99 protein-coding genes, 4 tRNA genes and 1 pseudogene are annotated in these 104,253 nt (G+C 58.7%); 52 read left to right on the top strand and 52 right to left on the bottom strand.

The features are described 5' to 3' along the window. Nucleotides 1–43: 43 nt before the first annotated feature. From E1958_RS11655 to E1958_RS11710, 12 genes are all read right to left on the bottom strand, one after another. On the bottom strand, nucleotides 44–736 hold the full coding sequence (locus E1958_RS11655) for a hypothetical protein (protein ID WP_133512031.1): 693 nt from the start codon (nucleotides 734–736) through the stop codon (nucleotides 44–46). A gap of 363 nt (nucleotides 737–1,099) precedes the next feature. Then, on the bottom strand, nucleotides 1,100–1,861 hold the full coding sequence (locus E1958_RS11660) for an ABC transporter ATP-binding protein (RefSeq protein ID WP_133512032.1): 762 nt from the start codon (nucleotides 1,859–1,861) through the stop codon (nucleotides 1,100–1,102). Nucleotides 1,862–1,870: 9 nt separating this feature from the next. After that, nucleotides 1,871–2,596, bottom strand: a complete 726-nt coding sequence (locus E1958_RS11665) for an ABC transporter permease (RefSeq protein WP_165741792.1) — start codon at nucleotides 2,594–2,596, stop codon at nucleotides 1,871–1,873. A gap of 319 nt (nucleotides 2,597–2,915) precedes the next feature. Further along, nucleotides 2,916–3,707: a glycosyltransferase family 4 protein gene (locus tag E1958_RS20300; RefSeq protein WP_165741790.1), complete on the bottom strand. Its 792-nt coding sequence runs from the start codon at nucleotides 3,705–3,707 to the stop codon at nucleotides 2,916–2,918. 688 nt (nucleotides 3,708–4,395) lie between these two features. After that, on the bottom strand, nucleotides 4,396–5,469 hold the full coding sequence (locus E1958_RS11675; protein ID WP_133512035.1) for a glycosyltransferase family 4 protein: 1,074 nt from the start codon (nucleotides 5,467–5,469) through the stop codon (nucleotides 4,396–4,398). Between the two features lie 2 nt (nucleotides 5,470–5,471). Beyond that, entirely contained in the window at nucleotides 5,472–7,025 is a 1,554-nt protein-coding gene (locus E1958_RS11680; protein ID WP_133512036.1) for a class I SAM-dependent methyltransferase, read from the bottom strand. A 171-nt stretch (nucleotides 7,026–7,196) separates the two neighbouring features. Continuing rightward, nucleotides 7,197–8,945: a phosphoenolpyruvate--protein phosphotransferase gene (gene ptsP / locus E1958_RS11685; protein WP_133512037.1), complete on the bottom strand. Its 1,749-nt coding sequence runs from the start codon at nucleotides 8,943–8,945 to the stop codon at nucleotides 7,197–7,199. Next, the gene (locus E1958_RS11690) at nucleotides 8,942–9,211 is read right to left on the bottom strand and encodes an HPr family phosphocarrier protein (RefSeq protein WP_133512038.1); all 270 of its coding nucleotides are present in this window, start codon (nucleotides 9,209–9,211) and stop codon (nucleotides 8,942–8,944) included. The genes ptsP and E1958_RS11690 overlap by 4 nt, the downstream gene beginning before the upstream one ends. Next, nucleotides 9,208–10,074, bottom strand: a complete 867-nt coding sequence (rapZ, locus tag E1958_RS11695; protein ID WP_133512039.1) for an RNase adapter RapZ — start codon at nucleotides 10,072–10,074, stop codon at nucleotides 9,208–9,210. The genes E1958_RS11690 and rapZ overlap by 4 nt, the downstream gene beginning before the upstream one ends. Nucleotides 10,075–10,192: 118 nt before the next feature. Then, nucleotides 10,193–10,663, bottom strand: a complete 471-nt coding sequence (locus E1958_RS11700; protein ID WP_089724149.1) for a PTS sugar transporter subunit IIA — start codon at nucleotides 10,661–10,663, stop codon at nucleotides 10,193–10,195. Between the two features lie 105 nt (nucleotides 10,664–10,768). After that, the gene (gene hpf / locus E1958_RS11705; protein WP_133512040.1) at nucleotides 10,769–11,101 is read right to left on the bottom strand and encodes a ribosome hibernation-promoting factor, HPF/YfiA family; all 333 of its coding nucleotides are present in this window, start codon (nucleotides 11,099–11,101) and stop codon (nucleotides 10,769–10,771) included. Between the two features lie 267 nt (nucleotides 11,102–11,368). After that, entirely contained in the window at nucleotides 11,369–12,838 is a 1,470-nt protein-coding gene (locus E1958_RS11710; RefSeq protein WP_133512041.1) for an RNA polymerase factor sigma-54, read from the bottom strand. A 617-nt stretch (nucleotides 12,839–13,455) separates the two neighbouring features. Here E1958_RS11710 and ybgC point away from each other — a divergent pair. The 22 genes from ybgC (at nucleotide 13,456) to E1958_RS11815 (ending at nucleotide 36,586) form a co-directional block, all read left to right on the top strand. Next, nucleotides 13,456–13,884 carry a tol-pal system-associated acyl-CoA thioesterase gene (gene ybgC / locus E1958_RS11715; RefSeq protein WP_243725265.1) on the top strand — a complete coding sequence of 143 codons (429 nt, stop codon included), beginning with the start codon at nucleotides 13,456–13,458 and terminating at the stop codon, nucleotides 13,882–13,884. Beyond that, a complete protein-coding gene (tolQ, locus tag E1958_RS11720; protein ID WP_133512043.1) occupies nucleotides 13,874–14,548 on the top strand; it encodes a protein TolQ in 675 nt (224 codons plus the stop codon). Before ybgC ends, tolQ begins: the two co-directional genes overlap by 11 nt. Before the next feature lie 32 nt (nucleotides 14,549–14,580). Then, on the top strand, nucleotides 14,581–15,015 hold the full coding sequence (gene tolR / locus E1958_RS11725) for a protein TolR (protein ID WP_243448382.1): 435 nt from the start codon (nucleotides 14,581–14,583) through the stop codon (nucleotides 15,013–15,015). 214 nt (nucleotides 15,016–15,229) lie between these two features. Continuing rightward, on the top strand, nucleotides 15,230–16,213 hold the full coding sequence (tolA, locus tag E1958_RS11730) for a cell envelope integrity protein TolA (RefSeq protein ID WP_133512044.1): 984 nt from the start codon (nucleotides 15,230–15,232) through the stop codon (nucleotides 16,211–16,213). Between the two features lie 399 nt (nucleotides 16,214–16,612). After that, a complete protein-coding gene (locus E1958_RS11735; RefSeq protein WP_133512045.1) occupies nucleotides 16,613–17,998 on the top strand; it encodes an AAA family ATPase in 1,386 nt (461 codons plus the stop codon). After that, nucleotides 17,995–18,546: a hypothetical protein gene (locus E1958_RS11740; RefSeq protein ID WP_133512046.1), complete on the top strand. Its 552-nt coding sequence runs from the start codon at nucleotides 17,995–17,997 to the stop codon at nucleotides 18,544–18,546. The genes E1958_RS11735 and E1958_RS11740 overlap by 4 nt, the downstream gene beginning before the upstream one ends. 150 nt (nucleotides 18,547–18,696) lie before the next feature. Beyond that, nucleotides 18,697–19,992, top strand: a complete 1,296-nt coding sequence (gene tolB / locus E1958_RS11745; RefSeq protein WP_133512047.1) for a Tol-Pal system beta propeller repeat protein TolB — start codon at nucleotides 18,697–18,699, stop codon at nucleotides 19,990–19,992. 400 nt (nucleotides 19,993–20,392) lie between these two features. Then, nucleotides 20,393–20,926, top strand: coding sequence for a peptidoglycan-associated lipoprotein Pal (pal, locus tag E1958_RS11750; protein ID WP_133512048.1), 534 nt, complete (start codon nucleotides 20,393–20,395; stop codon nucleotides 20,924–20,926). 10 nt (nucleotides 20,927–20,936) lie between these two features. Then, entirely contained in the window at nucleotides 20,937–21,674 is a 738-nt protein-coding gene (ybgF, locus tag E1958_RS11755) for a tol-pal system protein YbgF (RefSeq protein ID WP_089724138.1), read from the top strand. 296 nt (nucleotides 21,675–21,970) lie between these two features. Continuing rightward, complete coding sequence (gene tig, locus E1958_RS11760) at nucleotides 21,971–23,275, top strand: trigger factor (protein ID WP_133512049.1); 1,305 nt, start codon at nucleotides 21,971–21,973, stop codon at nucleotides 23,273–23,275. Between the two features lie 259 nt (nucleotides 23,276–23,534). After that, nucleotides 23,535–24,179, top strand: a complete 645-nt coding sequence (clpP, locus tag E1958_RS11765; RefSeq protein WP_133512050.1) for an ATP-dependent Clp endopeptidase proteolytic subunit ClpP — start codon at nucleotides 23,535–23,537, stop codon at nucleotides 24,177–24,179. A 22-nt stretch (nucleotides 24,180–24,201) separates the two neighbouring features. Further along, a complete protein-coding gene (locus tag E1958_RS20895) occupies nucleotides 24,202–24,603 on the top strand; it encodes an AAA family ATPase (protein ID WP_207787698.1) in 402 nt (133 codons plus the stop codon). Continuing rightward, complete coding sequence (locus E1958_RS11770; protein ID WP_207787697.1) at nucleotides 24,530–25,090, top strand: hypothetical protein; 561 nt, start codon at nucleotides 24,530–24,532, stop codon at nucleotides 25,088–25,090. The genes E1958_RS20895 and E1958_RS11770 overlap by 74 nt, the downstream gene beginning before the upstream one ends. A 748-nt stretch (nucleotides 25,091–25,838) precedes the next feature. Continuing rightward, the gene (clpX, locus tag E1958_RS11775; RefSeq protein ID WP_133512051.1) at nucleotides 25,839–27,113 is read left to right on the top strand and encodes an ATP-dependent Clp protease ATP-binding subunit ClpX; all 1,275 of its coding nucleotides are present in this window, start codon (nucleotides 25,839–25,841) and stop codon (nucleotides 27,111–27,113) included. A 236-nt stretch (nucleotides 27,114–27,349) separates the two neighbouring features. Beyond that, nucleotides 27,350–29,809, top strand: coding sequence for an endopeptidase La (gene lon, locus E1958_RS11780; protein ID WP_133512052.1), 2,460 nt, complete (start codon nucleotides 27,350–27,352; stop codon nucleotides 29,807–29,809). Nucleotides 29,810–30,173: 364 nt separating this feature from the next. Then, nucleotides 30,174–30,446, top strand: coding sequence for an HU family DNA-binding protein (locus tag E1958_RS11785; protein WP_089724131.1), 273 nt, complete (start codon nucleotides 30,174–30,176; stop codon nucleotides 30,444–30,446). 13 nt (nucleotides 30,447–30,459) lie between these two features. Continuing rightward, nucleotides 30,460–30,535 (top strand) — tRNA-Val (locus E1958_RS11790). A gap of 27 nt (nucleotides 30,536–30,562) precedes the next feature. Beyond that, nucleotides 30,563–30,639, top strand: a tRNA-Asp gene (locus E1958_RS11795). A gap of 205 nt (nucleotides 30,640–30,844) precedes the next feature. Further along, nucleotides 30,845–32,770 (top strand): SurA N-terminal domain-containing protein, encoded by a 1,926-nt coding sequence (locus E1958_RS11800; protein WP_133512053.1) that lies wholly within the window; start codon nucleotides 30,845–30,847, stop codon nucleotides 32,768–32,770. A gap of 1,123 nt (nucleotides 32,771–33,893) precedes the next feature. After that, nucleotides 33,894–34,814, top strand: coding sequence for a nickel ABC transporter permease (nikB, locus tag E1958_RS11805; protein ID WP_133512054.1), 921 nt, complete (start codon nucleotides 33,894–33,896; stop codon nucleotides 34,812–34,814). Continuing rightward, nucleotides 34,814–35,635 carry an ABC transporter permease gene (locus E1958_RS11810; RefSeq protein WP_133512055.1) on the top strand — a complete coding sequence of 274 codons (822 nt, stop codon included), beginning with the start codon at nucleotides 34,814–34,816 and terminating at the stop codon, nucleotides 35,633–35,635. Before nikB ends, E1958_RS11810 begins: the two co-directional genes overlap by 1 nt. Nucleotides 35,636–36,037: 402 nt before the next feature. Continuing rightward, nucleotides 36,038–36,586, top strand: a complete 549-nt coding sequence (locus tag E1958_RS11815) for a low molecular weight protein-tyrosine-phosphatase (RefSeq protein WP_256091596.1) — start codon at nucleotides 36,038–36,040, stop codon at nucleotides 36,584–36,586. Nucleotides 36,587–36,660: 74 nt separating this feature from the next. On the opposite strand, the gene E1958_RS11820 is transcribed toward E1958_RS11815, so the two are convergent. Next, nucleotides 36,661–37,653, bottom strand: a complete 993-nt coding sequence (locus E1958_RS11820; protein WP_133512056.1) for an IS110 family RNA-guided transposase — start codon at nucleotides 37,651–37,653, stop codon at nucleotides 36,661–36,663. A gap of 318 nt (nucleotides 37,654–37,971) precedes the next feature. Here E1958_RS11820 and E1958_RS11825 point away from each other — a divergent pair, with 318 nt between their 5' ends. The 4 genes from E1958_RS11825 to E1958_RS11840 all read left to right on the top strand — a co-directional run bounded on the left by E1958_RS11825 (nucleotide 37,972) and on the right by E1958_RS11840 (nucleotide 39,822). After that, a complete protein-coding gene (locus E1958_RS11825; protein WP_133512057.1) occupies nucleotides 37,972–38,163 on the top strand; it encodes a hypothetical protein in 192 nt (63 codons plus the stop codon). Beyond that, nucleotides 38,144–38,881 carry a hypothetical protein gene (locus E1958_RS11830; protein ID WP_133512058.1) on the top strand — a complete coding sequence of 246 codons (738 nt, stop codon included), beginning with the start codon at nucleotides 38,144–38,146 and terminating at the stop codon, nucleotides 38,879–38,881. The genes E1958_RS11825 and E1958_RS11830 overlap by 20 nt, the downstream gene beginning before the upstream one ends. Before the next feature lie 223 nt (nucleotides 38,882–39,104). Beyond that, entirely contained in the window at nucleotides 39,105–39,497 is a 393-nt protein-coding gene (gene hisI / locus E1958_RS11835) for a phosphoribosyl-AMP cyclohydrolase (RefSeq protein WP_133512059.1), read from the top strand. 7 nt (nucleotides 39,498–39,504) lie between these two features. Then, on the top strand, nucleotides 39,505–39,822 hold the full coding sequence (locus tag E1958_RS11840) for a phosphoribosyl-ATP diphosphatase (RefSeq protein WP_133512060.1): 318 nt from the start codon (nucleotides 39,505–39,507) through the stop codon (nucleotides 39,820–39,822). 1,496 nt (nucleotides 39,823–41,318) lie between these two features. Here E1958_RS11840 and E1958_RS11845 read toward each other — a convergent pair. The 12 genes from E1958_RS11845 to E1958_RS11900 all read right to left on the bottom strand — a co-directional run bounded on the left by E1958_RS11845 (nucleotide 41,319) and on the right by E1958_RS11900 (nucleotide 50,288). Beyond that, nucleotides 41,319–41,606, bottom strand: coding sequence for a type II toxin-antitoxin system Phd/YefM family antitoxin (locus tag E1958_RS11845; RefSeq protein ID WP_133512061.1), 288 nt, complete (start codon nucleotides 41,604–41,606; stop codon nucleotides 41,319–41,321). Beyond that, nucleotides 41,603–41,761 (bottom strand): hypothetical protein, encoded by a 159-nt coding sequence (locus tag E1958_RS11850; RefSeq protein ID WP_207787865.1) that lies wholly within the window; start codon nucleotides 41,759–41,761, stop codon nucleotides 41,603–41,605. Before E1958_RS11850 ends, E1958_RS11845 begins: the two co-directional genes overlap by 4 nt. A gap of 424 nt (nucleotides 41,762–42,185) precedes the next feature. Next, the gene (locus E1958_RS11855; protein ID WP_133512062.1) at nucleotides 42,186–43,436 is read right to left on the bottom strand and encodes a B12-binding domain-containing radical SAM protein; all 1,251 of its coding nucleotides are present in this window, start codon (nucleotides 43,434–43,436) and stop codon (nucleotides 42,186–42,188) included. Nucleotides 43,437–43,543: 107 nt separating this feature from the next. After that, nucleotides 43,544–44,458 carry a hypothetical protein gene (locus E1958_RS11860; RefSeq protein ID WP_133512063.1) on the bottom strand — a complete coding sequence of 305 codons (915 nt, stop codon included), beginning with the start codon at nucleotides 44,456–44,458 and terminating at the stop codon, nucleotides 43,544–43,546. Nucleotides 44,459–45,033: 575 nt separating this feature from the next. Continuing rightward, nucleotides 45,034–45,324, bottom strand: a complete 291-nt coding sequence (locus tag E1958_RS11865) for a hypothetical protein (RefSeq protein WP_133512064.1) — start codon at nucleotides 45,322–45,324, stop codon at nucleotides 45,034–45,036. Further along, entirely contained in the window at nucleotides 45,324–45,620 is a 297-nt protein-coding gene (locus E1958_RS22020; protein WP_089724734.1) for a DUF4258 domain-containing protein, read from the bottom strand. Before E1958_RS22020 ends, E1958_RS11865 begins: the two co-directional genes overlap by 1 nt. 181 nt (nucleotides 45,621–45,801) lie before the next feature. Further along, nucleotides 45,802–46,206: a methylmalonyl-CoA epimerase gene (mce, locus tag E1958_RS11875; RefSeq protein ID WP_133512065.1), complete on the bottom strand. Its 405-nt coding sequence runs from the start codon at nucleotides 46,204–46,206 to the stop codon at nucleotides 45,802–45,804. Between the two features lie 20 nt (nucleotides 46,207–46,226). Beyond that, entirely contained in the window at nucleotides 46,227–47,504 is a 1,278-nt protein-coding gene (locus E1958_RS11880) for a sodium ion-translocating decarboxylase subunit beta (RefSeq protein ID WP_089724738.1), read from the bottom strand. Between the two features lie 17 nt (nucleotides 47,505–47,521). Continuing rightward, complete coding sequence (locus E1958_RS11885; RefSeq protein ID WP_133512066.1) at nucleotides 47,522–47,917, bottom strand: biotin/lipoyl-containing protein; 396 nt, start codon at nucleotides 47,915–47,917, stop codon at nucleotides 47,522–47,524. 32 nt (nucleotides 47,918–47,949) lie between these two features. Next, on the bottom strand, nucleotides 47,950–48,360 hold the full coding sequence (locus E1958_RS11890) for an OadG family protein (RefSeq protein WP_133512067.1): 411 nt from the start codon (nucleotides 48,358–48,360) through the stop codon (nucleotides 47,950–47,952). 15 nt (nucleotides 48,361–48,375) lie between these two features. Beyond that, nucleotides 48,376–49,923: an acyl-CoA carboxylase subunit beta gene (locus tag E1958_RS11895; RefSeq protein ID WP_133512068.1), complete on the bottom strand. Its 1,548-nt coding sequence runs from the start codon at nucleotides 49,921–49,923 to the stop codon at nucleotides 48,376–48,378. Nucleotides 49,924–50,000: 77 nt separating this feature from the next. After that, nucleotides 50,001–50,288 carry an antibiotic biosynthesis monooxygenase family protein gene (locus E1958_RS11900; RefSeq protein WP_133512069.1) on the bottom strand — a complete coding sequence of 96 codons (288 nt, stop codon included), beginning with the start codon at nucleotides 50,286–50,288 and terminating at the stop codon, nucleotides 50,001–50,003. Nucleotides 50,289–51,557: 1,269 nt separating this feature from the next. Between E1958_RS11900 and E1958_RS11905 the strand changes: the two genes are divergently transcribed. From E1958_RS11905 to E1958_RS11920, 4 genes are all read left to right on the top strand, one after another. Beyond that, a tRNA-Lys gene (locus E1958_RS11905) sits at nucleotides 51,558–51,633 on the top strand. A gap of 755 nt (nucleotides 51,634–52,388) precedes the next feature. Next, complete coding sequence (locus tag E1958_RS11910) at nucleotides 52,389–54,398, top strand: hydantoinase/oxoprolinase family protein (RefSeq protein WP_133512070.1); 2,010 nt, start codon at nucleotides 52,389–52,391, stop codon at nucleotides 54,396–54,398. Nucleotides 54,399–54,756: 358 nt separating this feature from the next. Further along, nucleotides 54,757–55,938, top strand: coding sequence for a DesA family fatty acid desaturase (locus E1958_RS11915; protein WP_133512071.1), 1,182 nt, complete (start codon nucleotides 54,757–54,759; stop codon nucleotides 55,936–55,938). 287 nt (nucleotides 55,939–56,225) lie between these two features. Then, a complete protein-coding gene (locus E1958_RS11920) occupies nucleotides 56,226–56,825 on the top strand; it encodes a Uma2 family endonuclease (protein WP_133512072.1) in 600 nt (199 codons plus the stop codon). Between the two features lie 164 nt (nucleotides 56,826–56,989). Here E1958_RS11920 and rpmG read toward each other — a convergent pair whose 3' ends face one another. From rpmG to E1958_RS11935, 3 genes are all read right to left on the bottom strand, one after another. Further along, entirely contained in the window at nucleotides 56,990–57,157 is a 168-nt protein-coding gene (gene rpmG / locus E1958_RS11925; RefSeq protein WP_133512073.1) for a 50S ribosomal protein L33, read from the bottom strand. Nucleotides 57,158–57,170: 13 nt separating this feature from the next. Beyond that, on the bottom strand, nucleotides 57,171–57,410 hold the full coding sequence (gene rpmB, locus E1958_RS11930; RefSeq protein WP_089726503.1) for a 50S ribosomal protein L28: 240 nt from the start codon (nucleotides 57,408–57,410) through the stop codon (nucleotides 57,171–57,173). A gap of 701 nt (nucleotides 57,411–58,111) precedes the next feature. Beyond that, the gene (locus E1958_RS11935) at nucleotides 58,112–58,729 is read right to left on the bottom strand and encodes a class I SAM-dependent methyltransferase (RefSeq protein WP_133512074.1); all 618 of its coding nucleotides are present in this window, start codon (nucleotides 58,727–58,729) and stop codon (nucleotides 58,112–58,114) included. 205 nt (nucleotides 58,730–58,934) lie between these two features. Here E1958_RS11935 and E1958_RS11940 point away from each other — a divergent pair, with 205 nt between their 5' ends. Further along, entirely contained in the window at nucleotides 58,935–59,522 is a 588-nt protein-coding gene (locus E1958_RS11940; RefSeq protein ID WP_133512075.1) for a DJ-1/PfpI family protein, read from the top strand. A 328-nt stretch (nucleotides 59,523–59,850) separates the two neighbouring features. Further along, complete coding sequence (locus E1958_RS11945) at nucleotides 59,851–60,681, top strand: Fic family protein (protein WP_133512076.1); 831 nt, start codon at nucleotides 59,851–59,853, stop codon at nucleotides 60,679–60,681. Nucleotides 60,682–60,793: 112 nt separating this feature from the next. On the opposite strand, the gene E1958_RS11950 is transcribed toward E1958_RS11945, so the two are convergent. Beyond that, entirely contained in the window at nucleotides 60,794–61,075 is a 282-nt protein-coding gene (locus tag E1958_RS11950) for a BrnA antitoxin family protein (RefSeq protein WP_133512077.1), read from the bottom strand. 118 nt (nucleotides 61,076–61,193) lie between these two features. On the opposite strand from E1958_RS11950, the gene E1958_RS11955 reads away from it, so the two are divergent. Further along, nucleotides 61,194–61,655, top strand: coding sequence for an OsmC family protein (locus E1958_RS11955; RefSeq protein ID WP_089724287.1), 462 nt, complete (start codon nucleotides 61,194–61,196; stop codon nucleotides 61,653–61,655). Between the two features lie 172 nt (nucleotides 61,656–61,827). Here the strand turns inward: E1958_RS11955 and E1958_RS11960 are convergent, their stop codons facing one another. Together E1958_RS11960 and E1958_RS11965 are read right to left on the bottom strand one after the other, a co-directional pair. Further along, nucleotides 61,828–62,103, bottom strand: coding sequence for a type II toxin-antitoxin system RelB/DinJ family antitoxin (locus E1958_RS11960; RefSeq protein ID WP_133512078.1), 276 nt, complete (start codon nucleotides 62,101–62,103; stop codon nucleotides 61,828–61,830). 118 nt (nucleotides 62,104–62,221) lie between these two features. After that, nucleotides 62,222–62,554 carry a sulfur globule protein CV3 gene (locus tag E1958_RS11965; protein ID WP_133512079.1) on the bottom strand — a complete coding sequence of 111 codons (333 nt, stop codon included), beginning with the start codon at nucleotides 62,552–62,554 and terminating at the stop codon, nucleotides 62,222–62,224. Between the two features lie 654 nt (nucleotides 62,555–63,208). Here E1958_RS11965 and E1958_RS11970 point away from each other — a divergent pair. Then, nucleotides 63,209–65,623, top strand: a complete 2,415-nt coding sequence (locus E1958_RS11970; RefSeq protein ID WP_133512080.1) for a cytochrome c3 family protein — start codon at nucleotides 63,209–63,211, stop codon at nucleotides 65,621–65,623. 507 nt (nucleotides 65,624–66,130) lie between these two features. After that, a complete protein-coding gene (gene purE, locus E1958_RS11975; protein ID WP_133512081.1) occupies nucleotides 66,131–66,637 on the top strand; it encodes a 5-(carboxyamino)imidazole ribonucleotide mutase in 507 nt (168 codons plus the stop codon). Nucleotides 66,638–67,208: 571 nt separating this feature from the next. Here the strand turns inward: purE and E1958_RS11980 are convergent. From E1958_RS11980 to E1958_RS11990, 3 genes are read right to left on the bottom strand one after another with little or no spacing between them, the layout of a single operon-like run. Beyond that, nucleotides 67,209–68,825 (bottom strand): NAD+ synthase, encoded by a 1,617-nt coding sequence (locus E1958_RS11980; RefSeq protein WP_207787786.1) that lies wholly within the window; start codon nucleotides 68,823–68,825, stop codon nucleotides 67,209–67,211. Between the two features lie 12 nt (nucleotides 68,826–68,837). Then, entirely contained in the window at nucleotides 68,838–69,275 is a 438-nt protein-coding gene (locus tag E1958_RS11985; RefSeq protein ID WP_133512083.1) for a secondary thiamine-phosphate synthase enzyme YjbQ, read from the bottom strand. A 43-nt stretch (nucleotides 69,276–69,318) separates the two neighbouring features. Then, the gene (locus E1958_RS11990; RefSeq protein ID WP_207787782.1) at nucleotides 69,319–70,182 is read right to left on the bottom strand and encodes a pirin family protein; all 864 of its coding nucleotides are present in this window, start codon (nucleotides 70,180–70,182) and stop codon (nucleotides 69,319–69,321) included. A 300-nt stretch (nucleotides 70,183–70,482) separates the two neighbouring features. On the opposite strand from E1958_RS11990, the gene aroA reads away from it, so the two are divergent. The 5 genes and pseudogenes from aroA to E1958_RS21300 all read left to right on the top strand — a co-directional run. Continuing rightward, nucleotides 70,483–71,805, top strand: coding sequence for a 3-phosphoshikimate 1-carboxyvinyltransferase (gene aroA / locus E1958_RS11995; protein WP_133512085.1), 1,323 nt, complete (start codon nucleotides 70,483–70,485; stop codon nucleotides 71,803–71,805). Continuing rightward, nucleotides 71,802–72,470: a (d)CMP kinase gene (cmk, locus tag E1958_RS12000; RefSeq protein WP_133512086.1), complete on the top strand. Its 669-nt coding sequence runs from the start codon at nucleotides 71,802–71,804 to the stop codon at nucleotides 72,468–72,470. The genes aroA and cmk overlap by 4 nt, the downstream gene beginning before the upstream one ends. A gap of 353 nt (nucleotides 72,471–72,823) precedes the next feature. Beyond that, nucleotides 72,824–74,503 (top strand): 30S ribosomal protein S1, encoded by a 1,680-nt coding sequence (gene rpsA, locus E1958_RS12005; RefSeq protein WP_089724278.1) that lies wholly within the window; start codon nucleotides 72,824–72,826, stop codon nucleotides 74,501–74,503. 211 nt (nucleotides 74,504–74,714) lie between these two features. Continuing rightward, the gene (gene ihfB / locus E1958_RS12010) at nucleotides 74,715–75,083 is read left to right on the top strand and encodes an integration host factor subunit beta (protein WP_133512087.1); all 369 of its coding nucleotides are present in this window, start codon (nucleotides 74,715–74,717) and stop codon (nucleotides 75,081–75,083) included. Between the two features lie 42 nt (nucleotides 75,084–75,125). Then, nucleotides 75,126–75,605: pseudogene (locus tag E1958_RS21300) on the top strand (IS1595 family transposase); the annotation flags it as partial. A 646-nt stretch (nucleotides 75,606–76,251) separates the two neighbouring features. On the opposite strand, the gene E1958_RS12020 reads toward E1958_RS21300, so the two are convergent. Next, nucleotides 76,252–76,989, bottom strand: a complete 738-nt coding sequence (locus tag E1958_RS12020; RefSeq protein WP_133512088.1) for an SDR family NAD(P)-dependent oxidoreductase — start codon at nucleotides 76,987–76,989, stop codon at nucleotides 76,252–76,254. A 404-nt stretch (nucleotides 76,990–77,393) separates the two neighbouring features. Between E1958_RS12020 and pyrE the strand changes: the two genes are divergently transcribed. Next, nucleotides 77,394–77,963: an orotate phosphoribosyltransferase gene (gene pyrE / locus E1958_RS12025; protein ID WP_133512089.1), complete on the top strand. Its 570-nt coding sequence runs from the start codon at nucleotides 77,394–77,396 to the stop codon at nucleotides 77,961–77,963. On the opposite strand, the gene E1958_RS12030 is transcribed toward pyrE, so the two are convergent. From E1958_RS12030 to E1958_RS21305, 6 genes are all read right to left on the bottom strand, one after another. Further along, the gene (locus tag E1958_RS12030; protein WP_133512090.1) at nucleotides 77,919–80,333 is read right to left on the bottom strand and encodes a glycosyltransferase family 4 protein; all 2,415 of its coding nucleotides are present in this window, start codon (nucleotides 80,331–80,333) and stop codon (nucleotides 77,919–77,921) included. The genes pyrE and E1958_RS12030 overlap by 45 nt on opposite strands. Nucleotides 80,334–80,343: 10 nt before the next feature. Then, the gene (locus tag E1958_RS12035; RefSeq protein ID WP_133512091.1) at nucleotides 80,344–81,384 is read right to left on the bottom strand and encodes a glycosyltransferase family 4 protein; all 1,041 of its coding nucleotides are present in this window, start codon (nucleotides 81,382–81,384) and stop codon (nucleotides 80,344–80,346) included. A 257-nt stretch (nucleotides 81,385–81,641) separates the two neighbouring features. Further along, nucleotides 81,642–82,475: a DUF4214 domain-containing protein gene (locus tag E1958_RS12040; RefSeq protein ID WP_165741977.1), complete on the bottom strand. Its 834-nt coding sequence runs from the start codon at nucleotides 82,473–82,475 to the stop codon at nucleotides 81,642–81,644. 514 nt (nucleotides 82,476–82,989) lie between these two features. Then, complete coding sequence (locus tag E1958_RS12045; RefSeq protein WP_166664644.1) at nucleotides 82,990–84,405, bottom strand: DUF4214 domain-containing protein; 1,416 nt, start codon at nucleotides 84,403–84,405, stop codon at nucleotides 82,990–82,992. Between the two features lie 237 nt (nucleotides 84,406–84,642). Further along, complete coding sequence (locus E1958_RS12050) at nucleotides 84,643–84,984, bottom strand: transposase family protein (protein ID WP_133512094.1); 342 nt, start codon at nucleotides 84,982–84,984, stop codon at nucleotides 84,643–84,645. Between the two features lie 3 nt (nucleotides 84,985–84,987). After that, nucleotides 84,988–85,224 carry a hypothetical protein gene (locus tag E1958_RS21305; RefSeq protein WP_243448437.1) on the bottom strand — a complete coding sequence of 79 codons (237 nt, stop codon included), beginning with the start codon at nucleotides 85,222–85,224 and terminating at the stop codon, nucleotides 84,988–84,990. An 88-nt stretch (nucleotides 85,225–85,312) separates the two neighbouring features. Here E1958_RS21305 and E1958_RS12060 point away from each other — a divergent pair, with 88 nt between their 5' ends. Further along, nucleotides 85,313–86,776 (top strand): DUF2325 domain-containing protein, encoded by a 1,464-nt coding sequence (locus E1958_RS12060; protein WP_133512096.1) that lies wholly within the window; start codon nucleotides 85,313–85,315, stop codon nucleotides 86,774–86,776. A 23-nt stretch (nucleotides 86,777–86,799) separates the two neighbouring features. Further along, nucleotides 86,800–87,942: a carbohydrate porin gene (locus E1958_RS12065; protein ID WP_133512097.1), complete on the top strand. Its 1,143-nt coding sequence runs from the start codon at nucleotides 86,800–86,802 to the stop codon at nucleotides 87,940–87,942. Between the two features lie 178 nt (nucleotides 87,943–88,120). On the opposite strand, the gene E1958_RS12070 is transcribed toward E1958_RS12065, so the two are convergent. Continuing rightward, entirely contained in the window at nucleotides 88,121–88,681 is a 561-nt protein-coding gene (locus E1958_RS12070) for a Uma2 family endonuclease (RefSeq protein ID WP_133512098.1), read from the bottom strand. Nucleotides 88,682–88,906: 225 nt separating this feature from the next. Between E1958_RS12070 and fur the strand changes: the two genes are divergently transcribed. From fur to E1958_RS12085, 3 genes are all read left to right on the top strand, one after another. Next, entirely contained in the window at nucleotides 88,907–89,323 is a 417-nt protein-coding gene (gene fur / locus E1958_RS12075; protein ID WP_133512099.1) for a ferric iron uptake transcriptional regulator, read from the top strand. A gap of 110 nt (nucleotides 89,324–89,433) precedes the next feature. Then, nucleotides 89,434–89,790, top strand: coding sequence for a cupin domain-containing protein (locus tag E1958_RS12080; RefSeq protein ID WP_133512100.1), 357 nt, complete (start codon nucleotides 89,434–89,436; stop codon nucleotides 89,788–89,790). Nucleotides 89,791–89,879: 89 nt separating this feature from the next. Next, on the top strand, nucleotides 89,880–90,062 hold the full coding sequence (locus E1958_RS12085) for a hypothetical protein (RefSeq protein WP_133512101.1): 183 nt from the start codon (nucleotides 89,880–89,882) through the stop codon (nucleotides 90,060–90,062). 98 nt (nucleotides 90,063–90,160) lie between these two features. Here E1958_RS12085 and E1958_RS12090 read toward each other — a convergent pair whose 3' ends face one another. Then, on the bottom strand, nucleotides 90,161–91,216 hold the full coding sequence (locus E1958_RS12090) for a 3-deoxy-7-phosphoheptulonate synthase (RefSeq protein WP_133512118.1): 1,056 nt from the start codon (nucleotides 91,214–91,216) through the stop codon (nucleotides 90,161–90,163). A 109-nt stretch (nucleotides 91,217–91,325) separates the two neighbouring features. On the opposite strand from E1958_RS12090, the gene E1958_RS12095 reads away from it, so the two are divergent. Further along, nucleotides 91,326–91,631: a hypothetical protein gene (locus tag E1958_RS12095; protein WP_133512102.1), complete on the top strand. Its 306-nt coding sequence runs from the start codon at nucleotides 91,326–91,328 to the stop codon at nucleotides 91,629–91,631. Nucleotides 91,632–91,650: 19 nt separating this feature from the next. Then, entirely contained in the window at nucleotides 91,651–92,109 is a 459-nt protein-coding gene (locus E1958_RS12100; protein ID WP_133512103.1) for a hypothetical protein, read from the top strand. A gap of 219 nt (nucleotides 92,110–92,328) precedes the next feature. On the opposite strand, the gene E1958_RS12105 is transcribed toward E1958_RS12100, so the two are convergent. Both E1958_RS12105 and mepK read right to left on the bottom strand, forming a co-directional pair. Continuing rightward, entirely contained in the window at nucleotides 92,329–93,432 is a 1,104-nt protein-coding gene (locus E1958_RS12105; protein ID WP_133512104.1) for a phosphotransferase enzyme family protein, read from the bottom strand. Nucleotides 93,433–93,637: 205 nt separating this feature from the next. Then, nucleotides 93,638–94,165 carry a peptidoglycan L,D-endopeptidase MepK gene (mepK, locus tag E1958_RS12110; RefSeq protein WP_133512105.1) on the bottom strand — a complete coding sequence of 176 codons (528 nt, stop codon included), beginning with the start codon at nucleotides 94,163–94,165 and terminating at the stop codon, nucleotides 93,638–93,640. Between the two features lie 70 nt (nucleotides 94,166–94,235). On the opposite strand from mepK, the gene E1958_RS12115 reads away from it, so the two are divergent. Next, nucleotides 94,236–94,907 (top strand): NUDIX domain-containing protein, encoded by a 672-nt coding sequence (locus E1958_RS12115; protein WP_133512106.1) that lies wholly within the window; start codon nucleotides 94,236–94,238, stop codon nucleotides 94,905–94,907. Between the two features lie 34 nt (nucleotides 94,908–94,941). Then, nucleotides 94,942–95,607 (top strand): lytic transglycosylase domain-containing protein, encoded by a 666-nt coding sequence (locus tag E1958_RS12120; RefSeq protein WP_133512107.1) that lies wholly within the window; start codon nucleotides 94,942–94,944, stop codon nucleotides 95,605–95,607. A 191-nt stretch (nucleotides 95,608–95,798) separates the two neighbouring features. Here the strand turns inward: E1958_RS12120 and E1958_RS12125 are convergent, their stop codons facing one another. The 7 genes from E1958_RS12125 to E1958_RS12155 form a co-directional block, all read right to left on the bottom strand. Next, nucleotides 95,799–96,656, bottom strand: coding sequence for a hypothetical protein (locus tag E1958_RS12125; protein ID WP_133512108.1), 858 nt, complete (start codon nucleotides 96,654–96,656; stop codon nucleotides 95,799–95,801). A 14-nt stretch (nucleotides 96,657–96,670) separates the two neighbouring features. Continuing rightward, a complete protein-coding gene (locus E1958_RS12130) occupies nucleotides 96,671–97,225 on the bottom strand; it encodes a hypothetical protein (protein ID WP_133512109.1) in 555 nt (184 codons plus the stop codon). Between the two features lie 53 nt (nucleotides 97,226–97,278). Next, nucleotides 97,279–97,635: a hypothetical protein gene (locus E1958_RS12135; RefSeq protein ID WP_133512110.1), complete on the bottom strand. Its 357-nt coding sequence runs from the start codon at nucleotides 97,633–97,635 to the stop codon at nucleotides 97,279–97,281. A 135-nt stretch (nucleotides 97,636–97,770) separates the two neighbouring features. Continuing rightward, complete coding sequence (locus E1958_RS12140) at nucleotides 97,771–98,667, bottom strand: TauD/TfdA family dioxygenase (protein ID WP_133512111.1); 897 nt, start codon at nucleotides 98,665–98,667, stop codon at nucleotides 97,771–97,773. Between the two features lie 885 nt (nucleotides 98,668–99,552). Further along, nucleotides 99,553–99,629, bottom strand: a tRNA-Met gene (locus E1958_RS12145). A gap of 45 nt (nucleotides 99,630–99,674) precedes the next feature. Next, nucleotides 99,675–100,766: a redox-regulated ATPase YchF gene (ychF, locus tag E1958_RS12150; RefSeq protein WP_133512112.1), complete on the bottom strand. Its 1,092-nt coding sequence runs from the start codon at nucleotides 100,764–100,766 to the stop codon at nucleotides 99,675–99,677. Between the two features lies 1 nt (nucleotide 100,767). Then, nucleotides 100,768–102,252, bottom strand: a complete 1,485-nt coding sequence (locus E1958_RS12155; protein WP_133512113.1) for a mannose-1-phosphate guanylyltransferase/mannose-6-phosphate isomerase — start codon at nucleotides 102,250–102,252, stop codon at nucleotides 100,768–100,770. A gap of 84 nt (nucleotides 102,253–102,336) precedes the next feature. Between E1958_RS12155 and E1958_RS12160 the strand changes: the two genes are divergently transcribed. Both E1958_RS12160 and E1958_RS12165 read left to right on the top strand, forming a co-directional pair. After that, entirely contained in the window at nucleotides 102,337–103,467 is a 1,131-nt protein-coding gene (locus E1958_RS12160; protein WP_133512114.1) for an IS3 family transposase, read from the top strand. 257 nt (nucleotides 103,468–103,724) lie between these two features. After that, complete coding sequence (locus tag E1958_RS12165) at nucleotides 103,725–104,120, top strand: hypothetical protein (RefSeq protein WP_133512115.1); 396 nt, start codon at nucleotides 103,725–103,727, stop codon at nucleotides 104,118–104,120. Nucleotides 104,121–104,253: the final 133 nt, after the last annotated feature.

Genomic DNA, 104,253 nt, shown 5'->3' on the forward strand with positions numbered 1-104,253 from the left:
TACAAGGATTGCAAAACCGAGCAGAGCAAGCCTGATCTTAAATCTACGCATGACTCACGCGCTCCGCATACTCGTAAGCGAGCGACCGAATTTTATCAAGCTCAAGCTCTGTATTAGTTAGTGAGTCTTGAAGATTAATCAGGTGCCGTGTGTGTTGATCTGCGCCAACAGACTCCGCGCGCTTTAACTCTCGTTGAATTTGTTCTTGGCCGTCAGAGACCTCGGCGAGTAGTTTTGGTATTTCTTTATTAACGACCCTATTCAACTCGTGAAGGTTAGCTTGTATAACCTGATTTAACTCTCTAATACCACGATCGTACTTCACTATTTCTCTTTCTAACTTGGCCGCTTCGCCTCGAAGATGTCTATTAAATGCAAGGATTTTGTGGTTCTCTTCGCGAAGATGTACAATTTGCGCGTTTAGCTCGTTCTTTGCAGATATATGTTGGTCCAGATTCTCATTAATATTATGACTGAAAAGAAGACCAAGTGCGGTTCCAATCGCAGCACCCTCGATTACTCCCATATCCAAAGCTAGGGCCGCAAGGCTACCCCCAACCGCCCCAACTGTTACTCCTTGAATGTAAGTCTTGACTGCACCTTCTCTGGTTGAGCAACCAACTATAAGACTGATTAGAATCACTACTAAGGATATTGAAAGGTACCGTTGCCTTCTATCACGTGTTAAGTATTGGCTGTTTATATTCGTTTCTAGTATAGCTGGCTGGTAATTCACGAGTACTCCTCGCGCCGTGATGTGAAATGTCAAGCGATCTGTGTGCGATTTATGTTAGGCGCGGTGAGCATCTACCTACCATTCCAGGGACAGGGCTGGCAGGCAGCGAACCGCATCGAAAGGGAAGCTACGAATCAGGCGAATCGGCACGAATCGATCTGCGAGGATTCGCGTGATTCGTAGTTTTCTCTTTGAGCTCGGGCCATCCATTGATGCGGTTCGCTGTGGCCCCGTCTCTGGGGCCACTGCTCACCACATCCTACGGGTTTTGCCCAACCTACCTGACTTTGGGCGTCGTAACGCAACTCGTCCGGTCCTCCAGACAGCGCCAAATCATTCAGGATTGCTGAATATCAACAGGTCCTAAGCCCCCCCCGATCGGTCCTTATAATACTCCAGGATTGCATCGGTCTCTCCCACGCGAAGCACCTTCCCGTGCTCCATCAAGACGCAGGTTCTGCATATTTTCCTCACCAGAGGTTCCGAATGCGACGCCAGTACGATGATCGCCGCTTTCCCTGTGAATGCATCCAGACGCTTGTTTGCCTTTTCCAGAAACGCCGCATCACCCGCCCCGATCCCTTCGTCCAATAACAGGATATCCGGCACGATCGATGTGGACACGGCAAACGCCAGGCGCATGCGCATACCGGCGGAATAGGTCCGTATCGGCAGGTTCAAAAAGTCCCCCAGCTCGGTGAACTCGACGATGTCGTCCACGCGTTGCTTGATTTGCTGATGGGTCAGACCCAGAAACAGGCCTCGCATCACGATGTTCTCGTAACCGGTACTCTCCTGGTCCATCCCCAAGGCCACATCGAAGAGGGGCACTGCATGGCCTTGGATCTCGACAGTTCCGGCACTGGGTTCATAGATTCCGGCCAGCACCCGCAGCAGCGTGGTCTTTCCCGATCCATTGTGCCCAATCAGCCCGACATAATCCCCATCTCGGAACGACAGGCTCACATCATCCAGCGCCTTTACTACCGATACCTTGCCCGAACCGGGCTGAGATTGAATGCGTCCGCCCGTGCCGGTCCGGATGAGGCGCTTCTTCAATGAGCGACTGCTTGCGTCATAGATGGGGAAAGATACCGCCACCTTATTCAGGTGGATAGAAGCCATCGCTTTCCCCTAGACCCAGTATGCGATTCGCCACCGATAGGCGGTATAGGCGAGCAAGGTAAGGGTCCAGCCGACGATGGTTACCACAAAGATGACGATCCAATGCTCGAAGGCCGGAACCTGGCCCAACAGGGGGCTGCGTACAACGGTGACGAAATGGTAGAAGGGATTCCCATCCAGGAGCACGCTGCGGCCGGGAAGCATATCCACCTGCCAGAAGATGGGTGTCATGAAAAAAAATACCTGCACGATACTCCCTACAATCATGGGAATGTCTCTGAAGCGGGCACTCAGTAATCCCAGCAGTAGGGCAACCCAGAGTCCGTTGAGCAGAATCAGGGCGATCCCGAGCACCGCGAGCAACCAAGACCACCCGACCGCGACCGGGAACACCAGGGCCACGGCCACGAAGACCCAGATGGTATGCATCGCTGTGAGGAAGTTGCTCCAGACCACGCGATAGGCGTGAGTGGATAATGGAGCATTGAGTTGCTTGATGAGATTTTCGGCACCGTTGAAGGTCTGACATCCTTCATTCACCAAGCTCGATATGAGCCCCCAGGAGAAAAAACCCGCGGCCAGATAGGGAAGGTACTCCCGGACTTCGATCTTGAAGATTTGGCCGTAGAGTACACCGATGGCGGCGACCATCACGCCCATCGAGATGGTTATCCAGAAGGGTCCGATGAATGACCGCCGATAAGTCTGTCGAATAGTGTGTAACCCGATCGTCATCCAGAGCGACCGGTGCCCCCAGCCATTGGAAATGTCGGCCAGGGCGTTACGGAACTGGCCCGGACAGGTTGTATAAAGGCGTTGAACAGCGAACCAGGACGGCGATCTAGGTACTTTGGTGCCTAGCATGAAAAGTTTCGAGCCAAAGAGTAGCGTAAAACTTAAAAGGATACCTGATGTCGTGCCGGGATTCCAGGGTAAGCGTATATAGCGTATATTAAGTTGCTACCGGCCACCGATCGTCAACTACCAGCCGCTGGCCGTTGTAAATGAAGTTGCGGATTTTGGCCGCGGAACAATCTGTGAAAATCCGCGTAATCTATGGATTGAAAAGGTTTTTGTCGGGGTTACGGCACGTTCGGATCGGTTTGCACAGCTCCGTTCCGGCTTCGAGCCTCGACGCAATCCGTCCGATTTTTGTTCCGGCCGCCGACCAGTCTTCCATTCGATACTCCCTGGCAATGCGGTCCGCTAAACGTCTTCTGTAATCCCCATCGAGCCAAAGCCGCTCGATGGCACGGACCCAAGCGGGCAGATCCCAAGGATCCAGATACTCGACCAGATCCCCCCCCACCTCCGGCAGCGAGCCGCGATCCGAACAGATTACCGGCGTTCCGAAACCCAGGGCCTCCGCGACCGGAAGGCCCCAACCCTCGTAGAGGGAAGGAAAGACGCAGAACAGCGCCTTTTGGTACAGGACGCAAAGGTCATGGTCCGATACCTGATGCAACTGAACAATGATGCCTTTGGTTACCGGATCCAGCTTGATGTCGTTAAGGAGATCGTTCACACCCCAGCCGGGTGACCCGACAAAGACCATGCGCGGTAGCCTGTCCCGACCATGGATCTCGGCAAGGCGATGGAAGGCCCGATAGAGCACCTCATGGTTCTTGCGTCGTTCGATGGTGGACACGAACAGTACGTAGGGCCGTTCTGTCAGGCTCGAGATCAGGTCGGAGGGCGACCCGGCAGCCATGGGCAGATCTGCTCCGAGGCGGATAGTAAAGAGCCGCGGCACCGGTATGCCGAGTCTCTCGATCTCTGCGCGCAAATCCCGCAAGGTGCATTCCGACACACAGGCAATCGCATCACACCCTGCTACTAACTCCATCAGATACCTCGGAAACTGCTTGGCGGCGTAACGAAGACAATACTGAGGATATTTGATCGGGCCTAGATCGTGGCAACAGCCGATAATTCGGATACCGACACGGTTCTTTAATTCCTGGAGGACAAAGCTGATATCCCACTCAATACCGAGGATAACCAGAACGTCCCCCGGTCTCAGAACGTTACAGACGTATCCCCCTGAGGTCGCCAACCATCGCCCCAGGCCCATGCGCGTGCGAAAAGCCCATTTTCCCAAGCCTCTCTGTATACTGCGTCCCACTTCGACGAGGCGTCTTATTCCGGCGACCAAGCACGGCGAACCTCTGGCGAGAGACCGAAGGTTCGTCCGGATGCTAGCAAGGGGCGCGCTGAATCGGATGGGTGCAATCTGATGTTCCGAGGAACGCGACGGCCTTATACACCAAGGTCTGTCAGGAGAGGGCTTCTTCGTCAAGCTTGCTCTAACGGAGGCGGCAGGGATCTCGACAAAATCACCTCGTCCTGCTTTCCACACGCAATACCGTACCTGCTCTTCACCGAGCGCTTCCCGGAGAGCCCAGGCGATATTGTGCTCAACCCGAACGACACCGACCGGCGGCTGCTTGTGACCTACGGATGTGGTAACGTTTATCCAAATAGTCATGCTGTCTTCGTAACTACCGAAAATCGCTTGGCGTCACTTAGGTGACCTAGCTGGTGTGGTGTTTCGGGAATCTTCGAATTGATGGCCTCTTAACGCGCTCAATCCCCGCTTCGAGCGCATCCATCAGGGTAGTGGCCACATGCTCCCAACTGATACCTTGGATCGATTCCGCACCCCGTTGGCCCATACGCTTAGACACTGCCGGGTCGGCAGCAAGAAAATCGATGTGCTTGGCAATGCGCCTGGGATTGGGGGCGCAAACGAAACCACTTTTCCCGTGCTCCACGATTCGCGCTGGTTCGCCGGAATCCGAACAGGTAATCACGGGTTTGTGGCTATGAAATGCCTCGAGCGTTATCAGCCCGAAGTCCTCGTGCAACGGAACGAAGGCCACGCACAACGCATCGGCGTAGAGCGCAAGCAATTCCTCGTCGGAGACCCTGCCGAGAAAACGAATTCTCGGATTCTTACTCGCCAACGACTTCCAGGCCACCTCCTTCTCCCCGGTGCCGGAGATGAGGAGCTCCACCGGCGAGCGGACGTGGCGCATGGCCTTGATGACCAGATCGCCTCGCTTCCACCGACTCAGGCGGCCGGGTAGGAAAACGTACCGGTAATCTCCCTGCCGGAATCCTTTTATCGTGGTTGCCTGATAGAGCACCTCCGAATCGAGACCATTGAAGGTCTTGAGTCTCCGACTTACCTCATGGCCGATGGTGAAGATACGCCGTGTCCTTGGTGATCGAAGCGCCAGCGTATCCAGGTTGTGAATGAACTTCCGGCGTCGGATGTGCTTTCGAGTAGGCAGCGGATACGTAACATTGAACAAGTCGTAGAAGACGCGCATGGTGTGCTGCAGGTAGCACAGATGATTCGGATGCCGCACGACGTATCCCGGCGCCTTGGTAGAGATCACGGCATCGTGGCCGGTAAGGTCCAAGTCATAGAAACGGAGGTAAGACTCCTGGATGTGACGAAAGTCCCTCTCATCGCTAACTATGGACACGATTTCGGCATTTGCGCCTGCCTCGATCAGAGCGTTGCTAAGCCCCGGGTAGAAACGCTCTGCACCCCCCTGTTCCCCTGTCACGGAAGCCGTTGCCAAGATGGCGATTTTCATCCTTAGGCTTTGTATCCGACCACGGCATAATCGGGGGCAGCCGCGAAGTTTGCATTGAGAAACTCGATGACCCGGTTCAGGGCTTGAGCATCGGGCGTTTCCGCAGGCGAGAGCGGCAAGGATTCTACTGAGCGGTGTTCGGAAAGTCGCTTGATCTCGACCGCAACATAGCCCCTGGCTTCGAGCAGAAACTGGGACATGAGCGGGGGTAGGGGATGCAGGTGGGTCGGATCGAAGTAGAAGTGGCAGGCCCCGACCCGGAGATTCTCCGGATTCGGCGTCTCGAAGGCCACCAGGCCACCGGGCTTGAGTACCCGCAGACACTCATCCAGGAGTTGCACGAGCTGGTTGAAGGGAATATGTTCGATGAGATGCAGGCCGGTAATGGCCCCTATCGATGCCTGGTGCAGCTTGCGTAGGTAGTCCATCGCATCCGCTTCGATAACCTCGAATCCAGTATCCCGGCATTCCTCGACGAGCAGCTGATTCAGATCGATGCCACGCGCCACCAGAGCATGGTCTTTCAGTAGCTCCAACAGCTCGCCCCGACCGCATCCCAGATCGATCACGGGGCGCTCCTCGGTTCCGGCGCCGGCCGCACGAATCAGCTCCAGGTAGACCTCGGCGCGTTGCTTGATCTCCACGCGCGTCCCCCGGAAGGCATCCTCGAAGCTGACATAGTGCGCATCTAGCCAATGATCCGCCGCCGCGGCCAGCGTGGCGACCTGTTCCCGGTCGAAGGGTTCGGGCAACCGTTTGCGGGCCTCCTCGAGCAGCAGATTCAACCGTCGCTGGGAATCGAGCAGGGTCCGTTTCTGGTCCTGATATTTATGGAGCAACCTGGCCTGCTCCGATGCAAGCGCTGCAAGCTTTGATTCGAGCTCCGCAAGCCGCCCATTATCGGCCTTCCCATTGACGACATCCCAAAAATTTTCATTGTCGACTTTCTTGTTAACAATTTCCCTATTCTCGTTAATCGCCTGCCACAGGTCCTCCGTCGTCCGCTCCTGATTGGCCACAGCTACCGGAAGCCTGATCAGATGAATCAAGAGCGCCGGTAAGTAGCCCAGAATCGGTACTCGAAAGACCGCCTTCATCAACCCCCGAACGGCAAGCCCACCTCGAATCGGGACCCCGTTCGCCCTCCCTTCCGGGGAGTATCTCAAGTGTGCCAGCACCTCCAGCTTGGAGATCTGCTTTGCTTTCAACTTGGCAAGGAATCGTTCCCGCCCCCCGTGGTCGAGATCCCGGTTCAGGATGCGTCGATAAGCGTTTTCAAGAAACGCCTCATCATCGGCGAGGAGGAAATCTTCCACCCGATTCCCCGGTGGCCCGGAGGGCCACTCGGCAAAGGGCTCAACGCCGGCCGCCGGTATCGGTGAGGGGGCCGATTCCGCCATTGCTCCTGGGGTTACCTGAGCCCGACTCGAGTGCTCGAACGCGACCTCTTCTCGAATGCGATGCATGATTTGGTCGATGTCGTCTTTGGTCGGGGGGAAAACATCGTGTTCGTATGCTGCCCTTCCCTTGCTCGGTGAAGGTTGATGGTTGGCCATTGTCAAATCCACGTGATTATATTCAAGCCAGAGCGGTGTTATGCCAACTGTGGCAGGCTATGCTGGAACATAGAAACGCGCAATAGTCACTAGGCGGACAAATTTTCCATTTCCGGTGATACGGTTCGTTCCACTCGCCACTCTACGATGTCAGCGGACGGGCATGGCAGGTCAGGAGCAGATGCGCTCGATGGCCTGCGCGAACTGTTCCGGCTCATGATCGTCCAGATGGGCGAACAGCTCCCCGGTTGCGCGCTCCAGGTGGGGGATATGAGAACCGCGTACGCGTTCCTTGATCTCCAGCAGCGAGCCCGGCTGCATACTGAACTCACGCAGGCCAAGTCCCAGCAGCAGGGGCACATAGCGGGGGGTTCCCGCCATTTCGCCGCACATGGATACGGGGATACCGTGGGCCCGTCCGGCCTCGATCGTCATGCGGATGAGACGGAGTATCGCCGGGTGCAGGGGATCGTAAAGGTAGCTGACAGTGTCGTCCATACGGTCAATGGCCAGGGTGTATTGGATGAGGTCGTTGGTGCCGATGGAGAGAAAATCCAGCCGGTGGGTGAATGCCGGCGCGGAAAGGGCGGCCGCCGGTACTTCGATCATGCCGCCTACCGGCATGTGCGGATCGAAGGCCAGCCCCTCGCGGTCGAGCTCCCGACCGACCTGCTCGATGAGTGCGAGGACCGCATCGAGCTCCCGGATGTGGGACAACATAGGGATCATCAGACGCACCGGGCCGAAGGCGGAGGCGCGTAGGATCGCGCGCAGCTGGGGACGAAACAGCTCGGGCTGCTTGAGGCACAGGCGGATGGCACGCAGACCCAGGGCGGGATTACAGGCCAGTGGACAGGTGGCCGAGTCGCCGTCCACCTGTTTGTCCGCCCCCAGGTCCAGGGTCCGTATCGTGACCGGGGTGCCTTCGAGTCCGCGGATGACCTCCAGATAGGCCGCCAGATGCTCCTCCTCGTCCGGCGGACGGTCCCGGTTCATGTAGAGGAACTCGGTCCGGTAGAGGCCAACCCCGGCCGCTCCGTTGGCTCGGATGGCTACCGTATCTTCCGGGAGCTCGAGATTGCCCAGCAGACTTACCGGGGTTCCGTCGGCGCTGAGCGAGGGCTCTCTGACCAGGCGCCGGAGGTGGGCTCGGCGTTCATCGAGTACCCGTATGCGCTGCCGGTAATGCGCCAGGATGTCCGCGTCGACGTCTGCCAACACGACGCCGGACTCGTCGTCGACCACCACCGTCTCGCCCGGACGAAAATAGCTGGTAACCTTGCGCACCCCGACTACCATAGGGAGGTTCAGGCTGCGCGCCAGGATGGCGGTATGGGACAGGGGACTGCCGTACTCGGTGACCAGGGCCGCGACGCGCCGCTGGCGCAGGACTACCGTGTCCGCGGGGGAGATGTCATGGGCGATGACCACGCACCCGTTCAGGTCGGTGTCTTCCTCCGAGTCCGGGATCCGTTCGCCGAGCAGGAAGCCGAGGATGTGCTGCACCACATGGTCTAGGTCGTCGCGGCGGCCACGTAGATAAGGGTCCTCTATATCTTCGAATGCCTTCACCAACGTCATCCGGTGCTGCTCCAATGCCCATTCGGCGCTGAACAGCCGCTCCCGGATCAATGCCCGCGCCGGATCGACGAGGGCGGCATCTTCGAGCATGAGCAGGTGTGAGTCGATGAATTCAGCGACTTTGACCGGGGTTGCGTGTGGGATCTGGTCGCGCACGGTCCGCAGGGCCCCCTGGGCCGCCGCGAGGGCATCTTCGAGCCGTTGCAGCTCGCCGGGGACCGTGGCCGGATCGATGCTGCGGGGGGCTATCCTCAGGGGGTTCCGGTCGAGCATGAAGACGGGGCCGATCGCGATCGCCCGGGTGGTGGCGACGCCGAGGCCACAACAGGAGAGGGTCATTCGTCCTCCCCGAAGCGGTCGGCGATGAGCCTCTCCAGGGCGGCACAAGCGACGGCCTCGTCCTCGCCCTCGATCAGCAGTGTAACCACACTGCCCTGCGCCGCGGCCAGCATCATCACATTCATGATGCTCTTGCCGTTTACCTGCTGACCCTTCCATTCCAACCGGACCTGACTGGCGAAAGCGCCGGCACAGGTGACCAGCTTAGCGGCGGCGCGGGCGTGCAGCCCGAGCTTGTTCAGGATCTCGAGCTCCTTGCGGATCACAACAACTCCCGATGGCGGACCATGACCTTGCGTCCTTCAGCCTCGAAATGGCTTTTGAGCTGCTCGGCGATGTAGACGGAGCGGTGTTGACCGCCGGTACAGCCGACGGCGACGGTCAGATAGCTGCGCCCGTCCGCCTCGAAGCGGGGGATCCAGCGGTCGAAGAAGCGCGCCAGGTCGCCATGCATCGCGCTGACTTCCGGTAACTCTTCCAAGAAGTGGGTTACCGCGGGATCCAGACCGGTCAACGGGCGCAATTCCGGCTGCCAATGGGGATTGGGCAGACAGCGTACATCGAAGACGAAGTCCACGTCCTGGGGTATGCCGTGTTTGAAGCCGAAGGTTTGGAGCAGAATCGAGACCTTGGGCGAGGCACCGTCCCGAAGGCACTCGCGCACCAGATCCCGCAGCTGATGGACGTTGGTGTGGGTAGTGTCGATGCGCAGGTCGGAATCGCTCAGGATCGGTTCGAGCAGCTTGCGTTCGAGCTCGATTGCCTCGGCCAACGGACGCTCAGGGACAGTCAAGGGATGCTTGCGGCGGGTCTCGCTGAAGCGTTTGATCAGGGTGTCCGTCTGGGCCTCCAGGTAGAGGACGCGACGCTCGAAAGGTCCGTTGCAGACGAACTCCAGCAGCCTCGGCAGCCCATCCAGCTGCTGCTGCTGGTTACGGGCGTCGATACCGACGGCGGTTTGGGTGAAGGCGTCGCTGTCCGCCCTCGCCAGTCCTGCGACCAGTTCCTTGAGCAGAAACAGGGGGAGGTTGTCGATACAGTAATAACCGAGGTCTTCCAGCGTATGCAAGGCGATGCTTTTTCCCGACCCGGACAGTCCACTGACAATAATCAGCTTCTTTGCGTTCATCTCAGACTTACCGCCACTCCGCGCACGGGTCCTGTGGTTACGGGCTGTCCCGGCAGCCGGTGCGACTGAACCGCGGGTTGATTCGATCCATCAGGTCTTTGGAGGGGTTGGACTTGGGTCATTGATTCCGGAGATCCTGTTCCTGGCCTTCCAAGAGCGCAAGGATCTGCTCCGCCGAGGTAGCCCGGCGCAGGTCCTGGCGCAGCCGTGGATCCTTGAACATAGATGCCAACTGCGCGAGCAGCTGCAGGTGCAGCTCGGTGACCGACTCGGGTACCAACAACCCGAAGGCCAGATCGACCGGTCCGTTGTCGAGGGCGTCGAAGGCGACCCCCTTCCGGAGCTGGACGAAGGCACCGACGGCTTCGGTTACTTCCTGCATACGGGCGTGGGGTAGGGCAACCCCGTGACCGAGCCCGGTGCTGCCGAGACGTTCGCGCTCGCACAGACGCCCGAACACGCCTTCCGGACTTAAATCCGGGTCGATGCTGGCGAGAAGCATGCCGAGCCTCTCCAAGAGACGCTTTTTGCTGCTCAGCTCCAGGTCATTGCCGATGCGGTCGGCAACGATGAGGTGGGGAGGAAACATCGGATGCTGCTCCCGATGGGTAGGTGATGAAGTCGTTCGATAGACCTGTCGTAGCCGGGGATTGCGGACGACGAGGTGGGTCCAGGGGGTCCGCAGGCAAGGCATTTAGACCCGTTCCGGGTCCTGGTCGAGGGCTCTATGGCCGTTGCCCCGGTGATCGCGCCTCTTCTCTTTGTGCTTCAAGACCTGACGATTGAGCTTATCGATGAGCCCATCGATCGCTGCGTACATATCCTCGTGGACCGAGTCCGCGAAGACCTTGGCGCCGTTGACGTGCAATGTGGCCTCCGCCTTTTGGCGCAGCTTCTCCACACTGAGGATGACATGGATGTCGAGGACGTGGTCAAAGTGTCGCGCCAGGCGTTCGAACTTGGTCTCCACATAGCCCTTGAGGGAGTCCGTGACATTGACATGGTGACCCGTCAGGTTGATTTGCATCGTATGACTCCTGAAGTTTCCGAAGTAGCGCCAACCGGCTCCCGGCGGCGGACGTGAGAGCCTGTCTGGCATACGGCTGTTCTCCTGTGGAATCGAGGCGGTCGGTCAGATTTCCCGCTCGAGTTCGTTAAATAGACTTAAGCTTTCGCCTCAATCGAGCGCAAAATCTGCCTCGACCCCTCGCTACAAACGCGTAAGCCAGACCGGCTCTGAAATCTTTAATCCTCCGCAATCCCTTGCGCAGACTTCACGGCCTCGAGGCTCTCGTCAACCCGGACGTCTGCGCTCGTTCGAGGACGGAACCCCCATACCCTCCCGGTACTTGGCGACCGTCCGCCGCGCCACCCTGATGCCTTGTTCGGCCAGGACCGTCGCGATCTTGTTGTCGCTCAGCGGATGGTGTGGATCCTCCACGGCAACCAGCTTGCGGATGCAGGCGCGAACCGCCGTCGATGAACATTCACCGCCGGAGTCCGTGCTCAGGTGGCTCGAGAAAAAATACTTGAACTCGAACGTACCCCTGGGGGTACCCATGTACTTGTTGGTCGTCACCCGAGAGATGGTGGACTCGTGCAGCTCCAGTGCCTCGGCGACGTCACGCAGTACCATGGGCTTCATCGCCTCTTCGCCGTATTCGAGAAAGTCCCGTTGCAGTTCCACAATCTTGGAGGCCACTTTCAACACAGTATCGTTGCGGCTGGCCAGGCTGTTGATGAACCAGCGCGCCTCTTGCAGGTGGCTCTTGAGACACTGGTTGTCTTGGCTCCGGTCGGCGCGTCGGACCAGCTTGGCATAATCCGGATTCACTCTAAGTTTAGGTGCCGTTTCCGGATTCAGCTCGACGACCCAGGCAGTTTTCCGCTTCCGCACGATGACGTCAGGGACAAGGTACTGGGGCTCGAGGTCCGCAATCAAGGTCCCCGGCCGTGGGTGTAGAGAACGGATCAGATCGGTGATCTCGTCCATAGCTCGGGCGGACAGTCGCAACGCGCGCCGGATTTGCTCCATGTCGTTCTTCGCCAGGGCCTCGAAGTAGCGGTCGCAGACCTCGATGGCCGGACCGCGCATCCTGGTCCCTTCCGGGAGGTGGCGCAGCTGGATCAGCAGACACTCGCGCAGGTCGCGCGCCCCCACCCCGGGCGGGTCCAGGGACTGGACCCGATGGAGTATGATTTCGATCTCCTCCGGCGTCAGGTCCGCATCGTCAAAGGTGGCGAGGAGCTCCTCCGGCGTCGCGGTGAAATAACCATCCTCGTTGATGGCATCGACGATGGCGGTGGCGATGGCCAGACTCGCTGCATCCAACCGGCTCAGGTTGAGCTGCCAGTGCAGGTGGTCTCGGAGGGTCGGCGCCTTGCTGTGCCGAGCGAAGATATCGATCTCGTTGGTCGCTTGTGCCCTTGCCCCTCGGCTCGGCAGATCGCTGTCGTAATGATCGGTCCACTCCACATCGACCGGCAGCTCATCGGGGATCGGCATGCTCTCGGGTTGTATCTCCTGCTCCGAATCGGCAGCGACGCCTGCCGTCTCCAGGGTCGCGTCCATCGACCGGAGGTGACCGGATCCATTAAGGCACTCCACCTCCTCAGTATTCTCCAACATCAGGTTGGAATCCAAGGCCTCCTGTATCTCTTGCCGAAGATCCGAGGTCGACAGCTGCAGCAGGCGAATTGCCTGCTGCAATTGCGGGGTCATGGTCAGCTGCTGACCGAGCCGGAACTGAAGCGACTGCTTCATCGGGGATTCAGACCTAGCGAGGCTTCGCTTCAGACCATTGATGCGGAATCGCGGTTGACAAGAACCACGGATGAACACGAATGGACACGAATATTTCCACAGACCCGAAAGCCCCTCTCCCCAAGCCCCTCTCCCGCCGGGAGAGGGGTTGGGGAGAGGGGATCAAAACGGGGAATCCCTCCCTTTTGCGCAATGCACAGACTCGACTCATTGGTAAAGATGCCGGTTACTCTAAGGGAGTCTAATACCTTCTTTCAGAGGTCGTCTAAAAACCAGCCCATTGATTTTTCACGATGTAGCCTTGTCTTCTATCCGGCCGGATGGGTTGAAAGCTAACTCTACTACCCCATTTCGCATGATTTTGCTGTAGGGAACGCCCTCCGTGGCGTTCCGAACAGTTTGCGGAACGGCACGGAGGCCGTTCCCTACGAATATATCGATCAAAGCGTTGGTTCTTAGGCAATCTCTCAAAAAGGCAGCTTGAAAACTTCACGTGGTCCGCGTGGGATAAGCGACTCCACCCGCCTCAACCCTATAACACGACAGATCCCCTTGCAACGCGGAGGAGTCCAGATAAGATGCCCCTATCGGGTTTTTTCAAATTTTCCAGGTGTGCTGTGTCGAGTAACGAAGGCGAGCCGAGATTTTCCCTGCCGGTGCGGGTCTACTACGATGACACGGACGTCGGTGGTACGGTCTATTATGCCAACTTCCTTAGGTTCATGGAGCGAGCGCGCACCGAATGGCTACGCAGCCTGGACTTCGAGCTGGACGCACTGCGGCTGCGCGAGGGTCTGCTGTTCGTCGTGCGACACGCGGAAATCGCGTACCTACGCCCGGCAGTGTTCAACGACCTGCTGACGGTCACCGTCGACCTCCGTGCCGGCGGCAAGGCAAGCATGGATTTCGTGCAGGAGATACGCCGCACGGCAGACACCACCCTCTGCTGCCGGGGTCGGATAAAGGTTGCCTGTATAGACGAAAAGACTCTGCGTCCCACTCGCCTACCGGAACGGCTGCTGGCGGAGATCGTCGATGTATGCTGAGCTCTCCCTCCTTGACCTAGTACTCAACGCCAGCATCGTGGTGCAATTGGTGCTCGTGTCCCTGGTGCTAGCCTCGATCATCTCCTGGACCATGATCTTCGACCGCGCCCGGGTCCTGAAGCGGGCGCGGCAGACCACAGACGATTTCGAGCAACACTTCTGGTCCGGCGGCGACCTCGGCGCCCTCTACCGAGACCTGGAGCGGGACCCGCGGGGCGTGAGTGGGTCGGCCGCCATCTTCCGGGCCGGCTTCAAGGAGTACATGCGCCTGCGTAAGGGCGACAACGGGGATCTCATGGCCGTCCTCCAGGGCACCGAACGCTCCATGCGCGTCGCCCTGAGCCGCGAGATGGACTGCCTGGAGGTCAATCTGCCCTTCCTCGCTACCGTAGGCTCCACCAGCCCTTATGTGGGCCTGTTCGGCACCGTGTGGGGCATCATGCATGCATTCCATGCCCTAGGAAACGTCAAGCAGGCGACCCTGGCCCTGGTGGCGCCGGGCATCTCCGAGGCCCTGGTGGCAACCGCCATCGGGCTGTTCGCCGCCATCCCGGCGGTGGTCGCATACAACCGCTACGCCAACCAGGTGGAGCGGCTGAACAACCGCTACCAGGAATTCATGGAAGAGTTCTCGACTCTACTGCAACGCCAGGGGCGGGGCTGAAGGGACCTACGGGACGAATGGGAGCGCTCCGGATGCGAAGGTCGCGCCTGCACCGCCGGTTCATGTCCGAGATCAACGTCGTGCCCTACATCGACGTGATGTTGGTGTTGCTGGTGATCTTCATGGTGACCGCGCCCCTGATTACCCAGGGCGTCAAGGTCGACCTGCCTCAGGCAAACGCCGAGGTCATCTCCGAAGAGACCTCGGAGCCGGTCATCATCACCGTGGATCAGTTCGGGGACCTCTACCTGGATGTAGGGGAGGCCAAGCACCAGCCGATGGATCGAGAGACCCTACTGGCCCGGGTCAGTACGGTGCTCAAGCACAACCCCAGGGTACCCATCATGATTAGGGGCGACACCGCCGTGGACTATGGGCGCGTGGTGGAGGCCATGGTGCTGGCCCAGGCCGCGGGGGCTCCGAGCGTCGGTCTGATCACAACCCCGCTGGAACGCCTCGGGCCCTAGTGCAGCAGTACCGATAACATGGGAATCATTTTTTTGCCGCAAATGAACGCCAATGAACGCAAATCGGTCGCAAAGGATCACACGGTCTTTTCTGTCCACAGATTACGCAGATTCTCGCAGATTGTTTCGTTTTGCGTTTATTTGCGGACAAATCTTCCGTGGGGATCCTGCCGGCTCGCTGTTATCGGTAGTTGAGAGCACCTGTACTTAAGAGATGTGGCAAATCCTGCGCAGGAACCCGCGGGCCTTCGGGGCCGCCCTGTTGCTGCACCTGATCTTGGCGGCGTTTACCCTGGTGAGTGTGGACTGGTTGGCTACCTTCGATGAGGTACGGAGCGAGCCGCGGGTTGTACAAGCCACCATCGTCAGTACTGAGGCCGTAGAGGCGAAGGTCGCGGCCCAACATCAGACGGAGGCCAAGCGCAAGGCCGAAGAGGAGACACGACAACAGGCCGAAGCCGAACGTAAGGCCAAGGAAGCCGCTCAGCGCCGAGCGGAGGCCAAGCGTAAAGCCGAAGAGAAGGCCCGGCAACAGGCCGAAGCCGAACGTAAGGCCAAGGAAGCCGCTCAGCGCCGAGCGGAGGCCAAGCGTAAGGCCGAAGAGAAGACCCGGCAACAGGCCGAAGCCGAACGCAAGGCCAAGCAGGCCGCTCAGCGCCAAGCAGAGGCCAAGCGCAAGGCCGAGGAAAGGGCTCGACGACAGGCCGAAGCCGAACGCAAGGCCAAGCAAGCCGCTCAACGCCAAGCGGAGGCCAAGCGCAAGGCCGAAGAGGAGGCCCGGCAACGGGCCGAAGCCGAACGCAAGGCCAAGCAAGCCGCTCAGCGCCAAGCGGAGGCCAAACGCAAGGCCAAGGAGGAGGCCCAACGGGCGCGGGAGGCGGATCTGCTGGCAGCCTTGGAGGCGGAACAAGCAGCCGCCGGCGAGTTGGGCGTCTACACGAACGCGATCCGAGAGCGTATCCGCCGAAACTGGGTCCGTCAGCCGGGTATGGGGCGGGACCTCTCGTGCCTGGTAGAGGTCAGACTCATCCCGGGCGGAGAAGTGGTTCCCGCCGGTGTGCGGGTGATCCGCAGCAGCGGCAACCCGGCATTCGATCGCTCCGTGGTGACCGCTGTCTACAAGGCCTCTCCCCTACCCGTACCCTCCGGGCAGTTGTTCGGACAGTTCAGGAATCTGAGGTTGGACTTCAAGCCCTGATGGGGAGTTGCTGGTACAGCTGCGCACAAAAACCGGGAACAAAAACTACGAATCGCGCGAATCGGCGCGAAAGTTTTTTACATCGCACAGAGACACAAAGGCACAAAGAGATACAAGGATAAAAAGGGGAGCGATAGGAAGCGTCGTATCCTGGTCTTAAGATGAAAAGCTTGCGGATTTCAACGGCGACAGAGAGGCATTCTTCGTGTCTTTGAGGCTTTGTGTGAGAAAAATCGATGCGGTTCGCTGCACTCACCACATCCTACGGGCTTTTGCGACACCTTCTCCGGGAGAGGGGTTGGGGAGAGGGGATCCAGCTATCAGCTACCAATCACCAGAAGATTGGACCGGAAGGAGCCTGCGAAGGCAAACGGATGCAGGTTTAAGGAGTAAAGCGATATGAAGATTTCAATAAAGAATCTGGGCGTCATCAAACAGGCAGAATTTGCCCTCGGCGAGTTGACGATTATTTGCGGTCACAACAATACTGGTAAAACCTATGCAACCTATGCCTTGTTCGGGTTTCTATCCCTCTGGCGAGATGCCTTTTCCATTGAAGTACCGGATAAAGATGTCCAGCGTCTTTTGAGTGAAGGTAGTATTGATCTGGATCTGAACACCTACGTCGACAAGGCACCGACCATACTGAAAGATTGGTGCGGAGAATTCACCGAACAGCTCCCACGTATTTTTGCCTCACCGGATAAGCATTTCTCTGATAGCCATTTTTCCGTTGACCTCGATCCAAGTGACATCCAGCCGAATCCGACCTTTGAACGCACCATGGGGGCCGCGAAAGCGCAACTCTTTTCCATTGCAAAAAAGGCCGATTCCCAACTGGTCACGATTTCCCTGCTGGTCGAGAAAGAAAAGGTCGGAATACCGCCGGATGTCATCAGCAGGACCATCAGCAATGCCTTGAAAGATATTATTTTTGGAAATCTTTTTCCGCGTCCTTTCATTGCCAGTGCGGAACGCACCGGCGCCGCGATCTTCAGAAAGGAACTCAACTTTAATGGCCTGCTTGAAGAAATGACTTCAACGGAAAAGAAGAGAAACTTTTTTGATCTATTATTTGGGGCCTATAAAGATTATGCTCTGCCAGTCACGTCGAATGTTGAATTTAATAGCCGGCTCGAAAGGCTCACTAAAAAAGAGAGTTTTATTTCAAAAGATCATACAGAAATCTTGCATGACTTTGCTGACATTATCGGCGGTGACTACCTGGCAACAAAAGACGATGATATCTATTACCTTCCAAAGGGCAAGCGCGTCAGGCTGACCATGGATGAGAGCTCCAGTGCCGTGCGTTCACTCCTGGATATCGGATTCTATCTCCGCCATGTAGTCGCACCGGGCGATCTGCTCATGATCGACGAGCCGGAGCTGAATCTCCATCCGGAGAATCAACGAAGGATTGCCCGCCTCTTTGCAAGACTGGTCAACCTCGGCATCAAGGTATTCATCACGACCCATAGTGACTACATCATCAAGGAGCTGAATACCCTGATTATGCTCAATCAGGGTGGAGAACGGTTGCAGGCGCTGGCGGAACGCGAGCACTATGGAGCATCGGAGCTGCTCGCCCCTGAAAAAGTACGGGTGTACATAGCGGAAGAGGCCCTCATCGAGCCGGATGGCGCAAAAAAGCGCGGTCGATATCCGACGCTTGTTCCGGCCGATATCGACGGCAAGTATGGAATAGAGGCCAGGAGTTTCGATAAGACCATAGAGGATATGAACCGCATCCAGGAAGAAATCGTCTGGGGGGATGATGAATCATGATGGACATGGACATCCTCTCCCAGATGATCCGGGATACCGCGCTGGTGCCGCTGCAAGAAGATTATGGCAAACCACTCGTCAGGCTTCGCGAACCCCAAGCGCCCGATTCCAGTGCGACCATTCGCAGTCTGCCGGCCGATGCGATAGTAATCAAAGTGGACGCCTTTCGCTCACCGGATGACATCTTCAAAGGGCTGCATGGTGAATGCAAACGTGCTGATTACGTCATCATCAGTGCGGAAAGGAAATGTATCCTGTATATCGAGATCAAGCGTACTAAGGATGCATGGAACCAGATCGTTAAACAGCTGATGGGAACCCAGTGTTTTATCAAATATTGTCAAGAGGTCGGCAAGGTGTTCTGGGATGAAAGTTCCTTCCTGGCTGGCTATAAGAATCGCTTCATCAGCATCAGTCACACAGGCATTCCCAAGAGAAGAACAAGGGTCAAAAGGGAAAAGAAGCGACATGATACTCCCGATAGGGCCATGAAAATCGACTGGCCGCATCACCTTCAATTCAACCAGCTCGCTGGCTTGGGGGCATAATCGGTGAGGGTGATGTCTTCTGGCGCCTAGCACCCGGCTTCAACCGATATTGCGGATTTATAGTATCTTCTGGCTCACACACCTCAGCGTTTAGTGGTCGATAACCGGTGATTGGTGACCACTAGCCACTGATCACTAAAAAAACAACCCATGAAACCACTGTCCGTTCTCTCGCTACTGTTCCTGCTGATCTGGTCGATCGGGGTCCAGGCCCGCCTCACCATCGAGATCACCGGTGGCACCGAAGGGGCCCAGCCCATCGCCATCGTCCCTTTCGCGGGGCCTGAGGGCGGTGGGGTGCTTGCCGAAGATGTGGCAGCCGTTATTGCAGCCGATCTGGCCCGAACCGGGCGTTTCCGGCCCATGCCCCGCCGTGACATGATGGCTACCCCCCACACAGCCGAGGAGGTGGACCTGCGCGACTGGCGCCTGGTGGCGATGGACAATCTGGTCATCGGCAAGGTCGAGCGGGCGGCCGTGGGCGGCTACGATGTCAGCTGCGTCCTGTTCGATGTCTTTCGCGGTAAGCAGCTGGCGGCCATGACCTTTACCAGCCGCGCTTCGGAGCTGCGATATGCCGCGCACCGAATCGCCGACATGATCTACGAGCGGCTGACCGGCTCTCCGGGGGTTGCCGCCACCCGTATCGCCTATGTAACCTCCGATGGAAATCGGGGTGGCCAACGGATCAAGCTCGAGGTGGCGGACGCGGACGGCCACAATCCGCAGACCATCGTGTCCTCCCGTGACCCCATCATGTCCCCGGCCTGGTCACCGAACGGACGTCAGCTGGCCTATGTATCCTTCGAGAATCGCCGGACCGCCATCTACCTCCAGGAGATGGCCACGGGCCGACGGGAACGAATCGCGGGCTTCAAGGGCATCAATGGGTCCCCGGCCTGGTCGCCGGATGGCCGCAGCTTGGCCATGACCCTGTCGAAGGGCGGTAACCCGGACATCTATGTCTTGGATCTGGTAAGCCGCAACCTGCGTCAGGTCACAGACCACTTCGCCATCGACACCGAACCCGCCTGGTCGCCTGACGGCCGCCACATCATCTTCACCTCCAACCGCGGCGGGAGTCCTCAAATCTATCGCATCCCGGCCACCGGGGGGACCGCGGCACGGGTCACCTTCGAAAACGACTATAATGGCCGCGCCTCCTATGCGCCGGACGGCCGTTCCATCCTGTGCGTGACCCGGATCGACGGCAGCTTTCGCATCGGCCTGTTGGATTTGAATACCGGGACGATGCGGTCGCTGAGCAGCGGCAGGTTGGACGAGTCCCCGAGTTTTGCTCCCAACGGCACCATGGTAATTTATGCGACGCTGCATGGTGGCCGAAGCATTCTGTCCGCGGTCTCGGTGGATGGGTCCGTCAGCCAGCGGTTGTCTCAGGGGCTGAGCGACGTGCGCGAGCCGGCCTGGTCCCCCCTGTTACGTTAGCCCTGCTTGCTAATAGGGGCTCGCTAATAGGAGACAGTGGTACCGATCCGAACGGCCTGCGGCTGCCTTGGATGGATTTGGCTACGCGACCCGATTCGCCGTAACCTAGTATGGCAATACCGAAGTACCGATAACATGGGAAACATTTTTTTGCCGCAAATGAACGCCAATCGATCGCAAAAGATCACATGATCTTTACTGTCCGCAGATGACGCAGATGCTCACGGATGGTTGCGTTTTTAATCTGTGAAAATCCGTGTGATCCGCGGATAGATCGAAGCAACCGCATCATTTTCCCATACTCAATCCGAACCTCGGCAGTTCCGCTGTTTACCGCCAATCAACGCAAATCGGTCGCAATCGGCCCGCTATCATCGACGCTTCTTGATCCCTCACCCAGATGAAAATGAGCTTGCACAAGACGCTCGGCACCACGCTGATCGCACTGTCGGCGGTCCTCTCATTGAGCGGTTGTCCCACCCAGCCCATCGACCGGCAAGCGCCGACGGGTTCCACCGTTAGAGGACCCGCCGGTACCGCCGTTGCGTCCCCCCCAGGTAGGCAAGGCGGGTACCGGGCGGCAGACCTGAAGGATCCATCGAGCCCCCTCTCCCAGCGCACGATCTACTTTGAATATGACAGTAGCGACATACAGCCCCAGTTCCTCCATATCCTACGCGCCCATGCGTCCTATCTGGCTGCGGATTCCGCCGCCTCGGTGACCCTGGACGGCCATACCGACGAACGCGGTACCCGGGAGTACAACCTGGCCCTGGGAGACCAACGCGCGGGCACCGTGCGCAGCTTCCTGCTCGCTGAAGGGGTACCGGACAGCCGGCTCCGCACCATGAGCTACGGCGAGGAGCGCCCCCTAGACCCGGATCACGACGAGTCCGCCTGGGCCTTGAACAGGCGCGTCGAGCTGGTCTATTGAGATAGCGGTGATGAGCTTGCGGGCAATCCTCTCCGTTTTGGTCTGCATCTTGATACCGGCGTTCTCGGTTGCCGCCGATCAGCGCCTATCCGACCTGCTGCTGCAGATTCAACGCCTGCAACAGGAAGTGCAGCGATTACACGGTCGGGTCGATTTACAGGAGCACGCGCTTTCCACCCTGAAACGCCGGCAACGGGAACAATACCTGGACCTGGACGCACGCCTGCGGGATCGATCGGCAGGCACCTCGCCCCCACCGGCATCCGGGAATACCATTGGTAGGGAAGCCTTACAGGCACCGCAAGATCTGGCCGCGGCTGATGCGCCATCGACACACTCCCCGCCGGTTTCGGGTACGCCGAACGAGGAACAGCAGGCCTACCATAACGCCTTCGATCTACTCAAGCAGCGCCGCTATGGAGAGGCGGTACGGGGATTCGAAGACCTGCTGGCGCGCTATCCGAACGGCGAGTTTGCGGACAATGCACGTTATTGGCTGGGTGAGACCAACTATGTCAAGCGCGACTATGCGACTGCGCTGACCCAATTTCAGCGCGTAACAACAGACTATCCACTGAGTCCCAAGGTCTCGGCATCCCTGTTGAAAATCGGTTACATCCACTACGAGAAGGGCGATTGGCAACGGGCGCGCAGAATATTGCAGAACATGATCGAGAGGTTTCCGGATACCACCGAGGCACGTCTGGCTGCAAGCCGCCTCGAACGCATGACCCGCGAGGGGCATTGAGTGCGATTTTGGTAATTCTTCTGCGCCGTTGCGGTTTACAATCTACTCCACGACCAGAGGCGGCTTAGCCGGCAAATCGGCTAAGATTGGCCTAATTGAACCACGCATCGACATCGACCCGGATCCGGACCACAATGAGCGAGCCGGACACGAGCAGACGTATCCTGTGTTTGCGTTCATCTGCGTCGGAAGCTATCCGGGGTTATGAGACGAGGTCCGATTGGTTATCGAACGTGAAGCGGCAGCGGGCAATGGGTCGTTGGTTTCCCGGCACCGGCTTGGAGTAAAGAAAGACGATGCAAGTAGCAGTGGAAAACGGGCAAGGGCTGGAGCGGCGGATGACCGTCGGCCTGGAAGCGGATCAGGTCGATGCCGAGGTGGAAAAGCGCCTGCGTGAATTCGCCCATTCCGCCAGGGTGCCGGGATTCCGCCCCGGCAAGGTGCCGCTGAAGGTCTTGCGTCAGCGTTACGGTGGGCAAATGCGCCAAGAAGTCTTCGGCGAGCTGATGCGAACCAGCTTTTCCGAGGCCGTTGCCAAGGAGGAACTGCGACCGGTTGGGGTTCCGCGGATCGAACCCGACATGGACGTGTCCGCCCGGCGCTATGCCTATAGGGCGGTGTTCGAGGTATTGCCCCGGTTCGAGCTGGGTCGTCTGGACGGCAAGACCCTCAAGCGGCCAGTGGCCGAGGTGGCGGATGCGGATCTGGAAGCCATGCTCATGCGGTTGCGTGAGCAGCAAAGGACCTGGTCGGTCGTGGAACGTCCGGCCCAGTTAAGCGATCGACTCAAGATCTCCTATACCGGAACGCTGGACGGCGAGCCGTTCGAGGGTGGCTCCGCGGAGGATATCGAGGTCGAGCTCGGTCTCGGGGACATGCTCCCCGGTTTCGAAGAGGGTCTGGTGGGGGTACAGGCGGGGGACGAGCGACGGCTGGACCTCACTTTTCCGGATTTTCCGGACCAGCATCCGTCCGAACACTTGAGTGGGAAGCCGGTCGTCTTCACTGTCCGGGTCGGCGAGGTTGCCGAACCGGTGCTGCCTGAGCTGAATGCGGATTTCGCGAGAGGCTTGGGTTTCCCGGATGGAGACCTGGACGGGTTCCGCCTGGAGCTGCGCCAGAACATGGAGCGTGAGCTTAAGGAGTTGATCCAGGCCAGGGTCAAAGAGCAGGTCATGGACCTGTTGTTGGAAGTAAACCGGATCGACCTTCCGGAGGCCCTTGTCCGGGAGGAGATCGGGGCACTCAAGCAGCAGATTCGTCGGAATTTGAGAGGCAGTAACTTCGAGCTCCCCGACGACCTGTTTCGGGATCGGGCCAGTCGGCGGGTGGCGCTCGGTCTGATTGTCGGTGAGCTCATCAAGGCCAACGGCATCGAGGTCGATCCGAAACGGGTACGGGAGATGGTGGAAGGTTTGGCCTCGACCTATGAAAATCCACAGCAGGCCATCGACTATTTCTATGCCGACCAGGAACGCCTGGCCCCGGTAGAGTCCCTCACCCTGGAGAACCAGGTGGTCGACTGGGTGCTGGACCAGATAAGGGTCGAGGACGAACCGACGACCTTCGAGAAGCTGAGCACAGCCGCGGCAGTCGAATGAGCTCCGCGGTCGTCATGCTTAGGTTTCAGGGTGTGTAGGATGCGGTGAGCGCCTGCCGACTGCTCCAGGAATACCTGCCTGTACCGGCACGGCAAGATGGGGCACGACAGACGGGGGGCAGACCGCGAACCGCATCGATCAGGAGGCCAACGACGGGCAGCTGTTGACTGGAAGCCCGGTCGGTGGGCATTGCAGTCACACGGAATAGGGCCACACGCGGACCCTAAACTATGAATGTAAATGGTACGACGAACAGCCTATGAGCACAGTTTCCGACCACAATGGGTGGGACCCGAAAAACCTCGGATTGGTCCCCATCGTCATCGAGCATACGGCGCGTGGGGAGCGTTCTTTCGATATCTACTCGCGCCTGCTCAAGGAGCGCGTCATCTTCCTCGTCGGGCCGGTGGAAGACTATACGTCGAACCTGGTGGTCGCCCAACTCCTCTTCCTGGAGTCGGAGAACCCCGACAAGGATATCCACCTCTACATCAACTCGCCCGGAGGTACGGTGACCGCCGGGCTGGCCATCTATGACACCATGCGCTTCATCCGACCGGACGTGAGCACCATGTGTATCGGCCAGGCAGCCAGCATGGGTGCCCTGTTGCTGGCCGGGGGTGCCACCGGAAAACGCTTTTGTCTGCCGCACTCGCGGATGATGATCCATCAACCCTTGGGCGGCTTTCAAGGCCAGGCGACGGACGTGGACATTCACGCTCGCGAGATACTGCACATTCGTGATCGCCTCAACCGGATCCTCTCCCACCATACCGGGCAGCCGGTGGAGAAGGTTGCGGAGGACACGGAGCGGGACCGCTTCATGGGCGGCGAGGAGGCCATGGAATATGGTCTTGTCGACCAGGTCCTCGCCGAACGGGAGGCCGCCGCGGTGCCGGAATAGTCGGCAAAGGGCGTAGGATGCGGTGAGCGCGGGAGAACTTTCAGGACGGCTCTACTGGGTGGCGCGAACCGCATCGGTTGATAGGGGATACAGGCCTGATTCCCTCCGCGGCGCGAAGCTTCAGGTTCCCACGCAGCGCGTGGGAACGAGAAAATCACGTAAACAGAGATCTGCCGGTAAAATGACAAAATCAGTATGTTTATTCAACCACAAAGGTGGAGTCAGCAAGACGACGACGGCCTTTAATCTTGGTTGGGTTCTGGCTAACCATAATAAAAAGGTGCTTATTGTCGACCTCGATCCGCAATGCAATCTTACCGGGCTTGTGTTGGGATATGGTGCCGTTGAAAATGAAAAAATGGAAAGTTTTTATTATACCGACATCCCCGGATTATTTCTGTTTACAAGCCGTAGGATCCCTTGAGAAAAATATAAGAAAATGGCATAAAGATGTTATCCGATTTATAGAGGACAACGATTTCTCCGTGGCAAATTTTCCGATACATAATAGCCCGAAATTTTTAGGAGCTATTCAACAACGGTATCGGCCACGAAAGGAAAAGCCAGCTAAATCCTTCCAAAAATGGATAGATATAATAAGAAAATCAATAAATGAAAGTCTCATTCCGTCGCTTGAAGAAATAGACTGCGTGATTGATGGAAAGAAGATGGATCTGGCATTGAGGAATACAGACCTGAAGCCGTATGACTTGGCGCATATACCAGACTTTAATTCTTTGATAGCGATCAGCCAACAAGTATCAAAACCGGTATTTTCGTTAACCGATAATGAAATTGCCGAAGAAGGGAAAGTTTTTGGTCATGCAGAAAAGACAATGCAGATCAGTAGGAACAATTTTAATCGTGTTTTTGCCGACTTGGGCGAAAGAGTATTGAGTTTGACATCGTAACCGTAAGAGTCCCTCTCCCGCCGAGGGTATCGCAAAAACGTGGCGTCAGCTGCCAGTCCGTGAAATTCAAACCACAGAGGACACAGAGAACGCAGAGAATTGGCCGATTCCTTTCCCTGCGTTCTCTGTGGTTCGAAATGACTTTTACGACACCCTCCCGCCGGGAGAGGGGTTGGGGCTCGGCAAGTCCGTAGGGCGGGTTAGGTGCGTACGCCAAGCAACCGTGATCGCCGTGGCGGTGGGTGCGCCGTCACCCGCCGGAGGGCGGCCCGTCGGTCGGGTCGGGCAGGGCGATGGAGGTGGCTGGCATACGGCGGATGGCGCAAGCTTATCCGCCCTACGCGGGCTAGTACAGATGCTTTAATAACGATAACATTGAACTAACAGGATCTTCACGGAAGATTTAGCCGCAAATTAACGCAAATCAACGCAAATGAATCAAGAGCCGTCGATGATGGCGAATCGGTCTCGACTGATTCTATGTTGATTGATGGTAAAAAGCGGAACCGCCGAGGTTCGGATTGAGTATGGGAAAATGATCCGGTCGCTTCGATCTATCCACAGATTTTCACAGATTAAAAACGAAACAATCTGTGAGCATCTGCGTCATCTGCGGACAGACAAAGATCATGTGACCTTATTACAACCGATTTGCGTTCATTGGCGTTCATTCGCGGCAAAAAATGACTCCTATGCTATCGGTATTTCAGCACCACTGTACGAGTAGATTCTTCGGAGAACACTGCACATGAGTGGCAACAACCGCGGCAAGAACCACGATGCCAAGCTGCTTTACTGCTCGTTCTGTGGTAAGAGTCAGCACGAGGTGCGGAAGCTGATCGCAGGTCCCTCAGTTTTTATCTGCGACGAATGCGTCGATCTGTGCAACGACATCATCCGCGAGGAGATAGAGGAGAGTGTCGGCGAGGCGACCAGCAAGCTGCCCAAGCCCCGCGAGATCAAGGAAATCCTGGATCAGTACGTCATCGGTCAGGAGCAGGCGAAGAAGGTGCTCTCGGTCGCCGTCTACAACCACTACAAACGGCTCGAGGCCGGCGATACCAAGGAAGATATCGAGATCGCCAAGAGCAATATCCTGCTCATCGGCCCCACGGGTTCCGGCAAGACGCTGCTCGCCGAGACCCTGGCGCGCCTGCTGAACGTCCCTTTCACAATCGCCGATGCCACCACCCTGACCGAGGCAGGCTATGTGGGCGAGGACGTGGAGAACATCATTCAGAAGCTGTTGCAGAAGTGTGACTACGATGTGGAGAAGGCCCAGACGGGCATTGTCTATATCGACGAAATCGATAAGATCTCGCGCAAATCGGATAATCCTTCCATCACCCGCGACGTATCGGGAGAGGGGGTGCAGCAGGCCTTGCTGAAGCTCGTCGAGGGCACCGTCGCTTCGATACCGCCCCAGGGTGGGCGTAAGCATCCGCAGCAGGAATTTCTGCAGGTAGATACCGCCAACATCCTGTTTATCGTCGGGGGGGCCTTTGCCGGTCTCGAGAAGGTGATCCGCACTCGCTCGAAAAAGGGAGGGATCGGCTTCGCGGCAGAGGTACAGGGTGAGGATGACCAGAAGAAGGTCGGCGAGCTCCTGCGTGAGGTCGAGCCGGAGGACCTCATTCGCTACGGCCTGATCCCTGAATTCGTCGGTCGCCTCCCGGTCATCGCTACGCTCGAAGAGCTGGACGAAGCGGCCTTGAGGCGTATCCTTATCGAGCCCAAAAATGCACTGACCAAGCAATACGCCCGGCTCTTCGAGATGGAAGGGTGCGGCTTGGAGCTGCGCGACGATGCCCTGACGGCAATCGCACACAAGTCGATGGATCGCAAGACCGGCGCCCGTGGCCTGCGCACCATCATGGAGCAAGCCCTCCTCGACATCATGTACGACTTGCCGTCGATGGACAATGTGAGCAAGGTGGTCGTCGACGGCTCGGTCATTTCAGGCGAGAGCGACCCCTTCATCATCTACGATGGGGGCGACCAACAGCTCGCCGCGTCGGACTGACCGGGTGATCGGGTCGACGCATTCAGGTCGCAGAGTGCCGGTTCAGGCGACCCGGCCACAGGTGGGGCCGAAAGGGTGTTGAAGTAAGACTCCGGGCGCCCGAACTTAGCTTTCCCGAACAGACGCAATATTCTTAACTTCCGTTTTGCCTATTCTTTCGGTACCGTCGGGACCGGAGCCCAAGGCCTAGGATGGCACACCAAAGAGGCGAGACATCAGCTGAGCACAGAGTTTCCATGGCCCAGAACGATATACCCGGCTCTATAAATAAGGTCGTTTCCCAGGACGTACCGGTTTTGCCGCTGCGCGATGTGGTGGTCTACCCTCACATGGTCATTCCGTTGTTTGTCGGCCGCGAAAAATCCATCCGGGCGCTCGACAGCGCGATGGTGAACGATAAGCAGATCCTCTTGGTCGCACAGAAGAGCCCGGATGTGGACGACCCGGGAGTCAAGGATTTATATGGTGTGGGAACTCTGGCCAGCATCCTGCAGCTGCTCAAGCTTCCGGACGGTACCGTCAAGGTGCTGGTGGAGGGCAACCAACGGGCGCAAATCGACACCTTCATCACCACCGAAGACGCCTTCTCCGCCAATATCCTGCTCCTGGTCGAGGTCATGGAGGCGGACGAGCGGGAGCAGGAAGTCCTGATGCGCTCGGCCATCGGCCTGTTCGACCAATATGTCAAGCTCAACAAGAAGGTCCCCCCCGAGGTATTGACGTCCTTATCGAGCATCGATGTGGCCGGCCGGCTGGCCGATACCATGGCCGCTCACATGTCCCTGAAGCTGGACGAGAAGCAGCGCGTCCTGGAAGTGATCGAGGTGCAGTCCAGGCTCGAGCATCTCATGGGCCTCATGGAGGCGGAGAACGACATCCTCCAGATGGAGAAGCGGATCCGGGGCCGAGTGAAGCGGCAGATGGAGAAGAATCAGCGGGAGTACTATCTCAACGAGCAAATGAAGGCCATCCAGAAGGAACTGGGCGAGATGGACGAGGCCCCCAGTGAAATCGATGATCTGGGCAAGCGCATCGAAGCGGCGGGCATGCCCAAGGGCGTGAAGGCCAAGGCGCAGTCGGAGCTCAACAAGCTCAAACTCATGTCCCCCATGTCCGCGGAGGCCGCAGTCGTTCGCAACTATGTAGACACCCTGATCAACGTGCCCTGGAAGAAACGCACGCGCATCCGTAACGATCTCAAGGTTGCCGAAGCGGTATTAGAGGCCGATCACTACGGATTGGAGAAGGTCAAGGAGCGGATCCTCGAGTACCTGGCCGTGCAGCAACGGGTGCGCAAGCTCAAGGGGCCGATCCTGTGTCTCGTCGGCCCCCCCGGGGTCGGCAAGACCTCACTGGGACACTCGATTGCGCGGGCCACCAACCGCAAGTTCGTGCGTATGTCCTTAGGGGGAGTGCGCGACGAAGCGGAGATCCGCGGCCACCGGCGCACCTATATCGGTGCCTTGCCGGGGAAGATCATCCAGAATCTATCCAAGGTGGGATCGCGTAACGCACTCTTCCTCCTGGACGAGATCGACAAGATGGCCATGGACTTCCGGGGCGATCCGGCGTCCGCGTTGCTCGAGGTGTTGGACCCGGAGCAGAACCACACCTTCAACGATCACTACCTGGAGGTGGATTTCGACCTCTCGGAGGTGATGTTCGTGGCGACGGCGAATACCCTCAATATTCCGCCGGCCCTCTTGGATCGCATGGAAGTGATCCGTCTTTCCGGTTACACGGAGGACGAGAAGCTCGCGATCGCCGATCGCTATCTCATCCCCAAGCAGATGAAGAACAATGGTCTCGAAAAAGCAGAGATCGCCATCCGCGAGAGCACGGTTCGGGACATTATCCGCTACTATACGCGCGAGGCCGGTGTACGCAACCTGGAGCGGGAGCTCTCGAAGATCTGCCGTAAGGTCGTCAAGGATATACTGCTCAAGAAGCGCGTTTCCTCGGTGGTCGTAACCCCCAAGGCACTTGAAAAATACCTGGGGGTGCAGCGGTACCGTTTCGGGCGCGCGGACGCGTTCGATCAGGTGGGTCAGGTCACGGGCCTGGCCTGGACAGAAGTGGGGGGTGAGCTGCTGCGGATCGAATCCACCCTGGTCCCGGGCAAGGGCAAGTTCACCTACACCGGGCAGCTTGGAGACGTGATGCAGGAATCGATCCAGGCAGCCATGACCGTGGTGCGCAGCCGCGCCCAGGCCTTAGGGATCGATCTGGAGTTCCACCAGAAGCTCGATGCCCATATCCATGTTCCCGAAGGCGCGACGCCGAAGGATGGACCCAGCGCCGGAGTGGCCATGTGCACGGCCCTGGTCTCCGCCCTGATCAAGGTCCCCGTGCGCTCGAATGTGGCCATGACCGGAGAGATCACCCTGCGGGGCGAGGTGTTACCTATCGGGGGACTGAAAGAGAAACTACTGGCCGCTCATCGCGGCGGGATAGATACGGTAGTCATCCCCCAGGAGAACGCACGCGACCTGACCGAAATTCCCAGGAATATCAAGCAGAATCTGGATATTCGGCCGGTGCGCTGGATAGACGAGGTGCTGGATATCGCCTTGAGCGAGCTGCCTGAAGTGAAGGCAGCCGACCCGGAGGCAGCGGAGCCGGCCAAGGCCGAAGCATGTGAACCGACACCGGAGGCCGCCAAGGAGCAGGGTATAGGTGCGCGAACCCATCACTGAACTCTGAACTAAACTGTAAGAGCCTGTCTGGCTTACGACTGTTCTACTGCGGAATCGAGAAGGACCGGTCAGATTTCCCGCTCGATCTCGTTAAATAGGTCCACTGTTCGCCTCGATCGAGCGCAAAATCTTATCTTTTGCCCCTCGATCCCTCGCTACGAACGCGTAAGCCAGACAGGCTATAAGCGATAGGATATAGTTGTGAGCGACCGGTAAACATGCTGCAACTCAGGTGCGGAACCGACGTCGGTTGACAGCTATAGGGGTGACCGCTATAGAGTCAGCGGACGCGAGAGCGGTATTCAGGGCCGGATCCAACGGGGTATTGGATGGGCCCTTAAACTCAACAGGGGAGGGGAGATGAATGAACAAGTCGAATCTTGTCGAGGTAATGGCGGAGGCAGCGGACATTTCCAAGTCGGCAGCAGGTAGGGCCTTGGATGGCTTGACGGATGCCATCGCCGTCGCGTTGAAGGAGGGAGACACCGTATCGGTGATCGGTTTCGGCACCTTTTCCGTAAAGGAGCGGGCAGCGAGGACGGGACGCAATCCCCAAACAGGTGAGACAATCGAGATCGCCGCCTCGAAAGTACCGACGTTCAAGGCTGGAAAGGCGCTGAAGGATGCAGTACAATAAAGTATCGTCTTCCGGGTGCTTAGCTCAGCCGGGAGAGCATCGCCCTTACAAGGCGAGGGTCGCAGGTTCGAGCCCTGCAGCACCCACCAGGCGGGCACGGAGTGCCGAGTAAGCATGGAGTGGTAGTTCAGTTGGTTAGAATATCGGCCTGTCACGCCGAGGGTCGCGGGTTCGAGTCCCGTCCACTCCGCCAAAAAATGACAGAACCGGCATCGAGGAGGCGGGGTATCCTGTGGGATACCCCGTTTTCGTTGGGGCCGCGTGTGGGTAGTGCCTAATGTGTAGTGATGAGCTTGCTACTGAGCCTTTTCCCTCTTCGGTGGGATGACTACACGATCACTACATATTAAGTACTACCCGCGTGTGAACAGCCCCGAGTATTTCCAAAGCAATCAGCCATGTTGCAGACGATTCGAGAGCGTGCCCAGGGTTGGATCGCTTGGGTGATCGTGATCTTCATCAGCATCCCCTTTGCGCTTTGGGGTATCCAGTCTTATCTGGGGGTCGGCGCAGAGCCGGTAGTGGCGACGGTCAACGGGGTCGAGATCACCGAACGCGAGCTCGACGATCACTACCGGGGGTTCAAGGCCCGACTGCGGGACCGGCTGGGGGCTGCCTACCGTCCGGAGCTGTTCGACGACAACGCAATGCGGGGCCAGGTGCTCGATCAGATGATTCGGGACAGTCTTCTGATGCAAACCGCCGAGGATCTGGGGTTGCGTGCCTCGGATCGGGAGCTGCGTGGCTCCATCCTGAGCGACCCTGCGTTTCAGAAGGACGGGCAGTTCGACAACCCAACCTACGAACGCATGCTCGAGCTACAGGGCATGGTTCCCCACCAGTTCGAGGACGAGCTACGCCGGCAAATCGTGGGTACCCAGCTATTGCGGGCCATCGTTGCCACGGAGATCCTGCCGGACAGAGCGCTCGAAGCGACCGTTCGGCTCGATCGTCAACAACGGCGTCTGAGTTTCATCCGTGTGCCCAAGTCCGCCTTCCTGAGCGAAGAGCCGGTTTCCGACGAGGAGGTTACCGCCTACTACGAGTCGAACCGGTCGCGGTTTCAAATTCCGGAGCGGATACGGATCCAATACCTGGTGTTGGATGCCGGATCCATTGCCCCACCCGAGGTACCCGGTGAGCAGGAATTGCGCGAGCACTACGAAGCGGAGAAGGACCGCTTCACCCAGCCTGAAAGGCGTCGTGTGCGCCATATCCTGATCGCCCTGGACGCGGGGGCCGACGCGGCGCAAGAAGACGCGGCTAAGGCGGCTATCGCAGAGATCCGGGAGCGGATTACGGGTGAGGAGGATTTTGCCGCCTTAGCAAAGGAGCTGTCCCAGGACCCGGGATCGGCGGCGCAGGGTGGGGACCTCGGATTCATCGAGCAGGGGTTGCTGGACCCGGCCCTCGATCAGGCTGCATTTGCCCTCGACCCGGGCCAACTCAGCGAGGTCATCCGCAGCCGCTTCGGCTACCACCTGATCGAGGTCACCGGAATCGATCCGGGGGAGACCAAGCCCTTCGAAGCGGTGAAACCTGAGCTCATTGCTGACCTGGAGCAGCGTGGTAACGAAGGCCTGTTTTTCGAGTCGACCGAGCGTCTGGCCAACCTCAGCTATGAGTCGCCGGACAGTCTGGAGCCCGCGGCTGAGGCCCTTGGCCTTGAGCTTCAGACCAGCGGTTGGATCGATCGCTCCGGTGGGGAAGGCATCCTGGCTTACCCCAAGGTGCTCGGCGCCGCCTTCAGCGATGAGGTGCTCCTGGAAGGTAACAACAGTGATCTCATCGAACCCGATCACGACCAGCTGCAGGCGGTTGTACTGCGCGTACTAGAGCACGAAGAGGCAACCGCCAAACCCCTGGATGCGGTCCGCGACGAGATCGTGACCATCCTGCGCGACAAGCAGGCCGCAGATGTGGCCGCTGCCAAGGCCACTGAACTGGCGGATGCCCTGACCGCCGGCGGGACCCTATCAGTGATCGCCGGGGACTACCAGGTGGAGGACTTCGGGTTAGTCGCGCGGGATGCGGAGCAGATACCGGCACAAATCCTCGATTTCGCCTTTACCCTGAGTCGCCCGAATCGAGGCAGCGAAAACTACGGCAGTCTGTCCCTGAATAGCGGGGATGGTGCCGTGGTGATCCTGACCGAAGTCGTGGACGGCTCCCTTGAGGACCTGGACGAGGCGACCCGTGACCAGATACGCAAGGGTCTGACGCGGGACATTGGCCGCGCCTACTACGAGAACCTGTTGGTAGATCTGGAGAGCCGGGCCGATATCACCCGCAGCTCGTTAGGGAAAGTGACGGAAGAAGAATAGGATGTCAAGAAAAGCACGATTAATCCAGATATTCTGGGCTTATCCGTTCATGATCCACAATACAAAAGAAACCGAAAGGGACGGTCGGTGGTATTTTTTATCTAATGGGGCTGATGTGGAGCTATGCGTAAAGCAATGTCATTCACTTTCAAATCAAGGGTCCTGCTCCCAGCAATAAGCGTACCCGAACCTCGGATTCCTATAATCACACGTTCATGCTTATGGGTTTCATAACTGGTGTAACCTTTTAGGGCTGAACTTCAAAGCAACGAACATCAAAGGCTGTTTCTCACCAAATTTTGCCTGTTAGCTCTATGCGCTTGACAACTATGGAAGCTGTCCGCTGGTATTTTATAATTGTCGGGTCCCGGATGATTGCGCGGACTTTTTTTTAAACAGCTGGGCTGCTGTGCGTACCATTCTTGGAGTGTCTGAAGGGGCGTTTTGTGTTGCAAATTTTCTGCGGGATAAGTAATTATACAGGTAGACGAAACCGTTGGTCCTAAGTGATTCGTTCCACTCGGCCCGCTATCTCTTTAACAGTCAATGAAGCTTGGACGTCAGCGATAGAACCTGAAAGATGGCGTCTCTCACTTGTCGGGGGAAATTTCTGGTAGTTTGCCGTTCCATTGGGCGATATGGTAGACGTCCAGACGTCCTATAGTCAACCCAATCTTAGATCCTATGCAATCATCCGGGACCCGACATCTAAGGGCTGTTAACATTGATCCGCTGCGGTGATGGCGCCTGGTGGAAGATACATATTAAGAGCCTGTCTGGCATACGGCTGTTCGACTACGGAGTCGAGAAGGTACGGAATCGAAGAGACCCGGTCAGCTTTCCCGCTCGGTTTCGTTAAATAGGCCCGCTATTGCCTCAATCGAGCGGAAAATCCGCCTCGACCCCTTGATCTCTCGCCACGAACGCGTAAGCCAGACAGGCTCTAAAGTGCGAAGGCGCGCAGATGTGAGCATAGTCAAGTCGAATCCGTAGCGTTCGCCTGCTCCGTAACGAATGACGGATTTCTTCTTTACGTTCTTTTGTTCCGCGACTTTGGACATACCGGCGTCGATACAGGATTATCCTGCCGGGTTCAATCTGGATTGCTCGGTTGTTAGGAGGCATGATGCGGCTTATTCTGCCTCGCATCGGCTCGGCGCTCCTGGTGGTCTTCGGCGTCTGCACCCTGGTGTTCCTGCTGATCCATCTGGTGCCGGGTGATCCGGTGGAGGCCATGTTGGGGGAAAGCGCCCGACCGGCGGATCGGCAGGCATTGCGCGCCGCCTTGGGTCTCGACCGACCCTTGGGCGAGCAATATCTGCGTTATCTCGGCGGGCTGGTCCGTCTGGATCTGGGTCAGTCGTTCCAGTTTCAGCGCCCGGTGGCGGACCTGCTCGCCGAACGTATCCCCGCGACCCTGGAGCTGGCCGGGGCCGCCCTGGCCCTGGCCCTGGTAGTGGCGGTTCCACTCGGAGTCTTGGCGGCACGGAATCAGGGCGGGGCGCTCGACTCCGGGGCCATGGGCCTGTCCCTGCTCGGTATCTCTATCCCCAATTTCTGGCTCGGGCCCCTGTTGATCCTGGTCTTTTCCCTGTGGCTCGGTTGGACCCCGGTGAGCGGGCGCGACGGCCCGGTGAGCCTGATCCTGCCCGCCATCACCCTGGGCTCGGGGCTGGCGGCGGTCCTGGCACGCATGGTGCGCGGTAGCGTGCTGGAGGTATTGGGGGAGGACTATGTCCGCACCGCCCGTGCCAAGGGGCTGTCCGAGGCCACTGTGGTTCGACGCCACGCCTTACGCAATGCCTGGTTGCCGGTACTGACCCTGATCGGCCTCCAGCTGGGGGGACTGCTGGGTGGGGCCGTGATCACGGAGACCGTCTTCGCCTGGCCGGGGATCGGCAGTCTGCTGGTGGAAGCCATCCAGAACCGGGACTACCCAGTGGTTCAGGCCGGCGTGCTGCTGATCAGCCTGGCGTATGTACTGGTAAACACCCTGACAGATCTGGTCTACGCCTGGGTAGACCCCCGGATTCGGCTGGCCTGATGCGGGGGGTAGGCGCTTGGTTTCCGGTCACCGCCCTGCTGGTGTGGGCACTGGTTGCCCTAGTAAGCCCCTGGCTACCGCTCACGCCCGATCGCATCGAGCTGCCCGGGATCCTGGCGCCGCCGGGGCCGGATGCACCACTCGGCAAGGATGACCTGGGCCGACCGGTGTTGGACCGGCTCCTGATTGGCGCCCGCACCTCCTTCGCCGTGGGGCTGGGCGTGGTGGCTCTGTCCACGGTCCTGGGGGCCTTGGTAGGCGGAATGGCGGCCCTGGCCGGTGGCTGGGTGGATTTGACGCTGGTCCGGATCATCGATGTCTTTCTCGCCTTTCCCGGCATCCTCCTCGCCATCGCCTTGGCGGGCATCATGGGACCGGGGATCGACAATGTGATCATCGCCTTGGCCGCCGTGGGTTGGGTCGGCTATGCGCGTCTGGCGCGCTCCCAGATCCTGTCCCTGAAGCAGCGTGACCATGTGGTCGCGGCCCGTGCCCTGGGGGCGAGACCCAGTCGGGTCTTGCTGCGCCACCTGTTGCCCTTGGCGGTGGCGCCCCTGATCGTAGAGGCGACCTTCGGCGTCGCCGGGGCCGTGATCGCCGAAGCGGGCCTCTCCTTCCTCGGACTCGGTGTGCAGCCGCCCCAGGCCTCCTGGGGTAGCATGATCCGGGACGGCGTAGGTTATATGCTGGTGGCGCCTCATCTGGTCTTGGCCCCGGGACTTGCGATCCTCTCCGTCGTGCTGTGCGTCAACCTGGCGGGAGACGGCCTGCGGGACAGATTGGATGTCCGCTCGGCCTGGCGGTACATTCAGCAATCCTGAATGATTTGACGCTGTCCGGAGAGGAAAGATCCCTCCTGCGTCGGGACAAGAAAGATCCCTTCTGCGTCGGGACAGGGTTTGACGTGTTGCGTTCGACGCCCAAAGGCTCGCTGGTCGTCTGCCAGGTCAGTGCCGGCGTCTTAACGCAACCTACACCCAGATTACCCCCCCGCGCTGCTGGCCCGCGCGGCCTCGCGTTAAGTGTAGGTTGGGTTAGGCGCGCTGTTGGATCCCGAAGCACAATGACAGGGCTGAACGCGCCGTAACCCAACACACCGGATCCCACAACCAACGCCAAATAACCCAGGACCGCGCCCGGACCGGCACGGCGTCAAACGCGGGCGTAACGCAACACGATGCTAGAATCCGTTTTAACCAAACAGCTTCTGAGGATGAGGAAAAGTGAGTAACCGTCAATCGGATGTGGACTCAGGAGTACGCGTTCGGGTGTTGTTCGTGTGCATGGGCAACATCTGTCGCTCCCCCACCGCCCAAGGGGTCTTCCGCAAGCTGTTGGAGAGGGAAGGATTGCAGGGGGTTATCGAGACCGATTCGGCGGGAACCCATACCTATCACGCCGGGGAGCCTCCGGACCAGCGGGCCCGGAAGACGGCCCTGCGCCGCGGGATCGATCTGAGCGATTTGCGCGCCCGTCTCGTCGAGCCCGAGGATTTCCTGCGGTTCGAGTACGTGCTTGCCATGGATCTGGGAAACTTCCATGATCTTTCCCAGATCTGTCCGCCTGGGGCCGAACCCAAGTTGAAGCTGTTCATGGACTTCGCCCCGCACTGGCGGATCCAGGAGGTCCCGGATCCCTACTATGGGGTCACCAGCGGTTTCGAGCGGGTCTTCGATATGGTGGAGGCGGCGTCCGTGGGTCTCCTGGCCGACATCAGACGCAGGTTTTTCCAGCACCCAACTCCACCCTATTCTGCGTTCTCAGACCCGTAGATACTCTGTTCCAGTGCAAGTCCAATTTGCCTCCTGATCCCCAAAAATGCACTCCGACGCATAAATTAGATTTATCAAGCAGCGGTCTCGGTTGGGGTAAAGAAGCGGCTGCTGTCGAAGGGGGTTCGGTTCTTGAGCATGGCATGAATGGCGTGCAGGAGCTTGCGCATGACGGCACAGACGGCCTGGATCTTTTTGAGGCCACGGGTTTCGATGAGGTGCTGGTAGTAGGCTCGGACATTCGGGTCATGGCGTGTCGCGCTGAGTGCGGGCATGTAGAGCGCGACGCGCAGGTAGCGGTTGCCGGCCTTGGACAGGCGCGGTTTTTTGTTGACGCTGGAGCCGGATTGGTGTTGGCGCGGATCGAGGCCCGCCAGAGCGCCCCATTGCTTGGCCCGCATGTTCTCGGGGAGGACTAGCAGCTCGCCGAGGAGCTGGATGGCGCTAGCGGCGGCGATGCCGGTGACGCTGACGAGCCGGTCGAAGGTGTGTTGGAGTTCCTCATTGACGGCGATGAGGGCCAAGACCTGTTGGCGCAGGTGCTCGATGTGGGCATCGAGTTGGGCGATGCTCTGTTGTAGATCGGCGATCAGGAAGTCGGGGGTGGTGGCGGTTTGCTGAGCGGCATGGAGCTGGTTCTTGGTCTGGGTTCGCAGCTTGTTCAGCGCCGCGATGCGGCGGGCACAGGCACGGATGGCCAGAGCGAAGGCATCGGGGCGTTGCCAGGGAGTAAAGGGCATGCGCAGAGCGAACTGGGCCAGGACGGTGGCATCGACGGCATCGGTCTTGGTACGCGACGGCATGGCCTCGGCGAAGCGTTTGGCGGCCTTGGGGTTGATCACCATCACGTCCAGCCCCGCATCATCCAGAGCCAGGGCCAGCTCAAGGTAGTACAGGCCCGTGGCCTCCAGACAGACGCGGCTGACCTGAGCCTTGCGCAAGCGGTTGATCAGGGCCACATGCCCGTGGGGGGTGTTGTTGAACTCACGGGGTTTTCCGGTCTGCCCCTCACGGCTGATGACCAGGGTGACCGTTTTGTGGCTGACATCGATTCCGGCGGTCTTCATTGTTGGGTGCTCCAATTCAGTTCTAATTCAGTTAGGATGGTGACCTGGTTCCCCGACCCTGAACCCTCGCCTATCGACCTTGTGTCTGCAGGCTCAAGAGCTTTGCTCACGGCCTCGGATACTCTCCGGTATGGGCGAAGCGGGCGGGGAGCCAATCTACGGACAGGCTCGAGGCCTCAGGGTGGGACGGCTTCCCAGGTACACTTCATCAAATCCCTTTATACCCTTCCCTGGTATTTCCTTAGAAACAGAACATACAAGGGTGGGCTGTGCCCACCAGCTGAGCACGGTGTTAGGCAATAAAAAACGAGCAACCGTATGGAATGGATAAAGCTGGCTATTGAACTGATAAAAGCAGCAGCATGGCCGTTGGTTGCATTGATAGTTGCCGTCATGTTCAAAAGGCAATTCTCAGATTTAACAAGCAGAGTTACAAAAGCAAAATTGCCAGGCGGTTTTGAATTCGAAGTAGAGGCGCTAAAAAAACAGTTTGACAAAAGAAGCTCCTGAACTGAGGACAATAAGCACTAACCCGCCCCAAATTGTCGGAAAACTTGAAAAGGCGGTTATTAAGCTAGCTCAACATAGCTTGGGCGTAGGAATAGACCTGCGGAACTATGATAGAAATATGGTTTTATCGAATCTAGAAAATGCCCATCGAATATCATTGGGAGAATCAAAAAATATCCGAAAGCTTTTTTTTCTTTTGGAAAGTGACCAAAGCGCGGCGGCAGGCACTAAAGGATCAGAAGAAGCGATGTTAGCTGTATCTATCGTAGTGGCGAGGCTCGAAGAAATTTATAATATAGAAGTTCTCTGTTATGACTTTCAAGCTCATGGTATTTGGCATCACCATGATTCGTATGAGGATAAAGAATATAGTGAAAAATACCATTTCTGGTCTGTAATTGCTGCCGAAGCTCCAGTGTTTAACTATAGTTATGAAGCGTATGTTAAAGCAGCAGAACGTCACAATAGTAAAGAAAAGAAATATAGAGTATACGTCCCCTTTCGTTATGAGTTTGTTGAAATATTAGAATTCAGAAAGGCAGAACTTGAGAGGTATGTAAACGATTATCAAAATGTAAAAAAATGGGAGTGGCCAGAGCAGTGGGGGCCAATAATATGGAATGGCCCTATTGTCCGAGATGGAGGAGCCAATAAGGCTCTTCGTGAAATCGTAGATACAAAACTAGCCATCCAATTCTATCGAGGCAAGAATGCCTAACAAGGCAAATGCACTCGGACAGCAAAAAGCTGCGCCGCGCTATGCAGCGTTTTTCTGCCGATGATTTGTGGCGTCGGTGGGCACAGCCCACCCTAGGGTCACATGCGGAATATTCGGAAACGGGAGTCAGGGGGCGTTGACATTAGACCCGAGCGCGGGGATTGCAGGCTTATCCGCAGGTTCGCGGGTTGTTTCGTCCCCGAGAAATCCGGGGGAGCATATTTTGAGCGAAGACTGGCTGGATACGATCAAGTGGAACGCTGGGGGCCTGGTCCCCGCCGTCGCCCAAGAAACGGGTAGCGGAGAGGTCCTGATGTTGGCCTGGATGAACCGGGAGTCCCTGAAGCTGACCCGGGAGACGGGACATGCGGTCTATTGGTCCCGCTCCCGCAATGCGCTGTGGCACAAGGGTGAGGCCTCCGGTCATCGGCAGGTCGTCCGCGCTATCCGGGTGGATTGCGATGCCGACGTGGTGCTGTTGGAAGTGGAGCAGAAGGGCGGTATCGCCTGCCACACCGGCCACCACAATTGCTTTTTCCGCGCGCTGCGCGCCGACCGGTGGGTGGAGATCGCCCCTGTGCTCAAGGACCCGGACGTTATTTACAACCAACCCTGAACCCATCATGAACGACATCTTGGAACGCCTGTCCCGAATCCTGGAAGCGCGTAAACAGGCCGACCCGGACAGCTCCTACGTGGCGGGACTCTACGCCAAGGGGCTTGATGCCATCCTCAAGAAGATCGGCGAGGAGGCCGCCGAGACCCTGCTGGCCGCCAAGGACGGGGTACTGGACCAGATCGTCCATGAAGTGGCGGATCTCTGGTTTCACACCCTCGTATTGCTGGCGCAGCAGGGACTGGGACCGGATGCGGTGCTGGAGGAGCTGGATCGGCGCTTCGGCCTCTCGGGATTGGAGGAAAAGGCCCGGCGCCGGAGCTGAGCCGGAAAGGAAAAGCCGTTTTTTGCCGCAAATGAACGCCAATGAACGCAAATCGGTCAAGCCCACGTAGGGCGGGAAAGCGCAGCGCATCCCGCCAAAAACCTTCCGGTGGGTTGCGACCGTCCCTGGTCTTACCCGCCCTACGAGCTCTCCCGGCGGGAGGGTGTCGCAAAAACGGTGGCATCAGCTGCCAGTCTGTGAAGTTTAAACCACAGAGGACCCAGAGAACGCAGAGCATTGGCCGCTTCCTTACTCTGTGTTCTCTGTGTTCTAGTGGTCGAAATGACTTTTGCAACACTCTCTAGCTCAGTAGGAAGACCGAGTCAAAACAAAATGGGTGTGTCCTTTTATATCAAATTGTCCCTTCCAGGCGACAACGCTCTTAAGCCTATTAGCATGTTTATTCGATTTACAACCGAGCCTGTAAACTCGTAAACCTTAACCTTATTCGTCAGGGGGCTTGTTGTGCCAGATCAGTGATAGTATATACCGATTATCTTACCGGGACTGTCCTCTATACCTATAGTCTCTCAAATCAATATAAATGGTATTAGCCTCTCTAACTTCAGAAATTCAAGCGATACCCGACGTGACTGCTCCATATGTCACAGGAATCTTTTTACATTACCCTCTTTCATATTAAACACTCAACTGCCATCATTTTCTGCAATACATTTGTCCCAGATCCACCCATGATGTTTTCATTTTTTGCTTCTACAATTGCTATCACAGGAGATTTTTATAAATAATTGTTCGGAGAAAGACTAACTATGAAATCGCAAAACCGGTAAGATTTTTATCTTTATCTACGTTAAACTCTATACCGGAAAAAAAAAAAGCCAATTTTTCCTATCAAAAAACTTTCTTTATCTCGATCAAAGCATCGGATATATCAATTCAGAACTGGTTGCTTTTTTATTGGTTTATAGCTACGGCTAATGGTATATTTTCCTTCAAAGTGGAAGCAAAAATATTCGCTAACGGAAGATTCTTTTTTACGTCAGCGAAGATGCCGATTTGCTCTACTGTTTAGTTGGAAAATCTTTCTGGACCCGCCTGATGTCAAAGATCACTATACGGCATCTTCTACCTTCACTTTCAGCCTCACGTTAGCTCCAATACTGCCTAACGGGAATAATCAGCAACATCCATTGCCCTATGGACGGGGGAATGGATGTTTGTCTGCGTTGAGCGTCTTGATGGGCGGCGTTGCGCGTCTCTGTTGCACGGCGTTTTGTTTGGGCGTTTCCTGTTTGGTGTCTGAATTGACCAATACCCTATGCATGTCCAGATCGACAGTAACTACACGCTACAACTTGTTGTCTTAGATAGAAATAATGTGGGGATATCTCAGGGTCTGTCCCCATTTTCCCACCCTTTACGGTGATTCTTTGTTGCTTGCTTAATTTGACTTCCATTGCGGGACTTCTATAGAACGCCTAACGGGGGCATAAGGCGCAAGCAATGAACGCGTGCAACGCGCGCGGCTATCGTGGCTATTGCTTGTCGCGCTTGATGCCTTGGTTGGGTGCGTTCTTGAGCCGCCGGCGCATCTCTTGGCTTGACACACCACCCTCCCTGCTCTGTCTCTCACGCGAGCGCTCTATCAAGGCAACGAACGCGGGGTTCGTACTCAGAGACACGGTCTCCAGGTCCCCGTTTGGGACCGCAAGCAGCGCGGCAACTGGACGACCGCGATCCGTAACCACAAGAGGGAGATTTTCCCCATGTCCGGCATATTGCCCCAGGGCCTCCCGGGCTTCAGCGATTTCGATGGTCTTCATAATTGGACTTCTTCCCCGCCGATCCAGACCGAACTACGGATCTTGATCCCTACGGCACGCACCAAGACGCGTTTCTCGAGTTCCTCAAGAATATCATAGTACGCTCGGAGGTCGCCGATGCGCAATTCCCAAGGTGCTACCGGATTAGGGCGCATGGGCTTTCGATTCCTCGTCTCTACGCCCGGCTGATGCGCGAGTTGGTTTATCCACTGAATCGAGAACGATCGATCTTTGTCGAGCCGCCAAAGCCCGGAGATGATCCTCCGCATCAGGTGAATACTCGATGGTATAAGGCAACGGGTAGCTCTCCCATCAGGAATGTACCCCACCGTCCTACCAGACGAAAGCCCCCGACCCGCGCAAAACAAAGTGGGTGTCCTTTTATCTTGTCAAGGGCGGGAGGGATGTCAAACAAGATGGGTGTCCTTTTCTCCTTCATTGTCTGTGTCGATCGCAATAATGGGGGGATACCTCAGGGTCTGTCCCCATTTTTGCCCATTTTTGTTCATCTTTCAAATCTCGTCAGATCAAATTGAGTGGGTATCCTTTTGTTTAAAATACCACCGATCTAACCTTATGTTATGCGCCATTTTCCAAACTTCCATACCCGCATTCTGCGTAAGCCATATCCACCCACCTATCTATTTGATCGTATGTCTTCCCATGAAAACCGCCGTGATTTGTTGAAAGCTTTTTATTTGCTAAAGGAGACCCCGGCAGTGGCGTAAATTTCGTAAATTGCAGCCTTTCCGGTTTTATCCGTTTTGCCAACTGAATCGATTTGCGAACAGTTTCCTCTGATTCTCCAGGAAGGCCGATAATAAACCCAATACTCCTGCCTATTCCCGCCTTTCTCAAAACCTCCGCACCATACACTAGTTTTTCGATAGATGTTCCTTTTGATACTGAGTCCAATATATCCTGAGATCCGGATTCAAAGCCTAAATAAAGCTGATGGCAACCGGCTGATTTCAATGAAGTCGCTATTTCTTCGTCAATCTGGTCTGCTCGTGCATTCCCAAAAAAAGAGATATCCAAGGAAATCTTTTTTAAAGACGCACATAATTGAAACAAATGTTTACGATTAATCGTCAAAACGTCATCGACAAATGAAAATTGCCTTACGCCGTGCTTTGTTGAGACGTATTCGATAGTCGATATTATTTCATTTATCGAAAATCTACGTATCTTTCTTCCTGAAACTATAGGGCTAGAGCAAAAACCGCACTTATGGGGGCAGCCTCGTGTTGTCGCGATGGTAACCATAGGCGAAGCTGTTGAATCCGGACACCAATAGTTTCCTATTGGCATTTTTCCATAGCGAGACATGGTTATGTCAGATAACTCTGAAATCTGATGAATCAGAGGATCGATAGATAATTCATTTTTTCTACGCTGACTAATGCCTGAGATTATATGGTCCTTTTTTTGTTCCAGTGAATCCAAAAAAAACTGGAAATGCTGTTCGGCTTCGCCTCTAAATACATAATCGATACTCGAAGTGACGTTAAAAACGCCAACTGGATCGACAGTGGCTTGAGGACCTCCTACAACAACTATCGCACCCGCTGATTTTGAGATGTCTGCCCATTCTTTTACCATCTCCAATGTATAAGCAGTGGAGCTCAGCCCTACCACATCCGGATGGAAATCCGCGATGTAATTTTTCGTCGTCTCATTATCCCAACGCAATCCATCTGCATCTAAAACTTCCACCAAGTGATTTTTGGTGTTTGCAGCAATCTGTAGTAGCCCCAAAGGGGGATAAAGAGAGCCATTTCTCGTGAAATCCGAACATAACCCTGGCGGTTGAATTAACAATACTCGCACAACTAGTTGTCTCCTTGACTAGCGGAATTCGCAGTATTCGTCTAACTTTAAAGTGGAGCACCTTGAAAATAGGCGTTTTCACCAGTCGAGAAACCTTAACCTATTGACTATTCAGTCGCGCTATTGACGGAAGCCGTATTTTTCCTTGGATGGCAGGGTTTGCAATATTCTGACTTTAATATCTTTGCATAATGGTCAGCGATTAATTTTCCTATACCGCGAGTAGCATCAAAGTGCATATGTGGATCTTTGTTGCTATGATCTCTTGATAGAAATGGAAAAAAGAAGATATCATCGTCCACAATTAAGCCTGAAATATTCGTGACTATTGAAACATAGTACACCTTAACATTTAATCTAGTGGATACTTTCGATTCAAGTGACTTTACCTGATCATCGACCCTCAGTGGCCAATCTGTTTTTGAATCTACACCGCTCTCTAGTTTTGCTTGAATTTCATGAAAATGAGTATTTTTATCCTCAACAATCATTTTGGCACGAGGGTTCCAGAATATTAACTTGACCTCTATATCAGGAATTTTTTTGCATCTCTCCAATACTTTGTCTAGATTCTTCCCCGTAAAGCCCTGATTACTCATTCCAATTGCCCACACGCGTCGCTCTGCCTTGTTTATCAATTTTTCATAAAGATCTAATATATCTTTACCTCCTCGTTGGTCGAAAATCTCTTTTAATCCAAATGTATTATGTATACGTTCAAAATATTCATCAACTAAACTCGATCTTGATTTATCGAGTAGATGAATAACTTTATTGAAAACCCAGAATAGTGAAGATGCGAGGAGTGAACCTGAAATTGTTAGTAGAGAAGATTTAGAAAGACCCAGAAAAAGAGGCTCTTCTTCTAGTCTCCCTTCTACGATTAGAATAATTAAAAAAGATATAAATATTATTATCCCTGCGGCAAGCCAAGGTGATGCTTTGATGGTTGATTTTAAACTGCACCAATAAAGGCGTGAAAAGTTTTTATTCATTTCATTTGGTTTATCTCCATGGTTCATTATGCTATTTGCATAACGGGGGTGCTAACCAGCAACCTCCCTTGCCCCCATGGACGGGGGCAAGGGAGGTTTGTCTGCGTTCAGCGTCTTGATAGGCGGCGCGTCCCATGTTGCACTGACATTTTTGCAGGCGATATCCTGTTTTGGTGTCTGAAACAATAGGGATATCAAAGTGCCGCCGTGCATGTTCCTGTGTGCTTTCCTTTTGGTAATACTTGTTATAGTGCACTTGCTGGTTAGCTCCCCGATAAGCGGCGCAGGGACGCGCCGCTTATCGGGTAGTAGACGGCGAGTCGCCGTGTTTAAATACGTCGAATCGCCTTCTATACAACAACGATTGCTTCTTTATCAAATTCACGAATATCTCCATCAACGCACCTATTACTCCGTTTCGCCTTATTTTTATACTCAGAGCCCTCTAAATGAGCCAAGGCAAAGCACCGATCGCCTCGCTGAGAATGAAAAATAAGGCGAAACGGAGTACTGGAAACAATGAGTTAAGATCTGCAGATGACTCGTTGTATCGGTCTCTCCCGCGGAAAACTACGGCGAACTTCCATAAAGCTCGATTCCTCTTAATTCAGAGAGGAAATTCCAACCAAATTCAATAACCTTTCTGCAAACGCCTCAGTACGTTGCCTGTCTCCACTCAATCCCATATGCTCGCTTTCAAGCCACCAAAGGTATTCGAATATTTTATGCTTTGGTTGCCTTGAAATGAGCATTCTATAAATTTCCGGGATATAAGAGTCGTATTCATCCTGAGCTTCCGGAATGTTTCCAACTCCGATAGGATCCCACTCTTCGATAAGCGTTTTATGGATCGCTTTGTGAAGTGACTTTGCTGATTCGAGGTATGCTGACATTACTTTGGTACTCCTCGTATTATGGTCACCACTCTCCCTGTTGCTGAATCCGTGATGACACGAACTTTATTGACCGGATCAAAGAACTCGGATGTACCGGCTCTCGCCGAGAACGACTTTCCTGTTTTTATCGCATTCTCTACGACCGATGGCATGATGCCGCGATTTTGCATTTGATCCAGAGCATGTCCGGAAAAAACCCTACCGTTAATTTCCGTTGGCTGGTTTCGGACTCCTTGATACGGGGCATTTTTTAACTCAAATCCCTTGCCACCCCTAAACCCTGTAGCATCCATGCCTTGTCCCGTTCCCTTCGCTGTTTCCCCGGCTTCTCATTCCTTGTTACCGATGTTTTGTGGGCAATGTCCCAATCTTGTTGTTACCGAGCATAGGGCACCTTGAAAAATCCCCTCCATAGGATTTTTCAAGGCGCCCTCATTAGGGGGTCAAGGGCGGGTTAGGGGCTAGGTTATCTCCCTAACCACGCTCGCACAACTCCACCAAGACTCCACCTGTGGCCTTGGGGTGCAGAAAGGCGATGCGTGCACCGCCGGCGCCGATGCGCGGTTTCTCGTCGATGAGCTTGATGTCCTTGGCCTTGAGCTCTGCCAGCGCCGCGTCGATATCGGGCACACGAAAGGCCACATGCTGAAATCCGGTTCCCTTCTTCTCGATAAACTTGGCCACCGGGCCGTCGGGGGCTGTGGATTCCAGCAACTCGACCTCGCTTTCTCCGACGGGGAAAAAGCCCGTATTCACCTTCTGCTCGGCGACGGTCTCGTCCCCCTCGAACTCGAGGCCGAGGACATCGGTCCAGAACTGCTTGCCCTCTTCCATACTGTTGACGGCAATTCCCAGATGGTCGATCTTGAGTATCTGCATCTCAATCCTCCGAATAATCGTTAGTTACCAAACTGCACGAGCAAGAACCCGGCGGCGACGGCGGATCCGATGACGCCGGCGACGTTGGGACCCATCGCGTGCATCAGGAGGAAGTTGGTCGGATCGTATTTGCTCCCCACGGTCTGGGAGACCCGAGCGGCCATGGGTACCGCCGAGACACCGGCCGATCCGATCAATGGGTTGATGGGTGTGCTGGATAGCTTGTTCATGAGCTTGGCCAGGAGCACGCCCGCGGCGGTCCCGAATCCGAACGCGACGATACCCAGGCCCAAAATCGCAAGCGTCTGGGTGGTGAGGAACTTGTCCGCCGTCGCCGTTGCCCCGACCGTAATCCCCAGGAAGATCGTAACGATGTTGATCAGGGCGTTCTTGGCGGTATCTTCGAGCCTGGCGACCACCCCACATTCCCGAAAGAGATTGCCGAGCATCAGCATCCCCACCAGCGGCGCCGCCGCTGGAACTATGAGTACCACGATGATGGTGACAATGATCGGGAACAGGATCTTCTCCCGCTTGGTCACCGTGCGCAGCTGGGTCATCTTTATGGTGCGTTCCTTTTCCGTGGTGAGCAGCTTCATGATCGGCGGCTGGATAATGGGCACCAGCGCCATATAGGAATAGGCCGCGATTGCGGTGGCTCCCAACAGATGGGGCGCCAGCTGGGACGTGAGGAAGATGGTGGTCGGGCCATCCGCGCCGCCGATGATGGCAACGGATGCCGCCTCCTGGGCGTTGAACAGTCCGGAAGCGACGGCCCCGATAAAGGTGAGAAAGATGCCGAACTGGGCAGCGGCACCCAACAAGAGGGACTTCGGGTTCGCAATGAGGGGTCCGAAATCGGTCATGGCCCCCACGCCCATGAAGATCAGTGCCGGTAGGAGACCTGTTTTAAGGACTTTGTACAGATAGCCTATGATTCCTCCCGGCTTCTCAGTGTGGACGACATACTCGGTAGCGGTCTCTTCCTGACCCACGGGAACTTTGGTAGGGGCCCCTTCCTGATCCACAGGAACCAAGGTTGCACCGAAGGGGGCTTTCTCGGGGGCTTCCTCGGAATACGGTGTGACCTCCACAGCCGGGGGATGCATCATGTTCGCAAATGGCAGATTGGTCAGGAGGACGCCGAATGCGATCGGGACCAGCAGCAGCGGCTCGAAGCCCTTGACGATTGCCAGATACAAGAGCACACAGGCGATGGCAATCATCACGAAGATCCGGTAGTCGGTCAGGCCGACAAAGCCGGTGGAGCTGAGAAAGTTCAATAAGGCGTCATACATGGCGGCGATTACCCCTGTCAGCTCAGGACGACCAAAACGTTCCCAATATTGACGGAGGTCCCTGCGGCCACGGAAATCTCGCTGACGGTCCCATCATGGGGCGCGACGATTTCATTCTCCATTTTCATGGCTTCCAGAACCAGGAGCTTTTGCCCTTTGGTTACCTTGTCGCCGACGTTCACATCGATATCCACGATGGTGCCGGGCATTTGAGCGACCACCGTGCCCTCACCCAAGTCCCCTCCCGCTGGCGGCGCACTCGGCTTCGGGGTCGCTGGTGCGGAAGTCCGGGGTTTGGCAGCAGGTTTGGGCGCCGTGGCTGCCGGGGTCGGAGCGGAACCTGCTGGTCCCTTGATCTCCTCTACAGCGACCTCGTACTCTTTGCGGTCCACGACCACTCTGAACATTCTCATAGCTGTGTACTCCTAGAGAAACTAAAAAAAACTTAGATTCTGTGTTGCATCTGTTCGGCAATACCGGCCCTTCTCCAGGTGGGCGAGGTGTCTTCCACCTGCTTGATGTCCCTGATCACGATATTGCCGGCCGAGGTCTCGAGCATCATTGCGACGGATGCCGCGATGACCGGTACCAGCTCGTCGTCGCTCTGAGCAGCCGGCTTTTCATCGGTCTTCCCGGCTGTAGACGCAGGGGCGGGCTTAAGGGTCGGCGTCGGCTGCTTCTCCGGGTCGGGAAGCTTTTCGAACAGACCGATCACAAACTGTAAGAGGATGAGGATTACGAAGGTGATGCCCATGCCCAGAACCGTCGTGGTGAGGCCCGCCCACAACCGCTGAGTAGTCGTGAGGCTCTCTATTGTGTCCTTATTGGCAAAAAGGGTGAGCAGGTCGGTTTCCATTATGCCCTCCGATGCTTATAAAGGCAGGTTGCCGTGTTTCTTGGCCGGGCGCTTCTCCCGCTTGCCTTCCAGCATGCTGAACGCATCGACGATGCGTTGCCTGCTGGTATGCGGCTCGATGACATCGTCCACGAATCCGCGTTCTGCTGCCTTGTAGGGCGTGGCGAATTCCGCGTTATAGTCGTCGAGTATCTTCTTTTTCGTCGTGGCCTTGTCTTCCGCCTCGTCGATCTGCTTCTTAAAAATGATGTTTACCGCGCCTTCCGATCCCATCACGGCGATCTCTGCCGTCGGCCAGGCGAGCACCATGTCCGCTCCCAGCGACTTGGAGCACATGGCGACATAGGCCCCACCGTAGGCCTTCCTGGTGATCAGGGTGACCTTGGGCACCGTCGCCTCACTGTAGGCGTATAAGATCTTGGCGCCATGGCGGATGATGCCGCCGTACTCCTGGGCGGTTCCCGGCAGGAAACCGGGTACATCGACCAAGGTCAGCAGGGGAATATTGAAGGCATCGCAGGTCCTGATGAAGCGGGCGGCCTTGTCGCCGGCGTTGATATCGAGACAACCGGCCATGACCCGCGGCTGGTTGGCAATGATACCGATCGATTCACCATTGATCCTGGCATAGCCGGTGATCAGGTTGGTGGCAAAATAGGGCTGATACTCCATGAATTCGCCATCATCGACAATGGGGCGGATCACATCATGGATGTCGTAGGGTTTGTTGGGGTCCTCTGGTATCAGGGAGTTAAATGCATCGATCTGTCGGTTCAGGTCGTCATTGCACTCCACCGTCGGTGCCTTCCCCAGGTTGTTCGACGGGAGATAGCCGAGGAGCTGCCGAATCTGCTCGATGCAGGTCTGATCGTTTTCGGCGATGAAATGGGCGTTGCCGCTGACCTTGTTGTGGGTCATGGCGCCCCCGAGATCCTCCGCCGATACCTGCTCCCCGGTGACCGTCTTGATGACCTGGGGCCCGGTGATGAACATCTGCGAGGTCTGGTCCACCATGAAAATGAAATCGGTCAAGGCGGGCGAGTAGACCGCACCGCCGGCACAGGGACCCATGATCGCGGAGATCTGGGGAACGACCCCGGAATAGATGGAATTGCGGAAGAAGATGTCACCGTAACCGGAAAGGGCATCCACGGCTTCTTGGATGCGGGCACCACCGGAATCATTCAGACCGACCAGCGGGGCCCCCATCTTGGTCGCCGCTTCCATGGCCTTCACGATCTTGCTGGCGTGCATTTCGCCGAGGGCACCACCGGTGACGGTGAAATCCTGCGAGAAGGCATACACCAGTCGCCCGTCGACCCGACCGTAACCGGTGACAACCGATTCCCCTTCAAGCCCCAGCTTGTCCAGGCCGAAATTGGTACTGCGGCATTTTACGAACGCATCCAGCTCAACGAACGTCTGGTCGTCGAACAGCTGGACCAACCGCTCTCGGGCCGTCAGTTTCCCCGCTGCATGCTGTTTTTCTATCCTCTTGGTGCCTCCCCCGAGAGAGAGTTGTTCCTTTTTCGTTTTAAGGAGCTCGAGTTTGTCGGTTGGCATCTTGGGTATCGCCTCAATAGGTTCCCGTTCGGGGCCTCTAACATGGAAGCCCGTTCGTTAAGGAAAACGAAAATATGTCAAAGATACTCGTAAACGGCATACTCGGTTTCCCGGCCCAGTAACGCGTCGATCTCTGCCTGGACGGCGGTCCGTTCCTGACTCCGGAACCACTCATCCCACTCTTCCTTGGATCGCCAATTACTATCGACGACCCACTCGGTCGGATCGTCGATTCGCTGCAGGGTTTGGCCGGATATGTAGCCGGGCTGTTTCAACGTAAGGCTGCGCATTTTATGGAGCAGGGTCGTGAGGTCGTGATGGCTGCTTACCGGGACATGACGTTTTATGAGGATCTTTACGGACATGCTAGTTTCCCCTATCGCTAGTTAAGAAGTTAGAAGCTGTCTGGTTAAAGCGAATCCTAGCTCATGGGCAGTCCGGTCTCCCAAACAGCGCCGAATCATTCAGGATTCCTTATGATGCGGTTCGCCGCCTGCCGCTTGTCTGCTGGGCTTTTCCCATCCCCTTTTCCTATCCCTGTCCCTGGGGGTAGGTAGGCCAGCATAGGCAGGCGTGCTTGGGGCGGTGGGCAGGCGCTCACCGCATCCTACACCCAAAGTGAGGTCCGCACGAGCAGGCCACGCGGGGGATCATGTGGGTGTCGATTGCGTTAAGACGCCGGCACTGACGCCCCCCGTAGATGAGCGAGCCTTAGTGCGTCGAACGCAACAGGTCAAATCCTCCGGTATCCGGCGCATCGACGAACCCGCATTCCTGTGCATTGCGAATCCCGTGCACTGCCGAGGGTGTCGCAAAAGCCCGCGTAGTATGCCAGCCACCGTCGTCGGGTAGTAGCCATCCCTGGCCTGACCCGGCCTACGGACCGCCATCCGGCGGGTGACGGCGCGCCCAGCGCCGTGGGGCAATCGCGGCGCTTGGCGCACGCGCCTGACCCGCCCTACGGGCTCGGCGCAGGCTCTCTCCCGACGGGAGAGGGGCTTTTGCGACACCCTCCTGCCGAGAGTGACCCCCTCTGCCAGCTTCAGGCCACGCAGACCGGCTAAATTTCCACACTGGTCGCGCTTTGATTCTTGAAAAAGGAAAAATTATCAATTCAGACCTCGAAGAGCAACAAAAACTTTGTGACATTGCTGGTCTATATCTAGGCTGTATGCTTAAATGAATGTTTAGGTCCTTTATGGATTCTGGACTGCCAAGGATCATGGAAGGTTACCCGCGGACGTTTTGGAGTGCGGCGGCAACCTCACCCCGCTGCTTACCAGAACCTACAGCCCTAAGCATAAGCCGGGGGTCGGCCAAGTGGCGCCATCCTGTCGCCGTTTTGGATGTGGCGATGGATAAAGGTGTTGCGGCCAGGGGAAAGCGCCGTCGTCGCGGCGCGGGTGGGGCCTAAGTGCCTGGATTCCTGACCAACGCCGCTGGTATCCCCCGTGGCTGAGGTTAGCTAGGGCCGCGCCGCTTTGCCGGCGCACTCCAAAGCAGTCCGGAATCCATAAAGAGCCAATGTTTAAATCGCAGCGGTTGCCCTGTGGACCGCACCCGTGCGGCGGGCTCGAAATCAGCTCATGCGCTCATGTTGAGCGAGTCAAATCTTTGATTGGAAAGACCTTTTTGCGCCCTTAGCTCAGTCGGTAGAGCATCTGACTTTTAATCAGGTGGTCGTTGGTTCGATTCCAACAGGGCGCACCATTTTTCAAGCAGTTAGCTTGATCTTTCCCGTTCCTGTCTCGTATGCGTGATCCAAACGTGACTCGCTGTCTCCAACGACCAGTCGCCGACTTCCGGCAGGATAGATTGGGCACAGGTGCACCGCCGTCGTGCTCGTTCCCACGCTCCAGCGTCTGCCTGTGCGTCCCTGCACGCGGACAGGTGGGAACGCCGTCTTGTCCGCTCCAGCGGACGCAGCTCCTCGGTGCTGATCGGCGTTGGCGGTTAGCCTACGAGGCGCTTAATCGACGCTGGAGCGTCAAGATCCCTCCTCCGTCGGGACAAGTCTGCTCCCACGCTGGAGCGTGGGGAGCCAGCCGAAAGGATCATGGAAGGGTACCACCGGACATTTTGGAGTGCGGCAGCAACCTTACCCCGATGCTTACCGGAACCTACAGCGCCAGGCATAAGCGGGGGGTCGGCCAAGTGGCACAATCCTGCCGCCGCTTTGGATTGGACCACGCATCAAAGGTGTTGCGGTCAGGGGAAAGCGCCGTCGCCGCGGCGCGGGTTGAACCTAAGTGCTCGGATTCCCGGCCAACGCCGCTGGTATCCCCCGTGACTGAGGTTCGATGCGGCCACGCCGCTTTGCCGGCGCACTCCAAAGCAGTCCGGAATCCATAAAGAGCCTCCTGAATTATCTGGCACTGCTTGGGGGACCGGACGTGTTAGGTTACGACGCTCAAAGGCTCGCTGATCGCGCCGGCACGGACACCGCAGTGGATCGATAAGCCGTTATGCGTCGCACGCAACCCGTCCGGTCTCCCAGGCCGCGCCACGGAATTCAAACAAGATTAGTCGGCATCGATACCGGTGGGACTTTTACGGATTTCGTCCTGTGGCAGGACGGGGTCTTGCGGGTACATAAGGTACTCTCCACCCCCCAGGCCCCGGAGGTGGCGATCCTGCAGGGCATTCGGGAGCTGAGGCTCGACGCGGAAGGTCTGCGGGTGATCCACGGTTCCACCGTGGCCACCAATGCGGCCCTGGAGGGGAAGGGCGTGCGTACCCTCTATGTGGCCAACCGCGGGCTCGGGGATCTGCTGACCATCGGCCGCCAGGCCCGCGAGGATCTGTACGATCTGCAGCCGCCGGTCCGCCGCCCGCCGGTTCCCCCTGAGCTCTGTTGGGAAACCGCAGGCAGACTCGCTGCCGATGGGCGTTGGGTAGAGCCCTTGACTGACTCGGACAGCGCCGAGCTACGCGCGGCGGTGGCAAGGCTGCGGCCCGAATCGGTAGCCATCAATCTGCTCTTCTCGTACCTGGACGACAGCGCCGAGCGGGCGTTGGCGCAGGCCCTGCCCGCCGGTCTCTTCGTCTCCCGGTCGTCCGCGGTGCTGCCGGTAACCGGGGAGTATGAGCGCGGTATAGCAACCTGGCTCAATGCCTGGTTGGGTCCCCTGGTCGCCCGCTATGTGGAGCGGCTATGCCACGGATTGCCCGGCGCCCTGGTCGCCGTCATGCAATCCAGCGGCGAGGCGGTGGCCGCCGACCAGACCGCGGACCAGGCGGTGCGGCTGCTCTTGTCGGGTCCCGCGGGAGGCCTGGCAGGTGCCGGGTTCGTCGGGCGGCTGGCGGGTCGGGAGCGGCTACTTACCTTCGACATGGGCGGCACCTCCACGGATGTGGCCCTGGTGGACGGGGCGCCCGGCCTCACCACCGAAGGCCGCATCGCCGGTTATCCGGTGGCCGTGCCCATGGTGGACATGCACACCATCGGTGCCGGCGGCGGCTCCATCGCCCGCTTGGACGCGGGGGGCCGGTTGCTGGTAGGGCCCGCGTCCGCCGGTGCCGAGCCCGGTCCTGCCTGCTACGGCAAGGGCGGCGAGCAGCCGACGGTCACGGACGCCAACCTGGTGCTCGGCCGGCTGCGCCCGGAGGCCTTCCTGGGTGGTCGCATGGCATTGGATGTCACCGCCGCCGAGCGGGTGATCGGCCAATTGGGTGCCGCTATGGGATTGGATGCCAGGGCAGCGGCCCTGGGCATCCTGCGGGTCGCCAACGAGCACATGGTACGGGCCCTGCGGGTCATCTCGGTGCAGCGAGGGCTCGACCCCCGGGACTACACCCTGACCTCCTTCGGCGGCGCGGGGGGGCTCCATGTGTGCGCGCTGGCCGAAGCCCTGGGCATGCGCCGGGCCATGGTACCCATCCATGCCGGGGTGCTCTCCGCGTTGGGCATGCTGGCGACCCCGCCGGGACGCCTATTGACGCGCACCTGGTTGGGAAGGCTCGCTGAACGCAGCGATCAGCAGATCGAGCAGCGGCTCAGGGCATTGGCCGCGGAGGCCGTCGCGGCCCTGGCGCACGAGGGACTGGATCCGGCACGGCTGCGAACCGTCTCGTCCCTGGATCTCCGCTACCGGGGTCAATCCTACACCCTGAACCTCGGCTGGGAAGGGCGGGCTGTCACCGCCGAGGCCTTTCATCGGCTGCATCAGGCGCGTTACGGCCATCGGCTGGCGCTCCCGGTGGAATTGGTCAACCTGCGGGTGCGGGTGACGGGTGCACCGCCGAAGCTGATCCTGAGTCGAGCCGATGGCGAGATTGCCGCACCCCCGGGGCAATGCGTATCGGTGGCGGGTTGTGAGCAACCAGTCCCGGTACTGCAACGGACGGCCCTGGTCGGCGCCGACCCCGTAGCAGGTCCGGCGGTGATCCTGGACACAGTATCCACCACCTGGCTGGCGCCCGGTTGGACCGCTCGTCCGGACGCCCTGAACAACCTGCATCTCGAACGGCGCTAGTGTAGTGCGCTGTAAATAGTAGAACTAACAAAGCCGCCCCTGGTCGGTTGTAGAGAGCCGATGCAGACAAGAGGCAGAGAATGCGAATGGCGCCGCGATCGATTTGACGCCCGACGCGCGCAATCGCCGCTTAAGTTCCAAACAGAATGGCGCACTACACTAGACGGGCGGTTTCCTTCCAGTCCCTGATTGGCTATAGTGGCCTTACCCTGCTGGCCGATGTGTTGTCGGCAGATGGGACCCAAGAGCCATGCTGCGCATTTCCCCTGGTCCGACCTACGACCAGCCCTGCGATCGCTGCGCCTGTCCCTGCACCGGCGACACGATTTCGCCGCTATCCCTTTCCCCGAGGCCCCTCATGAGCTTGTACGGAATCCTGGACCTTTCTTTGTGGCAAGTGGTATTGGCCGGGCTGGCCCTGGCCCATGTCACCATCGTGACCGTTACGGTCTTTCTGCATCGCTCGCAGGCCCATCGGGCGCTCGATCTGCACCCGGCGGCAAGCCATTTCTTCCGCTTCTGGCTGTGGCTCACCACCGGCATGGTAACCCGGGAGTGGGTCGCGGTGCATCGCCGCCATCATGCCAAGTGCGAGACGCCCGACGATCCCCACAGCCCCAAAATTCTGGGCCTGGGCAAGGTCCTGACGGAGGGTGCGGAGCTGTACGTCAAGGCCGCCGGTAATCCGCAGATCCTCTTACGGTACGGTCACGGCACCCCCGACGATTGGATCGAGCGCCGCCTCTACAGCCGTTACACCTGGCAGGGGTTGGGGCTGATGCTGATCCTGGATCTGCTGCTGTTCGGCGTCTACGGCATTACCCTGTGGGCGATTCAGATGATGTGGATCCCCTTCTTCGCCGCCGGCGTGATCAATGGTGTCGGCCATTACTGGGGCTATCGCAACTTCGAGACGCCGGACGCCTCGGCCAACATCCTGCCCTTCGGTCTCCTGATCGGCGGCGAAGAGCTGCACAATAACCACCATGCCTTTCCAAGCTCCGCCAAGCTGTCCTCCAAGTGGTGGGAGTTGGATCTGGGCTGGTTCTACGTGCGGCTGCTGTGCATGCTCGGTCTGGCCAAGGTGAAGAAGGTCGCACCCAAGCCGCGGGTCGTCGCGGGCAAGGGTAACATCGATATGGATACGGTGCGCGCGGTCGTCACCGGGCACATGCACATCGCCGCCCGTTACGCGCAGGAGGTGCTCGCGCCGGTCACCCGCGCCGAGCTATGCCGCAGCAAACGCCATTGCCGCCGTCTGTTCAGACGCACGCAACGCCTGTTGGTCATGGAAGGAGCGCGGCTGGACGAGCGCGCAAGACAACGCCTGGAGCAGGTGTTGGCCCAGAGCCAAACATTAGAGACCGTCTACCAATTCCGCGAACGTCTGCGGGATCTGTGGGAGCGGACCACACCCAATCAGGAGGCCCTTCTCAACTCCCTGCAAGACTGGTGTCAACAGGCGGAAGCCACCGGCATTCAGGCCCTGGAGACCTTTTCCCGCAAGCTGCGCAGCTATACACTTGCGCCGGTTCCCTAAGCTATTTTCAATTTGTAGATTCCCACAGATTGTTTTGTTGGCTCTTTATGGATTGGGGACTGCTAACGATCATGGAAGGTTGCTATCTGTAGCGGCTCGCCAACGCTAACGCCTTGGCTCGCAAACAGCCGTCACTTCGGGCTCACGCTCACTGACAATGGACAGGACGTTCGGCTCACGCTCCGTAACCAGGGCTTGCTAATGGTTGGCTCGGCTCACGCTTGCTGAGAACAGCATGGACGAATTGTAGGGTAGAATTAGCGCAGAAGCGCAGAGCTCGAAAAGCCATGCCACAACCAGTACCCTCCACACACCAACCAACCCTCTACGAGGCCCTGGAGGCCCTGCCCGAGGGGGTAGTCGGTGAGATTCTGAACGGCCAACTTCACACCCAACCGCGGCCCGCAATCCCACATGCTCACGTTGCCGTTCGTTTCGACCGCTCGATTGGCCGCAGCTACGGTGACGGCATCGATGGTCCCGGTGGGTGGTGGATCTTCCCTGAGCCCGAAGTGCATTTCGTGCGTGATGTCGAGGTGGCCGTGCCGGACCTGGCCGGCTGGCACCGGGAGCGTATGCCGATACTTCCCACGGGCCACCGGGTCGAGGTGGTTCCTGATTGGGTCTGCGAGATCCTCTCTCCATCCACCAAACGGAAGGATCGTAAGGACAAGATGCCACTGTATGCGCGTTACGGTGTGCAGTATGCGTGGCTAACTGATCCGGTCGAGCGTACCTTGGAGGTCTACCGGCTCAATGGCAATACCTGGATTGAAGTCGGTCGCTTTGCCGGCGCTGACCAGGTTCGCATACCGCCGTTCGAGGCGGTGTCTATCGATCTGGAAGGCTTGTGGTTGCCGCAGCAATTGCGGCTTGTCGAACGTTAAGAGAGCCTCCGCGATCCCGCTGACGAGCTCGTGGCCGTCCTCGATGCTACCCCAGATTCACAGCGGTATCCCCGTCTTATCGAAGTCCTTTCCAGATCTGTGGATAAAATCAGAAAAAACCCGCCGCCGGCGGGTTTTTTCTTAAGATGACAGGAAAACACCGATTACTTGATCTTGCCTTCCTTGTAAAGGACATGCTTACGCGCTACCGGATCGAACTTCCTGATCTCCATCTTGCCGGGCTGATTACGCTTGTTCTTGGTCGTGGTGTAAAAGTGACCCGTACCGGCGCTGGAATTCAGCCGGATCTTTTCACGTGCTGCTTTGGCCATGGGGTTTTACTCCTTACACACCTTTCTCGCCGCGGGCGCGCAGCTCGGACAACACTTGGTCAATGCCTTGCTTGTCGATGATGCGCATTCCGCTGGCGGATACGCGCAGACGTACCCAGCGTTTCTCACTTTCCACCCAAAAGCGATGATAGTGGAGATTGGGTAAAAACCGTCGCTTGGTCTTGTTATGAGCATGGGAAACGTTGCAACCGGTAAGTGGTCGCTTGCCGGTCACCTGACAAACTTTGGACATGACACACCGCCTTCTTAAGGACGAAAAATCTTAGAATTTCAAAGCTAAAACTCAACAATTCTAGCCAAGCCCAGGTAACCTGGCAAGGACGAGGCTGGTCCTATCAGAAAACTATGAATCATGCGAATCTTCGCGAAATCGATTCGTGCCGATTCGCGTGGTTCGTAGTTTCCCTGCATGGCCTCGAAGTTGCCTGATGGCCTCCGCCGCGGTAAAGCGCTTAGAGGCTATCTAAAAACTAACCTATTGATTTTCTACTGGCATTGATTTTCGGCTGGCTCCCCACGCTCCAGCGTGGGAGCAGACTTGTCCCGACGGAGGAGGGATCTTGACGCTCCAGCGTCGATTAAGCGCCTCGGTAGGCTAACCGCCAACGCCGATCAGCACAGAAGAGCTGCGTCCGCTGGAGCGGACAAGCTGCCGTTCCCACGCTGGAGAGACTGTGAAAGTATTACCGAATTTTCAGAGTGAAAGGGAAAAGGAAACACAATTCGCCTAAATCAGGCGGCATAGATTGCTCCTAGCCCCACTTTATACGGAATTTAACGTGAAATACAGCAGTTTCACCCCACCACTTCCGGGGAAAACGAATTCTTTCACAGTCTCTGGAGCGTGGGAACGAGCGTGAAATTTGCAGATTTTATTCCCTAAAATCAGTATCTTAATTTTTAGACAGCCTCTTAGATTATAGAGCCATTTTTTCAGCATTGATCCGCGGCGGCTGTTTCGTTTTCCAGACGGGCCAGGGCCACGGTGTAGCGGGCCCCCTGCTTGAGCTTTTCGTAATTGCCGAAGACCTCGCTCAGGTTGCGCTTCAGGTACTGTCGCAGCCCGTTGACGGTAACCAGGTACAGTCTTCCCCCGGCCCGTAACCGATCACGGGCATCGTGCAGGTAGAGGCTGATCATCTCACTGCCCACCTTGGCGGGGAGGTTGCTCGCGATCAGGTCGAAGCGCAGATCCGGATCGATCTGGTCGAATCCATTGCTGAGTTGGGCGCGGGCGTTGTGGATTGCATTGCGTTCGGCGTTGCGGTTGCTGTACCGAACGGCGATGAAATCCTTGTCCACCATAAGGGTGCGGCCCTCCGGGGCCAGCACTGCCATGGCAAGGCCGATGGGGCCGTAGCCGCAGCCCAGGTCGAGACAGTCGTCCGCCGGCCGCACCTGGAGGTGTTTGAGTAGCAGCCGGGTGCCCGCGTCGATCTCGCGCGGGGAGAATAGGCCCCAGGTACTGTGAAGCACCAGGTTGCGCCCGCCCAGCTCGGCGGTGAACCGAATGTCGGCCCGGAGTCTATCGAGCCGTTGCCTGCTGAGCATATTTTTCGTTAGGGGCTGTTGACATTCGTCGTTCAGGGTCCGATTGTGGCACCTTTCCGCGCTGACAAGGCGTGGCGAGGAAGAATGGCAGGCCTGTTGCGACGAACCGCAACCCACGTCGGCGCGGAAAAGCACTGCAATCGCCCTTGCTGCGGATAAATGTCAAGGCCCCTTAAGATCAACGATCACCCGAGGAGACTTACCGATGGCCGCTAAGCGGATCCTGATGCTGGTAGGTGACTTCGTAGAAGACTACGAAGTCATGGTGCCCTTTCAGATGCTCCAGATGGTGGGCCACCAGGTCCATGCCGTCTGCCCCGACAAACAGCCCGGCGACCAGGTGCGCACGGCGGTGCACGACTTCGAGGGCGATCAGACCTACAGCGAGAAGCCCGGCCACAACTTTACCGTCAACGCCGATTTCGCGACTACTGACCCCGCCGCCTATGATGCCCTGGTCATTCCCGGTGGCCGGGCCCCGGAGTACCTACGGCTCAACCAGCGCCTGATCGAGATCGTGCGCCAATTCGTCACGGCGGACAAGCCCATTGCGTCCGTTTGCCACGGTCAGCAGATCCTGGTCGCCGCAGGGGTGCTCCAGGGCAAGAACGCTACCGCCTACCCGGCGCTCAAGCCCGACATCGAGCGCGCCGGCGGCTGCTGGTGCGAGATCAACGAGACCTTCTCCAACGCCTATGTGGACGGAAACCTGGTGACGGCACCGGCATGGCCGGCCCATCCCGAGTGGATCCGCAAGTTCCTGGAGCTGTTGGGGACACGCATCGAGCCCTGATTCCACACCGCCTGCGGTGGAAACTCGTTTGCCCGTCCCGCGGGCCCACCACTGCCGGGGTCCGGGACCGGCACGAGCCACCGCCGTGAATTGGCATACCTCTCTAGTACCAAGTTTCATCCGATTTTGCTGGTTATCATTTGTCATCTCGACCGCAGGGAGAGAGCTTAGCGAAGCGAGAAATCCTTGTCCCGACGAAGGAGGGAGCTTGTGACTTTGTAGTCGTCTCATCGCTAAAGATCCCTCCCTACGGTCGGGATGACAGCTCCCTTCGGTCGAGATGACAGAGACTGGTTTTACCGGAAAATTTTGCCGAAACGGGGTACTAGTGAACACATCCAAGTTCCGTGCGTTGCATGGCCTCGACCGGGATATCCGGCAATCCCTGTGGAGCCAGCTCCGTGATCTCTGGACCCATACCTCCACGGCGTTGGAGGGCAATACACTCACCTTGGGTGAGACCAAATTCGTCATCGAGGAAGGGCTCACCATAGCGGGCAAGCCCTTGAAAGACCACCAAGAGGTCATGGGGCATGCGCACGCCATCGAGCTCATCTATGCGGGGTTGGAGGAGGCGGTCACCGAGTCGCATCTTTGCGATCTGCACACGGCCGTGCAGTCCGAATTCGTCCTGGATATCCACAAGCCCTGCGGCGCCTGGAAGGTCGAACCGAACGGTACCTACGCAGTCACCGAGGACGGTAGGCAGACCTACATCGAGTATGCGGCCCCTGAACATGTTCCTACCCTGATGGCGCAGTGGTTGGCGGAATTGAATCGGTCCCTCGGTACGGAGCTATCCGAAACCGAAGCGATCAACGCCTATGCCAAGTTGCACTTGGGCTTTGTGCATATCCACCCCTTCTGGGATGGAAACGGACGTCTGGCAAGGCTGGTGAGTAACCTTCCCCTACTGAGTTCCGGTCATCTGCCGCTGGTGATCGATAGCCGGGACCGTAAAGAGTACATCGACACCCTGGCGGGCTATGAACAAGCGACCGGACAGCTCACAACAGCGACCGGTATCTGGCCATCCCGCGCCTCGGACGCCGCATTTCGTGCCTTTTGTCAGCGTTCTTATCGGGCCACGCACAACCTAATTGAGCAGGCAAGAACTCGGCAGGCCAAACGTGCGACGGGGGTGAGGTCAAAGATTTGATGGGCACGCTTCGCTTTGTGCATCCGATCAAGCTGCCGCAGTTCGGAAACCTCCGCGGAGTGACCGAAACCTTAAGGATCTTTGCCAAGCGCTCGCTTTGCCCATCCTACACCTACCGCCGCGAATTGACATATGCCATGAGCACTGCGTCCATCTGCGTCTGCCAGCCCTTGCCGGTAGATTTGAAATACTCCACCACCTCCGGCGACAGTCGAATGGACACCGGCTGCTTGGTTACGGCCACCTTTGGACGGCTGACGGGCCGGAGCGTTTCGAGCGTCTCATCCGGTAACTCGTAGGCAGCCGGATCGTCGGCAATCCCGGCGCGGATCTCGGCCTCTTCTTGGGTGGACGGCAGATCGAACACCCGACCGTGCTTAGATTCGACTTGCATAGGCCCTCACTTCTCGCGGCAACGCCTTGCGCAGGCTGATGATTCGGTACAAGCTATCGTTTGTGAAAATCGATAGAACCCAGACAGCCCACAAGCTTCAACAACGAGAGGAAGTCCCATGTCCGAAGAAGGTCGTTTCACCATCCACCTGGAGCAACGGGAAAACTACGAAATCAATGTCCGCTTCGACTGGAAAAAAGCCGCGGACCTCCTCCTGGACGAGCCGCCGCCCTTGGGCGAGGCCTCCGGTCCCAACGCATCCCGCTTGCTCGCCGCGGCCGCCGCCAACTGCATGAGCGCCAGCCTGCTCTACTGCCTGACCAAGGAAGAGCCACCTGCCAACAGCCTACGCACCGAGGCCACCTGTATCATGGTCCGAACCGAGAAGAACCGCCTGCGCATCGGCGGCATGGAAGTCAGACTGATCGTCAATGACGAGTTGGCCGGCGCCAAGCGCTTCGACCGCTGCAAGGACCTGTTCGAGGACTTCTGCATCGTGAGCGCCAGCATCCGCAAAGGCATTCCCATCAAGGTCTCGGTGGAAGACGAGAAGGGGCAGATATTGCACAGCTCGGAGTAGGCGTGCCGTGCCGGAAAACCGCACAAGTACAAAGGACGCAAAGCAATCCTGAATTGTTTGGCGTTGTCCGGAGGGAAAAGATCCCTCCTGCGTCGGGACAAGTTTGACGTGTTGCGTTCGACGCACCGAGGCTCGTTGATCTACGGCCAGGTCAGTACCCAATGCCATTAAGTTAAGTCCTGTAGGTCGGGTTAGGCGCGTCTTTCGATGGTGAAGGATGCAAACACTTGCGAGACGCGCCGTAACCCGACATGCGATCATGCATCGTGGCCCGTGTTTCTGCGTTCGGGACCCGAAACGCAAACGGGATCCGCTGCTCCGTAGCGACCCGCGCCAAAAAGACGCGCACGGCATCGGAGATAGACAATCCCATCGTCTCCGGAGCGTCGGAGGCCTGTTTCCTGACCTGCTCTTCCACCTGGACGTGGATCATCCTGGTAGTCGCCATGACCACCTCCTGTCCGTATGAAATACCTGGTATCCCGGATGCCGCTCAGCGAACAGGAAAGGCATGCATCGGACCGGCCCCCGGCTGCCGCTATTCCTACGCGGAGGTCACGCGAAGCTCATTCCGGAGTGGGCGGCGGTGCCGGGGTGGATTGGGCCGGGGCCTGTTGGACGCCATAGTGGCCGCCGTACCCATAAGGAGCACCCCAGCCATAGGGACCACCGCCCCAACCATAGGGACCACCGCCCCAACCATAGGGACCACCGCCCCAACCATAGGGTCCGCCGTACCCGTAGGGGCCACCGTACCGAGAGGGGCCGTAGCCGTCGTAGTAATCATCGTTGCCGCCGAAGAAATCATCCATCATGCCGAAAAAGGCGGATGCCGGCTGGGTAAAGAAGGCAGCGCCGGCGGTGATGACCGCGGCGGCGAGCTTACGCGTGTCTTTCATTGGCAAGTGTCTCCTGGTCTCGATTTTGGTCTGAACTCTGAACTCAAGGATGCGGGGTTCGACCTGAAAAATTCAAGTCCTCCATTATAGGCACGAAACCCGGTGTTTCTAAAGATGGGTCCGCACCTGCAATGAGGCTGCGGAAGCGTTTGAACCACGAAGGCGCAAAGCCCGTAGGTTGGGGTGAGGGACGAACCCCAACAACCAACTGACGACTACCCGCTGCGTCTTCTAGGACGCTGCGGTTCGATTAGCGGATTAGGGCGCATCTACTCGGTCCTCGACCGGCCGGATTGCGCCTAGCCTGATTTGATCCGGTTCGGAGGCTGTCTAAAAACTAACATGTTGATTTCAAAGCAGTAGGCTGGGTCGGGGGACTAAACTTAAGCAAACTAAACTGGCCCCTAAACGCTGGGTTTCGTTCCTCAACCCAGCCTACCGCCTACGCTGGCCTACGGCCCTTTCTGACAGCCTCTCAGAAAATCAAAGCCCAAGAGTCAGAGTTCCTGACCTGGCGCAATTCTTTACGTTTCCCAAGGGTTTTTTTCCGCCGACGCATTATCATTGGATGTGTAACGGGCGGTCGGCGGCGTGCCCCCATTGCCTTCTCGTCACGAATCCGACCTCCCACCCATCCGGACCAAGGAGGAAGTTATGAGGCGGTTGATCTCGATTGCGCTGGTTATGGCCCTCGGAGCGGTAGGCCCCCTCCAGGCCGCTGTTCCGGACAAGATCACATTGGAAACCGCGAAGGAAAAGGGCTGTCTGGGTTGTCACGAGGGCATCGAATCGATCCGTGAGGAGACCAGCGCCATGCTGGCCGCCATCAAGGCCCTGGGCAGACCCCAAGGCGATCCCGAGGGCTGCGTGGTCTGCCATGGCGGCAACCCGCGGGGCCTGACGGCCGCGGAGGCGCACCGAGGCGTGCCCGAGAAAGCGTCGGAAACGGGTCCCAAGATCTTCTATCCGGACCCGGGCAGCATCTGGATCGCCGACGCCACCTGCGGCCAGTCCGGTTGCCACCAGGGCTATCCCTATCGATTGGAGCGCGCCCTGATGAACACCGAGGCCGGCAAGATCCAGGGCAATCTGCACACCTGGGGCGTCGAGGAGGTCCAGAACTATAAGGTCCCCTGGGGCAACTACGCCGTCGAAGACACGGACGGGCTAACGCCGACCGTCGGCACCCAGGTCTACAAGACCTACATGACTAAGCTGATCGAGGAGCATCCGGATCAGCTACCGACCAAGCTCGATCAGATCCCCCTGCCTTCGGTCGAGGAGATCGAGGCCGATCCCAAGCTGGCGGGCTTCACCTATCAGCGCCAGCAGTGCCAGCGCTGCCATGTGGGCGTCAAGGGACGCGAAAAGCGCGGTGACTACCGTGGTATGGGCTGCTCCGCCTGCCACATCCCCTACGGCAACGAGGGCTATTACGAGGGCGGCGACCCGACTATCGACAAGGAAGAGCAGGGCCACATGCTGGTGCACCGCATCCAGGGCACCCGTGAGGCCAAGGTCAAGGTGCGGGATGATATGGTGTATTCGGGTATCCCCGTGGAGACCTGCAACTCCTGCCACAACCGCGGCAAGCGGATCGGCGTCACCTATCAGGGCCTGATGGAGTTCCCCTACGGCTCGCCCTATAACGAGCAGGGCAAGACCCAGCCCAGGCTGCACACCAAGCAGTACCTCTTCATCGCCGACGACCTGCACCACCAGTACGACCAGAGCCGACCCGAGAACCCCCAGGGCGGCATGCTGTGTCAGGATTGCCACACCACCATCGATATACATGGTGACGGCAACATCTTCGGCACTACCCTGGCCCAGGTCGAGATCGAGTGCCAGGACTGCCACGGCACCCCCCAGGCGTTCCCGTGGGAGCTGCCCCTGGGCTTCTCCGAGGAGTTCGGCAAGACGCTCGCCACCGAGGCCCGGGGACTGGGCGATACACTGCTCGCCGAGACCCAAGCCTACGCGACCCAGTATGACAAGCAGGATGGCTACCTGCTCTCCGCCCGTGGCAACCCCCTGGGCAATGTGGTGAAGGACGGCAAAAAGGTCGTGCTGCACTCCGCCACCGGTCTGGATTTCCAGGTCCCGCTCCTGAAGCAGTTGGCCGAAGACAACAGTTGGAAGAGCCCGGACGCCATGGTCGCCATGAGTAAGGTGACCAAGCACAACGAAAGCATGGAGTGCTACGCCTGCCATGCCTCCTGGGTACCCCAGTGCTACGGCTGCCACGTGCAGGTCAACTACGGCAAGGACCAGGACGGCAAGCCGTTCCAGGATACGGACTGGATCGCTGGCGGCAGCGAGCGGTTCGACGACGGCCAGACCGCCGAATCCCCCCTGGGCACCCATGGTCACAAGCGGCCGGGCAAGGTCTTCGAGAAGCGCTCCTATCTGCGCTGGGAGGAGCCGGTGCTCGGCATCAACGGCGAGGGCCGTGTGACCCCGTTGATGCCCGGCTGCCAGATCGTCTACACCGTCATCGACCGGGAGAACAAGGTGGTCGCTTTGAACCAGCTCGGTAAGTCGCCGGACGAGCAGGCGGCGCTCGGCCAGGCGCGGGTGCCGGATGCCATCGATATGGCCCCGGTACAGCCCCACTCGGTCCAACGCAAGGCCCGCACCTGCGAGTCCTGCCACAACAACCCCAAGGCCATGGGCTACGGGATCTCCGGCGGCGTCTTCCAGGCCCGCTATCCCGAGGACATCGTCGAGGACCTGATCGACCAGAAGAACGGCGAGCCGATCCCTGGCCGCTACCAGATCCAGATCCCCGGGATCCCCGCCCTGGACTACGACTGGTCCACCATCATCAAGGACGGCCAGCAGGTGCAGACCGTCGGTACCCACTGGCCCCTGTCCCGCGCCTTGACCAAGGAAATGCGCATGGGTATGGAGCGCACGGGTCTATGCATGGGTTGCCATCGTGAGATGAGCAATGCCGAACTCTGGTCCAAGGCCGCGACCGAGGGTCAGTTGACCGATGAGCAGCACATCGAGCTGATGAACAAGATGTTCAAGGCCTATGCGGAATCGGTGGAGGGGAAGAAGTAATCGGATCGTCCCTGATCCGAAGGGTGCCATAAGGCTTCCAATCATAGGAGCAGACCCGATCCGGCTTGCCATCCTGGCGACTTAAGTCCCAGGGTCCCCGGCAAGCGGGCAGGCAGGCAACGCCGGGAGCCGACATGCCGGAACCCGGCTGCCAGGGATGGCAAGTCCGCAGGCAGCAGCCCGCGTCCTTCCCGCGCGACTAAGGCGCTGAAATTTAGAGGCTGTCTAAAAAATCAAGGTGCCTTGGTCTCGCACTCGTTCCCACGCTCCAGCGTGGGAACGTCGTCTTGTCCGCTCCAGCGGACGCAGCTTCTCCGTGCTGATCGGCGTTGGCTGTTAGCCTACCAGGCGCTTAATCGACGCTGGAGCGTCGGGATCTGCTCCCACGCTGGAGCGTGGGGAGCCAGCCGAAAATCAATGCCAGTAGAAAATCAATAGGTTAGTTTTTAGACAGCCTCTAAGGCGCGTTGAAATAGGGTATAGACAACCAACCCGAGGAGATTCGATGTGACTACCCCGTTCGTTGCGGTCCTGATGGGATCCGATTCCGATCTGCCCACCGTCCAGGCCACCTTGGATGTGCTGTCCAAGCTGGAGATTCCGCATGAGGTGAAGATTACCTCCGCCCATCGCACGCCGGCCGCCACCCATGCCTATGTGAAGGACGCGGAAGGCCGTGGCTGCGCCCTCTTCATCGCGGCGGCCGGCCTGGCGGCCCATCTGGCCGGGACCGTCGCCGGACTCACCCTCAAGCCAGTGATCGGTATCCCCTTGGATGCCGGACCTTTGAAGGGGGTGGACTCGCTACTGTCCACGGTGCAGATGCCGGGGGGTATCCCCGTGGCCACCGTAGCCATCGGCAAGGCCGGGGCCAAGAACGCGGGCTATCTGGCGGCCCAGATCCTGGCCCTGGGCGATGCCGATCTGGCCGAGCGGATACGGTTGGAACGGGAGGAGAACGCCCGTGCGGTACAGGCCAAGGACGCGGAGCTGCAACGCAAGCTGCCGGGTTGAAGAGGGTGTCGCACAAGGCACCGATCTTCACCCTTTGCCCCCCTCTCGCCCTTTGACCCCTCTCCCGGCGAGGGTGTCGCAAAAAGGGTGGCGTCAGCTGCCAGTCGGTGAAATTTGAACCACAGAGGACACAGAGGACACAGAGAACGCAGAGCATTGGCCGATTCCTTTTCCATCTCGGGGTATTCGACGCCGGTCAGGGGCGGGAAGGAACCAGCCCAGGGACCGCATCGATTTTCCCATACTCAATCTTGCTCAATCCGATTCCGGCGGTGCGGTTCCGGCGCGCAGGATATTCGCTGCGCCCACCACATCATCGATGCGGTTCGCGCCCGGCGCTCACCGCATCTACGGGCTGTGCCCAACTACGAGTGAGAGGGTAGGGGCAGGCCCCTGTGCCTGCCCGCCCCTGTGCCTGACCCTCGGATCGGGCAACCACAGGGGGACGCCCCTAGGTGTTTTGAGTCTGCAGATTACGCGGATTTCCGCAGATGAAAAACAAAGCAATCTGCGGATCCGGGAAGCTGGCGATTAGTGGCTGGTAGCTGATAGCCGGCGACTGGTAGCTGGTTCAGAAACCGCTGGTGATGGGATAGCGCCGGTCGCGGCCGAAGGCCCGGCGGGTTATACGCACCCCGGGCGGTGCCTGGCGGCGTTTGTACTCATTGCGGTCCACCAGGCGCGCCACCCGTCGCACCTCCGCCTCCGGATAGCCTGCCGCCACGATTGCGGCGACACTCTGGTCGTCCTCGATGTAGCGTTTGAGGATCTCGTCGAGCAGATCATAATCCGGCAGGCTGTCCTGGTCGGTCTGATCCGGTCGCAGCTCGGCGGAGGGCGGACGTGTCAGCACCCGCTCCGGAATGACCCGCGAGCGCCGATTACGGTAGCGTGCCAAACGATAGACCAGGGTCTTGGACAGATCCTTGAGGGGCGCGAACCCCCCCGCCATATCTCCGTAGAGGGTCGCATAGCCTACCGCCATCTCGCTCTTGTTACCGGTGGTCAAGAGCATCTTGCCCTGCTGGTTGCTGATGGCCATGAGGATAATGCCCCGGCAGCGGGCCTGGATATTCTCCTCGGTGACGCCGGCATCCCGGTCTGGGAGCTGGTCTGCCAGCATGCCGAGGAAGGCCTTGAAGGCCGGCTCGATGGAGAGGATGCTGGCCTTTACACCTAGGATTCGCGCCTGTTCCAGCGCGTCATCCAGGCTCATGTCGGCGGTGTAACGCGACGGCATGAGTACCACCTCCACCAGCTCCGGACCCAAGGCATCCGTCGCTACCGCCAGCGTCAGGGCCGAGTCGATCCCTCCCGACAGACCCAGCACGGCCCCGGCGAAGCCGTTCTTGCGGACGTAATCCCGCACCCCGAGCACCAGGGCGCGATAGATGGCCTCCTCCCGTTCGAGCACGGGTGCCACGGCGCCCGGCAACGGGCGTGGCCGGTGCTCGAGATCCATATCCACGACCAGGGATGCCGCCTCGAAATAGGGGGCCCGATGCGTGAGATTCCCCGCTGCGTCGACCACGAAGGAGCCGCCGTCGAACACCAACTCGTCCTGTCCCCCGACCAGATTCGCGTAGATGATCGGAATTCCGTGCTCCTGCGCCCGGAGCCGGACCAAAGCCTCACGCTCCGGGGCCTTGTCGAGGTGATAGGGCGAGGCATTGATATTGATCAGCAGCTCGGCACCGGCCGCCGTGGCCTGGCGCGTCGGGCCCTCCTCCCAGATATCCTCGCATACCGTAAGGGCGATGCGTGTCCCCTTGAATTCCAGGATGCCGGGGCCGTTTCCGGGCTGGAAGTAGCGTTTTTCGTCGAAGACCCTGTAGTTCGGCAGAAGCTGTTTCGCATACTCGGCGATGACCTGACCGTCGCTTACCAGGCCCGCCACATTGAACAGGCCCCCCAGCGCCGCCTTGGGGTAGCCCAAGATCAGCGCCATCCCCCGCGTCTCGGCAGCGATCCGCCTCAATGCCGCCTGGGTACGCTCGGTGAGCTCGGGGCGCAGGAGCAAGTCCTCCGGCGGATAACCGGTCAGGGTCAGCTCCGGGAATACCAGCAGGTCCGCTTTCTGCCCGTTCCGTGCGGCATTTGCCGCCGCAATCACCTGATCCCGATTGCCGTCGACGTCACCGACGAGCAAATTCAGTTGTGCAACCAGGATGCGCAGCCTCAGGGGCATTTCCATTGTCGCTCACTCCCCAAACAGCCGCAAGCCAACCGTCCGCTCCCGTGGTCCGTCCAGCTCCACCAGCATGACGGATTGCCAGTCACCGAGATCCAGATCCCCGGCAACGATCGGGATGACCTCCGAACTCCCGACCAACATCGCCAGGAGATGGGAATGGGCATTCTCCGGCTCGTCGAGTGGGCAATCCCGCAGCTCGATGTCGTTGTGCAGATAGGCCTCCCCCGGCGGGACTAGGCGCGTGAAGAAGCGCCTGATGTCCTCCAGCAGCCGTTCCTCATGCTCGTTGATGGTGATGGCCGTCGTGGTGTGACGGGAGGTCACAGTCAGAAATCCGCAGACCATGCCGCTATCTGCAACCAGGCTACGGATCTGTGGCGTGATGTCGTGCAGGGCGACACCGGGGTCGGTAGGAATCGTGAGGATGCGGTGGATGTTGATCATAGGCGGCGTTGATTTGGGATTTGGCAGCTGTGCAGGATGAGGATCACTCGCCGGGTATTGCGGCGCGCTCTTCTTCGTCGCCGGGGATCAGGGGAAACTTGCGCTCGGTCCAGTCACGCTTTGCTTGCGCAATGCGCTCGGGATTGCTGGAAACAAAATTCCAAAACAGGGTACGCGGCCCCAAGGGCTCTCCACCGAGTAGGACGAAGCGTGCCCCAAGGTCCGTCCTAATCACAAGGTCGCCATCCTTTTCGAAGACCAGCATGCGAGGCTCGGCAAGCACCTGCTCCCCGACCGAGACACTTCCCGTCAGTAAAAAAAGTGCGCGTTCGCTGTAGGCTTTTTCGAGCTGCAGCGTTGCACCGGATTCCAGGGAAGCGTCGACATAAAACATCGGAGAATAGATCTCCACAGGCGATTCTGCTCCGAATGCACTGCCGACGAGCACTCTGAGTGTGACCCCCTTGCGGGCTACGATCGGTATGGAGTCTTGGGGGTGACGAAAAAAGGCGGGCTCGTCCTCTTCGTTTTCCTCGGGTAAAGCGACCCACAGCTGAATGCCATGTATCCTCTTTTCCCGCTTGCGAAGTTCAGTGGGAGTGCGTTCCGAATGCACGATTCCCTTGCCCGCGGTCATCCAGTTGATGGCTCCGGGGGTGATGGTTTGGTGAAAGCCCAGGCTGTCGCGATGATCGATGTTCCCCTGCAGGAGGTAGGTGACCGTCGCAAGTCCGATGTGGGGGTGAGGACGCACGTCCAGATTTTGCCCGGGGCCGAAGGTCTGGGGACCAAAATGGTCGAAGAAAACAAAGGGTCCCACGGCGCGATAGTCCGGAGCCGGCAGCACCCGACGCAGAGAAAATCCGCCTAGATCTCGGACCTGGCCTTCAATGAGCTTGGTTGCCATAGGACTGTCTCCACGCATAGGCCTCACTGTGTCTTTCCGGTAGGGGGTGCCGGAATCCAGGTGCCATGGCTGGCAACAACAGGAGGCTCTGAACCATTACCCAAAGGATATGTTTCAGCAGTGATTATCATTTGGTAGCTCTGGGTCCAACCGTGCCGCAGTCAAAAACCGCAGTCACATTCGAGTATAATCCAATACTTGAAGAATTAGGGGGCCGCGTGTTTATACCCCTGGGGGGTGGCTGAACCGCGTTGTCTTCGATCGATTGCGACCCATAGGATCTCCGGGCGGACAGGCAGCTTGAGCACGGCTTCGGATCTAGGCTTCCAGGTAAGGCCCGGCGGCAGGCTGCGCGGGCGTCTCCGGGTGCCCGGAGACAAGTCGATCTCCCACCGGGCCGTCATGCTCGGCGCCATCGCCGATGGGGTAACCCGGATCTCCGGTTTTCTGGAAGGTGCGGATAACCTGGCGACCCTCGGTGCCTTCCGCGCCATGGGGGTCCCTATCGAGGGGCCGGAGGTTGGGCGCGTGCGCATCGCGGGGGTTGGGCTTAGGGGTCTGCGCGCCCCGCGTTCGGATCTGGATCTCGGCAACTCCGGCACCTCCATGCGATTGCTCGCCGGGTTGCTGGCCGGGCAGCGGTTTGCGACGACGCTGGTGGGTGATCCCTCCTTGAGCAAGCGGCCGATGCGGCGGGTTACGGAGCCCCTGGAGCGGATGGGCGCCCGGATCGAGACCACGGATCCGGGCACTGCGCCGCTGCAGATCGCGCCGGTCGCTGGGCTGCGTCCGATCAGCTACGCGCCGCCCGTGGCCAGCGCCCAGGTGAAATCCTGTCTGCTGCTGGCCGGGCTCTATGCCAAGGGCGAGACCTGCGTCACGGAGCCGACACTGACCCGGGACCACACCGAGCGGATGCTCGCGGCCTTCGGCCATCCGGTCCGTCGTGCCGGGTCGCGGATCTGCATCACGGGGGGCGGACGGCTGTCCGCCTGCCGTCTCGATATCCCGGGGGATATCTCCTCCGCCGCTTTCTTTCTGGTGGGGGCGAGCATCGCCCCCGGCTCGGACCTGACGCTGGAGCATGTAGGCGTGAATCCGACCCGGATCGGGGTGCTGAACATCCTGCGCGCCATGGGCGCGGATATCCGGCTCACCAATCCGCGGAATGCCGGTGGTGAGCCGGTGGCGGATGTGCGGGTACGCGCGGCCCCGTTGCAGGGCATTGTGATTCCGCGCGACCAGGTGCCGTTGGCGATCGACGAGTTTCCGGCCCTGTTCATCGCCGCCGCCTGTGCCCGGGGCGAGACCTTGCTGACCGGCGCGGAGGAGCTGCGGGTCAAGGAGAGCGACCGGATTCGGGTCATGGCGGAGGGTCTGGCGGCCCTCGGGGTGGCGGTCGAGCCCCGCGCCGACGGCATCAGGATCCGCGGCGGCGGCTATGGCGGTGGCCGGGTGGACAGCGGCGGCGACCACCGGGTCGCTATGGCGTTCGCCATCGCGGCCCTGCGGGCCGGGGCCCCGATCGAGGTCCGGGACTGCGCCCATGTGAATACCTCCTTCCCGGGCTTTGCGGCTCTGGCCGCCGGGGTTGGACTGGGCATCGAGGAAAGGCGGGCATGATCCCCATCGTCACCATCGATGGTCCATCGGGGACCGGCAAGGGCACCATCGCTGAGCTTCTGGCCCGACGGCTGGGTTGGCACTGCCTGGACAGCGGCGCCCTCTACCGGACACTCGGTTTGGCCGCGCAACGCCGGGGGCTCGATCCGGACGCGGTGGCGGCGCTGGCGGCCTTGGCCTCGACCATGCAGGTGGAATTCCGGGATCGGCGGGTCTTGCTGGATGGCGAGGACGTATCCGAGGCCATCCGTACCCAAGCGGTGGGCAACGCCGCTTCCCGGATAGCCGTCCACGGCCCCGTGCGCGAGCGGCTGCTCGCCCGGCAACGAGAGGCGGCGAGCTTGCCCGGTCTGGTGGCCGACGGACGTGACATGGGAAGCGTGGTCTTTCCGGACGCGCCCCTGAAGCTCTTCCTGACGGCGAGTACCGAAGAACGGGCCGAACGTCGTTATAAACAGTTGAGACAAAAGGGGTTGGATGTTAGCCTTTCTCCGCTTGTCAGGGAGATTCGCGAACGTGACGAGCGTGATGCTAGTCGTTCCGCGGCGCCGCTGAAACCGCCCCTTGGGGCACTGGTGGTGGATACCACCGCCATGACGATCGCGGAGGTGCTGGTCCGGGTCCTGGAAGCCGTGAAGCGCGTCTTCCCGGATGCGACCGATTAGCGTCCGGTATACCGTTTTTCGCCGATCGTTTCAGAGCCTGTCTGGGTTACGCGTTCGTAGCGAGGAATCGAGGGGCACAAAGATGAGGATTTTCCGCTCGATTGGGGCGAAAGCTTAAGCCTATTTAACGAAATCGAGCGGGAACTCCGATCGGCCGCCTCGATTCCGCACCTCCTCAAATCCGCAGGAGAACAGCCGTATGCCAGACAGGCTCTTAAGTTGCGGGTGGCCGTGCCGACCTAGCCGGCTGACCCTTCCTAGCTGGTCCGCCGCGCGGCGACGGGCCCTAAGTTCAACCCAAGCCCTTGCCCGGAAGGGACAAGACGACGCCTGCGTCAGGATACCTTGAACCCATGACCGAAAGCTTTGCCGAACTCCTCGAAGAGAGTCTCTCCGCTACCCAGCTGCAGCCCGGCACCATCGTCACCGGTACGGTGGTGGATATCACCCCCGATACGGTGATCGTCAACGCTGGCCTGAAGTCGGAAGGTGTCATCCCCAGGAACCAATTCTTCGATGCCGAGGGTGACCTGGAGGTTGCGGTCGGCGACCAGATACAGGTCGCCCTCGACGCGGTCGAGGACGGCTCCGGCGCTACGCGTCTGTCGCGAGACAAGGCGAAACGCCATGCCGCCTGGGAGTTCCTGGAAAATGCCTTCGAGGCGGCGGACACCGTCAAGGGCCTTATCAGCGGCAAGGTCAAGGGAGGGTTCACGGTCGATCTCGGCAGCGTCCGCGCCTTTCTCCCCGGCTCGCTCGTGGACGTGCGTCCGGTACGCGATACCAGTTATCTGGAAGGCAAAGAGCTGGAGTTCAAGATCATCAAGCTGGACCGCAAGCGCAACAATGTGGTGGTGTCCCGCCGTGCCGTGGTAGAAGAGGAGTACAGCGCCGAGCGTGAGGCCCTGCTCGAAAGGCTGGAAGAGGGCATAGCAATCAAGGGCGTCGTGAAGAACCTGACGGACTACGGCGCCTTTCTCGACCTGGGGGGCATCGACGGTCTGCTGCATATCACGGACATGGCCTGGCGGCGGGTCAAGCACCCCTCGGAGGTGGTCGAAATCGGCGACGAGGTCACGGTCAAGGTGCTCAAGTTCGACCGCGAGCGCCAGCGGGTCTCCCTGGGTCTCAAGCAGATGGGCGAGGATCCCTGGGTCAATATCTCCCGGCGTTACCCCGAGGGTACCCGGGTCTTCGGTAAGGTCACCAATACCGCTGATTACGGCTGCTTCGTAGAGATCGAGGAGGGTGTCGAGGGGCTGGTCCATGTCTCCGAGATGGACTGGACCAACAAGAACATCCACCCCAGCAAGGTCGTCACCCTGGGTGACGAGGTGGAAGTGATGGTACTCGACATCGACGAGGAACGTCGTCGCATCTCCCTCGGCATCAAGCAATGTCGGATAAACCCCTGGGATGAGTTTGCCGCTAACTACAAGAAGGGCGATCACATCAGCGGCAAGATCAAGTCCATCACGGACTTCGGTATCTTCATCGGCCTCGATGGGGGCATCGATGGCCTGGTGCACCTGTCGGATATCTCCTGGGATGAGTCCGGCGAGCAGTCCCTGCGCCGTTACCAGAAAGGCGATGAGCTCGAGGCCGTGGTGCTCTCGGTCGATCCCGAGCGCGAGCGTATCTCCCTGGGGGTAAAGCAGCTCGATAAGGATCCCTTTTCCTCCTTCGTCGCCCTCAACGAGAAGGGCAGCGTTGTCACCGGAACCATCAAGGAGGTGGACGCCAAGGGCGCGACCGTGGTCCTGGCCGACGGCGTCGAGGGCTATTTGCGCGCCTCCGAGATATCCCGCGACCGGGTCGAGGATGCCCGCGCGGTGCTCAAGGTCGACGACGAGATCGAGGCCAAGTTTGTCGGTGTGGATCGCAAGAATCGCACCCTTTCGTTGTCCATCAAGGCCAAGGATATGGATGAGGAGAGCGCCGCCATCAAGGGGTATGCCCGTGATGCGCAGGCCGGTACCGCCACCCTGGGCGACATCCTCAAACAACAGATGGAAGAAGATCAGAAAGATTGAATCCTCTCCTGAACGGACGGCCCGTGCGTGCCGGGTATTGGGTAGTGGTTAAATTTAAATGCGACCTAATGCTTTGAACTCCACCGTTTTGCCATCCCTGGCCCTGGATTCCGGCAATCCCTGCCGGAATGACGAGGGAGGGGTTGGCAGACTTCAGCATTTAGAATTTATCCACTACCGGGTATGAATCTTGTCTGCGGAAACGAGCGTGATGACAAAATCGGAGCTGATTGAGCTGCTCGCGGATGAGCAAGCGCATCACCTGGTCTACCGAGATGTGGAACTGACTGTCCGCTGCATCCTGGAGCAGATGAGCAGTACCCTCGCTGCCGGTGGACGCATCGAGATCCGCGGCTTCGGCAGCTTCTGCCTGCACTACCGCCCGCCGCGCATCGGTCGTAATCCCAAGACGGGTGGTCCCGTTGCTTTGGCGGGAAAGCATGTTCCCCACTTCAAACCCGGAAAGGAGCTGCGCGATCGCGTCAATGCCGCCTTCATGGCAGAGCAGGCCCAACAGCAGGACCAGGCCGCAGCCGACCAGGAAGCGTCCAAGGCGGCAGACACCGACGACGATACCTGATTCGTTCCCCTGATCGGTGCATCGGTGCAGCAGTGGACACCGATGAGAATTCCTGATTTGTCCGAAGCCTGTGCGGCGGAACTTGCCAGCTTGTGCTGGCCCGATGGCTTTCGCTGCCCACAGTGCGGACATGACCACGGTTGGTATTGCAGCACGCGGCGGCATTATGAATGTGCTCGCTGCTCCCATCAGACCTCCCTCACCGCCGGGACCCTCTTCCACGGCAGCCATGTGCCCCTGACCAAATGGTTCTGGGCTCTGTACTGGGTTGGCACCGACACGGGTGGAATTTCGGCCTTGCGTCTGTCCCAGCTCATCGACGTCCAGTGGCGCACGGCCGACTCCATGTGACACCGCTTGCGGGTCGCCATGTGACACCGCTTGCGGGTCGCCATGGGCCAGCGCGACAGCCGCTATCGACTCACCGACTTGATCGAGGTCGACGATGCCTACCTGGGTGCGAACAAGACCGGTAAAGCCGGTCGTGGTGGTGGACGAACCCCCATCTTGGTTGCCATTGAGAAAGCCGAAGGGTAGTGGTTAAGGTTTAAATGGAAACATCGCCACGAGCAGTCTGTCGGGCACGCCACAAGCTGCACTCCCTCTCCCTCCGAGGGTGTCGCAAAAGGCACCGATCTTCGCTCCTTTGACCCCCTCTCCTCAACCTCTCTCCCGGCAGGAGAGGGGCTTTTACGACACCCTTCCGCCGGAGAGAGCCTGCCCCGAGCGCAGCGAGGGGGCCGGGGAGAGGGGATCAAATAAAGAAATGGGGTGTGGTTAATGAACCGCTCTACGCTAACCATTTAAAAATGGCTCTTTATGGATTCCAGACTGCCAACGATAGTGGAAGGGTACCGCCGGACGTTTTGGAGTGCGGCGGCAACCTGACCCCGATGCTTACCGGAATCTACAGTGCCAGGCATAAGTGGGGGTCGGCCAAGTGGCACAATCCTGCCGCCGCTTTGGATTGGACCACGCATCAAAGGTGTTGCGGTCAGGGGAAAGCGCCGTCGCCGCGGCGCAGGTGGAACCTGAGTGCCCGGATTCCCGGCGAACGCCGCTGGTATCCCCCGTGGCTGAGGTTCGATGCGGCCGCGCCGCTTTGCCGGCGCACTCCAAAGCAGTCCGGAGACCATAAAGAGCCGGGCTGAAATGTGGCAAAGTAGCATCAGAGGGATAGGCGCTGGCCGGTAACGCCCACCGCATCCGGGCCGAGCAGATACAGGTAGCTCCCCGTCACCGTCTCCGCACCCGGTAGGCGGCTCGGGTCTTCTCCGGGGTAGAGTCGGGCGCGCAGTCCGGTGCGGACGATCCCTGGGTCGATGCCGTTGACCCGAATGTTGCTGCTGTCCCGCGTCTCCTCGGCCAGGGTCTGCATGAGGCCCTCGATCCCGAACTTGGCCGCGCAGTAAGCGCCCCAGTAGGCCGCGCCCCGGCGTCCGATCCGGTCGAGGGTAAAGATTACCGAGGCGTCGTCCGCGGCGCGCAGCAAGGGCAGGCAGGCCTGGGTGAGCAGGAAGGGGGCGGTGAGATTGATGCGCAGTACGCGCTCCCACTCGGTGGCGTCATAGTCGTCGATCCGGCTCAGGAAAGGGGCGAAGGCGGCGCAGTGGACGAGTCCGTCCAGGCGCCCGAGCTCCCCATCGATCAGCCCCACGGCCCCCTGCAGGCCCTTATCGTCCACTCGCTCCAGGTCCAAGGGCAGGATGGCCGGTTGCGGTGCACCGCCGGCCTCCAGCTCGTCGTAGAGGGGCTCCAGGTCACGCTGCTCCCGGTCTGACAGGACAAGGGTCGCGCCGTACCGGGCGCAGGCCGTGGCAACGGCATGCCCGATGCCTTCCGCGGCCCCGGTCACAAGGGCGACGCGCCCGGCGAGGAGATCGGGGTTCGGCTGATAGTTTTCCATGGCTCAGACACACTTGCGCAGGTTGCTACTTGAATGGTAGGGCGAATGCGTATCAATCTTACCGAAAACATGGCCGTGGCAGACCTGTTTGCCCGCTGAAACTGTTTTGATCCGCAGATTTCTACAGATTAAAAATGAAATAATCTAGGTAGTGGTAATTTTTCAAGTGAGAGTTAAGTCTTGGCATGATGGAGCGACTCCGACGGCTGCGCCCGAAACCGGAAGCAAGCAACCCGAATGTTCCCATAGGCACAAACAGCCCTTCTCCCTCCCGGAGGGTGTCGTAAAAGCCTTCCTCTGGCTTTAGTTTCGATACGGTTAGTAAGCATTAACCACTATCCAAGCCTGATGTATCCTATTGAGCTTCCGGTTTTTTAATGTAGAGAATACAGCTGGAGAACATAATGCAGGCGAATCGGGACCGGCTACGGCAGATTGTCGATGAGAAATCCCTGATTATCGGGCAGGATATGACGCTAAGTGCGGGGCTTTCTTCTTCCTTCTACTTCGATTGCAAGAAAATCACGCTGAACGGGGAGGGATTGGCACTGCTCGCGGATGTCCTCCTGGAGGAAATCGACAAATTCCCCGAGCGTCCGTCGGCAATCGGCGGCCTCACCCTCGGGGCCGATTTCATGGTGGCAGCTGTCGTCATGCGCGCCCATCAGATAGGCCATCCGACCATCAACGGTTCGATTGTGCGGAAGGAACCCAAGCAGCATGGCACGCGCAGCCACATCGAGAACGAAATGCCGCGGGGCACCAGGATCGTCGTGGTCGATGATGTGATAACGACCGGCGGCTCCACAGCAAAGGCGTGCGAGCAGTTGCTTAAGGGCGGCTACGAGATTGTCGGGATCCTCGCCTTGGTGGACCGCGAGGCCGGCGGTGTCGAGAACTTGAGACGAGAGTACGGCTGTAATGTGCACTCAATCTTCAAGAAAAGCGATTTCCCGCGCATTGCCGCGGGCTGAGGTGTCAATTCCGTCCGCAATCATCTGCCAGTCGTAGCGGTTCTCTACCAGTTCTCGGGCTCGCCGCACGGTGGCCTCGATCTGCTCGTCCTTCCGCTCGCTCTTGAGTCTTTCCCTCAGGCGTCGAATGGCCGCCGGGAAATCGCTAATCGGCGCCTGCCACAGGTGTTCTCCCGGGCGCAACTCCAGCCCCCGGTTGCCGAACTCGGTGGTGAGTATGGGGATACCCGCGGCTGCGTACTGGAGCATCTTGAGGTTGGTGCCGGAGCCGGTGGTAATCGGGTTGACGGCCAGATCGACCGCTTCGGTGACGACCGTCAGCTCGGCGTCGTCCAGGATGCCGAGCGGGTAGAGGTTGTTGGCCTGCGACTCGATCGCGGTGTACCCGGAGACGCTCCCGACGGTGAGAAAATCCGCTTCGGGACAGTCGTGGGCGATCCGCTTCAGGTATCCCAATGCCTCGATGTTGGGTCGGTGACCACTACCGACGAACAGCACGCTGAGGTGGCGGTCGAGACCGAGGTCACATTGATTGGAGCGGCGCTCTGCGCGGGTTACGAAGCGGACGGCGCGGGCATCCACACCGTTCGGGACCAATATGGCCTGTGACCGGACACAACCATAGAGCGCTTGCAGACGGTGGGCGTCCGGTTGCGAGCACACCATAATGCGCTCGGCCCGGGCGCACAGGGACGCCTCCGCTTCCCGCACCCGTTCCAAATAAAAAGCCGCCTCGGCACTGGCGGCGAGGATTGCCCGCTTCATGTCGTACTCGACATTGTGGGCCTCGTACCAGAGGGGTCCAACATAGACCTCGGCGATGGCGGGGTAGAGATAGGGGTGCGAGGCGATGACCAGATCACAGCAGATCGTGGCGCGCGCCAGGTGCTCGAGGTACGCCGGGGTGAGGCCGTAATGCAGCAGCGAGGCGATATCGCCCACTGAAGCGGCGAGCTTTCGGTTCAGGGCCTGGCTCATTTCGAGGTGGGCGGGGGACTTGGCTACCCGGATCTCCCGGAGTCCGGGTGCAAGGTCCAGCGCTCCTGCGATACTCGCGTCGTCGCAGAGGGTTATCAGGGTGACCTCGACCCGCCGCGCCAGCGCCCGGTAGAGGTGAAAGATCCGGCTTTGGCCCCCACCTCGGGGCGGGTATACGGGAAAATCGACGGCGACCACGAGTCTGCGTCGTCCGGTGCTCACCGCTCCGTGCCCTTGCGGTTCGCCCAGTATCTGCGCCACTGTCGACGGCCAGTCGAGCCCGCTCACTCGCTGTTGCGCCCGCCCACCCATCCGCATGGTTTCCGAGCGGTCGGCGAGCATGTGCTGCATGGCCGCAGCCAAGGCCGGTACCTCCGGGGCCACACAGAGCCCCGTGACCCCGTGCTCGACGAATTCGTTGACACCCCCTGCGTCCGTGGTGGTCAGCACCGCCTTGCCGGACTGCATGGCCTCGATGGTCACCAGGCCGTAGTCCTCATCGTAGGGCACGAAAGGGACAAAGAGGGCGTTGGCGTAGAGTCGGGTCAATTCCTGGTCACTGATGTGGCCGAGGAAGCGAATCCGCGGGTCCTTTGCGGCCAATACCTGTAAGGCTTGGGCCTGGGGGCCGGTACCGGCGATGCGGAACTCGATTTCGCCCCGGACCTGTCGGAAGGCACGGACGAGCAAGTCTAGGCGCTTGGGGTGATCCAAGCGGCTCGCGGTAAACAAATAATTATAGCCCCCGGTCTCGAAGTGCGGCAGGTCCGACGGATGGTGGACGACCGTGACCTGAGCACCGGGTGGGAAGTAGTCTTCGCGCCCGGCGACATTGCGCGAGATCGCCAGGTAACGGCGGATCGCGGTGGGGGCCAGTGCGATGTGGTCCAGGAAGTGGACGATGCGCCGGGTCAGTGGACCGGGGAACGCGAAGCTGTCGGGGGAGAGTGACGGGTCGTCGCGCAGGCCGAACAGCAGCTCGAAAAAGGGCTCGAGCTCCGTGCGGTCACGGCGCGAGGTATTCATGGCGTGCACGAGTGGCTGCAGGGGCGCCGGTATCTCTCCGAGCACGGTCGGCAATCCCGTCAGCTGGTAGGTATCGTAGAGGCCCCTGAGCTTGTGTTGGAGGTAGCAGTAGTGGTTGGGGTGCGCCACCATCCAGGCCGGGTACTTGGTGCTGATAACCAGATCGAAGTGGGCCAGATCCAGTCGGCTGAAGCTGCGGTAGCTCGTCATAAGCTCCCAGAAGCCTTGTTCGGGACTCGGCAGCTTGATCAGCTCCGCGTGGTGTGGCGTGTGCTGGTTGAGGGCGTGCAAGAGCCCCCACCACAACTTCTCGGCGCCGCCGACGAGAAAGGGCACCCCACTCGGGGCGACGATTGCGATTCGCACCAGTCCCGCCTCAGGTCCCAGCGGTGGGTCCGAGCAACCGCGCGACGACCCGATCCCAGCTGATCTCCAGCTCCCGGTAACGCCGGCGCCCGGCCCGCCCCAGCTCGACCGCTAGTGCGCTATCTTGGTACAAGCGGTCGATTGCGGCCGCCACGGCGGTGGGCTCCGGATCGACAATCAAACCGGTGCGCTCATGCTCGACGAGCTCGAGTGGTCCCCCCGAATCCGTGCAGGTGATCACCGGCTTCGCGGAGAGCATGGCCTCCAAGGTGACATAGCCGTAATCTTCTTCGTGCGGACCGAAGAAGACGGCGTGGCAGCGGGCATAGTAGACCAGCTTCTCCTTCTCGCTGATGGGTCCGAGTAGGCGTACCTTGTGCCCCAGCCCGTAGGTCTCGATCAGGTGTTGGTAACGTGACTGATGACCGCCGGCGCCGGCGATCAGAAAGCCGACCGGGCTCCGGGTCATGCGCGCGGCCTCGATGAGCAAATCCTGGCGTTTCAGCGTCTCCAGACGGGAAGGGAAGAAGATATAACCGTAAGCCGGCTTACAGAAGAAGCGATCGGCGTTGTACGGCGGGTGATAAAGGGGCTCCACGTCGAGCCCGTTGAAGTGGCGGAGACGCTCCGCGATGCGGACTGAATTGGCGAAACGGTGCCTGATGCGACCGATCATCCGGTCGTCGAAGACCCGGATGCGGTCACGCAGCCGCCGCTCGTCCGGGGTCGCCCGGGTCTCGTCATAGAGCTCATAAGCGGCGCGGTGCTGGTGCATAAGCCACAGGACATGGTCGTCGTGGAGCACCCCGTAACCGGGAAACTGCAGGCTGATGACCTTATCGATCCGCACCCCGTTCGGCTCCCTGAGGTCATAATCCGCACAGAAATCCATCAACGTGGAGATGGCCGCGGGCGGCGAGAACCGGAACGGAAACCGCAGGCACACCACGTCGTGACCGTGCCGGCGCAAGGCCGCTGTCAGACCCTCAATGTGGTAATCGGCTCCCCCCGGCATGAAGGGCACAATATTGGCGGTTACCAGAATCTTCATGCTATCAGGTCCGATTTGCGGATTTTGATGTCGTGGCCCGACCCACCGCCGGGAGCCCCTGGTGTAGCCGCTTCGCGGGCAAGATCCCGCTGTGTCGGTTCCGGCTCCGGTATCTCAGATGGTTTCTCTCGTTCCCACGCGCCGCGTGGGAACGCAGAAGCTCCGCGCCGCGGAGTGTTTCGGAAACTCGTAGCCGCTGCTGCATGGGCCTGATATGCTTGATTTTCATGAGGATTCAGCTCAATTGAGAACGCCCCCTAGGGTGCCCGTTCCGGCGTTTGTTCCGGTACCTCAGATGGCGCCACTTGTGTCGGGGATCCGAGATCCTCGGCCACACTTGCCCCGCCCCTATCCGCAACGCCAGCGCACGTCTGGGAAGCAACGGCATCGAGGCGGGAAGCGGTCTGGCATGCCTGGTGCTGTAAGTGCTCGAGCCGGCGTTTGAACTGCATGCTGTAGCAATCGCGCTCCTGCAACGCCTGGTGCAGGTTCTGGTATAGGTCCTGGTGAAATTCCTCTAACCTCCGACGTAGCTCATTCAGCTCAACGACGAGGTCGAGGCCAGGGTCGAAGGCGCAGATGAGCCTTTCCCAGGCCCCCAGCACAGGTTTCAACAGGCGCTTTCCAGGTAGCGGCTTGAACAGAGCAGTCCACCGCAACCCACGTACCCGCACCCGATGCCGTTTCGCTTCTTCGGACCAGAGGATACTCGCCAACACAAAGGCCCGATTTCCACCAGCATAGAGGCCCGTCCGGTAGAATCGATAATCCGCTTCGTTAGGTGTCCGTTTCAGGATCGCCTGATAGGCATAGGCAAGGAAATTCGCTTCCGGAACGGCGAGAAAATCACGGAGTCGATAGGCCTCTTTTTGTGCAAACGAGCCGAAATAGGATACCGGCTCCTGTTTTTGTGCAAACAAGCCGAAATAGGATGCCGGCTCCTGCGGAAAGGGAGATTCAAGACCTGGTTGCTGCGGATCAGCACCGTATGTGGGGGCCTGGTCCTGTTTCCGGGTCTCCTCCCGAATACGGGCTATCAAGTCGTCGAGATCCAGGGGCTTAGGGTCCGGGGAAGGCGCTGTATTTATCACTGGAATGGGGGCTCCGTGTGACTTTTCGTAACCTAAGCCGGCGATCGCTTGCCAGGTCGCAAGGCCAGGGCGAGTGCGTATAATTTTCAATTTCCAGTCGGCACCCGCTGCAACAGTAGCCCCTCTGCCTGGCGGCAGAGAGGTCATGGCTGTAGGCGCCGGCTTGCTGGTGCAGTTTCCCCTCTCCCTTGGGAAATGGGGTTGGGAGTGAGGGCGAAACCCGGTAGTGCCGGCTTGCCGGTGCCGAAGTGGGCTCCAGCCGACTCACAAGCGTGGGGATCCTAAAGTACGGCCAAGCCCACGCCTACCAACCCCGTCGTTGCACTGGACTGCCTGACCGACATCCTTTATCCGCAGATTGTCGCAGCTGCTTGCATTCTTTGACTATGCAATATGCATAATCTGTGTAATCTGCGGATTCAAAACGCGACCTAAGGTTCCTTAAGTAAACCAACCTGTTTAGCGACCTGTCTGACAACAGGCAGCCAGACAGGTAGCTCACACGTTCCTTCACTCAAGGATTGGAGAAAACATCGGCTATGCCCGGCTTCATGGCCCCATACTTGTCCCAGATTCCCCAATGGGCACCGTTGGTCCCTTGCTTGGGCGTTTTCCACGGCTCATCCATGGCTTCGAAGTAGAGATAGTTGACTGCGTTGGCCCGGGCCCAGGATACAAACTCTTGGAAATGCCGGGAGAAGTTTCCCTGAGAAGCGACCGCCGCTCCTAAACTTTCTCCCGCACTTGGCCAACCGGTCTCGCCGATCCACACTTCCTTGCCGCCCGTAGCAGATCGGAGGTCCCGGAAGGCTGCGTCGAGAAGGGTCATGGCACCGTCGATTCCCTCCCGCGCCCAGAACGGATAAATGTGGGCTGAAACGAAATCGACCGCATTGATCAAAGTAGAGTTTCCTCGGTAGGAGAAGGTGACGGCCCCATGTGACACAGGCAGCTCGGTCTCGGCCTTGACTCGCTCGATCAACACCACGAGTTCATCAAGCGGTAGGTCATTGTGCATGAGTACTTCGCTACCAACGACCAACCTATCCGCCCAGCCATTGCGTGCGGCATCGATGATGCAGTCGATCTCCTGCTGGTTCGTCTCTAAATCGCGGTCAATCCAGGCCCCCAGCGCAACCTTAAGCCCGTGTGTCTTGGCGCGGCGGGCAAGCTCATTCAAACCGTTCGTGCAGCCGAAGGTACGGACCCACCGGGTGTGGGGCGCGACGACCCGCAGCAAGGCGTCCAATTGCCCCGCACGCATGCGCATATCCCTACCATCGGCGGGGTCCTGATATTTGACTTCCCCAGTCCGATAATTGCGCTCCGGACACACATAAGGACCGACGTTGAGTCCGCTCATGCGGTAGTCGATGACAGTCGGCTTAGCGGCAATGATGCGCTCGCCTGCATCACAGATCTCGCCGAGATCGCTTGCCTCGACCTGAGCGTGACAAAGCAGCAACCCGGCGTCGGTATAGCCCTGCCGGTGCCGTTCCAGCCGAGTCACGAAGTCATGTGCAACCGCGGCGCGATTGTCCAACACAGTACGGTCCTCGTTCCGGGCACCATACAGGATGTCCAGGCTGATACGCGGCAGACTGCTTGTACCGGATTGGAGTTTGCTCACATAGTAGGCGAGACCCTTTGGTTCGGGATCCCTGCCGAACATCTGGAAATAAAGGTTGGTGACGAGCTGCTCGTTGTCCATCCCGCCGAAACGCTTCTCGAACTCCTCGGAGGTACCGAAGGCATCGATGATGGATACCAGAGAGTTGCCTTCGGCCTCAAGCCGCTTCGCCCAGTAGTCGAGACCGCCGACATCCGGTGGTCTGCCATAGTAGGCGATATAAATCTCGATGATGGCCGTTTCGTAGGCGTCGAACGTTCGAGACTGACACTGGGCCAGGCCTCGCGGCCCGAATCCCATCAAAATACAGACCAGCATCACAGCTGGAAACCATCTGACGATAGCAGAGCGACTTGAGAATAGCGTCATTGTTTCCTCCTTAAGTCAGATTTGAGATCGGGATCCGGAAGGGAAGGTTGAACGGTTATAGGATATGTGTCAGATCCAGGGTACCGCACCATCGGTCTGGGTCATCCCGACCGACGAGGAAGAAATGATCGCTCGTCATACCTTGCGGATTCTCGCATCAGGGGAATCTCACGGGACCTGACAGCCGTCGATCGTCACCACCTCGCCCGTGCTCAGCTCGGCGACCGAGCGGGTCCACGCCACGAAACCGTCCTGGAATGCGTTCTGTGATCGCCTCGCCATCACCCAGCCCAAGCAGTCTGCCGAGGAAATCCCGTTGGCGTAAGGCAAGAACTGACGCAACCCGTCCAGCTGGGTACGGCTCAACGTCCAGATGCCTTCCCAGCCTTCCGCTCCACTGACCACCGCGCAAAGACACAACCGCAAAATTTCTTCCAAATCATCGCGCTGGTTCTTGTCCAAACGTAGATCTTTAATCGCCGAAAAATGCGACAGTAAATCAGTATACATACCTCATAGGCTGAATCCAGCTTCTCCCTCGGCAATTTCTCCGGCTGCAGCGGCTTCTGTCTCAGCCATAGCCGTGTACATGAAATCCAGATGCCGACTACCGCCTCCTTGGCCAGCACGCCGGTGAAAATGCCCACCGCCGCGGGCCAGTTCTCTTCCGACGAGGCCACGCGCCAGGTCGTCGCCTGCGAGCAATTCGATTTCGCTGGGATTGTTTTCGATAACGATTTGCATTTGCATTTATATTTATATTGAGGTACTTTAGTCGCCGACCCCATGATTGCGAGCTATTTTTGCCTGCGGATGTGGGCTCGTGGAGATACCTGGTATGCATAGACTCCTATTCGAAGTGGAACAGTCACCCCCACGTTTGGCGGTATACGACGCTGACAACCAGCGGTTGTTGATAGAGGTGGAGGGGGAGGCCTGTATGCAGCTGTTGGCGTTACAGGGCGGTAGTGCGGACGATCCACAGCAGACTGCGGAAGAGGTGATATCCGCCCTGGATGCAGTGTGGAAGGGTGGAAAAGAAGCAACATTATTCGAGTCGCAGCACCCGGACGATGAGCCGCCATCCAAGCCCGGCAGACGTAAGCTCTGGGACCTGCCCGGCAAGTTTCACTGCCAGATCATCGGCACCTGCCTGGAGGTAAGCGAGTTGCGGCGTATCGCCGCCAAGGGTGGGCACAGCTCTGAGCAACCCATAAGCGATTATGGTGTGCACTCGAGTTTTGTCGCCGCGGCCGAGGGGAAGAATTCCCTCTCTATCGGTGCGCACAAGGCATTGGAGAAGAAATATGCCGCTCATGTCCGGCACTTTACCAAGGCCAAGGAGGAAGCCGCCGTCATCGCGATGTGGCAGACGGCTCTGGCCGAGGGCCAAGCCCCCGGAGCCTTCTGGGCGCTCATGACCCATCCCAAGAGTGGGGAGCGGGCGATCTCCCTCGCCTATGAAGACATGCACATGCTGTCCCACCAGATTGGCACCGGCCGCCATGTGGACCTCGAGGCGCTGACCGAGGTCCGGGGCGAATTGCGCGCCTTACGCGCACGTTATGAGGAGACGGTGCGCCGCACTCACCTACAGCTGGAAGACAAGGCGCGTCGCATCCAGGTCTTACAGGAGCGCCTGTCCGAGACCGAGGGATCGCAAGCCCAGTTGGACGATGCCCAGACCCGGCTGCGGACGCTGGAGTCCGGGCAGGAGCTGGCGGACCTGCGACAGCGGGTCGAGCGGCTGGAGCCGGCCCTGGCGGATGCCGACCACCGCCATGCCCAGGCCCGGGTACAGATCCGAGAGTGGCAGGAGCGGTATCACGGCCTGGAGACACGAACCCGGCAGTTGGAGGTCGCACTGGCAGAGCGGTCGGCCGAATGCCTGGCCATGGAGAACCTGCTGCTGCGCGAGATTGCCCCCGATTGTGAGGATTGCGACTCCGCATCGTGCGCGAATTGTCCCGATCTCGCCGAGCGGCAAATCCTCTGCATCGGCGGACGCAGCAATCTGGCCGAACACTACCGGGCGCTAGTGGACCGCTTCAACGGGCGTTTCATGCACCACGACGGGGGAATGGAAGACAACCGAAGGCGCCTGGACGCCATGCTGGCTACCGCGGACGCGGTGGTTTGCCCCACCGATTGCGTCAGCCACAACGCCTATAGCCGGGCGAAACGCCTGTGCAAACGCCAGGGGAAGCCTTGCATTTTGCTGCCCAGTTCCGGCATCTCCTCCTTTGCCCGGGCCTTGGAACAGGTGGCGGGCCGGGAATATCAGGAACAGCCGGCACATTAGCCATGTAGTTGGGAGAATGAAACATGAAACCGAGCTATTTCCGGTTCCTGGCAGTACCCGTCTTTATCGTAACGCTACCGGCACAGGCGGTAGACTTGAGCAAGCAGCTGTCAATCAACGGTATTCTGGCGGCTACCGGGCAGTGTCAAAGTGTCTCCGCCCGCTTGCCCTCCGAGGGCGACGGGATGCCCTTGGATGGGTTCGATAACGAATGCCGTGGCGGCATGCCTATCCAGTTCGAGATCAGCTACCGCCCCAGCGACGCCCACGAGTTCTTCGCCAAGGTCGGGTTTGCGGCGGACAATGGCCTAAACCAGGTATCGCCCTGGAACCTTGCGCCTTGGGCGGCGGATCTGGAGGACGACCTGGAGAACATCAACGGGCGCAATCGTGATTACCTCCTCACCGCCTGGTACAAATACACCCATGCCTTCGGGGACGGGAACACCCTGGGCGCGTCCATCGGCATTATCGATTCCACCGACTATATCGACGGCAACCAGTACGCCAACGACGAGTTCACTCAGTTCATGAATGAGGTCTTCGTGAACTCGGGCAGCTATAACCTGGGCTCTTACGATACCGGCGCCGCCTTGGAATTGGGATACGGGGACTGGAGGCTCACCGGCTTAGGGATGAACATCGGCGAGAATGATGACGGCAGCAACTACAACTTTTGGGGCCTCGAGATCGGATACCATCCCGAGACCGCCATGGGCGAGGGTAACTATCGCTTTACCCTCACGGGGACTTCCTCTGAATTTCTCGATCCGGCCGGCAAGAAACAAGAGCGTCTCCTTGGCTATGGCCTGTCGTTCGACCAGGCATTCGGCGAGGTCGTCGGCGCCTTCCTGCGGGTTTCCCGGCAGCAGGATGACGCCGCCGTGGACTACAAGTCCCTGTATTCGGGTGGCTTCAACCTCGACGGCAGCGGTTGGAACCGGGACGACGACAACATCGGCATCGGCTATGCCTATCTCGACGGCGGCAATCAGAGCATCGATCAGAGTCAGGTCTTTGAGGCTTACTACCGCGCGGTCCTCAACGAACATACGGCCATCACCGCCGATGTCCAGTACATGAAAGACGAGCTCCTCAAGACCGATCCCCGCCAGGACGATCCCAAGGGCTGGATCTTCGGTATGCGTCTGACCGCGGAGTTCTGATCGTAGACGATTAGGATTTAAAAAGGTCCGTACAGCGAACTCTCGGGGAACTTGTTATTCCGAGCGGAGCGAGGAATCTTAAGATCCCTCGCTCCGGTCGGGATGACAGTGTGTTGCGGCCATTTCACAGATGAAAAATGGCCGTTCAGGCTGGTTTAGATTTAAATGTCAGCACGCCCTAGGCCCAAAGATTTCCCAAGGAGAATCCAACCGCCTCGAATGGCGGTTGGCGGACCTCGTCATCTCCCTTCAGTATCTTCAACAATCGCCAATGTCGGTCGTCCTGTAATGAATACACTTCCAGGGTATGGGTGTCCGGGTCCACCAGCCACAGGTGAGCTGCCCCTTCGCGGGCGTAGCGGGGCATCTTGAGCGCCCGGTCGGTGCGCTTGGTGGCAGGAGACAGGGTCTCGCACACCCAATCGGGCACCAGCTCGAACCAGGCACTGTCCGGTAGGACCGGAAGCCGCTCGCGACACCAACCGGCCATATCCGGAACCAGGATATCGCCGGCCAGATGGATTTCCGGCTCGTCGATAATCCACCAACCGCCCGGACCATTTCGGCCCCCGTCGAATGGACCGCCGACCAGATAGCCCAACGCGGAATAGGCCCTGGCATGCCGGGGTGCCGGTTTCGGATGGCTGTATAACTCACCACCGATTATCTCTCCCACCCGATGTTCCGGCAGGGCGAGGATATCTTCGTAGCCGGCGTTGCGGTAAGCGGGTTCAGCCATCGGGGGCACCTTTAAGCTGTGCTGAGGTGATTGTTAAAGAACATACCATCGTATCTGTCTTTCCGTCTGCCTTCTGCGTTGCGGCAACAGCGACATCGTTCGACTCCACACCTGTCGTCCGCCTTGAAGACGCGGGAAAATCCTCCCCAAAGGGTATATCCTTGAAGATCGCATCTCAGCCGTCACACCAGGTAGGGGTGAGTGATACCGTGAGGGGGGTCGGGGTTGCAGAACGAACAACTCAGGAAGGCAGGGCTCAAGATCACTTTACCCCGCGTAAAGATCCTGGCTCTACTGGAACGGAGCGACAAACGCCACGTCAGCGCCGAGGATGTGTATAAGATGCTGCTGGAGAACGGCGAGGAGATCGGGCTGGCCACGGTTTACCGGGTGCTGACTCAGTTCGAGTCGGCCGGACTGGTGTGCAGGCACAACTTCGAAGGCGGCCAATCCATATTCGAGCTCGACTGCGGCAAACACCATGACCACCTGGTCTGCGCGAGGTGCGGGAAGATCGTGGAGTTCGTCGATGAAATCATCGAAAAACGTCAGAATGCCGTCGCAAAACGACATGGATTCGTCATTCAGGACCATTCCCTCGTCATCTATGGCGTCTGCGACAACCCCGGTTGCCGAGAATAATCGTGGCCCGGATGTCCTACGGGAAACAACCCACTGAGGATGGCCGCTGTTTAGCCCCAGGATCGAAACCGGCAGCATGTTCAATTGTGTTTTTAACTTGGATAAGGGCAATGGCTAAACCAGACTGGCAGGTTTTTCAGCTGACTGAATTGGTGAGGGCAATCGATCGCAGCACGGTCGATTTTCACGAGTTCCTGCGGACCCCATCGATGAGCTGTGCGATTTATCACCTACCCGCCGGTTCCAAGGATATGCAGACACCCCACGACGAAGATGAGCTCTATTTGGTGGTTGCAGGTCGGGGCCGTCTGCGGGTGAACGGTGCGGAGCACCTCATCGTCAAAGACACCCTGATGTATGTTCGGGCCTCCTGCGATCACGCCTTCTTCGACATCGAGGAAGACCTTACCGTCCTGGCATTCTTCGGATCGGCGGTTAATTCTACTTTGTCATCTCTAGCTCTCTGAATCAGCTTCATCTTTATATACTGCCACACAGCACAATCCGAGCTTTTGAATTTCCCCCTCACCCCCGCCCTCTCCCGGAGGGAGAGGGAGTGAAATGCGCAGATTATGCCGTGTGGCAGTATAGGTCACGAGAAATGCCGGGCAGGCCCAATCCGATCTCCGAGGCCGAGTCCAAAGGCGCGGTGTGTATTTCCCTGATTGACTGCCGGTTCCACGAGGCCGAAGGAGTCCTCAATCAGGCGACTTCCTTCTCGATCCGTAGCTTGGTGTAGCCGTTGAACGCTCCGAACGGCTCATCCATCAAGGGCAGGCCAGGCTCGATTGAAAGCGCTGCGCTGAAGCAGCGGGTTGACCGCGAGGCCCCTCTTGCTCAGCACTCGCGCCGACTCACCGCGGCCTTGGCCAACTCGTGGAGCATCGGCACCGTATCGCCCCATCCGATACAGGCATCGGTGATGCTCTGCCCATAGACCAGCTCGGTGGCGGGAGACGGGTCCTGACGGCCGGCGACCAGGTGGCTTTCGATCATGGTCCCGATGATATGCTCGTCACCACGCGCAACCTGGCCGGCGACGTCCTGGCAGATCTGGATCTGCCGGGATGGCTCCTTGCGGCTGTTGGCATGACTGAAGTCGATCATGACCTTGGGCGTGAGGCCCGACGCGGTGATTTCCTCCGCGACGATGTTCACGCTCTCGGCGTCATAGTTCGGACGCAGACCACCGCGCAGGATGATATGGGTGTCCTCATTCCCGCGGGTGCGAAAGATCGCCGAGTTACCCTCCTTGGTCAGGGACATGAAGACGTGGGGCCGGGCCGCGGCATGTATGGCATCGATGGCGATCTTCACCGCGCCGGTGGTGCCGTTCTTGAATCCGACGGGGCAGGAGAGGCCCGAGGCGAGCTCCCGGTGTCCCTGGCTCTCCGTGGTGCGGGCGCCGATGGCACCCCAGCTGACCAAGTCGGCAACATACTGCGGACTGATGAGATCCAGGAACTCGGTCCCCGCGGGCATGCCCATCTCCGCCAGATCCAGCAGCAACTTGCGGGCCAGGTGTAATCCCTTGTTGATCTCGAAGCTGCCATCCAGGTCCGGGTCGTTGATCAAGCCCTTCCAGCCTACCGTGGTGCGGGGTTTCTCGAAATAGACCCGCATCAGGATCATCAGCTCCCGCTTGACCTCGGCGCGCAGGTTGCCCAGCCGCTCGGCATACTCCATGGCCGCTTGGGGATCATGGACGGAGCAGGGTCCGACCACCACCAGCAGCCGATCGTCTTCGCCCTGGAGGATGCGCCGGATCTCCCGGCGGGCATGGTAAACCGTCCGTGCCGCTCGTTCGCTGACGGGAAGCTCCTTCTGCAGGGCCTTGGGTGCGGCTACTTGCTTGATATCGCAAATGCGCAGATCGTCGGTCTGGTAATGCATCGGCATAGTATATCCATGGAGCTCGGGCGACACTACGAGACCTACGTTTGGCATTTGCCATGCGGTTCGGCCACAATGGCAGCCAACCCCATACAAGGACCCTTCGCCCATGACCGACCCCAAGACCTATCAGGGGATCGATAAAGACCCCCAAGGCGGCATGACGCCGACCGGGAACATTATCCGGGACGCCTGGGTATTCGGAATCATCCCCGAAACCGAGACCTGTGCGGGCTGGACCCTGCAGGGCATCGACGCCCTGTATGACAAGGTCACCAAGGCCTGGGCCCCATACGGCCACCTGGTCTCCCGTCTGCCGCCACCATTGCGCGAGCGTCACCAGCGTATCTACGAGGCCGCGGTGCAGCGGGCCCGAACGGAAGGTTGGACCCCGGAGCTCGACGACGACGATTGACCCGCTGACCGAAGACCTGATGTCCAGATACTATGTCCGCGAGACCTTCTTCCGCCCGCCGGAGCATACCCGCGAGCGCAGCACATTGCCGGCCGCCGTGTACAATGATCTACAGCTACTGCTCAAGAGAAGCGGCCGCGAAAGCCTATTCATTCCCATCCGTTCCATGCAATTCCAGGCCGTGGTGGAATCCGGGGAGGTCATTTTCGTGGACAGCCAGGGCGGCTATGCGCATCAGGACGGAACGGGGGGACGCCTGATTCGTATCGCCTGGCAGCCGTTACCGGCTGTGGAGCGCGAGTCGCTGAACGGCCCGGTTGCGTGCGAAATCGTCTCTTATTTTGCCGACTTCAAAGAGACCCAGCGGCGGTTGATGAGCGAGTTTCCACCGGTCTTGAGACGGCTCCTGCAACGCCAACGCGAGCAAGACCTGCAAGCCGGAACGCCCCGGGTGTTGCCCCTGCGCCGCAACACTTAAGCAAGATGCCCAGATTGTTTTGATCCTTTCCCTACCCCGATCTAAACTCTTTTCACCTCTAAAACTGATAACCGGTCGGCGGCAAACCTCGCTGCTTGCGGGGAAAACTTTTAGCGACACCAGAGGTTATTCGTGATTCGGGCCACGGGCGACAGCGCCGCTATCGTCAACCCTGGGGACTTCCGGCCCCGGAAGTTCGGATAGCGGCAGGATTTTTCCTCAAGGGGCACTTTTGCCGCGTCCGAAACAGGCCGCCACGATGGCGCGGATCTCACGCTCCTTGCCCTCGATATCCTCCACCAACGCGAGCTGGATGCCGGCCTTGCGCAGGTTCTGCCCCGGCTCGGTAATCCGGAAATAACGATCGCCTTCCAGGTGATCGGTCAGAAAGCGCAGGGCAAGCTCGAAGGGAATGAGACGGATAGCATCGAACAGCAACTCGATTTCCGCCGTATCGAGCAGATCTCCGACCTCGTCCGCATAGGCGCCGAGGATTGCCCGGCACAGGTCGAGATCAAACCTGGTGCCGGCGGACCCCTTACCACGACCACAGCAGGAACGCAGACAATCGCCGACGTCGTAATGGACGAGTCCGGCCTGGACCGTATCCAGATCGATCAGACTCACCGCGCGCCCCGTTACGCGGTCGAACAGGATGTTATCGAGCTTTGGATCCCCGTGGATTACGCGCGCCGGGAGATAACCGTCTTGCCGTGCTGCCTCGAGCACATCGACTTGTGCCTGCCGCGCGGTCACGCAAGCGATGGCCCGGGAGAGCGCCTCCGGATGAACAGTGGTGCACGTCGCCAGGACCTGCTTGAATCGCTCCAGATAGCCCGGTGTGACATGGAATCCGGGCAGGGTCACCGCAAGCCGCTCTGCGGGCAGGTCGCTGACGAGGACATGAAAGCGACCCAGGATGCGACCCACCTCTCGGGCCTGTTCCGGATCCTCGATGCGCGCAAGCCCCCGGGTGTTCGGGATGAACTCCATGAGACGCCAGAACCCACCCTGTCCGTCCCGAACGAAAGACCGTCCGTCCCAGGCCGCAATGGGGGCCGGAATGCGGAGCCCGGATCCGGTATGAGCCGCCACGTGTCCTGCCAGCACCGACAGGTTGGACATGATCCGCTCCGGTTCCGGAAACACCGCGTCGTTGATCCGTTGCAGGATATATCGAGCATCCTCGGTGGTAACGAGAAAGGTGGCATTGATCAAGCCACCGCCGTGGGGTTTGACGCCGCTGACCGGGGTAGGCAAGGCGAACCGGTTGACGATGTCGGAGGCAACCACCGTGGCGTTCCCGGACTCGAACTCGTTCATGCTCCCTTAACTGTGCCAGCGGAGATGGGCGGTTGTCACTGACCGGCCGCAAGCTTGCGGTTAATGGTAGGCCTTACAAAAAGATAACTCGCTTTCCTGATAAGTTCTGCTACAATCGCACTTAAGAATCGGGGGAAAATTCCGAGGAGCGGTTGGCGCAAGTGCCCGGATCGCGTGGGACTCCTAAGCCCTCATCTAACCCTCGTCAGGCGACCCAGCGGCGGACCTCCCCGGTGTCCACATGTACGAAGTTGGATCTGGGGTAGAAGCCGACACCACCTCGGTTCAATGAGATGGCGGAATTGCGTACCCAGCGGGCGGATATACCGGGAAGGCGGATGTCTACCGCCTTGCCTTGCATGTGCAGGCTGTTGCGCGCGACCCGTCGGGAGGTACTGCGCAGCATGGCGTTCGTCCGGGGCGAACGGTAAGCACTGAGGATCTCGATCGGTCCCCGGGGGTGGCCGAGACGTCCGTTGAGCTCGTATAACAGGTCGAACAGCTTGGGGTCTACCATGGTGACGTCATCGGTTCGGAAGTCGCGCATGAAGTTGTTCAGCGCCTGCAATGCGTCGCGTTGGTAGAAATTGCCGATACGATAGGCGACCTTGACCTTTTCTCCCGTGTGGCGGTGGTAAAAGGAAAGGATACGCGGTCGGTAGCTCTGCTTTTTCGCGAGTGCCGGCATTGTGGCCGCAGATAACGCAAGTCCGAGGAAGTGGCGCCGATTCATACTTTCCACACGCTGAGTTAGATGTCACGATGAGCCAATTATAGAAGTGGAAATCTAAAATACAACCGGAATGAGGTACGCACTGGAGGTCATCGCTCGAGAACGCTGTTTTAGTGGTTTTCTGAGGCTGACGCGCTATCGGCTGCGGCATAGTCTTTTTATGGGCGGTTGGGGTCCGATCCTTGAACGTGAGCGTATGGAGTATTTGAATTCAGCCGCGGCGATTCTTTACGATGCGACACGCGATCAAGTCGTCATGGTGGAGCAGTTTCGTATCGGCGCGCTGGAACACGGGCGGGGGGCTTGGACCCTGGAGCCAGTGGGAGGCGTCCTGAAAACGGGTGAGGATGCGAGTGAGGTAGTGCGGCGGGAGGCAATGGAAGAGGCAGGGTGTAAGGTGCTGGACCTGGAGCCGATTGGGGCCTACCATGTCAGCCCAGGCACCGCGGCGGATAGGGTTCGGCTTTTCTGCGGGCATGTTGATGCGGCACTGGTAGGGGGCATTCACGGGTTGCGTGAGGAAGGCGAGGATACCCGGGTAACCGTAATCAATATGGGGCAAGCGATAAAAGAGCTTTATTCCGGAAGAATCGACACCTCCGTGGCGATCATCGCAATCCAATGGCTTACAATAAACCGAGAGCGGTTGCGAGTCAAGTGGAATCGCTTGGGAGAATATCATGCGCAGCCGATGAGAGTACGAGCCGGCAACAGCGATGTGGAAGCGGTGCTGAATTCTTGAGCGATGTGAGCATCAGGGTCCTCGAAAGCGAATCATGAAAAATGTAATACCCGGATTACTGTTGGTGCTGATTGGGATTCCATTTCCATGCAGCGGTGATCTCTATAGATATTTAGACGCGGACGGCAAGCTTTATTTCACCGATGCACCGCTCAAGGGCAGTAAGTATCATCTGGAATGGAAACGTGCTACCAAGAAGCTTATCGAGGAGAGCAACAACAGGTTCATCGTTTTCCGCCGCCGTCTTCCGGTTCCATCAAATAAGATTCCAGCGCTATCGAAGCAGCTTTCGGTCAGGCGCAAGCGGTATGCCGCATTGATCGAACGCACCGCGCGCCGGTTCAAGCTCCGTCCGGAATTGCTCCACGCCGTCATACGGGCCGAGTCGGCCTATAATCCAACGGCTGTCTCCTCCGCAGGGGCAATCGGACTGATGCAGCTTATGCCTGCCACCGCGGCCAGATATAAGGTGTCCGATCCCTACGACCCGGCCCAAAACGTGCGCGGGGGCGCGCAATACCTACGATTTCTGCTCAAGATGTTTGGGAACAATCTGCGCTTGGCCTTGGCCGGATACAATGCCGGGGAGAATGCCGTCGTCAAGCACGGTAACCAGGTTCCTCCCTATCCGGAGACACAGCAGTACGTCCGCAAGGTATTGCAGTTTCTGTGGGCCGAGCAGGCGATGGCGAAGCGCTGATCGGATCTTCTCTTCCATATGATAACCGTTTCCACCGGCCAGGAAAGGCCGGGCGGCTTTCCATGCAACAGCCCGTAGATGCGGTTCGCTGTCTGTCCCTTGTCGGGCCAGGGGGTGTTCTCAATTGAGCCGACTCATCCCGAGAATCAAGCCCGTCGGTCGGGTCGGGCCAGGGCGACGGAGGTGGCTGGCTAGCCGGTGGTCTGCCGCTGCTCCGGCGTCAACCGATACAGCTCGATGAAACCGCTCGGCTGGGCCGACTGATCCTGGGTTGCACACAGCACGCACAAGATCGATTGGTCGCCCACCATGACCACATCGACGCCCATCAAATAGCGATCCGACGGGGCCTCGATGACGGTTCTCATGGTCTCGCCCACATGCTGCTCGACCCGCTCTTCGTAACAGACAAAGAGGTTGTCCATATAATGTGTGACATCGATGGCGCTCGCGTCTTCTTGAGGTGCCAACAAGGCCGGCTGCCGGGATAAGGGCGGCGGGAGATAACCGATGAGCGTCTGCTGTCGACCGGAGACATAAACTCCCTGGCCCCGATAGGCGCCTTTGTGGGGGGGCCACTGCGGACGCAGGGTGAGATAGCTCTTGGCCGGCTCCTGTTGCAAGACGTCGGCTGAGGCATAGACGATGCCCCGCGTACTGTCGAGGGTCCGTACCTGACCGTTGGAATCGAGGATCTGCAGCGGCGGCGGTGTCTGCCAACAGGGTCCAATTAGCCGGGAAGACTCATACGGAAAATGGAACCGGGTCGCGGTGCCCTGGTTATGGTCCAGGCGCAGTCCGAAGTCCACCGGTTCGGAGCTGGTGAGATAAGACGCGGAACCGTCCGGCGCCACGAGCCAGCTGTAGATCATGAACTCGTTCACGGCCGGCGCGAAGGGGATGGTCCTGGTGCTGCGCGCGGCCAGGTCGATGAGTAACGCGCGGTCGTAGTCGGCATCGACCAGGATCTGGGCCGGCCGGTTGGCCAAGCGCATGAAGGCGACATCGCAATAGAAGGCCAGTGATTCTTGGTGGGTGAGTGTCAACATGGGTCTGTGTCGATTCAGAGTTTGAGCCTCCGACCCGGCTTCGGGCCTTTGCGCGGATGACCGCAGTGGGGGCATATGGCACCCATGTGCCGGCCATGGCGGTCATACACCTCGATCTCGGCCCCCTTACCCTTATGGAGCTTGTCGCGATGTACCAGCGATTTGTCCGGCCGCTGGTAAACGGTCGCTTTCTGAACCCGGATACGCGTGCGTTTGTAGCTGGTCAGCGGCGGCAGTGTCTCGCTGTCCTGTGGCACCAGGTCACCATGTACATAGGCCGGCGTAACGCCCGGCATTGGATTGGGCCGTTTCCCGCACACGGGGCACATTTCCTTTCCGCAGTCGGGCTGGCCTGAACAGCTTTGAGTAGTCCCCCGCGGGATGGGTTCGGACCTTTGCCCGGCGTCGGATTCGGGAACAGGACGCAGTTTTTCGAGCGCCTCGGCGGTGGCGCGCGCCGCTTCGCGAGCGGCCTCCCGGCCCTGGGGACTGGCTACGAAGAGCCCCGCCAATCCGCCCGCCGCCAGCGCGCCGAGCTCCCAGACGCCGATTGCCGCGGGTATCGCCATGCGTCGTCTCGTCTGCCTTTCTCTCGTTTGCCGTTCGGGGGTCCTGACCGGGTTCAGGATTCGGACGCGGCGTGTAATGCGGTTATGAGCTGTTCCGACAACACATGGACTTTGTAATCCGCGTCGATCGCTTCTTCCGCGAACAGCTCCTTGACCTTGGCGTCGTCATAAAACCTGGGGTTGACCAACACGGCAATGCCGACAAAACGCAGGAGTGCGTCGGCAGTTACGATGTTCAAACTGCGCGCATGCCTTACGCTGGCAGTAATGATCTCCAGCAGCGCCTCGTCATCCTGCTCTGCGGTCTGCTGCGGATAGGTTGTTCGGAAGTAGTCGCCTAGTTCCAGACAATACTTCTCGTCCAGCAATTCGTGCAGTTGCCGGATCTGTTCGGGCCGTATTATCAGCATGTTACTTACCTATGGAGCCTGCGTAGGGCGGATAAGCTGGCGCCATCCGCCGTCTGCCAGCCACCTCCGTCGCCCTGGCCTGACCCGACCGATGGGCTTGATTTTCGTGCACTGTATTGCGCCAGAGAATACCTGTCAGGTATCGGCGATCCGGTCATAGTAACGTGCCCGGTAGAGCAGGCGCGGACATTCGCCATCCTCGAACCCGGTCCGGGTGTGCAGCGTGTTGTTGGTCACCAGGCCCCAACCGGCCTCCAATCTGGCCGAGAGGTGCCAGGCGGTCCTGCCATGCAGTATCTCCTTGAGGCAGGAGACGGCCTCTGTCGTCAGGGGATCGTCCCACCAATGAATGCTGCGCGTTCGGTCCGTGTAGCGCATGTGTAAGTGACCTGCCGGGTGCACCGAGAAGACGGGTCCGGGGCAATCCGGACGCAACGCCTTCCCGTTCGCCTTATTGGCCGGGATGGTCATTGCCTGCGGGTGCATGAGGGCGCGGACGAATTCCAGGTTCCGATCGCGCAACAAGATATACGCGATCTCGTGGTCTAGGAGATAGTTCTCGCCGCCGGCTGCCGCCGGCCGGACACAGTGCAGCAACATCCCGAAGATCCGGCGGTCCGGTGCGTTGTAGTAACCATCGGTATGCCATGTGATCGGACGGTTACTGTAGGGGATATAGCCCTGATGTAGGGCATCGGACCGGACCGTCAATGAGCTGATGGCGTCCTGGTCCGCCCCCAGGTTGTGATCCGGGCGCAGCAGGCCAAGCTGGATGCCGAGCTGTCGTGGGAGCTCTTTGTCCGGATCATCGCCGGTAGGGCTCGCATAGATGGCCATGTTGGCACGGCGGCAACGGGCCCGCAGGGCTTCGACCTCAGCGGGTGTCAGCCGGCGCGGGTTACGGACCTCTACGATCAAATCTTCGAGCCGGGCTGGGTACTCACTGAGCTTGCGTTCCCGCCACAGCGCGTAGTCTTGGGGTCGATCAAGATCGAAGGGGGAGGTAGCGACGTCGGCGCCGGGACTGGCCATGTGGTCATCCCATCTCGACGGCAGAAAGAAAGTCGCTCATGGATCGCAATCGAAATCGGGATCGCAATCGAAATCCCGATTTCGATCCCGATCCCGATTCCGGGCATGACGCATCCCTATCTACTTGGCTGATGCGGTTCGCTAAATGTCAACACACCCTAGTACCTAGTTTCGACCGATGTTGCAAGTTCACAGTATCTGCTGGCTCACACGCTTGGCTTACCCGCTCCAGTGTGGGGACCAGCAATAGCGACCGAAACTAGGTACTAGTACCCAGCAAGGCTCCGCCTCAGACCAACAAGGCATGAATTTTGGTCTGGAAGCCAGATCGGCACAAACCTAACCTTGGTGTGAATCCCTGTCCTTGTCGTTTGACGCAAAGGCGCAAAGTCGCCACGACGCAAAGCAAACCAAAATACTCTTTGCGTCTTTGCGCCCTGGCGTTAAAGTCGAAGGGGACTAAAGGGTTACTACTCGATTTTTTGTGCCGCGCACAAGCTTGACTCATTTGTAAAGCTCCGGGTCCCTCAAGGATCCTAGTTTCATGTGATATTGCAAATTCATAGCATTGCAGGTGGGAGAGTTCGTATCAAGCTCAAGCTACTCTACCCGCAATATCGAGCGAAATGAGGTACTAGAACCACGAATGAACACGCATTTTCACGAATGATGAGCAATATCCGGGCCAAGGATGCGGATCCGGATAATCTGCCACCGCTTGAGATCATTGTTGAAACTACCGAAGAGGCCCTGTACGCCTGAGCAGGCAGGCAAGCCGAAAAACTCGCAGAGGGATTTGCGCGGATCGGCGTGGTTCGTAACTTCCTTGTTTCCCTTTTGATGCGGTTCGCTGCGCTCACCGCATCCTACGGGCTCCGGGGTATTTGGTGGCTACGGGTAGACTCGAACTACCGACAACGGCATTATGAGTGCCGCGCTCTAACCTGCTGAGCTACGTAGCCAGGATGGGGACAAAATATTAGCGATCGGGGGAGCATAGCGTCAAGTCAGACGTTGAACCGAAAATGGATCAGGTCCCCGTCCCGGACCATGTAGTCCTTGCCCTCCGAGCGCAGCTTGCCTGCCTCACGGGCCCCCTGCTCGCCTTTGCAGGCGACGAAATCCTCGTAGGCGATGACCTCGGCGCGGATGAAGCCGCGCTCGAAATCGGTGTGAATAACACCGGCGGCCTGGGGCGCACTGGCATTCCGGGGAATGGTCCAGGCCCGTACCTCCTTAGGTCCCGTGGTAAAGAAGGTCTCCAGGTCCAGTAAGCGGTAGCCGGCGCGTACCAGCCGGTTCAGACCCGGTTCCTCGAACCCCAGGTCGGCGAGGAAGCTCGCGCGCTCATCGGCCTCGAGCGCCAGGATCTCCGCCTCGATAGCGGCACACACGGGGACCGTCTCGGCACCTTCATCCCGCGCCAGCCCGCGTACCGCATCCAGCAGGGGATTGTCCTCGAAGCCGTCTTCGTCCAGGTTGGCGATGTACATGACGGGTTTGGCGGTGAGCAGGAACAGGTCGCGCAGCTCCCGGCGTTCGTCATCGTTCTGCGCCCAAGAACGCGCCGACCCGCCGGCGTCCAAATGGTCGCGCAGTCGCTCCAACAGGGCCTTGCGGGGCAGGACCTTTTTGTCTCCGGTCTTGGCTTGACGGACAGCTCGGTCCAGGGCCTTCTCCACCGACTCCAGATCCGCCAGGGCCAGCTCCGTGTTAATGGTCTCGATGTCGCGTATCGGGTCCACTTCGCCTGTGATATGCACCAGGCCGTCGTCTTCGAAGCAGCGCACCACATGGGCGATGGCATCCGTCTCCCGGATGTGGGCCAGGAACCGGTTACCCAGTCCCTCGCCCTTGGAGGCACCGGCCACTAGGCCTGCGATGTCCAGGAACTGCATGCTGGTGGGGATGACGTTTGCGGGCTTGACGATGCGGGCGATGGCGTCGAGCCGGGCGTCGGGCAGGGGGACTACCCCCAGGTTCGGATCGATGGTGCAGAAGGGATAGTTCTCCGCGGCGACGGTGGCCTTGGTCAGGGCATTGAAGAGGGTCGATTTGCCGACGTTCGGCAGACCGACGATGCCGCATTTGAAGCCCATGTCAGAGCTCGCCTTCCATGCGGTTGTAGGCGTCCTCGAAACGAACGATGTCGTCTTCGCCGAGATAGCTTCCGGACCGGACCTCGATGATCTCCAGGGGTATCGCCCCCGGATTCTCCAGGCGGTGTTTGGTACCGATGGGGATATAGGTGGACTCGTTTTCCGTGAGCAGAAAGACCTGCTCGCCGTTGGTGACCCGTGCCGTGCCCGAGACCACGATCCAATGCTCGGCCCGGTGGTGGTGCATCTGCAGGGCTTGGGATTCGCCCGGATTGATCGTCAGGTGCTTGACCTGATAGCGGGCGCCGAAGCCGATGGAGTCGAAGTTGCCCCAGGGCCGGTGCATGCGCTGGTGATGCCGATACTCACTGCGCTGCTCGTGCTGGAGGAACTGGGTCACGGCCTTGACGTCTTGGGCCGATTCCTTGCTCGCCACCAGGACCGCGTCCGGCGTCTCCACCACGATCAGGTTATTCACGCCCACGGCCGCTACCATGCGGTGCTGGGATATCAGTAGATTGTCGCGCGCGTCGTGGACGAAGGCATCGCCGTCGAGCACATTGCCGGCAGCGTCCCGCGCGCTAACCTCCCACAGGGCGGACCAGGCGCCCACGTCCGACCAACCCACATCCAGCGGCAGCACGAGGGCGAATGTGTCCCCTTCCGGCACCCCCTCGGCCAGCTGCTCCATGACTGCATAGTCGATGGAATCACTGGGGCAGGTGTGAAAGGCATCCGCGTCCAGGCGCCGGAAGTCCCCGTCGGTTGCGCCTCCACGGTAGGCTTTTTCGCAGGCCGTGGCGATGTCGGGTCGGAAACGCTCCAGCAACCCTTGCCAGCGCGAGGCCTTCATCATGAAGATTCCGCTGTTCCAAAGGTAGTCGCCGCTGCGTAAGTAACCCTCGGCGGTCGCTGCATCCGGCTTCTCGACAAAGGCGGCGAGGACATGAGTCCCACCCGTGGTCCCCTGAGCCGGAAAGCGGTCGCCCCGGCGGATGTAGCCATAGCCCGTTTCCGGCTTATCGGGGACGATCCCGAAGGTGATCACCGCTCCTTGCCCCGCCAGGACGTAGCCGTCCGCTACTGCCTGTCGGAAGCCGTGCCCGTCGCGGATATCGTGGTCGGCGGGCATCACCAACAGGACTGGATCCTGGCCGTCGTCCACCGTCGCCGCCGCGAGGCCGAGGGCGGGTGCCGTATTGCGGCCCTCGGGCTCGAGGATGATGGCGGCCGGTCGGCGGTCCAAAAGGCGGAGTTGCTCGGCGACGAGGAAGCGATGGGCCTCGTTGCAGACGACGATAGGGTCGAGCAGACCGATGGCCTGGCGGGGATGCTCCAGCTCGATCCCATCGAGTCGCCTGACGGTTTCCTGGAGCATGGTGTGCTTGCCGGTCAGGGGGAGGAACTGCTTAGGGTAGGCCTCTCGGGAAAGGGGCCAGAGACGGGTTCCGGACCCACCGGAAAGAATCACGGGTTGCAGCGACATGGCAATGAAGTGGACCCCAAAAATCGGACAGGTTAGTAAGTTAAGAAAGGGAGGCGAAAGCAACCACGACGAGAGGTATCAACCATGGCCAACAACCGCAAGCTCCACAGTCCGGAATTCAAGGCAAAAGTTTCCCTGGATGCCATTCAAGGGATGAAGACTGCCAGTGAATTGGCGAGTCAGTATCAGGTGCATCCAGTTCAAATCAGTGCCTGGAAGAAGCAGGCAATCGAGAGTCTACCGGAGGCTTTCAGGCGCGGCAAGTCCACACCGCAGCCAGTTCGAGAGGCGGCACTCACAGCGTCCCTGTATGAAGAGATCGGGCGCTTGAAAATGGAGTTGGATTGGCTAAAAAAAAGTCGGGTGAGTTCGGTGGAGCATCGGCGTCGCCTCATTGAGCCGAACCATCCTAAGTTGAGCATTGGGAGGCCATGCGCGCTGATCGGTTTGAGTCGTTCGAGTTATTATCACATGCCCTGCGGAGTCGAATCCGAGGAGAACTTGAAGTTTATGCGCCTGATAGACGAACAGTATCTGCGCACGCCGTTTTATGGCCGTCGGCAAATGACACGTTGGCTGGTGAGTCAGGGCCATGTGGTCAATCGTAAGCGCGTGCAGCGTCTGATGCGCACCCTGGGTATCCAGGGCACGGTTCCGGAGCCTCACACGAGTCGGCCCCACCTGGCCCACCGGGTCTACCCCTACTTACTTCAAGGCCTTGAGTTACAGGGCGCCAACCTGGTGTGGTCCACGGACATCACCTACCTCCCGTTGGTCACCGGCTTTATGTACCTGGCGGCGATCATCGATTGGTACAGTCGCTACGTGATTGCCTGGGCACTGTCAAACACGCTGGATCACCTATTCTGTGTCAGGATGTTGGAAGAGGCGCTCCAGCAGGCCCACCCGGTAATCTTCAATACCGACCAAGGGAGTCAATTTACCAGTATCGAATTCACGCGCTGCCTGCGAGAGCGGGAGATCTTGATCAGTATGGATGGACGCGGTCGGGTACTAGACAATGTTTTCATCGAACGGCTGTGGCGGAGTGTCAAATACGAAGACATCTACCTCAAGGATTACCAGAGCGTGTTAGAACTTTACCAGGGGTTAAAGCAGTACTTCCATTTTTATAATCACGAACGCCCACACAGCGCATTAGACGGGCTCACACCAGCACACGTTCATGTTCGTACTGAACAGGGGGTAATCTAAACGCGTGATCAAATGCTGACATGCAATGGAAAGACGCATTATGGTGTCACATGAGCACTTATGCTTTTCTATGCTGATTGAAAATACAGCTTGACTGACAGGGTGATCATCTATTAAGATTCATCTGAAATAAGATTCTCAAGAACTGTTCTCCGTTCTTAACTTATTTTTGGTTTCTAACTGTCCAACGGTTGGGGTCCACCTCAAAAATCGCCGAGCTGAGTGGTGTCAGCCGCCCCACGATCAATCAACTGTTCTTGAAGTTACGCCTCATTGAGGAAAAAGACGGCACCAAGAGCTTTGAGATCGCCGCCACCTTCAGCAATAGCGAGGCCGGTTTCTGGGAAGTGGTGCCGAAAAAAGAGACCGGGTTGACCTTCGACAACATGGTGGTGGGTTACCAAAAGGCCGGCGATAAGCTGCTGAAGGTCACCTGTTCCAGCCACCAGCTCAAGATCGGTGACGAGGTGCAGGTGACCGGCACCCGAGAATATGACGGGCTCTATCCGGTCAAGGCCGTGGATGAGGTCGATGATGCTTTCACCATCGACCTGGACTATCAACCCGGCGAGGCCGTGGACCTCAAGGCCAAAAAGCGGCGTGGGATCACTGTTGTCCCGTTAAACTTGGGTGGTTACCAGATAACTATCTGAAATGTAGATAAAAACATCCATTTTCGGGGTGTCACCGACTTGAACGCAAAAACCCGTACCGACATGCTTCGGCCCTGGATTCCCTGGGGAGAGGATCATGTATTCAGGACCGTTGGTTTTTTCGCAAGTCATG

Source organism: Candidatus Thiosymbion oneisti, assembly GCF_004359955.1.
Lineage (GTDB): Bacteria > Pseudomonadota > Gammaproteobacteria > Chromatiales > Chromatiaceae > Thiosymbion > Thiosymbion oneisti.

Bases quoted from the DNA above. Each gene is read 5' to 3' on its own strand.
- E1958_RS11660 (WP_133512032.1), bottom strand. From the start codon at position 1,861: ATGGCTTCTATCCACCTGAATAAGGTGGCGGTATCTTTCCCCATCTAT.
- E1958_RS11665 (WP_165741792.1), bottom strand. From the start codon at position 2,596: ATGACGATCGGGTTACACACTATTCGACAGACTTATCGGCGGTCATTC.
- E1958_RS20300 (WP_165741790.1), bottom strand. From the start codon at position 3,707: ATGGAGTTAGTAGCAGGGTGTGATGCGATTGCCTGTGTGTCGGAATGC.
- E1958_RS11675 (WP_133512035.1), bottom strand. From the start codon at position 5,469: ATGAAAATCGCCATCTTGGCAACGGCTTCCGTGACAGGGGAACAGGGG.
- E1958_RS11680 (WP_133512036.1), bottom strand. From the start codon at position 7,025: ATGGCCAACCATCAACCTTCACCGAGCAAGGGAAGGGCAGCATACGAA.
- ptsP (WP_133512037.1), bottom strand. From the start codon at position 8,945: ATGACCCTCTCCTGTTGTGGCCTCGGCGTCGCCACCACCCGGGCGATC.
- rapZ (WP_133512039.1), bottom strand. From the start codon at position 10,074: ATGAACGCAAAGAAGCTGATTATTGTCAGTGGACTGTCCGGGTCGGGA.
- E1958_RS11700 (WP_089724149.1), bottom strand. From the start codon at position 10,663: ATGTTTCCTCCCCACCTCATCGTTGCCGACCGCATCGGCAATGACCTG.
- hpf (WP_133512040.1), bottom strand. From the start codon at position 11,101: ATGCAAATCAACCTGACGGGTCACCATGTCAATGTCACGGACTCCCTC.
- E1958_RS11710 (WP_133512041.1), bottom strand. From the start codon at position 12,838: ATGAAGCAGTCGCTTCAGTTCCGGCTCGGTCAGCAGCTGACCATGACC.
- tolQ (WP_133512043.1), top strand. From the start codon at position 13,874: ATGTATGCTGAGCTCTCCCTCCTTGACCTAGTACTCAACGCCAGCATC.
- tolR (WP_243448382.1), top strand. From the start codon at position 14,581: ATGCGAAGGTCGCGCCTGCACCGCCGGTTCATGTCCGAGATCAACGTC.
- tolA (WP_133512044.1), top strand. From the start codon at position 15,230: ATGTGGCAAATCCTGCGCAGGAACCCGCGGGCCTTCGGGGCCGCCCTG.
- E1958_RS11735 (WP_133512045.1), top strand. From the start codon at position 16,613: ATGAAGATTTCAATAAAGAATCTGGGCGTCATCAAACAGGCAGAATTT.
- E1958_RS11740 (WP_133512046.1), top strand. From the start codon at position 17,995: ATGATGGACATGGACATCCTCTCCCAGATGATCCGGGATACCGCGCTG.
- tolB (WP_133512047.1), top strand. From the start codon at position 18,697: ATGAAACCACTGTCCGTTCTCTCGCTACTGTTCCTGCTGATCTGGTCG.
- pal (WP_133512048.1), top strand. From the start codon at position 20,393: ATGAAAATGAGCTTGCACAAGACGCTCGGCACCACGCTGATCGCACTG.
- ybgF (WP_089724138.1), top strand. From the start codon at position 20,937: ATGAGCTTGCGGGCAATCCTCTCCGTTTTGGTCTGCATCTTGATACCG.
- tig (WP_133512049.1), top strand. From the start codon at position 21,971: ATGCAAGTAGCAGTGGAAAACGGGCAAGGGCTGGAGCGGCGGATGACC.
- clpP (WP_133512050.1), top strand. From the start codon at position 23,535: ATGAGCACAGTTTCCGACCACAATGGGTGGGACCCGAAAAACCTCGGA.
- E1958_RS11770 (WP_207787697.1), top strand. From the start codon at position 24,530: ATGAAAAAATGGAAAGTTTTTATTATACCGACATCCCCGGATTATTTC.
- clpX (WP_133512051.1), top strand. From the start codon at position 25,839: ATGAGTGGCAACAACCGCGGCAAGAACCACGATGCCAAGCTGCTTTAC.
- lon (WP_133512052.1), top strand. From the start codon at position 27,350: ATGGCCCAGAACGATATACCCGGCTCTATAAATAAGGTCGTTTCCCAG.
- E1958_RS11785 (WP_089724131.1), top strand. From the start codon at position 30,174: ATGAACAAGTCGAATCTTGTCGAGGTAATGGCGGAGGCAGCGGACATT.
- E1958_RS11800 (WP_133512053.1), top strand. From the start codon at position 30,845: ATGTTGCAGACGATTCGAGAGCGTGCCCAGGGTTGGATCGCTTGGGTG.
- nikB (WP_133512054.1), top strand. From the start codon at position 33,894: ATGATGCGGCTTATTCTGCCTCGCATCGGCTCGGCGCTCCTGGTGGTC.
- E1958_RS11810 (WP_133512055.1), top strand. From the start codon at position 34,814: ATGCGGGGGGTAGGCGCTTGGTTTCCGGTCACCGCCCTGCTGGTGTGG.
- E1958_RS11820 (WP_133512056.1), bottom strand. From the start codon at position 37,653: ATGAAGACCGCCGGAATCGATGTCAGCCACAAAACGGTCACCCTGGTC.
- E1958_RS11825 (WP_133512057.1), top strand. From the start codon at position 37,972: ATGGAATGGATAAAGCTGGCTATTGAACTGATAAAAGCAGCAGCATGG.
- E1958_RS11840 (WP_133512060.1), top strand. From the start codon at position 39,505: ATGAACGACATCTTGGAACGCCTGTCCCGAATCCTGGAAGCGCGTAAA.
- E1958_RS11845 (WP_133512061.1), bottom strand. From the start codon at position 41,606: ATGAAGACCATCGAAATCGCTGAAGCCCGGGAGGCCCTGGGGCAATAT.
- E1958_RS11850 (WP_207787865.1), bottom strand. From the start codon at position 41,761: ATGCGCCCTAATCCGGTAGCACCTTGGGAATTGCGCATCGGCGACCTC.
- E1958_RS11860 (WP_133512063.1), bottom strand. From the start codon at position 44,458: ATGAACCATGGAGATAAACCAAATGAAATGAATAAAAACTTTTCACGC.
- E1958_RS11865 (WP_133512064.1), bottom strand. From the start codon at position 45,324: ATGTCAGCATACCTCGAATCAGCAAAGTCACTTCACAAAGCGATCCAT.
- E1958_RS22020 (WP_089724734.1), bottom strand. From the start codon at position 45,620: ATGGATGCTACAGGGTTTAGGGGTGGCAAGGGATTTGAGTTAAAAAAT.
- mce (WP_133512065.1), bottom strand. From the start codon at position 46,206: ATGCAGATACTCAAGATCGACCATCTGGGAATTGCCGTCAACAGTATG.
- E1958_RS11880 (WP_089724738.1), bottom strand. From the start codon at position 47,504: ATGTATGACGCCTTATTGAACTTTCTCAGCTCCACCGGCTTTGTCGGC.
- E1958_RS11885 (WP_133512066.1), bottom strand. From the start codon at position 47,917: ATGAGAATGTTCAGAGTGGTCGTGGACCGCAAAGAGTACGAGGTCGCT.
- E1958_RS11890 (WP_133512067.1), bottom strand. From the start codon at position 48,360: ATGGAAACCGACCTGCTCACCCTTTTTGCCAATAAGGACACAATAGAG.
- E1958_RS11895 (WP_133512068.1), bottom strand. From the start codon at position 49,923: ATGCCAACCGACAAACTCGAGCTCCTTAAAACGAAAAAGGAACAACTC.
- E1958_RS11900 (WP_133512069.1), bottom strand. From the start codon at position 50,288: ATGTCCGTAAAGATCCTCATAAAACGTCATGTCCCGGTAAGCAGCCAT.
- E1958_RS11910 (WP_133512070.1), top strand. From the start codon at position 52,389: ATGCGTCGCACGCAACCCGTCCGGTCTCCCAGGCCGCGCCACGGAATT.
- E1958_RS11915 (WP_133512071.1), top strand. From the start codon at position 54,757: ATGAGCTTGTACGGAATCCTGGACCTTTCTTTGTGGCAAGTGGTATTG.
- E1958_RS11920 (WP_133512072.1), top strand. From the start codon at position 56,226: ATGCCACAACCAGTACCCTCCACACACCAACCAACCCTCTACGAGGCC.
- rpmG (WP_133512073.1), bottom strand. From the start codon at position 57,157: ATGGCCAAAGCAGCACGTGAAAAGATCCGGCTGAATTCCAGCGCCGGT.
- rpmB (WP_089726503.1), bottom strand. From the start codon at position 57,410: ATGTCCAAAGTTTGTCAGGTGACCGGCAAGCGACCACTTACCGGTTGC.
- E1958_RS11935 (WP_133512074.1), bottom strand. From the start codon at position 58,729: ATGCTCAGCAGGCAACGGCTCGATAGACTCCGGGCCGACATTCGGTTC.
- E1958_RS11940 (WP_133512075.1), top strand. From the start codon at position 58,935: ATGGCCGCTAAGCGGATCCTGATGCTGGTAGGTGACTTCGTAGAAGAC.
- E1958_RS11950 (WP_133512077.1), bottom strand. From the start codon at position 61,075: ATGCAAGTCGAATCTAAGCACGGTCGGGTGTTCGATCTGCCGTCCACC.
- E1958_RS11955 (WP_089724287.1), top strand. From the start codon at position 61,194: ATGTCCGAAGAAGGTCGTTTCACCATCCACCTGGAGCAACGGGAAAAC.
- E1958_RS11960 (WP_133512078.1), bottom strand. From the start codon at position 62,103: ATGGCGACTACCAGGATGATCCACGTCCAGGTGGAAGAGCAGGTCAGG.
- E1958_RS11965 (WP_133512079.1), bottom strand. From the start codon at position 62,554: ATGAAAGACACGCGTAAGCTCGCCGCCGCGGTCATCACCGCCGGCGCT.
- E1958_RS11970 (WP_133512080.1), top strand. From the start codon at position 63,209: ATGAGGCGGTTGATCTCGATTGCGCTGGTTATGGCCCTCGGAGCGGTA.
- E1958_RS11980 (WP_207787786.1), bottom strand. From the start codon at position 68,825: ATGCCCCTGAGGCTGCGCATCCTGGTTGCACAACTGAATTTGCTCGTC.
- E1958_RS11985 (WP_133512083.1), bottom strand. From the start codon at position 69,275: ATGATCAACATCCACCGCATCCTCACGATTCCTACCGACCCCGGTGTC.
- E1958_RS11990 (WP_207787782.1), bottom strand. From the start codon at position 70,182: ATGGCAACCAAGCTCATTGAAGGCCAGGTCCGAGATCTAGGCGGATTT.
- cmk (WP_133512086.1), top strand. From the start codon at position 71,802: ATGATCCCCATCGTCACCATCGATGGTCCATCGGGGACCGGCAAGGGC.
- rpsA (WP_089724278.1), top strand. From the start codon at position 72,824: ATGACCGAAAGCTTTGCCGAACTCCTCGAAGAGAGTCTCTCCGCTACC.
- ihfB (WP_133512087.1), top strand. From the start codon at position 74,715: ATGACAAAATCGGAGCTGATTGAGCTGCTCGCGGATGAGCAAGCGCAT.
- E1958_RS12020 (WP_133512088.1), bottom strand. From the start codon at position 76,989: ATGGAAAACTATCAGCCGAACCCCGATCTCCTCGCCGGGCGCGTCGCC.
- pyrE (WP_133512089.1), top strand. From the start codon at position 77,394: ATGCAGGCGAATCGGGACCGGCTACGGCAGATTGTCGATGAGAAATCC.
- E1958_RS12035 (WP_133512091.1), bottom strand. From the start codon at position 81,384: ATGAAGATTCTGGTAACCGCCAATATTGTGCCCTTCATGCCGGGGGGA.
- E1958_RS12045 (WP_166664644.1), bottom strand. From the start codon at position 84,405: ATGGGATTCGGGCCGCGAGGCCTGGCCCAGTGTCAGTCTCGAACGTTC.
- E1958_RS12050 (WP_133512094.1), bottom strand. From the start codon at position 84,984: ATGTATACTGATTTACTGTCGCATTTTTCGGCGATTAAAGATCTACGT.
- E1958_RS21305 (WP_243448437.1), bottom strand. From the start codon at position 85,224: ATGCAAATGCAAATCGTTATCGAAAACAATCCCAGCGAAATCGAATTG.
- E1958_RS12060 (WP_133512096.1), top strand. From the start codon at position 85,313: ATGCATAGACTCCTATTCGAAGTGGAACAGTCACCCCCACGTTTGGCG.
- E1958_RS12065 (WP_133512097.1), top strand. From the start codon at position 86,800: ATGAAACCGAGCTATTTCCGGTTCCTGGCAGTACCCGTCTTTATCGTA.
- E1958_RS12070 (WP_133512098.1), bottom strand. From the start codon at position 88,681: ATGGCTGAACCCGCTTACCGCAACGCCGGCTACGAAGATATCCTCGCC.
- E1958_RS12080 (WP_133512100.1), top strand. From the start codon at position 89,434: ATGGCTAAACCAGACTGGCAGGTTTTTCAGCTGACTGAATTGGTGAGG.
- E1958_RS12090 (WP_133512118.1), bottom strand. From the start codon at position 91,216: ATGCATTACCAGACCGACGATCTGCGCATTTGCGATATCAAGCAAGTA.
- E1958_RS12095 (WP_133512102.1), top strand. From the start codon at position 91,326: ATGACCGACCCCAAGACCTATCAGGGGATCGATAAAGACCCCCAAGGC.
- E1958_RS12100 (WP_133512103.1), top strand. From the start codon at position 91,651: ATGTCCAGATACTATGTCCGCGAGACCTTCTTCCGCCCGCCGGAGCAT.
- E1958_RS12105 (WP_133512104.1), bottom strand. From the start codon at position 93,432: ATGAACGAGTTCGAGTCCGGGAACGCCACGGTGGTTGCCTCCGACATC.
- mepK (WP_133512105.1), bottom strand. From the start codon at position 94,165: ATGAATCGGCGCCACTTCCTCGGACTTGCGTTATCTGCGGCCACAATG.
- E1958_RS12115 (WP_133512106.1), top strand. From the start codon at position 94,236: ATGAGGTACGCACTGGAGGTCATCGCTCGAGAACGCTGTTTTAGTGGT.
- E1958_RS12120 (WP_133512107.1), top strand. From the start codon at position 94,942: ATGAAAAATGTAATACCCGGATTACTGTTGGTGCTGATTGGGATTCCA.
- E1958_RS12125 (WP_133512108.1), bottom strand. From the start codon at position 96,656: ATGTTGACACTCACCCACCAAGAATCACTGGCCTTCTATTGCGATGTC.
- E1958_RS12130 (WP_133512109.1), bottom strand. From the start codon at position 97,225: ATGGCGATACCCGCGGCAATCGGCGTCTGGGAGCTCGGCGCGCTGGCG.
- E1958_RS12135 (WP_133512110.1), bottom strand. From the start codon at position 97,635: ATGCTGATAATACGGCCCGAACAGATCCGGCAACTGCACGAATTGCTG.
- E1958_RS12140 (WP_133512111.1), bottom strand. From the start codon at position 98,667: ATGGCCAGTCCCGGCGCCGACGTCGCTACCTCCCCCTTCGATCTTGAT.
- ychF (WP_133512112.1), bottom strand. From the start codon at position 100,766: ATGGGCTTCAAATGCGGCATCGTCGGTCTGCCGAACGTCGGCAAATCG.
- E1958_RS12155 (WP_133512113.1), bottom strand. From the start codon at position 102,252: ATGTCGCTGCAACCCGTGATTCTTTCCGGTGGGTCCGGAACCCGTCTC.
- E1958_RS12160 (WP_133512114.1), top strand. From the start codon at position 102,337: ATGGCCAACAACCGCAAGCTCCACAGTCCGGAATTCAAGGCAAAAGTT.